Origin of the sequence: Burkholderia sp. Cy-637 (assembly GCF_011753175.1) — a bacterium.
Classification (GTDB): domain Bacteria; phylum Pseudomonadota; class Gammaproteobacteria; order Burkholderiales; family Burkholderiaceae; genus Burkholderia; species Burkholderia gladioli.
Window position 1 is genome coordinate 56,637 of sequence record NZ_VWWC01000001.1, and the last position, 113,061, is coordinate 169,697.

Consider the following 113,061-nt stretch of genomic DNA (forward strand, 5'->3'; position numbering starts at 1 on the left):
CTTCGGCAACGAAGGGGCGGGCGTGTCGGCCGCCTGGCGCGAGGCGGCGGGCTTGCGCGTGACGATCCCGCAGCCCGGCGGCATGGAGTCGCTGAACGTGGCGGCCGCGGCGGCGGTCTGCTTGTTCGAGCAGTGCCGGCAGCAACGCAAGCGTTGATGCGCTGAGCGGGAAGGACGGAAGGGAATCACCAAGGCGGCGGCGCGATGCGAATCGCGTCGCCGCTTTCTTATGCGCGCTCAGTAGGAGAGCCGATCGAGCTTGATTTCCTGCAGGATGGTGGTGGCGATTTCCTCGATCGACTTGTGCGTCGACGACAGCCAACTGATCCCTTCGCGGCGCATCATCGCCTCGGCCTCGTTGATCTCGTAGCGGCAGTTCTCGGGCGAGGCGTACTTGCTGCCCGGGCGCCGCTCGTTGCGGATCTCCGAGAGCCGCTGCGGGTCGATCGACAGCCCGAACAGCTTCTCGCGATGCTTGGAGAGCTCGCCGGGCAGCTTGCCGCGCTCGAAATCCTCGGGGATCAGCGGATAGTTCGCCGCCTTCACGCCGTACTGCATCGCCAGGTAGAGGCTGGTCGGCGTCTTGCCGCTGCGCGACACGCCCACCAGGATCACGTCGGCCTCGGCCAGGTTGCGATCGGACTGGCCGTCGTCGTGCGCGAGCGAGAAGTTGATGGCCTCGATCCGCGTCTTGTATTCCTCGGTATCGGCGTTCTGGTGGCCGCGGCCCATAGCATGGGTCGACTTCAGCTGCAGTTCCTGCTCGAGTGGCTCGACGAAGCGCTGGAACATGTCGAGCACCAGCGCGTTCGAGCGCTTGACGATTTCGTTGGATTCGCTGTCGACCAGGGTGGTGAACACGATCGGCCGGCGGCCCTCGAGCTGCGCTGCGTCGTTGATCTTCTGCACCGTCAGGTAGGCCTTGTCGGGCGAGTCGACGAAGGGCACGCGCACGTGCCGGAATTTCTGGTCGAACTGGGACAGGATCGAATGCGCGAAGGTTTCGGCGGTGATCCCGGTGCCGTCGGAGACGATGAAAACGGTAGGAAGCATGAAGAATCGGGGCAGACGTGCGTGGCGCGGTGGCGGCCTCGAGCGGGCCGGAAGCGGCCATTCTAGCAGGGCGTCCGCGCCGCGCTTGCGCCCCGGCGCGGCCTTGCCGGCGCGCTTGGAGGCGGCGATCGACGCCGGTTCGTCACAGCGGCGGGCCGGCAGGGTAGAATAGCGGCCAACCTGTTGGATAAGCCGTTTCGAAAAGACGTCATGTTCCCGTCTTTTTTACCGACACTGGCTTGAGTTCCCGGCAAATAGGGCGATTTGTCTGCTATTTCGTCCTTCTGCCGGGATTTTTACAAGCTGCGTCGGCTGTTGCGACCGCTTATCCAACAGGTCGTGCGATGCGCGCCACCGCTTCCTACAGGCGGCCGCGCCCGAGCCCAATCGCCCGATCGTGAATTTTTTTCACACTTAGGGGCTTGTATGACTAACGCAGCAAACGTCGCAAAGGACCAGGCGTATGTAATCCCGTTCGAGCAGTTGCGGATGACCGATGTCGAGATCGTCGGGGGCAAGAATGCTTCCCTCGGCGAGATGATCAGCCAGCTTTCCGAAGCTGGCGTTCGCGTACCCACGGGTTTCGCGACCACGGCGCTGGCTTTCCGCGACTTCCTCGCCCACAACGATCTCACCGAACGCATCGCGAAACGCCTCGAGTCGCTCGATATCGACGACGTGAAGGCGCTCGCCGTCGCGGGCGCGGAGATCCGCAAGTGGATCGTCGACGCGCCGCTGCAGCCGCGTCTCGAAGCCGAAATCCGTGAACAGTTCGTGGTGCTCTGCCAGAGCTCGCCCGAGGAACTGTCGTTCGCGGTCCGTTCCTCGGCCACCGCGGAAGACCTTCCCGACGCTTCGTTCGCCGGCCAGCAGGAGTCCTACCTCAACGTGGTGGGCATCGAGGACGTGCTCGACCGCATGAAGCACGTGTTCGCCTCGCTCTACAACGATCGCGCCATTTCCTATCGCGTCCACAAGGGCTTCACGCACGCCGAGGTCGCGCTGTCGGCCGGCGTGCAGCGCATGGTCCGCTCCGACGTGGGCGCGGCCGGCGTGATGTTCACGATCGACACCGAATCGGGCTTCAAGGACGCGGTGTTCGTCACCTCGAGCTACGGCCTGGGCGAGACCGTGGTGCAGGGCGCCGTGAATCCGGACGAGTTCTACGTCTTCAAGACCACGCTCGCGCAGGACAAGTACCCGATCATCCGCCGCTCGATCGGCTCCAAGCTGATCAAGATGGAGTTCACGCAGCCGGGCGAGCCGGGCCGCGTGAAGACGGTCGACGTGCCGGGCGAGCAGCGCAACCGCTACTCGATCACCGACGAGGACGTGATCGAGCTGGCGCGTTATGCCGTGATCATCGAGAAGCACTACCAGCGCCCGATGGACATCGAGTGGGGCAAGGACGGCCGCGACGGCAAGATCTTCATCCTGCAGGCGCGCCCGGAAACCGTGAAGAGCCAGGCCAGCGGCAAGGGCGAACAGCGCTTCAAGCTCAAGGGGCAGTCGCAGGTGCTGGCTACCGGCCGCGCGATCGGCCAGAAGATCGGCGCCGGCCCGGTGCGCGTGATCCAGGATCCGTCCGAGATGGAACGCGTGCAGCCCGGCGACGTGCTGGTAGCCGACATGACCGACCCGAACTGGGAACCGGTGATGAAGCGCGCCGCGGCGATCGTCACGAATCGCGGCGGCCGGACCTGCCACGCGGCGATCATCGCGCGCGAGCTGGGCGTGCCGGCCGTGGTTGGCTGCGGCGACGCCACCGAGATCCTCAAGGACGGCGCGCTGGTCACGGTGTCCTGCGCCGAGGGCGACGAGGGCAAGATCTACGACGGCCTGCTCGAAACCGAGGTGACCGAGGTCCAGCGCGGCGAACTGCCGTCGATCCCGGTCAAGATCATGATGAACGTGGGCAACCCGCAGCTCGCCTTCGACTTCTCGCAGTTGCCGAACGCCGGTGTCGGCCTGGCGCGCCTGGAGTTCATCATCAACAACAACATCGGCGTGCACCCGAAGGCGATCCTCGAGTACCCGAACATCGATTCGGACCTCAAGAAGGCGGTCGAGAGCGTCGCGCGCGGCCATGCCTCGCCGCGTGCGTTCTACGTCGACAAGCTGACCGAGGGCATCGCCACGATCGGCGCGGCCTTCTATCCGAAGCCCGTGATCGTGCGCCTGTCCGACTTCAAGTCGAACGAGTACAAGAAGCTGATCGGCGGTTCGCGCTACGAGCCGGACGAGGAAAACCCGATGCTGGGCTTCCGCGGCGCCTCGCGCTACATCGCCGACGACTTCGCCCAGGCCTTCGAGATGGAATGCCTCGCGCTCAAGCGCGTGCGCGACGAGATGGGCCTGAGCAACGTCGAGATCATGGTGCCCTTCGTGCGTACCGTGAAGCAGGCGGAGCGCGTGGTCGGCCTGCTGGCCAAGTACGGCCTGAAGCGCGGCGAGAACGGCCTGCGCCTGATCATGATGTGCGAGGTGCCCTCGAACGCGATCCTGGCCGAGCAGTTCCTGGAGCACTTCGACGGCTTCTCGATCGGCTCGAACGACCTGACCCAGCTCACGCTGGGCCTGGACCGCGACTCGGGCATGGAGCTGCTGGCGGTGGACTTCGACGAGCGCGACCCGGCCGTCAAGTTCATGCTCAAGCGCGCGATCGACACCTGCCGCAAGCTCGACAAGTACGTCGGCATCTGCGGCCAGGGCCCGTCCGATCACCCGGACTTCGCGCAATGGCTGACCGAGGAAGGCATCCTGTCGATCTCGCTGAACCCCGACACGGTGATCGACACCTGGCAGGCGCTGGCCAAGACGCAGAAGTAAGCCGTCGTTGAGATCGGTGGCGCGACATCGTCGCCGCTCACCGATTCGGGCACGTCTCTGTGCTATAAACACCCCGGTAGCTACCGGGGTGTTTTCGTTTGGGAGATCGCGATGCTGTCAGGCCAACTGATCTGGTGGATCGGCGTGGGAGTGCTGGTGGTCGCCGAGCTGATGACGGGCACGTTCTACCTGCTGATGGTGGCGATCGGTTTCGTCGCCGGCGGCCTGGTGCATCTGGCGGGCGGCGCGCCGCATCTGCAACTGGCAGCGGCGGCCGTGGTCGCGCTGGTGCTGCTGGTGGTCCTGCGCCGCTCGCGCTTCGGCAGCCGGCAGAAGCGCGACGCCTCGGCCAATCCCGACATCAATCTCGACATCGGCGCGACGCTGACGGTCGAGCATTGGCAGGACGGCCGGGCCCGCGTGCCGTATCGCGGGGCCGACTGGGACGTCGAACTCGCCGCAGGCGAGCGCGACGATGCGCAGCTCTACGAGGTGCGCGCGTTACGGGGAAATTGTCTGGTCGTGGTCGCGAAGTCCCGGGGCTGAGAGCCCGTCGCGATACTTCGATCTGCCAACAAAACAAGGAGGCTGGTTCATGGATGCGCTGATTTTCTGGGCGGTATTGCTTGTCATCGTGTTCGTCGTGCTGTCGAGGACGGTCAAGATCGTGCCGCAACAACATGCCTGGGTGCTGGAGCGCTTCGGCCGCTACCACGCCACGCTGTCGCCGGGCCTCAATATCGTGCTGCCCTTCGTCGATCGCATCGCCTACCGGCATCTGCTGAAGGAAATCCCGCTCGACGTGCCGAGCCAGATCTGCATCACGCGGGACAACACGCAGCTGCAGGTGGACGGCGTGCTGTACTTCCAGGTGACCGATCCGATGAAGGCGTCCTACGGGTCCAGCAACTTCATCCTGGCGATCACGCAGCTCTCGCAGACCATGCTGCGTTCGGTGATCGGCAAGCTCGAGCTCGACAAGACCTTCGAGGAGCGCGACTTCATCAACCACAGCATCGTCTCGGCGCTCGACGAGGCGGCCTCGAACTGGGGCGTGAAGGTGCTGCGCTACGAAATCAAGGATCTCACGCCGCCCAAGGAAATCCTCCACGCGATGCAGGCGCAGATCACGGCCGAGCGCGAGAAGCGGGCCCTGATCGCCGCCTCGGAAGGGCGCAAGCAGGAGCAGATCAATATCGCGGCCGGTGCGCGCGAATCGGCGATCCAGAAATCGGAAGGTGAGCGCCAGGCCGCCATCAACCAGGCGCAGGGCGAGGCCGCCGCGATCCTGGCGGTGGCCGAGGCCAATGCGCAGGCGATCCAGAAGATCGCGCAGGCGATCCAGTCGCAGGGCGGCATGGATGCCGTGAACCTGAAGGTGGCCGAGCAATACGTGAGCGCCTTCGGCAATCTCGCCAAGCAGGGCAATACGCTGATCGTGCCGTCGAACCTGTCGGACCTGAGCACGGCGATTGCTTCGGCGCTGAGCATCGTCAAGCGCGGCGGCGCGACGCCGGCTCCCAAGGTTTGAGCCGCGGCGCCTGCCGGCGGCAATTCGGGCGGCCTCGGCCGCCCGATTCGTCTGATCCAAGAAAATGGCCCGCATGCGCGGGCCATTTGTCGTTGCGGTGCTGATGGAGCGGGTGGCGCGGGCGTTCAGCTGCGCGCGCCGTCGCGCATGATGCGCGCCTTCTCGCGTTCCCAGTCGCGCTTTTTCTCGGTTTCGCGCTTGTCGTGCAGCTTCTTGCCCTTGGCCAGGCCGATCTCGCATTTGACGCGGCCGCCCTTGTAGTGGAAGTTCAGCGGCACCAGCGTGTAGCCGCGCTGCTCGACCTTGCCGATCAGCTTCTTGATCTCCTCACGGTGCAGCAGTAGCTTGCGCGTGCGTACCGGATCGGGCTTGATGTGGGTCGAAGCCTCGGGCAGCGGGCTGATGTGGGTGCCGATCAGGAAGATCTCGGCGTTCTTGACGATCACATAGCCTTCCTTGATCTGGCCGCGGCCGGCGCGCAGGGCCTTGACCTCCCATCCCTCCAGCACGAGCCCTGCTTCGTAGCGTTCTTCGATGTGGTAGTCGAAGAATGCCTTTCTGTTGTCTATGATGCTCATGAAAGGAATTGGCCAACTCGTTTAAAATCGCGATTTTAGCAAAGCGGGGCGCAGTTGGCCCGGCTCGGCCCCCACTCTTGATGCCGCGAGATTTATGGCAGATGTCCACAAAACCGTATTGATCCGCCATTCGGCGGAACAGATGTTCGACCTCGTGACCGACGTGGCCGACTACCCGAACTTCCTGCCCTGGTGCGGCGGCATCGAGATCCGGCGCCAGGACGAGACCGGCATGGAGGCGCGGATCGACATCAACTTCAAGGGCATTCGGCAGCACTTCGCGACCCGCAACACCCAGGAGCGGCCGCACCGGATCGACATGGAGTTCGCCGACGGCCCGTTCAAGAAGTTCACGGGCTACTGGCGCTTCACGCCGCTGCGCGCCGATGCCTGCAAGATCGAGTTCGCGCTGCACTACGAATTCACCAGCGTGATCCTCGAAAAGATCATCGGCCCGGTGTTCAGCCATATCGCCAACACCTTCGTCGATTCGTTCGTGAAGCGCGCGGACCAGCGCTACGGCAAGGGCTGACCATGCTGCGTGTCCAGGTGTGTTACGCGCTTTCGTCCTGCCAGACGCTGCTCGACGTGGAATTGCCGGACAGCGCCACGGTGCGCGACGCGATCGAGGCGAGCGGGATCGTCGGGCTGCATCCCGACATCGACATCTCGGTGGCCAAGACGGGTGTGTTCGGCAAGCTCGCGCCGCTCGACGCGCCGCTGCACGAGGGCGATCGCGTCGAGATCTACCGGCCGCTGATCGTCGACCCGAAGGCGGCGCGCCAGCGCCGCGTCGACAAGACCCGCCGCGAAGGCTCGGTCGAGGGCCGCAAGTGGCTGCCCAAGGATTCGCGCTGAGCTGAGCGCCGCACGACGGCCGCGCGCTTGGCGACTGCGCGGCGCGATTCCGTCCGACGAGAGCCGGCTCGCACATGGGCGCGGCAACCTCCTCTCGTCACCGTCATCCTGTCCCGATTTTTCGACCTGGCTGCCGCCGGCGTTTTAATGCGCCGGCCGGCGGGCTTCGCCCGGCTGTTGCTCCAGATCCGGGCTGCCCGGGCCGGCCGGCGGCGCGGTATCGCCATGCTGGCGCACCGCGCCATAAACGCCGGCCAGCAGCAGCGCCAGCGCGGCGATTTCCAGCCCGCGCGGCAGGCGCGCCTCGAACACGAAGCCATACAGCATCGCGAAGACCGTCTCGAACACGATCAACTGGCCCGTCAGCGTGAGCGGCAAGCGCTTGGAGGCCGCATTCCACAGACCATTGCCGAGCCAGGACGCGCCGATCGCCAGGCCGAGATTGAGCAGCCAGAACAGCGGCCAGCCGCCCGCGGCCGGCATCGAGACGCTGCCGACCGGCAGCACGGCCAGCACCAGCCAGGCCAGCGCGCCGACCAGCCCGGTCACGATCCCCCACAGCGCCGACCATTCGTTGCCGTCGAAATGATGATGGCGCCGCAGGTAGCGCGCGTTGGCCACCGCGTACCAGGTCCAGCTCGCCAGCGCGCCGGTGGCGCAGGCGATGCCGGCCAGCTTGTCGGCGGTGGAGGTGGCCTGGGCCGCGCTCGAGGTGAACAGGTCGATATTGATCGCGGCGATGCCGGCGGCGACCAGGGCGAGCGGCAGCGCGAGCCGGCGCAGCGGCACCGCGTCGGCGTCGCGCAGGCCGGCGAAGGTGACCGTGACGGGCAGCACGCCGACGATCAGCGAGGTGGGGGCGATGCCGATCAGGTGCACCGCGCTGGACAGCAGCATGTAGTAGCCGAGGTTGCCGACGATCGCGAGCTGCACCAGGGCGACCAGATCGGCGCGCGTGAGCCGGGCCAGCAGCGAGCGCGCCGTCGGCAGCGCCACCAGCGCCGAAACCAGCCCGTACATGGTGTAGCGCCCGGCGCTGAGCACCAGCGGCGAGATATCGGCCAGCAGCCTGGGCACCAGGAACACCATGCCCCACAGGGCGCCGGCCAGAACGCCGTACAGGACTCCGCGCTGCATCATCACTTCCTTCCTTGTCTTGCCGAACCGGCTGAAAAATCAGAACGAGGCGCATCGTAGCTGCCGGGCAGGGCCTCTGTCTTGTCGAATCCTGCATACCAGGGCGGGCCGGGCGGCCAAAATCGTATGCAGATACATCAATACCCTTAGGCGACGACGGGTTTTCCGGGCCTCGTTTCGGCCCTTTGCGGCCGACTGTTTCGGTGCCGAACCTGCGAAATGTCCTGGATTTTCGTATCCGAACATCGTGGCCTGGCGGCGAAATCCGGACGAACGCGCGGCGAAGCCGAAAGCGAACGCCCGGCCGGAAAGGCGCTAAGCCGTTGTTCGTGTTGTGAAAATTCGCCGCGTATCGCGTATAATTCGGCTTTGCGCCCATAGGATCTGCCATGCGTCTTATCCAAAAAGCACTCACGTTCGATGACGTGCTCCTCGTCCCGGCGTTCTCCGACGTCCTGCCGCGCGACACCAGCCTCAAGACCCAACTCACCCGCAACATCGCCCTGAACATGCCGCTCGTGTCCGCCGCCATGGACACGGTGACGGAAGGCCGTCTCGCCATCGCGATGGCGCAGCAGGGCGGCGTGGGCATCGTCCACAAGAACCTCACGCCCGCCGAACAGGCGCGCGAAGTCGCCAAGGTCAAGCGTTTCGAGTCCGGCGTGGTACGCGACCCGATCACCGTGCCGCCGTCGATGAAGGTTCGCGACGTGATCGCGCTGTCGCGCCAGCATGGCATTTCCGGTTTCCCGGTGGTGGAAGGCGCGCAGCTGGTGGGCATCGTCACCAACCGCGACCTGCGTTTCGAAAGCCGTCTCGACGAGCCGGTCAAGTCGATCATGACGCCGCGCGAGCGCCTGGTCACCGTCAAGGAAGGCACGCCGCTGGCCGAGGCCAAGGCGCTGATGCACAGCCACCGCCTGGAGCGCGTGCTGGTCGTCAACGATACCTTCGAGCTGCGCGGCCTGATGACGGTGAAGGACATCACCAAGCAGACCGAGCACCCGGATGCCTGCAAGGACGAGCACGGCAAGCTGCGCGTGGGCGCGGCCGTCGGCGTCGGCGCCGACAACGAAGAGCGCGTCGAGCTGCTGGTGCAGGCCGGCGTCGACGTGATCGTGGTCGACACGGCGCACGGCCACAGCAAGGGCGTGCTCGAGCGCGTGCGCTGGGTCAAGCAGAACTTCCCGCAGGTCGAGGTGATCGGCGGCAACATCGCTACCGCCGCCGCCGCCAAGGCGCTGGTCGAGTACGGCGCGGACGCGGTCAAGGTCGGCATCGGCCCGGGTTCGATCTGCACCACGCGGATCGTGGCCGGCGTGGGCGTGCCGCAGATCAGCGCGATCGCCAATGTCTCGGAAGCGCTGCGCGGCTCGGGCGTGCCCTGCATCGCCGACGGCGGCGTGCGCTTCTCGGGCGACGTGTCGAAGGCCCTGGCCGCCGGCGCGAATGCCGTGATGATGGGCAGCATGCTGGCCGGCACCGAGGAAGCGCCGGGCGACGTGTTCCTGTACCAGGGCCGCCAGTACAAGTCGTATCGCGGCATGGGCTCGGTCGGCGCGATGAAGGACGGCGCCGCCGATCGCTACTTCCAGGACAACTCCGCGAACATCGACAAGCTGGTGCCGGAAGGCATCGAAGGCCGTGTCGCCTACAAGGGTTCGGTCAACGCGATCTTGTTCCAGCTGGTGGGCGGCGTGCGCGCCAGCATGGGCTATTGCGGTTGCCGCACCATCGCCGAGCTGCACGACAAGGCCGAGTTCGTCCAGATCACGGCGGCCGGCATGCGCGAATCGCACGTCCATGACGTGCAGATCACCAAGGAAGCCCCCAACTACCACGTGGACTGATCGCCGATGAAGCCATTGCTGCGCGTCGTACTCGTCATCGATGCCCTGCTGCTGCTCGCAGGTGGCCTGCTGTTCGTGCTGACGCCCTGGAAGGGGCTGTACGACGCGCTGCAACTGGTGCCGGTCGATCCGGCGATGGTCGGCCAGGCCTTCGGCATCGCGCTGCTCGGGCTGGCCTGGCTGTCCTTCCACGCGTCCGTCAACGGCGGCATGACCTCCGGCGTCGCGCGCGCCGTCGGCCATGTGAACTGGCTGATCGGCGTGCTGATGGTGGTCTGGCTGATCGGCCTGCACCGGCCCGAGCTGACCGCCTTCGGGCAGCTCGTGGCGGTGGTCACCGCGGTGGTGCTGTTCGTGATCGGGCTGGGCGGCGTGAGGCTGTCCTCGGCGGTGCGTCGGCGCGAGCGGGTGCAAGTGGTCGAAGCCAAGGCTTCGGCGGCGCAGCCCGCGCCGGTGGTGGTGCCGCCGCAGCCGCATCCGGCGCCGCTCGAACCCGCCGCCACGCGCGTGGAGCCGGGCATCGGCGCCAAGCCGGTGGTCCAGTCCGGCAGCATCGACGCGGCGCCTTCGTATGCGCCGCCGGCCGCGCCTGGCGCCGCCACGGATTCACGCCTGCAAGGCTCGTCCGGCAGCTCGACGAGCCGCGGCGATCCGCCGGTTCACGGTTGATCTCGCGGCGCGGCGGCGTTCGCCGGGCCATTCGGGCCATCCGGGCACATTGCCCGGCCCGTCCCTGATTCAGATGCAGCGCCTCGCGCGCTGTTTTTCTTACCTGTTTGTTTTTCATCCCGTCCGCAGCCATGCACGACAAAATCCTGATTCTCGACTTCGGTTCGCAAGTCACCCAACTGATCGCGCGGCGCGTTCGCGAAGCCCACGTCTACTGCGAAATCCATCCGAACGACGTCACTGACGAATTCGTACGCTCGTTCGCGCCGAAGGCCGTGATCCTGTCCGGCAGCCATGCCAGTACCTACGAGGATCAGCAACTGCGCGCGCCGCAGGCGGTCTGGGATCTCGGCGTGCCGGTGCTCGGCATCTGCTACGGGATGCAGACCATGGCGGTCCAGCTCGGCGGCAAGGTCGAGTGGAGCGACCACCGCGAATTCGGTTACGCGGAAGTGCGCGCGCACGGCCATACGCGCCTGCTGAACGGCATCGAGGACTTCGCCACGGCCGAAGGCCACGGCATGCTGAAGGTCTGGATGAGCCATGGCGACAAGGTCGGCGAACTGCCGCCGGGCTTCAAGCTGATGGCCTCGACGCCGAGCTGCCCGATCGCGGCGATGGCCGACGAGGAGCGCGGTTATTACGCCGTGCAGTTCCACCCGGAAGTCACGCATACCGTGAAGGGCCGCCAGATCCTCGAACGCTTCGTGCTCGAGATCGCCGGCGCGCAGCCTGACTGGGTGATGCGCGATCACATCGAGGAAGCCGTCGCGCTGATCCGCGAGCAGGTGGGCGACGAGGAAGTGATCCTCGGCCTGTCGGGCGGCGTCGATTCGAGCGTGGCCGCGGCGCTGATCCATCGCGCGATCGGCGACCAGCTGACCTGCGTGTTCGTCGACCATGGCCTGCTGCGCCTGAACGAAGGGCAGATGGTGCTCGACATGTTCCAGGGGCGCCTGCATGCGAAGGTGGTGCACGTCGATGCCTCGGAGCAGTTCCTTGGCCACCTGGCCGGCGTGACCGATCCGGAAGCGAAGCGCAAGATCATCGGCCGCGAGTTCGTCGAGGTGTTCCAGGCCGAGGCGAAGAAGCTGTCGAACGCGAAGTGGCTGGCGCAGGGCACGATCTACCCGGACGTGATCGAATCGGGCGGCGCGAAGACCAAGAAGGCGACCACCATCAAGAGCCACCACAACGTGGGCGGCCTGCCGGAGACGCTGGGGCTGAAGCTGCTGGAGCCGCTGCGCGACCTGTTCAAGGACGAGGTGCGAGAGCTGGGCGTGGCGCTGGGGCTGCCGCCGGAGATGGTCTATCGCCATCCGTTCCCGGGCCCGGGCCTGGGCGTGCGGATCCTGGGCGAGGTGAAGCGCGAGTACGCGGAGCTGCTGCGTCGCGCCGATGCGATCTTCATCGAGGAACTGCGTTCGACGATCGCCAACGAGCAGGACGTGGCGGCGGGGATCTGCGAGGCTTCGCAGGTGGGCAAGTCCTGGTATGACCTCACGAGCCAGGCGTTCGCGGTGTTCCTGCCGGTGAAGTCGGTGGGGGTGATGGGTGATGGGCGTACCTACGATTACGTTGCCGCGCTGCGCGCGGTGCAGACCACCGACTTCATGACGGCGCATTGGGCGCATCTGCCTTATGCGCTGCTGGGGCGGGCTTCGAATCGCATCATCAATGAAGTGCGTGGGATCAATCGCGTGGTGTATGACGTGTCGGGGAAGCCGCCGGCGACGATTGAGTGGGAGTGAGCCGTGAGTTGAGACGTTAATCGTCTCATGCCTAAAAAGCAGCAGAAGGTATATAAGCCCGCGTAAATGCGGGCTTTTTCTTTTTTATATGGCGAGTCGGAGCATCTGTTGCCACTGCAAATTTGGACGATGCAAGGATTTCGAATCCTGAATGTATAAAATGATGGCAAGATAACTCCCCATTGGAAAATAGCGGCATTTGATAGTCGTCGAGAGAACGAATTCGGATGTTGTTGGCAAACGAATAAGGGGCGTATGGTTTCTATCCATGTGGGCGGCGAGGACAAGACCGCGGAGATCAAAAGTTGGTCGATCCGGAATGATAAGAAAGACGGCTTGCAACTGAGGTGTCTCTACTTGAACAAGAGGCAGGAAACATATTCATTCAGTGACTGCCACATCTCCCCTGTTCGTGAGTTGGGAGAGACGTTGTTGATCAAGCCCGGTAGTGCGATCGTCACGCATGTTGTCAAGGCAACAATTTATGGCGAGCGGTATGCAGTCGTGCTCTATCCAGGTTCCGATCGGCCCTATCTCCATAAGATGGAGAGCATCAGCTTCATCGCGCCGACGGCGATGAAGGACGGGCCGATTTTTCATTATTTTATAGACGTAGCGAATGCCCGAGTGGATCGTGCGAATTCGGATAGTGATCGTAAAATCGCCGCTAACGTGGTCCGCCAATTAAAAAAACTGCCCGCCAGTGCGGATGCCGCCTTACATGCATATTGCACGGGACAGAACGGAGCGCTGGCAGCGGGCAAAGGCCTGATTTATCCATTCGGAGTGAACGAGAGCCAACTCGCGGCGGTCGAGCGGGCCTTCAACGCTCAGGTGAGCGTGATCGAAGGTCCGCCTGGAACCGGCAAGACCCAAACCATTCTCAACATCATCGCTAATGTTCTGCTGCGTGGGCAGACTGTGGCTGTGCTGTCCAACAACAATGCGGCCGTCGAAAATGTCTACGAGAAGCTGGAGAAGTGCAGCCTCGTCCATCTGGTCGCCAAACTAGGCAACCAGAATAACCGCGACGAGTTTTTCGCCAACCTGCCGCCTTGGCCATCGGGCGAGCCTGAGCCCGCGCCGACGCTGGACGAAATTCAAACCCTTCTGGCTGGTCTGAAGCAACATTTGCGCGATCACAATCGGGCGGCGCAACTGCAGGTCGAACTTGATGAACTGCAGGTCGAACGGCGTTACTTGCAGCAGTGGCAGGCAGACAGCGGGGTGCAGACTGCCACTGCTGCCTCGCTTGAAAAGTACGGACTATCGACGAGCAAGGGGGTGGACCTGATGGCCTACCTCGCTCATCTCGGCGAGCAGCGCATCCGCCTCAAGGACCGCATCGAGCTGTTGTTGAACTTCAGGATTTTTCGCGCCAAGCCTCTCATCCAGGGGGACGCGCGTTTATCTGTTTTCCATGCCTTGCAAATGCGCTACTACGACAAGGCGCTGCATGACAAGGAAGCGGAGCTGCAGGCGTGTCGGGCATCGCTGGCACGCGGGAATTTCACAGTCTTGTTGGAGGAGTTGAAGACGGCGTCGATGCGTTATCTGAAGCAGCATCTGCATGGTTTGCCGCGGATTTCAGACGACTTCAGTACCTCGACCTATCGCAATCAGTTCGATGCTTTCTTGAAGCGTTTCCCGATCCTGGGCAGTGGCACACACTCCATAGTCAATTCGATCCCGCCAGGAACGATCCTCGATTACGTGATCATTGACGAAGCTTCGTTACAGGACATAGTTCCGGGCATTCTGGCGCTGGGCTGTGCGAAGAACCTCATCGTGGTTGGCGACAACCGCCAGTTGGCGCATATACCCGTGAAGCTGGGTTTGCCGGCACCCGCCGACGCTTACGATTGCGAGCGCTACAGCCTGCTCGATTCGTGCATCGGCGTGTTCAAGGAAGCATTGCCCAGAACCCTTTTGAAGGAGCATTACCGCTGCCATCCCAGGATCATCCAATTCTGCAATCAGCAGTTTTACGACAACTTGCTGGTGCCCATGACCGAGGACAAGGGCGAAGCGCCGCTGCGTCTGGTGGTGACCGGCAAGGGCAACCACACTCGTCAGAACACCAACCTGCGGGAACTGGACTCCCTGCTCAAGCTGCTTGCTGAAGAGGGTGAGTCGGTCGGGCTGGACGACGACGGCCGCGGTTTCATCGCGCCGTTTCGCGCACAGGTCAACCTATCGGGCAAGCACTTGCCGGCAGATTTCGTCAAGGACACGGTGCACAAGTTCCAGGGGCGGGAGTGCGACGAGATCGTCTTTTCCACGGTGTTGGACAAGAAACGCTATAACCAGATGCGCGAGCGCCTGGATTTCGTCGATAACCCGAACATGATCAACGTGGCGGTGTCGCGGGCCAAGCACCGTTTCACCCTGGTGACGGGCGATGACGTGTTCAATGGCAACAACGGCCACGTTGCAGCGCTGATGCGCTATATGACGTATTACGCGCAAGACGAGCACATCGTACGTGCGCCCGTGGTATCTGCCTTCGATCTACTGTACCGCGAGTATGACCAATCCCTGGCGCGCTTGAACGCCCGCCTGCGGTCCGACGATTCACGCTACAAATCCGAGCAGATCGCGGCTCAACTGCTGCGCGAGGTGCTGTCGGATCCGTCGTGCCGAGCGTTGATGTACCACGGCCAGGTCAAACTGGATCAAGTCGCATCGTCGAGCAATCCGGATTTGACGCAACGCGAGCGGGTTTTCATGGCGCGTGCCAGTTGCGATTTCGTAATTTATTTCAGGGTGGGCAAGACCCCACTGGGGGTGATCGAAGTCGATGGTGGCTCCCATGATCGACCCGATCAGGTGGCGCGGGACGAGTTGAAGAACAGCATCCTGGCGAAAAGCGGCATTCCCATCCTGCGTCTGCGCACCGTCGAGAGTCGCATCGAAGAGAGAATCACCGAGTTTATTGCCCAGTGGGCGACTCCCTCGCATGCTAGTCTGACCACCTCACGCGTCAATCCAGCCGATGCGCTCCCAACCCCATGACCTCCAGCCCGCGCTCCGCGACTCATTCGAACGCATATCCGATCCATATCGGATGTGCCGGATGGGCGCTGTCATCGCGGCTAGCCGAGCTATTTCCCACGCAAGGCAGCCATCTGGAGCGTTACGCCCGAGTCTTCTCCTCGGTGGAGATCAACTCCTCGTTCTATCGTCCTCATCAGCCGAAGACCTATGCGCGGTGGGCCGCGAGCGTACCCGACGAATTCCGGTTTTCGGTCAAGCTGCCGCGCAGCATCTCGCACGAACTGAGATTGCGCGACACCGACGCCGCCGTGCGCGAATTCCTGGCTCAGGTCGAGCCCCTGAAGGAAAAATTGGGCTGCCTGTTGCTCCAACTGCCGCCCAGTCTGGCCTTGGACGAGGCTGCGGCCCAAGGCTTTTTCTCGCTGCTGCGAAGCCGCACGGCAACCCCCATCGTTTGCGAACCACGCCATGCGAGCTGGTTTAGCGAGGCGGGCGCGGCGATCATGAAACGTGCCGGGATCGGCTGCGTGCGGGCGGACCCACCGCCCGTCGCCGATATCGAGCCAAGGGGCGATTCACGCACCCTGTACATCCGTTTGCACGGTTCGCCGGAAATTTATTATTCGGCATACGACGAGCCCTTCCTCGACGCGGTGGCGGCTCGGGCGGTCGAGGCCAGCCGCTCCGGCTCCGAGGTCTGGTGCATTTTCGACAATACCGCGCGCGGCGAGGCCATTCCCAATGCGTTGACGCTGACGGAGAAATTAGCGAAGGCAAACCGCTAAGCGGAATCGTTCCGGGCGCGACCATGGAGCGGCGCATCGGCATCCGCCATTTCGCGCGCAAGAACGAGTGCCCGGGTCATGTCGTCGAGCACCTTGTCGCGCGAGTTGTCATCCTGCTGGCGTAATGCGAACGACGGGTGATAGGTGGCGATGGCCCATCCACCATCGATCTCGAAAGGCGCATTCACGTAATCGCGAAGCTTGGTTTTCCTGCGCAACAGCGCGGTGAGCGCCGTGGCACCGAGCGCCACGATCACGGCAGGTCGAACCGTGTCCAGTTCATGCTCGAGCCAGTGATGGCAGGCTTCGATTTCACGTTGCATCGGCGTTTTGTGCAAACGGCGCTTGCCGCGCGGCTCCCACTTGAAATGCTTCACTGCATTGGTCAGATAAACCTGATCACGCAACAGGCCCGCGCGCTCGATGGCAAGGTCGAGCAGTTGCCCCGCCGGCCCGACGAACGGTTGTCCGCTCAGGTCTTCCTGATCTCCCGGTTGCTCGCCGATCAACATGATTCGAGCGCTGCTCGGCCCCGCGCTGCCTACCGCCTGCGTGGCGTTACGCCACAAGTCGCAACGTCGGCAAGCATCCAGCGAAGAGGCTTGCTCTCGAACCGGTTGCGCCACCTCGGCTTCGACAGCAATCGCCTTGCCGTTCAGCGTGCCGATACCGCTGGCTTGAGCGAGCCGCCGCGCGCCGCTCCTGGCCTCGCTGATCATGCCGGGAATCAAACGGGCCTCGGGTAAGCCCTTCCAGAAACGTACCGGCATATGCTGCTCCAGCGCGTTTTCGTTCAGTCGCGCCGGGTTGAACGTGCTCCGGTAATACGCGATCCACAATGCCTCGGCTTCATCCTCGGTGTCATGACGATGATCGCCCGGCAACGCGCGACGCGCGTCCAGATGCAACTGGCTGCCGTCCCAGAAGGCCGCGCCGCGAGGGGTGGTGATGAGCCATGAGGATCGGCCCATGCGCTGCGCGAAATGTTCCGCCGCCCACTCGAGCACGTCGTGCTCGGGTTCGTACCATGCGAGGTATTCGGGAACGGCCTGGGCATCCGGCTGCTTGCGAAATCGCACATAGGCGATCATGTCGTGCTGCGCGCGGCGCACGCTCTTGGCCATGCGGTAAAGCCGTGAGCCGTCGGTATCGGCGGGCGATGCCGCCGAGCGATCGCCGTGATACCAGCGCCACAGCACCTTGTACAAGAACGCCCAGCGCTGGGGATCGCGAAACGATGCGGCGTCTCTCAGCAGCGCCGCGAACGCCTTCGACACCTGAACCTCGGCCAGGCGGGGCGAAGCCGCGGCCGTGCCTGGCGATGCCGGCGCGTAGTCGATCGAGGCTTGCTGCTGCGGCATCTCGATAGCCTCCGCGAGACGCCAGTGGATCGACGCCGGCGGAAGGTCTTCCGCGAGCGCCGCGAGCGAGGCCGCGCGCCACGCGGCAAAGCGATCCTCGATCACGATGGTGCGCATCGGCCGTCCTCACAACAGCGCGAGTTGCACCGGCGGTGGCGCGAGTACGCGGCGCAGCGCCTCGGACGACGCATCATGCAGGGCGGCGCGATAGTCCTGCGTCACCACGAACGGCCGGATCTTCTCCATCGGACAGCGCAGCCGCACCAGATCCTCGTAACGGACGCGACGCGTGCGCCGCAGCTCGACGATGCGTTTTGCGTTACGCATGCCGATGCCGGGCACGCGCGCGATCGCGCGAAGCGGCGCGCGGTTGAGGTCGACAGGAAAATGTTCGCGATGAGCGAGCGCCCAGGCGAGCTTCGGATCGATGTCAAGCGCCAGGTCCGCGCTGCTCCCGAACAGCTCGTCCGCATGGAAGCCGTAGCCGCGCAGCAGAAAGTCGGCTTGATAAAGCCGATGTTCGCGCAGCAGAGGCGGCGCCTGCGCGGGCAAGGCGGACGGGCTGTCTGGAATGGGACTGAAGGCCGAGTAGTAAACGCGCTTGAGCTTGAACGAGCCGTAGAGCGATTCGGCCGTCTGCAGGATGGTGCGATCGTTCGTCTGGTCGGCCCCGACGATCATTTGCGTGCTTTGCCCGGCCGGCGTGAACGGCGGAGCTTTGGTCTCGGCCTGCGCCTCTTCCTGCGCAAGCCGGATCGATCCCATCGCCAGCTTGATGGTTCGCACGTTCTTTTCCGGCGCGAGGCGCGCGAGACTGCCGTCCGTCGGCAATTCGATATTCACGCTCAGACGATCGGCATAGCGACCGGCTTTCGCGATGAGTTCCGGGTCCGCGTCGGGAATGGTCTTGAGATGCAGATAACCGCGGAACTGGTGGTCCTCCCGCAGCGACTGCGCCACGCGCACCAATTGTTCCATCGTGTAGTTGGACGAGCGGATGATGCCCGAACTCAGGAACAGGCCGTCGATATAGTTGCGCCGGTAAAAATCGAGCGTGAGATCGACGACTTCCTCGGGCGTGAAGCGCGCGCGCGGCACGTTGCTGGAGCGGCGGTTCACACAGTACTGGCAGTCGTACAGGCAAAAGTTGGTGAGCAGGATCTTGAGAAGCGACACACAGCGCCCGTCCGGCGTGAAGCTGTGACAGATGCCCGCGCCGGTGCTGGCACCGAGCCCGGAAATACCGCGCGAGCCGCGCTTGGGCGCGCCGCTGCTGGCGCAGGAGGCGTCGTACTTCGCCGCGTCGGCCAACACCTCGAGCTTCTTTTGCAGTTCCACGTCGCCACCAATACTGTATATGCGTACAGTATTCTACGTGGGTGGATGATGAGCGCAAGCGGAAAATGAAAGAGCTTTTGGGGCGGAACCATTGCCGTCGCGCAGCGCAAACAGGACGGGGAAATGTGGCTGCATGACCGCAAACCTCGTATGACTTTCCGGCCTGTACAGCCGGAAAACGCGCCCTCTTGATTTCACGATTCCCCACACGATGCGTCCCTGCGACGGTCCCGCCGATTCCCGGCGCGGCCCTCGCACGTCCATTTCCGGGAGAACACCATGCGACACCTACTGCAGCAAGCCGACCAGGACACGCCAGCCCAGCAAACGCACATCGGGGAGGTCTGACCCATGAGCACCGAAGCCCTCGACCCCTTGCTGCGCCAGTTCGCGGAGAAGCGCCTGGGCCGCCCTCTCCAGCCGGGCGAAGAACACGCGCTGCTGGAGCTGCTGCCGAGCCGCCAGGGCAAGCCGGCAGCACCCGCGGCCACACCCGCCACACAAGCCCCCACCGCCCACCCCCCCTTGCAGCAACTGAAAACCCGCAAGGAAGCCCGCGAGCAGATCAAGCACTTCCTTCAACTGAACCAGCAGAAAGCCTACGAGAAGATGCAGGGCATCCTGCAGACGATCGACACGCAGAACGAGACGACGCTCGGCATGCTGGCCTCGGAGCAGCAAAAGGTCTCCGGCGTGCTCGACGAGCACGAGCCGCCGGGCGACGCCCAGGCATCCGCCACGGGCGAGATCCAGGACAGCACCCGCCAGGCACTGGCGATGATCGGCGAACAACTGACGGGCCTGATCCGCCAGGAAATCGAATCGTGCTTCCGGCAATACGTCGATCCGCTCGCCAGACGGCTCGACGCGATAGGCGAGTTGCTGCAGGACATCGCCGCCATCCCATCCGAACCCGCCACGCCGGCAGCCGCCGCAACCATTCCGATTCACGACACCCCCGGCCCGGCGTCCATGGAGTAGCACACGGGCCACGCGGCTGACCTCAACCGCTCCCGCGGTGCGATTCCTCAACTACGCGACTCAAGGAGCAAAAAATGGCTGATACGTGTCAAGTGTGCCAGGTCAATCCTGCGATCACCGATGCCGTCACGCAGGTCAACGTCAAGGTGGTCGGCGAAGCGCCGGCCATGGCGATGGGCTCGCTGTACCAGGCCCAGAGCCATTCGCTGAGCATCCTGTTCGAGAACGCGGTGCAGCAGCAATCGCAGGCCGCGATCCAGTCGCAAACCTCGACCAACGTGGGGACGATGCAGCTCTACACGATCGGGCCGGAAAGCGCGGGCGCGGCCGCCACGGAAATCGGCGCGAACGGGATCATCTCCGTGCTGGCCGACGTGATCGCGATCGGCAAGGCGGTGGGCGGCCCGTAAGGCGTCGTCGCGGGGCCGTGGCCGGGCGGCGGCGAAAGCGGCGCGAGCCGCCGCCGCTTCCGCCGCGCCGCGGATTGGCAGCATGGCCGCCGGCGCCTGAACGGCGGGGCCGCGCGGTGTTCCGGAGCAAGCGACAGGACGGGCAGGGCCGATTCGATGCGGCGCCTGTTCGCGAACCAGGAGAAATACGATGGCAGCAAACGATGCAGGGACGGGCACCAACGACCCGAAGGACGCATGCAACTGCAAGGCGTGCTCGGTCAATTCCGCGATCACCGACGCGGTCACGCAGACCAACGTCAAGGTGGTGGGCGAAGCGCCCGCGATGGCCACGGGCTCGCTGTACCAGGCCCAGAGCCATTCGCTCAGCGTGTTGTTCGAGAACGCCGTGCAGCAGCAGTCGCAATCCGCGGTGCAACTGCCGACCTCGACGAACGTGGGCATCATGCAGCTCTACACGCTGGGGCCGGCGAGCGCCGGCGCCGCGGCGACCGAAATCGGCTCGAACGGCGTGCTTTCCGTCCTGGCTGATGTGCTGGCGCTCGGCAAGGCGCTGGCCTGACGCGTGATGCGGCGTCGGCGCCGGGCGGCGGCTCGAGCTTCGCTGCTTGCCGCCCGGCGCGCGACGCCGCCTCGACGTCCACGCCGCATCGACGAGGCCGCGCACCGCGTGTCGTGGCCCGATCCACTCATGCCTTCGCCGTGACCGCGCCACCGCGGCGAGCAATCCAGGAGCAACACTATGACGGAGCAGGTTTCCCCCGCGATCACCGATGCAGTCACGCAAGCCAACGTCAAGGTAGTGGGCGAGGCGCCCGCCGTGGCCTTGGGCACGCTGATGCAGTCCAACAGCCATGCCTCGGCGATCCTGCTTCACAACGCGGTCCAGATGCAGGCCAACCAGGCTGCCTCCAACATGGCCGCCACGACGGTCGGCATCATGCAGCTGTACGCCAACTCCCCGGTCGCGGCGGCCAACGCGGCGCGCGCGGCCGACAACAATTTCGTCTCGCAACTGTCCGCGATCGCCCAGCTGATGAACGCCATCGGCCACTGGCGCGGCTGAGCCTCCTCACGCGTCGCGCCAGGCGGCGCGCGCCATCCTTGCCTGCCGCGGCACGGCACGCCCTGCGTGCTTGCCGAGGCCTCAATTGGCGTCGGCGATATTGCGCAGCCGTTCCGGCTTCTCGATCGTCACGCCGTGCTCGTGAAGCCGGATCAGGCCGTCGCGCTGCATCTTCTGCAGGCTGCTGTTCAGCCGCGGCCGGCTCACGTTGAGCATCGCGGCCAGGATGCTCTGGCTTTCCGGCAGCGCCACCTCGAGATCCTTTCCCTGCACGCGATTCAGCAGATGGCGCGCGAGCCTCGCCTCGAGCCGGTACAGGCACGCCGATTCGGTGAAATCGCTCAGTTGCTGGATGTGCCGGCACAGCTGCTCGTAGATGCGCTCCATGAAATCCGCGTTGGCGCGCAAGGGCGCGAAGTGCTGGCGATGCAGCAGCGAAATGCGGCAGTCGTGGCTCAGCTGGGCGGTGAAGCTGCGCCGATGGGCGCGCAGCAGCGTGCTCTCGCCGAGCAATTCGCCCGGCAGGGTGTGGCCGAGGATGACCTCGCGTCCGCCGGGTTCGTGCAAGGTCTTGTAGACGCGGCCGCGGTGCACGAAGGCAATGAAATTCTCCGGATCTCCCTTGAAGAACAACAGGCGATGGCCGCGCTCGGGCCAGGGCGCGAGATGCCGCTCGATATGCGCGAGCAGGCTTTCCGGGAGATCCGCGAGTATCGGAATATTACGCAGTATTTCAGCGTCGGCAAGGACAGGCATGTTTTCCGTGCGAGGTAGTTTGACGATGCGCCCACCTAGCGGAAAACGCTGCCTTTGGCATTGCGTGAATAACGAAATAATGAAAGGCGCGGAATGATCGGCAAGCAATCCGGATAGGGCGGCCTTCGGCGGCAAGGATGCTTGCTGGATCGACTCGGGAGCAGCGTGCCGGCGCACGAACAGATCGCGGCGGTAGTCGTTCTTGTTCATCGCAAATGCCGTTGTTCACGCCCGGCGGCGCGCATGAAACAAGGGTTCGGGCCATGCCGGGGAATTAGAAATTTGCGTTCATAATAATCAGGAAAATTTACTAAGCTGATTATCCAAATTCGGTGTTACGCAGGTAACAGCGCCATTCGCGGCATCGAATCGATTCTGTGTTTTCCATAAAAAAGGAACGCACGGGATGACACACTCAAATCAACACGCGGCCCCCACGCCAGCGTCACCGGCGCAACAACTCGATCAGACCTGGCGCGAAATGCAGGGGAAATTGCGGCGCCGCGCGCGAATGCTGTGCAAGGGCGATATTCATCGCGCCGACGAACTGCTGTCCGATACCGCGCTCAAGGTCCACATCTACCTGCAGCGCTCCCCCGATCGCGTCCGCAACCTGGCCGGCTTCCTGTTCCTGGCGATGAACCACGCCTTCCTCTCCGGCGCCCGTCATCGCCAGCGCGAAAACGGCCTGCTCGAATTCGACCCGGGCTGGGACGACGACCACATCGTCGAGCTGGCCGGCCACGCACCGTCGGTCGAGCAGCAGTTGTTGTTGCGGCAGCAACTGTCGCGCCTCGAACAGGTGCTGGCCGCGCTTCCCCGGCAACAGCAGGTGCTGTTCACACTGAAGTTCGAGGAGGAGCAGCCCTATCCGCACATCGCGGCGATGCTCGGGATCAACGAGCCGCTGGCCAGGAAACGCGTCGAGCTGCTGCGCAAGAAATTGCGCGCGGACCTCGCCTGAATGCGTTCACGAACGCGCTCACGCAGCGTTCCTAAGCGCATGCGCGGCGTCGATGGCCTGCCGGCCCGCCGTTCCTTCAATCGCATGCCGGAGCCGAGATCCGAGGAGGCCTCGTGGCAGACAAAGTCAATGAGCAGGTCACCGACGCGCTGACGCAGAACAATGTGAGCGTCGTGGCGGTTTCTCCAGCCCAGGCGCTGGGCACGCTTTACCAGATGTTCAGCCAGGCCGTCGGCATCTCGGCGCAGAACATGACGCAGCAGCAGGCGGCACTCAACCAGATCTCGAATGCCGTGGTGTCGAAGGCGGTGGCGATGATCCTGTCGGTCGAAGCCTCGCCGAAGGGCGGATCGGGCGGGCTGACGGGCGGCGCATCGAGTGGCGGGGCGGGCGGCGGATCGGCCGGCGCGTCCCATGTCACGACGAGCGGGCCGCAGATGGAGTCCACGCATTGAAACGTGCCGATTCTCGGGATACCTGAACCATGAACATGAAAGGCTTTTTGGGCGGACGCGGCGACGGCGCATTGCAGACGCCGCGCGATGTTGCGGATGCAGCGGCAGCGGGCGCAACGCCGCCGCCCGCCGCCGAGCCGCAGGTCGCGCCTTCGACGGGCGTCGCGCGTACCTGGCCGGTGAACCGGCTGCGCCGGCTCACCGATGCGCTGAAGGCACCGAACCGGATCGCGGATGCGCCCGGGGCGGGCGGCTCGGCGCTGCAGACCGTGCAGGCGATCAACGCGGAGGCGGCATCCTACGCGACCACGCAGATCGCCGTCGGCCCGAACATGATGATCACGCAGGCGGGCGGCATGGTCGCGCAGGCCGCGGCCAATTACTTCGAGGCATCGACCTCGCTGGCGATCGCGGGCAAGAGCGTGCTGATGAAGGATCTGGCGCAGAAGACCGTCGACGAGAACGTGCCCGGGATGGCGATGGATGCGATGGGCCTGCTGTTGACGGACCTGTTCGTCGCCACTGCGGCGCTCGTCGCGGGCGCCGCCGAGGCGATCGAAGGGGAGGCCGCCAGTATCGCGCTCGACAAGATCGACGAGAGCCTGCAGAAGTACCAGGCGCTGCTGGACAAGAAGGGCACGTAGGGCGCGCCGTCCTCGGCATCCTCGGTTCGCCGAATCCCGACCACGAAGCGGGAATGGCTTTTTTTGAGGGTTATAAGTCCTTTGAGCCATCTTCCTCGGATTCCATAATCTGCTCACGAAATCAGGCCGGAGCCGGCGCAACGATGCGCCGGACTTCAGCCCGATCCATGGCGAAGCAGATAGAGGAACACGAAGATGAGACTCAGCAACAAGACGGCGCTGATCACCGGCGGCACCAGCGGCATTGGCCTCGCGACGGCCAGGCTCTTCATTGCGCAAGGCGCGCGCGTGGCGGTCACGGGCCGCGACGAAGCCGCATTCGAGCGGGTGAGGGCCGAGCTCGGCGAACATGCACTGGTCCTGAAGGGCGACGTCCGCTCGATCGAGGACATGCGCGCGATCGCGGCCGAGGTGCAGGAGCGGTTCGGCGGCCTCGATATCGTGTTCGCCAACGCGGGCTGGGCCTTTCCCTCCGCGATCGGAGACATCGACGAAAGGCTCTATGACGAGATCATGGACATCAACGTCAAGGGCGTGGTGTTCACGCTGCAAGCCGTGCTGCCTTTATTGCGCGAAGGCTCGTCAGTCATCCTCAATACCTCCTTCGTCGCCCAGACCGGCAAGCACGGCATCTCGCTGACCGCTGCGGCGAAAGCCGCCGTGCGATCGCTGGCCCGCAGCTGGTCCTACGAGTTCCTCGATCGCAGGATCCGTTTCAACGCGATCGCGCCCGGCGCGATCGACACGCCGCTGATCGGCAGGTGGGGCAGGCCGCACGAGTGGGTTCGCGACCGCAAGGCCGAGTTGGCGCAAGCCATTCCGGTCGGCCACATGGGCCGGGCCGAGGACATCGCCCACGCGGCGCTCTACCTCGCCAGCGACGAATCCGCTTACGTCGTCGGCACCGAGCTGGTGGTCGACGGCGGCGCCTCGCAGCTTTGACTCCCGGCTGCGCGATTTCCCTCTTCATCAAACGCCCGCCCGGCTGTCCGCCGTGGCGGTGCTTCAATCCGGCCCGAGCCGGCTGCGCTCGCAAACGGGCCGCGGTACAAGGAGAAATGATCGTGACCGATCGCAACGACAAGCATATCGCCGACGAGACACTCGACCGGGCAGGCCATGCCCGGCGCGAGCTCCTCAGGTTCGGCGGCGCCGCCACGCTCGGCGCCGTCCTGGGTGGGGGCGTCCTGCTCGGCCACGCCAGCCCGGCGCTCGCCGAGGCAGCGAGCCAGGGCGAACTCGCGCCGAGCGAGCCGCTCGATATCCTGATCGTGAACTACGACGGCGGGACCCTGCTCGATTTCGCCGGCCCCAGCGAGATCTTCCACCGGCTGCCGAACACGAAGGTCCGTTATGCCAGCCTGAACGGGGGCAAGGTGACGCTCGAATTCGGCGTCGTGTATGGCAACACCGAGCGACTGGCCGATATCGAAAGCACGGACCTGATCCTGGTGCCCGGCGGATCGGATCTGTCGGTGCCGATGGGCCCGGAATATCAAGCCCAGATCCGTCGCCTGGCCGAGGGCGCCAAGTACGTGACCTCGGTCTGCAACGGATCGCTGGTGCTGGCCGCCACCGGCGTTCTCAAGGGCAAGCGCAGCGCCTGCCACTGGGCCTTCGTCAACAAGCTGGCCGAATACGGCGCGATCCCCGTTCCCGATCGCTTCGTCGAGGACGAGCATGGCCGCTTCATGAGCGGCGGCGGCGTGACCGCGGGCATCGATTTCGCGCTGCGCGTTGCCGAGAAGCTGCGTGGACGACAGGCCGCCGAATTCACGCAGCTCGTCATCGAATACGATCCCGCGCCGCCGTTCCATTCCGGCCATCCCAGGGACGCGCGGCCGGAAGTGGTCGCGATGGTCGACAAGCGGCTGCCCGGTGCCTCCAAGGGCCTCGCGCGCATCCCGGGCGTTCGCTGAGCTGCCGCCTGCGCGCCGTTCGGCGCGCCGTCTTTCCCGATCCACACCTTGTTCGGAAATCATTCGATGCAACCGATTCGTTTTTATGCCGCCGTCCTGGCGGCCTGTCTTCCCGTTCTCGCGTTTGCCTCGCCGGCAACCGACGGCAGCCCGCAACCCGAAATCCAGGCGGCCATCAAGGCCGAGAACGCTCGTTGGGCGCAAGCCTTCGCGCGGGGCGATTACGAGGCGATCGGCCGGCTCTACACGAGCGACGGCACGCTCCTGCCGCCCGGCGGCGACAAGGTCACGGGTGCCAGCGCGATCACCGACTACTTCAACAAGGGCTATGCCGGAACGAAGCCGGGCACCGTGTCGTTCAGCCACTACGAGTTCTACGGCGACGAGCGGATCGTGACCGAAGTGTCGGACGCGGAGGTTCGCGATCAGGAGGGAAGGCTCAAGATCCGCGGCAAGCAGATCCTGGTGTTTCTGAAGCAGGGCGGCGCCTGGAAACTGCATCGCGACATGTGGAACGACTACCCGCGCTGATCGTCCCCCGATCAGCGCTTGCCGAGCAATCGGCTCTCGCGCCGGATCGATTGCGGAGGATGCCCGTGCAGCTTGACGAAGGCCCGGCGCATTCGCTCCGGATCGACGAAGCCCACCGCCAGCGCGATCTGCTCGATCGGCTCGCTGCCGTCCTGCAGGCGCAATCGCGCCGCTTCCACGCGCAGGCGTTCCACCGCCTTGGCGGGCGTCTCGCCCGTCTCGCGACGGAATGCACGCGCGAATTGGCGAGGACTCAATCTTGCTGCATCCGCGAGCCGCTCGACCGGCAGCGCCTCCGCCAGATGCTCCCTGGCGAAGTTCAGGGCGATGCGGATGCGATCCGATTCCGGCTCCATCCGCGACATGGCCGAGAACTGGGATTGCCCGCCCGGCCGGCGATAGGGAACCACCAGCAGCCTCGACACCGTGCGCGCGACGTCCGCGCCCATGTCCTGCTCGATCATCGCCAGGGCCAGGTCGATGCCGGAGGCGATGCCTGCCGAGGTCCAGATGCGCCCGTCCGCGATATAGATGCTGTCGCTCTCGACCCTGACGCGAGGAAAGCGGGATTGCAGCTGGGCGGCATACCGCCAGTGCGTGGTCGCTCTCAGCTCGTTGAGCAGATCGGTTTCCGCCAGCAGGAAGGCGCCCGTGCACACGCTCGCCACCCGCGAGGCCCTCGCGCTCAATTTCCTGGCGGCGGCGATGTTGTCCGCCTCCTCCATCGGGGCGATATCGCCGCCGACGAAGATCACGGTGTCGAACGCGCGCCTGCCGATCGGCCGGGTCTCGATCGGCAGGCCGGTGTTGCCGTGAACCGGCCCGCCCGCCTGCGAAAGCACGTGAAGCTCGTAGGGGCTGTGGCCGGCGGCCGTGGCGACCTGGTTGAAGCTCGACAGCGGCCCGGCGAGATCGAGCGCATCATAACCGCGACAAACGTAGAACCCGATTCGATGCATGATGAGGTGGCCGGCTGAAAACCCTGGTGAAGTCGCATTCTAAGGAGAAAAGAAGCGATCTCCGCATCTGTCCTGAAATGAGGGAAATACGTCTCTTGCGCCGTTTTGAGGTGGCCCGATGCGAAGCGCCGAAACCGATACGCCCCAACTGGCCCTGCCGGGATTCGATACCGGACCATGGATTCCGAAACATCGCCTGTTCTTTGCCGTGATGCCCGATCCCGGCACGGCCGAGCGCATCGCGTGCCGCGGCAGCCGGCTGGCGGCCGAGGCGGGCATCGGCGGCAAGCTGCATGAGGCGGCGCGCCTGCACGTCACGCTGCAGCTCGTGGGCGATTACTTGCATGTCCCGGAGGTCGAGCTTGCCCGCGCGTGCATCGCGGCGGCCAGCGTCGAGATGCCGGCCTTCGAACTGGGCTTCGATCAGGTCCTCAGCTTCAAGGGGCGGCCCGGGCACTGGCCGCTGGTGTTGATGCCGGGTGCCGGCCTGGCAGCCTTGGCCGAGCTTCAGCGTCGGCTCGCGGGCTCGCTCAGGGGAGCGGGCCTGCGGATGTCGATGCGGCGCTTCACCCCCCATCTCACCTTGATGTATGGCACCGGCAGGCTCGATCGACGCGCCATCGAGCCGATCGGCTGGACCGTGGGTGAATTCCTGCTGATCCACAGCTGGCTCGGCCAGCATCGCTACGATGTCCTTCGGCGCTGGCAACTGGCGGGCGAGCCGCCGTGGCGTGCCGGAACTCAAACATAATAGGCATCCCCATTCGCCAACGAATCCGACATGGACTGGAACGACCTGCGATATTTCCTCTCGGTGGCCCGCAGCGGCAGCCTCACCCAGGCCGCGGGCGAGCTGAAGGCCAGCCAGTCCACCGTCAGCCGCCGGATCGGCGAGCTGGAGGCCAGCCTGGGCATGAGCCTGTTCGCGAGAAGCCAGACCGGTTATGTCCTGACCGACGAAGGCCGCGAAGTGCTCAGGCATGCCGAACAGGTCGAGGACAGCATCCTGGCCCTGGAGCGCGGCGCGGCCGGCATCGAGAAATCGCCGGTCGGCACGGTTCGGCTGGCGACCTCGGAGAACCTCGCCACCGATCTCGTGATCCCGGCCATGCCGGCCTTTCGCGAGCGATTCCCCGGTATCTGCCTGGAGATCATCACCAGCACCGTCGCGGCGGAACTGGGCCGCCGCGAGGCCGATATCGCGCTGCGCGTGGTGCGGCCGACGCGGGGCAACCTGAAGGTCCGGCGGATCGGCCACATGCGGTACTCGGTCTATGGCAGCAGGGACTATCTCGCGCGACATCCGGCGGTGGACGGCGAACCCCTGGGCGGCCGGCACTTCATCGCCTGGGACGACAGCCACGCGCATCTGCCGGCCGCCGCCTGGCTCGCACGAGAGCATCCGGAGGCGAAGGTCGCGCTGGTGACGAGCAGTCTGCCCACCCAGATCGCTGCCGTGCGGGCCGGCCTCGGCCTGGCGGTGATCCCCGATTTCCTCGCCGTCGACGAGGCTTTCGTGCAGGTCGTGCCCGCCGAGCGGATGTTCAGCAACGAGCTGTGGCTGGTGACGCACGCGGACCTGGTTGCCTCGGCGCGCGTGCGCGCGGTCGCCGATTTCCTCGCCGACCAGGTCGTGAGGACGAGCCCCGAACTTGCCGGCGACGCTTGATCGACGCGTCGATCCTGTTGCTTGCCAGGCGACGTTTCTTCGCGCGGCATCGATCGGCCTCGGCGCCGGGGCCGGCCCGTCATCGCAGCGCGAGGCGCGCGATGCTCGCGATGCCGCCCGCCGCGGCAAAACCGGCGCCGAGCAGCAGCGCCACGAGCGTGCCATGGGCTCCCGCCAGGCCGAAACTCAGCGCAACCAGCGAAGCGCCGCTGGCCTGGCCGATCAGCCTCGCCATCGCGACGATGCCGCTGGCGCCGCTCGACCGATCCGCCGGCGCGGCGGACATGATCGCCTTCTGGTTCGGTGACTGGAACAGGCCGAAGCCGAGGCCGGCGACGATCATGCCGCCGAGCAGGGCCGCCAGCGGCGCCGCGTGGGGCAGGGCGGCGAGCAGCAGCATGCCGAGCGCCAGGCACAGCAGGCCCAGTCCACCGAGGATGCCGGGCGCGAAGCGGTCCGAGAGCCGCCCGGCCAGCGGCGCCATCAAGGCCACCACCACCGACCACGGCGTCATCACATAGCCGGTCTGCTGGGCGCTCATGCCCATCGCGTGCTCGAGATGGAACGGCAGGGCGACGAAGGCCAGGCCCTGGGCCGCGAACGCGCAGAAGCTGGTCAGCACCGAGAGCGTGAACAAGGGCCGTTTCAGCAGGTCCAGCGGCAGCATGGGCGCGAGCTTGTCGCGCTCGTGGGCGGTCAAGGCCGCCAGCGCCACCACGAACAGCAGCAGCGCGCCGAGCGTGTGGGTCCAGGGCTCGCCCTGTGCCGTCGCGGCGAGCCCGTAGATCAGGGCCGCGAAGGCGATCGTGGTCAGCATCGCGGCCTTCGCGTCGAAGCCGGCGGCGCTCGCCGGCGAGCGCGGCAGGCTGGACAGCGAGAAGACGATGGCGACCAGGCCGATCGGCAGGTTGACGGCGAACAGCCATGGCCAGTTGCCGAGCGAGAGAATCGCCGAGGCGGCGGTCGGGCCGAGCGCGAACGAGGCGCCGACCACCAGGGCATTGAGCCCCAGCCCGCGCCCGAGCATCGCGCGCGGATAGAGCATGGCGATCAGCGCGGTGTTCACGCTCATGATCGCGCTGGCGCCGATGCCCTGGCACACGCGGGCGGCGATCAGGGCCGCCAGGCTGCCCGACAGCGCGCAGGCCGCCGAGGCGAGGGTGAACACCACCAGGCCGCCGATGTAGACGCGCCGATGGCCGACCGCCGCGCCCAGGGCGGCGAAGGGCAGCAGCGTCGCGACGGCCGCCAGTTGGTAGGCGTTGATGATCCATACCGAGCTGCCGGCCGCGGTATGGAGGCTGGCGGCGATGCTGGGCAGCGCCGTGTTGGCGATCGCGGTGTCGAGGATCGCGAGCGCGATCGACACCATCAGCGCGGCCATCGCGAGGCGGGACTGGCGCGACAGTCGCGGGCTGTCCTGGCGGGATGCCGATTCGGAAAAACTCGAGGGTGTCATGGCCTGAAGTGAATGCGGGTGGAGCATGCCCGCGCGAAGCGGGCCGGACGCGCTCGACGTCCGGCCCTTGCGCGATCGGCTGGTGGTTCAGCGGGTGGCGACGGTCTTGTCGGCCCACAGATCGACCGGGCCGAGGCGATCCGCGCCCTGGGTCGCCAGCATCCAGCCCGGATATTCCGGCGGCAGTTCGCTGACGGCGTCGAGCCGGCGGATCTCCTCCTCGTCCAGCACGATGTCGATGGCCGCGAGGTTGTCCTGCAACTGGTCCAGGCGCCGGGCGCCCACCAGCACCGAGGTCACCACCGGCTTCGACAGCAGCCAGGCCAGCGCGATGCGCGCGGGGCTGCAGGCATGCGCCTCGGCGATCGGCCGCATCGCGTCGATCACGTTCCAGGCGCGCGCCTTGTCGACGATGGGGAAGTCGAAGCCGGAGCGGCGCGAGCCCTCGCTGGCTTGCTGCTCCCGGCTGAACTTGCCCGACAGCAGGCCGCCCGCCAGCGGGCTCCAGACCAGCAGCCCCATCTTCTCCGCCTCCAGCAGCGGCACCAGTTCGCGCTCCAGGTCGCGGCCGGCGATCGAGTAATAGGCCTGCAGGGTATTGAAGCGCGCCAGATCGAGCCGCGCCGAGATGCCGAGCGCGGTCGCGATGCGCCAGGCCTGCCAGTTCGATACGCCGATATAGCGCACCTTGCCCTGGTGGACCAGGTCGTCCAGCGCGCGCAGCGTCTCCTCGGTCGGCGTCAGCGCGTCGGTCGCGTGGATCTGGTACAGGTCGATATGGTCGGTCTTCAGCCGCGCGAGACTCGCCTCGACCGCATCCATGATGTGGCCGCGCGAGGCGCCGACGTCGTTGCGGCCCTGGCCCATGCGGCTGGCCACCTTGGTCGCCAGCACGTAGTCGTGGCGCGCGATGCCGAGGTTGCGGAACGACTGGCCGAGCGTGCGCTCGCTCTCGCCGTCGGAATACACGTCGGCCGTGTCGAAGAAGTTGATGCCGGCCTCGAGGCTTTCCCTGACCAGCGCGTCGGCGCCGGCCTGGTCCAGTTCGCCGATGTGCTGGTAGACGCCGGTGCCGCTGCTGAAGGTCATGGTGCCGAGACAGAGCTGCGAAACCAGCAGGCCGGTGTTGCCGAGGGTCTTGTATTTCATGGCGGGCTCCTTTGCCTTGGGGATGACGGCTATTCTGGGTTTCTCCTTGGCGAAAAAGAACGGCTGAAAGTCGAAGGTGGTTTTCTGTTTTTGGAAAATCAGGGCGATCGATCGGCAATATGAAAAAAATATGTCGGCGACCCTAAAGTCGCCTTTCAGGCTGCCGATAAGTTCCTTCAACCGCGTCGGGCCGAGCAGAGCCCGCGATACCAACAAGCAGCAGCGAGAGTCCGCTCGACAAGAAGCGGCGAGACCAACAAGGAATGACAAACCGAGAGTCGACCGGATACGCGGGCGGGGGCCTGCGCGTATCGCGGAATTCATTATTCGCGGCCTTGGCGATGACACCGCTCGTCGCCGCGGCCGCCGGCATCGTGCCCGACGGCGGCACCGCCACGTCCGTGTCGATCGGCGCGGGCGGGCGGCAGGTCGTCGGCCTGGCGCCCGCCGTGGCGGGCGTCTCGCACAACACCTACAGCAGCTTCAACGTCTCGGCGGCGGGCGCCTCGCTCGACAACGTCGGGATCAACGCGCGCACCATCGTCAACCAGGTGACGGGCACCGATCGCAGCCTGATCGAAGGCAATATCGCGGTGCTCGGCAGCACGCGCGCGAACGTGATCCTGGCCAATCCCAACGGTATCACCGTCAACGGCGGCTCGTTCACGAACACGGGCCACGTGGTCCTGTCGACCGGCCGCGTCTCGTTCGACGACATCACGCTCGCGCCCGGCGTGATCCGGCGCGACGTGGTGCTCGACACCGACAGCGGCACGATCGTGGTCGGCCCCAACGGCCTGACCAGCGCCCTGATCTCGCTGGACCTGATCGCCAGGAACCTGCGCGTCGAAGGGCCGGTGAACAACACCTTCAGCTCGAGCACGGCCGGCCTGCGCGTGCTGGCCGGCAATAGCCGCGTGCAGCTCAATACCGGCATTTCACCGACCGACAATGCCAATGAATGGCTGACGCGCTTCGGCTCGGACGCGCCGGCCACCGCGCAGTCGTTCGCGGTCGACATCACGGCCGCCGGCAGCCTGACCAGCGGGCGCGTGCAGTTGATCGTCACCGATCGCGGCCCGGGCGTGCGCAGCGCGGGCGCGCTCAATGCCTCGCTCGGCGATTTCACGCTGTCCTCGAACGGCAGCGTGCAGTTCTCGAATACCCGTCTCGCGGTGGCCGGCAATGCCGACCTCGACGTGCGCGATGCGTTCTCGATGAGCGACACGCAGCTGAAGGCGGCCGGCGGGCACGTTGCGATCAGCGCGAGCGGCCCGATCACGCTGCTCGGCGGCGGCATTCTCGCCAACGACAGCGTCAAGCTGAGCGGTGCGGGCCTGAGTTTCGGCCCCGGCGTCACCACGCCGGGCTCGACCATCGCCTCGGCGAACAGCGGCGTGGTGCTGAGCAGCAGCGGTGATATCGCCAGCATCGGCACCCTGGTGCAAGGCCAGAAGGCGATCGACGGCGACGCCGATTCGCGCGGCGCCGTCACGCTGACGGCCGCGGGCTCGATCCTCAACCAGTCCCTGCCGGACACGCCGCTCGGCATCCTGTTCGGCGTGGCCGGCGACGTCTCGCTGAGCGCGGGCGGCGATGTGCTCAACCGCAACGCGCGCCTGCTGTCGAACCGGAACGTGACGATCAGCGCCGGCGGTGACCTGCTCAACCTGGTCGACCATACCGACGGCGTCAACGGCGGGGCGCCGGTCGGCTTTTCCGATCGCGGCGGGCGCTTCCTGTTCTTCACGCATCGCAGCGACGGTTTCTCGGTCGACTACGGCGCGATCGTCGATCCCGCGAAGCTGGCCTACATCACCGCCGATGCCGGTGACGTGACGATCCGCGCCAACCGGGTGGTCAATACCGGCGGTTCGATCCTGTCGAACGACGGCGCGATCGACATCGCGGCGCGCGACACGATCTCGACCGAGGCGATCTTCACGGGCCAGGCTCGCCTCGAGCGTTCCTGCTTCATCTTCTGCCGTTCCAGCGCCTCGAGCACCGTGCAGGCATTCGGCGGCGTGATCGAGGCCGGCACCGACATCAGCCTGAAGGCCGGCACCCAGATCACCAATACCGGCGGCACCGTGCTCGCTCTCGGCAAGCTGCGGCTCGACGCGCCGCGCACGCTGGCGCAGGCGGTGCTCGGCTACAGCACCATCAATCGCAGCCACGACCTGAAGACCTGGTTCGGCAATCGCTGGGCCGCCATCTACGCCACCGACACCGGCGGGATCTTTTCCGGCGGTTCGGGGCAGGTCGAACTGAGCGGCGAGGCGATCGTCGATGGCGGGGCGTTCAATGCGCCCGGCGGCATCCATGCCGTCGCCGGCGTGGTGACGCTGCGTACCCCGCGGCGCGATCCCGTCACGATCGGCGCGGGCAACCATCTCGGCCTCGTGTCCTGGTTCGGCCTATGAAGCGTGGTCTTGCCGTATCGCTGGCCGCCTGGATCGGCATGATCCCCGCGTGCGCGCTCGCCCAGCTGGCCGGCTTCGCGCCGGGCGCCTTGCCGGCGCCGCGCGCCGAGCAGGACCCCGCGCAGCGCCTGTTGCAGGAGCAACGCGATCGCCAGCGGCACGACGAAATCCGGCAGGCACCGGCGCAGATCGAGGCGCCCGCGCCGACGGTTCCCGACCTGCCGGCCGATGCCGATGTCGGCAGCCTGCCGGAGCTCGCGCCGACCTTCCCGATTCGCCATATCGAGTTCCTCGGCGACAAGGTGCTCGGCGACGACGAGTTGGCGCGCATCGCGCAGCCCTTCCTCGGCCACGAGCTCGGCCGCAACCGCATCAACCTGCTGTTGCGGCGCGTGACCGAGGCCTTCATCGCCCATGGCTACATCACCACGCGCGCCTATCTGGGCGCCCAGAACCTGGCCTCGGGCAAGCTGGCCGTCACCGTCGTGGCGGGCCGGGTGGCCGCATTCACGCTCAACGGCAAGCCGCTGCGCCCGCGCGACCCGGCGCGATCCTGGTGGCGGCACGACGGCGGCGGCCTGCTGACCGATGTCGGCACCGCCGATGCCTTCGCGGCCCGGCCCGGCGATCTGCTGCGCCTGCCGGACCTGGAGCAGGGCGTCGAGCAGATCAACCGGCTGCGCCGCAACCAGGCCGAGATCCAGATCATGCCGGGCGAGACGCCCGGCGATTCGATCGTCGCGCTGAGCAACCGCGTGGGCGATCGCTTCTACACCAACCTGGGCGTCGACAACTACGGCAGTTCGCAGACCGGCAGGACGCGCTATCGCGGCGGCGTGGAGGCCGACAACCTGCTGGGCCTGCAGGAGTCGCTGTCGTTCAACTATGTCGGCACGCACGACAGCAACGCGATCGTGTTCTCGGCCGCGGTGCCGCACGGCTACCAGACCTTCAGCTATACGACCTCGCTGTCCGAGTACCAGCAGACGATCGGCGATGTCGCGCTGCTGACCGGCCGTTCGTTCAGCCAGATCTTCGGCTGGAACGACGTGCTGAGCCGTTCGCGCAGCGGGCGCACCAGCATCGACGTGAGCTTCACGCGCACGCGCACCGAGCGTGCCGTCAACGGCATCGACCTCGACCCGCAGGAGCTGAGCGTGCTGCGGGTCGCCCTGAACGGCCTCGTGCGATTCGTGGCGCGCGACGAGGGCGCGGCCGCGACCTGGGATGTCGGGCTGTCCCAGGGACTGCCCTGGCTGGGCGCCTCGCACGATGCCAGCGACAGCGGCGTCGCGGATGCGCACAGCCAGTTCACCAAGCTTGACGCGAGCGCCACGCTGCAGCTCGCGCTCGGCTCGCTGGGGGGCATGCGCTGGGGCTATCGCGGCACGCTGCGCGGCCAGTACAGCCGCGTCGCGCTGTTCGGCAACCAGCAGATCTTCCTGGGCGGAATGGATTCGGTGCGCGGCTTCACCGAAGGCGGCATCAGCGGCGACAGCGGCATCTACCTGCGCAACGAGGCCGCCTGGCAGAACGTGCCGGCCTGGCACGACGCGCGTATCGAGCCCTACCTGTTCCTCGACGCGGGCAAGGCGCACCTGGTGGCGCAGGGCGGCTGGCCGACGCTGGCTGGCGCCGGCCTCGGCGCCCGCGCGGCCTGGAACTTCAGGAAACAGACCGTGACCGGCGAACTGCTGCTCGGTCAATCACTGCTGCAACCGGCCCTGCTGGGGCGCAAGGCGACGGTCCTGCTCGCCACCCTCAACTGGACCGAATGACGAGGACAAGCATGAACTTCGAGACGACCATGCCGGCCGCGAGCGCCGGGCGAGGCAATACGAAACGACGCCGCGTGCTGGCGACGTGGGCGCTGGCGATGGTTTGCCAATGCGGCGTCGCGCCCGCCGCGCTGGCGATCGGCAACAGCGCGCGAGCCGGGTCTGTCGACGCGGTCGATAACGCGGCCATCGTGCCCGCGGCGGCCTCCGGCGCCGTCGCGCCGTTGCCGGCCAACGCGATCGCGCGCGTCAACGACGTGCTGATCACGCGCGATCAATTCGAGCAGGCGCGGCGTGTCGCGAACACGCCCGACACCCCCGAGGCACGCGCCGCCTTGAAGAGCCAGCTGATCGCGCGCGAGGTGCTGCGGCAGGCCGCCGTGAAGGCGCACTACGACACGCAGGCGCAGGTGCTCGCGGCCGTCGAGCAGGCGAAGACCACCGCCATGACCGAGTTCTGGCTGCACGACCAGGTGCGGCCGGCCAGCGTCACGGATGCGCAGGTCAGGGCGAAGTACGACGAGGTGGTGGGCCTGCTCGGCGACACCGAACTCAAGCCCAGCGCGATCGTGCTGAAGGACCGCGCGGCCGCCGATGCCGCGCTGGCGCAGCTCGAGCGCGGCGCCGATTTCGCGCAACTGGCGCGACAGCTCAGCCAGGGCCCCGGCGCGCAGCAGGGCGGCGCCCTGAACTGGGTGTCGTTTCGCCTGCCGATTCCCGAGGGCGGCGAGCAGAACTGGCCGCAGCCGCTGGCGCAGGCGCTGGTCGCGCTGCCGCGCGGCGGCATGAGCCGCGCGCCGATCGAGGCCGCCGGGGGCTACTGGATCCTGCGCGTGGACGACAAGCGCGCGACCCGGATCCCCGCCTTCGACGACGTGAAGGCCGCGTTGCGCCAGCAGCTCGAAACGGCCGCCCTGCAGCGGGCGACCATCGAGGTGGTGGTCGACCTGCTGAAGCAGGCACGCATCCAGCAGTAGGCAGCAGGTAGCACGCACTGGCAACAAGCAGCAGGCCCATCGTCGCGGCGGCGCGCGCAACACGCCGTCGAACGCGCGATCCGGGCAAACCGGCCGGCCGCCGGTATCGAATCGAACCTCACGCACGACAGAACAACAGCATGAACCACGCGTCGACCCGACATGCCCTGCGCCAGCTCGCGCAACGCGCCGCCTTGCGTCGCGAGCCGGGCCTGCGCCCGGAAACGATGCCGTCCTGGCTCGACGCGAGCCATGCGTCGGCGCGGCCCTATCGCTTCTGGCAACGCGCGGTGGCGGCGGTGCTCGCGTGGGTGAGCTTCGTTGGTCCCCTGTCGGTGACGATCGAGCAGGGCCGCGAGGCGGCCGGCGTGATCGCGGCGGGCAAGCCGTCGGCCGGCGGCGTGGCCGGGCAAGTGCTGGCCGACCTGCTCGCGTTGCGCCTGCGGCTCGCGATGACGGCGGCCCAGGCCGCGCCGATCACCGATCCGACCGCGCCGATCCGCTTCCAGCCCGGCGTGACGCAAAGCACGGGCCTGGGCGGCGGCGTGCCGGTGGTCAACATCACGGCGCCCAACGCGGCCGGCATCTCGCTGAACCAGTACCAGTCCTTCAATATCGATCCGGTCGGGCTGATCCTCAACAACAGCCTGATGTCGGGCACCTCGCTGACGGGCGGCGACGTGCGCGCCAACCCGAATCTCGCCGGCCGCGCGGCCAGCGTGATCGTCAACCAGGTCAGCTCGACCGGCAGCGCCTACGCGAGCCTGCTGAACGGGCCGCTCGAGGTGTTCGGCGCGCCAGCCGCGGTGGTGATCGCCAACCCGAACGGCATCACCACGCGCGGCACCGGCTTCACCAATACCATCGGCGTCACGCTGTCGACCGGCACGCCGCAGTTCCTCGGCGAGCTGGGGGGCGCGCGCAGCGGCTTCGACGAGGCGCGAGCGATCGGCTACGACGTGCGCGGCGGCCACCTGCAGATCGAGGGCAATGCCGGCGTGAACGGCCCCGGTGCCGGCATCGAGGGCACGGTCGGCACCATTGACCTGATCGGCGAGACGATCGGCGTGAACGCGCCGCTTTATGCCGGCACGCGCATCAACGTGATCGCCGGGCGCCAGTTCGTGCTGCCGAGCACGGCGAGCGCGCAGGGTACCGCCTACGCAACCTCGGCGAACGGCGCCGACAACACTCGCGAGGCGATCGGCGCGGCCAACGGACGGGCCATCGACGCGACCGCCTTCGGCGCCATGACGGCCGGCCAGATCCAGGTGATCAGCACCGCCGCGGGAATGGGCGTGCGTGCCGATGCGCAACTCGCGGCCAATGCGGGCGACCTGAGCCTGTCCTCGAACGGCGATCTCTCGCTGGCGGGCACCGCGGCACAGCAGCAGGTGACGATCCAGGCCAACGGCGACGTGGCGATGACGGGTGCGCATCTCGGCGTGGGCGACTACACGCTGCAGGCCGGCGGCAACGTCAGCTCGCTCGGCGCCATCCAGGCGGGTGGCCGCCTCGCGGTCGCGGCCGGCGGCAAGGTCGCGCTGGCCGATGCGCAATCGAACGGCGACATGACGATCGCGGGCGACGGCGGGGTCCGGCTCGGCGACGCGCAAAGCGGCACGAGCCTGAAAGCCGTGGCCAGCCATGACGACGGCGATGTCGAGATCGACGGCACGGTGGCGACCGCCCAGGGCGTGAGCCTGCAGGCGGGCCGCGATGTCGCGATCAATGGGCAGGTCGGCACCGGCACCCTGCAGGCGACCGCGCAACGCTCGATCGGCGTGGGCGGCACCGTGCAGACCTCGGGCACGATGGACTTGTCCGCCGCCACGGGCGACGCCACCATCGGCGGCACCCTGGCCGGCGGCGACACGCTGACGATAAGGGCGGGCCACGACATCGTGTCGTCCGGCAAGCTGCAGGGCAGTCGCGATATCGCGCTGCAGGCGGGGAACAGCGCGCGGATCGGCGACGTCCAGGCGAGCGGCGTGCTCGGCGCGAGCGCGCTGGGGCAGGCCGGCGGCGGCGACCTGAGCCTGGACGGCAACGCCCAGGTGGTCGGCGCCGCGAACCTGGCGGCAGCGCGCGACGTATCGGTCACGGGCAGCTTGAATGGCGGCTCGACGCTGGCGCTGGACGCGCAACGCGACGTGAACGTGGGCGCGAGCGGCACGGTGCAGGCCGTGAGCGATCTGTCGATCACGGCGCACACGGGCAACGTGGATTCGCAAGGCACGCTGACCGGCGCGACCACGCTGACGGTCAAGGGCGGCCAGGACGTGATGCTGACCGGCACGACGGGCGCGATCGGCGACACGCGATTGAGCGCGGGGCGTGACCTGACGATCGGCGGCACGCTGGCCGGTCACGGCCTTGGCCTGCTGGATGCCGGCCGCGACGCGACGCTGGGCGGCAGCACCGGCTACCTGAAGGACCTGACGGTCACCACGGGCGGCGATTTGTCGGTGACGGGCTCGGCGCTGGGCAACGCGGTGACCTTGAGCAGCGGCGGGAGCATGACGCTGAACGACGTGCAGTCGAACGGCATGCTGAGCGCGACGGCGAACGGGGGCGCGCTGACGGTCAATGGCACGGTGACCTCGCTGGCTGATGCGCAAGCCAAGTCGAGCGGCGACCTGGTCGTGAACGGCACGCTGCAGAGCAGCGGCAAGCTCGACGCGACCAGCGGCGGCAGCCTGTCGATCGGCGGCAGCGTCAATACCTTGTCCTCGGCCGCCTTGACGGCCGCACGCGATATCGCGATCGGCGGCACCCTGCAGGCATCCGACGCGCTGACCTTGACCGGCGGCGGCGATCTGTCGGTGGCCGGCACGCTCAACGCGCTGTCCTCCGCGCAACTGGTCGCCGGCGGCAAGGCCGGCGTGAGCGGCCTGGTGCAGAGCGCCGGTCCGCTGAGCCTGTCGAGCGGCGCCGATTCCTCGATCGGCGGACGCCTGAGCGCGACCGGCGATCTCGCGCTGAGCAACCTCGCGGGTTCGCTCGCGAGCACGGGCACGATCGAAGCGGGCGGCGACCTGCGCATCGACGCGGCGAAGAACGTCGATCTCGGCACGCTGTCGACCACCGCGCAGCACGACATGAGGATCCAGGCCGGCGGCGATCTGGTCGCCAACGGCACGGTGATCGCGCAGGGCAAGGGCACGCTGGATGCCGGCGGCACCTTGGGCGGCGCCGCCACGCTCGGCTTCGGCGGGGCCGCCGTGCTGAATTCGGTCGGCGACATGGCGCTGACCGGCTCGCTGCGCGGCGACACGGTGCAGGTCGGCTCGCAGGCGTCGGCCTCGCTGCACGACGTGCAGGCGGTCTCGACGCTGTCGATCACGGCGGCGCGGCAACTGGACACCACCGGCAGCGTGGTCGGCAATGCCGCCACGCGCCTGCAGGCCGGCGGCGATCTTGCCGTGCGCGGCACGATCGAGTCGTCGAAGGACCTGACGCTGGCGGCCGGCCGGCGCATCGCGTCGACGGGCTCGCTGGCGACCAACCAGGACCTGCATGTGCAGGCCGGCGACAGCGCGCGGATCGGCGATGCGCGGGTCGGCGGCGCGCTCGACGCGAGCGCGGCGGGGCAGGCGGGTGGCGGCGACCTGAGTTTCGACGGCAATACGCAAGTGGCCGGCGCCGCGAACCTGGCGGCGGCTCGCGATATTGCCGTGACGGGCAGCTTGAGCGGCGGCTCGACGCTGACGCTGGACGCGCAACGCGACGTGAACGTGGGCGCGAGCGGCACGGTGCAGGCCGCGAGCGATCTATCGATCACGGCGCACACGGGCAACGTGGATTCGCAAGGCACGCTGACCGGCGCGACCACGCTGACGCTCAAGGGCGGCCAGGACGTGGCGCTGACCGGCACGACGGGCGCGATCGGCGACACGCGACTGAGCGCGGGGCGTGACCTGACGATCGGCGGCACGCTGGCCGGTCACGGCCTTGGCCTGCTGGATGCCGGTCGCGACGCGACGCTGGGCGGCAGCACCGGCTACCTGAAGGACCTGACGATCACCACGGGCGGCGATTTGTCGGTGACGGGCTCGGCGCTGGGCAACGCGGTGACCTTGAGCAGCGGCGGGAGCATGACGCTGAACGACGTGCAGTCGAACGGCATGCTGAGCGCGACGGCGAACGGGGGCGCGCTGACGGTCAATGGCACGGTGACCTCGCTGGCTGATGCGCAAGCCAAGTCGAGCGGCGACCTGGTCGTGAACGGCACGCTGCAGAGCAGCGGCAAGCTCGATGCGACCAGCGGCGGGGCATTGTCGGTGCCGGGCACGATCACGGCGCTGTCGTCGGCGGCACTCGTATCGACTCAGGACACGAAAGTAGCCGGCCTGGTGCAGAGCACGGGCCCGCTGGCGGTGACGAGCGGTGCCGATACCGCCATCGAGGGCAAGCTCGCCTCGGCGGGCGACATCGTCCTGCATGAAACCACGGGTTCGCTCACCAGCACGGGCACGATCGAAGCGGGCGGCGACCTGCGCATCGACGCGGCGAAGAATGTCGATCTCGGCACCTCGTCGACTACCGCGCAGCACGACATGACGATCCAGGCCGGCGGCGACCTGGCCGCCAACGGCACGGTGATCGCGCAGGGCAAGGGCAGCCTGGATGCAGGTGGAACGCTCGGCAGCGCGGGCTCGCTCGCATTCGGCGCGGCGGCCGATTTGAACTCGGGAGGCGACACGGCGCTGACCGGCTCGCTGCGCGGCGATACGGTGCGCGTGCAATCGAACGGCTCGGCATCGGTGAACGACGTGCTGGCCGCCTCGACGCTGTCGATCACGGCGGCGAACCGCCTCGCGACGAACGGCGCGCTGCGCGTCGGCGCGTCCGCCACGCTGCAGGCGGGCGGCGATCTCGAGCTGCGCGGCGATCTGCAGACGGCCGGCGACGCCTCGCTGCAGTCCGCGACGGGACAGGTGGCCGCGAGCGGCGCGATCGCCAGCAACGGCGCGCTGACGATCGGCGCCGGCACCGACATCGTGCTGGCCGGCCCGACCGGCGCGGCGCTCGGCATGACGCTCGACGCCGCGCGCGACGTCGCGGCCAGCGGCGCGCTGACCGTGCTCGCCAACGATCTGCGCATCACCGCCGGCAACAGCGCGAGCCTGGCCGACGTGCAGGCGGCGGGCGCCTTCCACCTCGTCGCCGGCGGGCAGGCCGGCGGCGGCGACGCCAGCTTGTCCGGCACCGCTGCCATCGTCGGTGCGACCGATATCCAGGCGGCTCGCGACGTGATCGTCGCCGGCACCCTGGCGGGCGGCGGCGACGGCACGAGCGGGGACCACGCGCCGACGCGGGTACAGGCCGGCCGCGACGTGCGCGTGGATGGCATGCTCGGCAGCGGCGACGTGTTGACGGTGGCGGCCGGGCGCGATATCGCGGTCGGTGGCAAGGGGCAACTGCAATCGACCACCGACATGGGCCTGTCGGCCATCGGCGGCTCCGTCCTGTCGAGCGGCACCATCGCGAGCGAACGCGATCTCACGGTCGGCGCGGCGCAGGATATCGCCCTGGCCGGCACGTCCAGCGCCAAGGGCAATACGAGCCTTTCCAGCGGGCGCGACCTGGCGATCGACGGCAGCCTGGTCGGCAACGGCTCGGCCAGGCTGAGCGCGGGGCAGGATCTGAGGCTTGGCGGCGCCAGCGGTTTCGCCGGCGACGTCGACGCGCAAGGCGGCCGCGACCTCGCCGTGACGGGCGCATTGCAAGGCCAGGCCGTCACGCTGACGGCCGCTCGCAACGTGGATCTGCATGACGTGCAGGCCGGCGCCGCGCTGGTCGCGAATGCGAAGGGCGGCGCGCTCACGCTGGGCGGCACGGTGGCCGCCCTCGGCACGAGCACCTTGCAAGCCGGTACCGCCTTGTCGATTGCCGGTCAATTGCAGGGCGCCGGCGAGGTGGCGCTCAGCAGCCTCGGCGGCGCGTCGATCGACGGCACCGTCAAGGCGGGCGCGGGCGCCACCGTGCAGGCTGCCGGCGATCTCTCCCTGGCGGGCACGCTACAGACGGCCGGCGACGCGAATCTTTCGGCCGGCGGCAAGCTGGGCCTGAGCGGCATCGTCGATGCCGGCGCGAAGGCCGGGCTGCATGCGGCGCAGGATCTCTCGATCGCCGGCACGCTCGGTGCGGGCGGCGCGCTCGATCTGCGCAGCGACGGCAAGGCGAGCATCGACGGGATCGTCACCACCACGGCCGACGGCACGCTCGGCGCGGCCGGGGACATCGACGTGCGCGGCACCGTGCAGGCCGGCGGCGCGCTCACGGTGACGGGCGGCGCGAACACCACGCTCGGCGGCACGCTGGTGTCGGCCGGCGATCTTGCGCTCGGCAACGCGAACGGCGCATTCGGCAGCACCGGCACCCTGCAATCGGGCGGCAAGCTGTCGATCGACGCGGCGAAGACGATCGATCTCGGCAACGGCCGCACCACCGCGCTGGGCGACCTCCTGGTGACGGCGGGGCAGGACCTGCACGCGAACGGCACCGTGATCGCGCAGCATGCCGGCACGCTCGATGCGGGCGGCGCGCTGGTGGCCGGCGGCACGATCGCGATCGGCGATGCCGCCACGCTGCGTTCGGGCGGCGACATGCAACTCGCCGGCGCGGTGCAAGGCGCCAGCGTGAACGCCATGGCAGGCGGCAATGCCGTGCTGCACGACATGACGGCGGCCAGTGCCATCGACGTCGCTGTGGCCGGCCAGTTGAACACCACCGGCACGCTGGCCAGCAACGGCACGCTGGCGCTGCATGCGGGCCAGGACCTGCATCAGGACGGCACGCTGCAGTCGCAGGGCGACATGCTGCTCGAGTCACGCGGCGGCAGCCTGGCCTCGAGCGGCACGATCGGCGGCAATGGCGCGCTGGCGCTGCGTGCCGCCGGCGATATCGGGCTCGGCGGTACCGCGGCGGCGGCGCTGGCGACCACCCTGGCGGCGGGGCACGACCTGGCTGTCACCGGCGCCTTGACCACGCACGGCACGCTCGATGCGTCCGCCGGCAACGACCTGTCGATCGCTGGCAGCGCTGCGGCGGCCGGCGATACGCGGCTCGATGCGAAGCACGATCTGAACGTGGCCGGCACGCTCGGCGGCGATGGAAGCGGCACGCTCAATGCCGGCAACGATCTCGGCGGGGCGGGCACCGTGTCGTTCGCGAAGGCGACCACGCTGTCGGCCGGGCGCGACATCGCGCAGGGCGGCCTGATCCAGGGCGATACGGTGGCGGTGACGGCGGCCGGCAACGCGGCGGTGGCGAATGTGCAGGCGAACGGCGCGCTGAGCCTGAAGGCCGCCGGCACCAACGGCGCCGGCGATCTCGCGATCGACGGTACCGCGGCGGCGGGTGGCGCGATTCTGGCCAACGCCGCGCACGACGTGGCGGTCGCCGGCAAGCTGCAAGGCGGCTCGACGGTCGATATCGCGGCGAACCACGGCGTGACGATCGGCGGTGCCGTGCAGTCGGCATCGGCGATGTCGATCGTCGCGCAGCAGGGCGACCTGGCGGCGACGGGCGGCATCAACAGCGGGGGCGCGCTGGCGCTGAACGTCGGGCAGGACCTGTCGCTCGGGGCGACCACCAGCGCCGTCGGCGATCTGACGCTGACGGCCGGCCGCGACGCGCGGCTCGGCAGCGGCCTGCTGATCGGCGATGCGAACGGCAAGCTGCAGGCGGGCCGCGATCTGGTCGGCGGCGGCACGCAGTCGTTCGTGCAGGGCGCGCTCGACGCGAACGCGCAACGGCAGCTCGCGTTCGGGGGGACCACCCAGGCGCAATCGGTTCGCGTGCAGGCCGGCAACGATGCATCGCTCAACGACGTGGTGTCGGCGACGACGCTCGACGTCCAGGCGCAAGGCGCGCTGGGCGGCGGCGATGTCACGCTGCTCGGTAAGGTCGGCGCGGCCGGCGCCGTCACCGTCGACGCCGCGCGCGATGTGTTGCTGAGCGGCACGCTGAACAACGGCGGCACGCAAAGCCTGAGCGCGCAGCGCGATGTCACGGTCAGCGGCGGAACGCAGTCCGCCGGCGACATGAGCCTGGCCGCGGCGGGCGGCAGTGTCGCCGTGAGCGGCAGCGCGGCCTCGGGCGGCGCGCTCGGCCTGAAGTCGGCCCTCGATACCAGCCTGGCGGGTACCGTCACGGCGGCGGGCGCGATCGAGGTGGATGCCGGGCGGGACCTCGTGCTCGGCGGCACGCTGGCAGGCCAGAAGGAGGGCCGGCTCGATGCCGGCCACGATATCGGCGGCGCGGGTTCGACCGCGTTCGCCGGCGCGGCGACGCTCGGCGCCGGGCACGACGTGGCGCTTGGCGGCCCGTTGCAGGGCGCGAGCCTCGCCGTGACCGGTGCCAACAGCGTGACGCTGGCTGGCGCACAGGCGCTCACGGGCGCGCTGGCGGTGACGGCGAACGGCACGGCCGGCGGCGGCGACGTGAATCTGACGGGCCCGGTGACGGCGCTCGGCGCCTTGTCGGTGCAGGCGGCTCGCGACGCGGTGTTGCAGGGCGCGGTCAATACCGGCGACGCGGCGACGATCACCGCCGCGCGCGATCTCTCGGTCGGTGATGTGAATGCGGCCGGCGCCTTGTCCTTGACCGCCACCAGCGGCAGCTTGCAGGCAGGCGACCTGACGACCCAGCATGAGCTCGCCGCGAGCGCGGGCCGCGCGCTGAGCGTGACGGGCAAGGTGCTGGCCGGTGGCGACGCGACGCTCGACGCGGGCGGCGATCTCACGCTGGCGGGCGACATCGCTGCACAGAACGCCGGGACGCTGAACGCCGGCGGCACGCTGTCGGCGGCGGCGGTGGCCTTCGGCAAGCAGGCATCGTTGAACGCAGCGGGCGACCTCAAACTGAGCGGGCCGCTGAGCTCGAACGGCGATATCGCGGCAACTGCCGGCGGCGACCTGACGCTCGGCGCCGTGCAGTCCGGCGGCGCCATCGCGTTGCGGGCGCAGGGCACGGCCGGCAACGGCGATGTGAATGTCGGCGGGGCCCTGAGCTCGGGCGGTGCGATCCGGATCGATGCCGCGCGCGATGTCGGTCTGGCGGGCGCCGTCGCCAGCGGTGCCGCACTGAATGTCGATGCCGCGCGCAATGTCGCGCTGCACGACTCGGTCGCCTCCAACGGCGACATGACGCTGAACGCGGCCAGCGGCGCGCTGATCGCCGATCGCGCGCTGACCTCGGTCGGCAACCTGACGGCGACGGCCGGCTCGACGTTGACGCTCGCGCAGGGCGCGCTCGTCAACGGCAATACCGCGCTGTCCGCCGCCGGCGATCTCTCGCTCGGCGGTGCCTTGCTCGGGCTCGGCTCGGCCACGCTTCACGCCGGCGGTTCGCTGAGCGGCGCGGCGCTGAGCATTGCCAAGGACCTGGGCGTCGACGCCGGCAACGGCCTGACGCTCGGCGAGATCCAGAGCGGCGGACGCTTCACCGCAAGCTCGGGCGGCGATCTCTCGCTGGGCGCGACGACGTCGGTCGGCGATGCCTCGCTGAGCTCGCGCGCGGGCAGCATCGCCGTGACGGGGGCGCTGAGCTCGGGCGGCACGGCACAGCTCGATGCGGCGCGCGACGTCGCCGTGACGGGCGGTGTGGCGGCAAGTGGTGCGATCGACATCAACGCCCGCGGCGGCGACGCCACGATCGGCGGCCTGACCTCGAATGCGGGGGCCACGGTACAAGCGGCCAATCGCGTCGCCCTGAGCGGCACCAGCGTGACGGTGGGCGACCTGAGCCTGTCGGGCGGCGATCTCGCCGTGACCGGCAACCTCAGTTCGTCGGGCAACCTGAAGCTCGATGCGCAGCGCTCGATCGATACCTCGGGTGCGCAGTTGGTGGCCTCGCACGACGTGCACCTGGCCGGCCAGCAGGTGAGCATGGGCGGCGTGCTGGCCGGCGGCGCGCTCGACGCGCGGGCGGCCGACCAGTTGAAGCTGAGCGGCGGGACCGTCGGCGTGGTGGGCACGGCGACGCTTTCCGCCGGCAATGCGCTCGCCAATGCCGCCAGCGTGCTGGCGGGTGGCGGCTTGTCGGTTTCGGCCGCCCAGGTGACGAACGCGGCCAACGCCTCGCTGGCCTCGACGGGCGCCACCACCATCACCGCGACCAACTTCACGAATGCGGGGCTGGTGAACGGCACCACCACCCAGGTCAGCGTCGCCCAATGGCTGGTCAATGCCGGTGGTGCGCTGATGGGCGTCAACGGGCTGACGGTCGATACCGGCACGCTCGACAACCGCAACGGCGTGCTGTTCGCCGGTAACGCGAACGATGCGACGGGGCAGTCGGGCGACCTGTCGCTGACGGTTCACGGCAGCAACGGCGCGCTGAACAATACCGGCGGGCAACTGCTCGCGCAGCGCAACCTCGGGATCGATGTCTCGAACATGAGCTTCGACCCCACCCAGGGGACCATCAACCAGCGTGGCGGGCTGTGGATCACGGCTGGCTGGATCAATGTCGGCGGGACCTGGAACTACGGCGGCCAGAGCGTGACGCTCAACGGGCTGAACGGCATCACCAATACCGGCACCATGACCGGCACGGCGGCGCTGACGCTGTCGGCGGGCGGCTCGTTCCAGAACTACGGGCAGGTGTCGGGCTCGGACGTCACCCTCAACGGCACGCTGGCCAATTACGCGGGCGCGGTATTCCACGCCGACAACGTGCTGACGCTGAACGGCGATACCTACAATCGCGGCACGGTCGAGGCGGGCAATGCGCTGAACGTCACGGGCTGGACCTACGACAACCAGGGGGCGACCACGCAGTCGCGCGGCAACGCGAGCTTCAATCTCGGCGGCGGCACGCTGCAGAACACCGGTGGCTCGATCTTCGTCGGCAACAACCTGACGATCAACGCGGGCACGGTGGTCAACGACCAGACCGCGCCGGGCGCGGCCGTCACGACCACCACCACGACGGTGGATCCGAACCTGCTGTGGTCGGGGGCGATCGGGACGTCGACGGTCAACTGGTGGTATTGGTCCGGCGGCGATCACAACTTCAATTACATCCATTCATCGCAGCACACCGCCTTGCTCGGCGACATTCTTTCGCCGACGGGCGTGGCAGCCGGATTCACCGCCCCGCCTTACCTGTTCTGCGGAAGCGGGTGCGGGATCGCGCCTTCGCAGCCGATCGCCGGCTCCGGCACCGTGACCTTCTACAAGTACGGGACCGCCCAGCTCGACGGTTCCGAGCAGTTCTGGATGGTCGACAACGGGAGCAACGGGTTGGGACGTCAATCCGTGACCCTGAGCTTGCCGACAGCGACGGTCACGACCACTACGCAGCAACTCGGCACCTCGGGCGTGATTTCGGCGGGCAATGGGATCTCCCTGACGGCCGGCAACCTGTCGAATCGCGGCGGGAAGATCGCGGCGCAGGGCGACGTCCAACTGAATGTGCAGAGCCTCAGTAACGGCGCCGTCGCGCCGACCCTGACCAACCAGACCGTCACGGCGATCGATCCGGGACAGTACGCGGCGTTTCTTGGGCAACTCAAGGCGCTCGGCATGATCGTGGCCACCACCAAGCCGGTTGGCGGCCGTACGCAGTTCTGTTTCAGCCCGACCGATTGCCCGACCGATTCCGAGCTCACGCAAACCTTCACCATCAACACCGGGAGCGCCGCGCCGATCGCCTACGGCACCACCTCGATGGCCTCGGCCACCGGCATGGTGGCGGCCGGCGGCAACCTGAGCCTGATCGGCGGCAATCTCGTCAACGCCGGCCTGCTCTACGCGGGCCGCGACGTGCAGATCGGCGCGCAGAGCTTCTCGAACCAGGGCGGCAACCAGCAGAACTTCTCGGGGCAGGTCGGTTGCGCCTCGGGCGTGCCGAACTCGGCTTGCGGCAACGCCGGCCAGCCGCGCGGCAACAATCCGGTCACCGGCAGCTTCAGCTACAACCAGAGCGACGCGACCATCTACGCCGGCCACGACCTGGTGGTGGCGGCTGGCAACATCGACAACACCTACGGCAACCTGCTGGCCGGGCACGACATCGCGCTCGGCGGAGTCGGCACGACCGCCGGCTCGACGACGCCGGCGCAAAGCCTCAACAACACCTCGGGCAACATCGTCGCCGGCAACGACATCAAGCTGAACGTGTCGGGCGCGATCACCAACAACCTGCCGCCGCCGGTTCCGGTCCACGAGAACTACGGCAAGCAGGAGCAGTACGCCGGCTGCATGACGGCGGGCGGCTACAAGGAGAGCTATTGCGAGGCCTATGTCGACCAGCAGTCGGGCAGCTCGTCGGTCATCAGCGCGGGCAACAAGCTCGACATCAATGCCGGCTCGCTGACCAATATCGGTAGCCTGATCGCGGCCGGCAACGCGGCCTCGATCGTCGTGTCGGGGCCGGTCGTCAACCAGGCGCAAACGCTCAATGCCTACTGGCACTCGCACTGGGTCCAGGAAACGGGCATGTTCAGCAAGGACAAGCGCCACGATATCTGGGCTTGCGGCACGCCCGAGCAGTGCCAGGCGCTGTATGGCAGCGCTTATACGAGCACCGGCGGGCAGATCGATCCGCCGACGCCGGTCGGCAACATCGCCGCGACCATCCAGGCGCCCAACCTGTCGATCGTCTCGAACGGGCAGATCCAGAACGTCGGCAACGTGATCGGCACCTCGGTGTCGCTGAGCGGGCAGAAGCTGATCAACGGCATTACGCAACCGAACGTGTACACGCCGTCGGTGAGCGCGCCGCAACGCGTGATCACGCTGAGCCCGTCCACGCTGCCGGGGCTGAACCTGTCGATTCCGCGCACGGTCGGCACCGGCACCTTGCCGACGCCGGTGCCCGGCAAGGCCGTTTATGTCGACGATTCGCTCGGCAACTCGGCGATCGGTTCGCTCGGCGCGCAGGACCTGCTCGACAACCTGCCGGCGAGCCTGAAATCCGGGCCGGCGGTGTTCTACTACAACCCGCAGGAGGAGAACCTGCTGCTGCAGCAGGCGGCCCTGCAGCAGACCGGCAAGGCCAGCTTCGTCGACGGGCTCAGCTACGACAGCACCAGCGGCGTGTCGGTGGTCGAGCAGGAGAAGGCCTACCTGTACCAGAACGCGATCGACTACGCGAAGCAGAACGACCTGCAGCTCGGGCAGGCGCTGACGCAGTCGCAGGTCGATCAACTGGATCGGCCGATGCTGTGGTACGTCGAGCAAACCTTCCCCGACCCGGCCTGCACGGCGACGGGAACGGGCCAATGCCCGACGATCACGGCGCTGATGCCTCAGGTTTACCTGCCGAAGGATGTCGGCGCGATGTCGGCGGGCGGCAATATCGTCGGCAAGGACGTGACGCTGAGCTTCAACCAGGACGGCCACGGCAGTGTGCTGAACACCGGCAGCATCACCGCCTCGGGCACGCTCTCTGTCGATACGCAGACGCTGACGAACCAGGCCAACCAGGTCAACGTCGGCGAGATCTGGCAAAAGGTGGACGGCGGTTATGTGAAGACCACCGGCACGACGGTTCAGCCGGGCGGCTTCATGAGCGCCGCCAACATGGATCTGAACGTCGAGGCGCTGAACCAGATCGGCGGCGCGCTGAAGCAGCTCAATCCGGACGGCACGGTGGATGCGGTGGGCACGCAGGCGCTGCTGGCTTCGTTGCAGCAGCAACTGGGCGGCAACTTCACGCAGCAGACGCTGACCGATCAGTTGCATACCGACTTCGTGAAGGAAGGCGGAGCGTTCGGGATGGACCAGCTCGGCATGCTGGTGGTGGCCGTGGTGGCGTCGATCATGACGTATGGCGCGGCTTCGGCGGCGATTGGATCCCTGGCCACGACGGGCAGCACGTTCGTGGCGGCGGCTGGCTCCGCGAGCGCCGGCTTGGGCAATGTGGTGTTGTCGTCGGCTATCGCCGGGATTGCGTCGAGTGCTGCCGGGCAGCTGGTCGGCACCGGCAAGCTGAATTTGGGTAGTGCGTTCGAGGCCGGCGCCATTGCGGCGATCACGGCCGGGTTGATGAACGGCATCACGTATAGCGCCCAGAGTGGTCTCGGTTTCACGACGCAACCTGTTACCGCCGGTGCGGGAACTCAGACGCTCGCCAATCTGGCTGGCGTGAAGCCGGTGGTCGGCACGGTCACCAACCAGGCGACCACGGCGGTGACGGTCGACCTGGGCACGCGCGGGCTGGCAATGCTGGCTGGCGGGGTGATCGATGCGGGAGTGGGGACGGCGATTCAGGGCGGCAGTTTCCTCGATGCGCTGAAGGGCTCGCTGGTGAGCGAGGTGTCGGCCGCGGGCGCGAATGCGATCGGGGATGCGGGGAGTGTTTCGGGATCGCTGGTCGAGGCGGGGACGCCTGGGTATTGGCTCGCGCATGCGGCCTTGGGGTGTGCGAGTTCGGCGGCGATGGGGACGGGGTGCGCGGGTGGGGCGATTGGTGGGGCCGTGAGCTCGGCGTTCTCGCCTGACATCGTGAATGCGATGGACCCGAATGGCGCGCCGTTAACAACGGGCCAGCAAGCCGCACTAGGTGGGATTTCAACTTTGCTGGGCGCGTTGGCTGCCGGACTGGCTGGTCAGAATGCCTCGGCGGGGGCAACGGCCGCACAGAACGAGGCGCTGAATAATGCCGGCCTGCATCCAGGGCAGGGTGGCGTGCTGAGTACCGTTGCCAATGCGGTGTATTCGCTGATGCCGTGGTTGCCGGGTAACCCGGCGGCGCAGGCCGTGGGGCAGCTTGCCGGTTCTACCTTCGACGGGCTGATGGCGCAGATCAAAGCCAACTACGGTGGGCAGACGCCGCAGGCGAATGCCGATCCGCTGGTTCAGGCGAACGACGGCAATCCTCCTGCGGCTGGTGGGGCGATGATTCCGCCGGTGGAAGCTTGTGCTCCAGGTGGCCCTTGTGTGGTGATCGCAGGTCCTCCGGTGGTGTCCGCAGGAGTCTCAACTGGTGCGCCGAGCAATGCTACGCTGTCGAGCGGCAACAGCGATGGCGGTTCAGACAAGGGCGCGAGTGTCGGTGATGCTACAAATACGGCGGTTAGTCGGGGAGACCTCGACACCCTTGTTGCGAATGGTGTGAAATTCACCCCACAGAATGTTGTCGCAACTGGAAAAACGTCGAGTGGCAAAGTTGTGTTTCTGGAAACGGGTAGTTCCAGTGCAGGCTTGCAACACATTATCGAAGAACACGGTGGGGAATTTGCGAACATGGGCGTGTCGCCAGCACAAATCCCTGAGGTTGTAATGAAAGCTGTAACGGAAGGAAATATCGTTGGTTACCAAGGTTCAGGAACTGGACGGCCCATTTATGAAGTGGCAGTGAATGGTCAGCGACAACGGATTGCAGTTACAGTCGGCAGCAATGGGTTTATCGTTGGTGCGAATCCGCGAGGGAGTGTGAAATGAGAAAGTTAAAGGTAATGGCCGACTACCAATGTCATCCATTGTGGGACATGTCACCTGGGATGTATGGAGACGTCGATCCCAATACGTTACCCATCTCGCCAGAACTCAGGCAACAGTTCGCGGACTGGGCACGAGCGTTTGACGAGACATTGGACACGTCAAACCCAGCAAACTCTGGCTTTAGAAGCACAGAAGCAGAGGTCGCTTTCAAAGCGACGGGTGTTGCGCTCGCGGAGCGATTGCAGAAAGAGCTTGGCAAGGATTTTTTGGTGTCCGTCAAGGTGTAGTGTCGCTACAAACACAATCTCACCGAGCGCTCTTCACGGAGGATGGCAAATTGGACTGCCCAGGGAATACTAGACGCCGCTGGCCTATGATTGGACTGCCCAGGGAACGCTAGACGCCGCTGACCTATGATTGGACGGCAGCCATGAATCAATTTGCCATCCTCTACGAAGGGCGTTTTGTCTGGCCATCCGTGTGATGCTCACCCGCCTCGAACACGGAAATTCTGACAGGCCCCCGCCAAACCAAGCAACGCTACGCCGCGCGTCCCTCAAGCCCGCCATCCCGCCGCCGATAACCCAGACGTAGCGCCCGCTGAACACACAGCCTCTCCAGCCGGCCAGCCCCCCGCTCGCCAACGCAACCCAACCCGCGACCCCACCATGTCCATCGCCCCCGTTTCCAGCTCGACATCGTCCTATTCCAGCGCCTACGACACGAGCGCGACCGACCCGAACCCGCTCGACCCCAACAACCTCGACCCGAACGATCCCGCCAACCAGGATCCGATCGACACGAGCAACCAGGCCAAGGCCGCGCCGAACACGGCGCCCGAGATCGCCGACCTGCGCAAGGTCCAGCAGCAGTTGGCGAAGCAATTGAAGGAAGCGGAGAAGGGCGCCGGTTCGAATCCCGCCGGCCAGGCGCTGATCGTCAACCTGACCACGCAGATCACGGCGATCGAATCCACCATCGACAACATCCAGGGCCTGGGCGGCATGGTGGCGCAAAAGAAGCTGGCGGCCAGCTCGAAGGCGGAGGCGAACTCGACGCGCGCCCTGCAACAGCAGATCACGCAGCAGAGCCTGCGCGGCAACGACGCGTCGAAAAGCACGCAGATCACGACCTCGGCCGTCACCGACGCGAGCAAGAGCAATGCCGTCCGGCTGGACATGAAGGGAACCGTCCTCAACACGGTGGCGTGAAGCGCCAGCCTCGCCAACCCATCGACAGATCCCCGTCAGCGATCAGGCGGCCTTCACATCCAGGCCGCCCGATCCATTCCTGCGACGCAGCTCCGAAGGCGCATGCCCGCCGATGCGGCGCATCGCATGCGCCAGCGCCGCGCCGCTACCGAAGCCCACGCGAAACGCCACCTCGCCGATCGGCAAGTCCGTTTCCGCCAGCAACTGGCAGGCATTCCGGTAGCGCACGCGCTGCTGGAACTCGCCGATCGACAGCCCCGTGCCCTCCCGGAACAGCCGCGTGATATGACGCCGCGAAATGCCGAAACGCGCCTCCAGCGCATCGAGCGGAATCTCCTGGTCGGCATTCGAGGTGATGAACGCCTCCAGGTCGGCGACCAGCGCCATGCCGTGCTCGCCGGGCGAGGTGGCGGGCTCGGTATTGCCCGCGATCACCTCGCTGATGCATTGCATCAGCAGGGCCGAGGCCAGGGCCTGGCGCGTCGCCGCGCTGCCGTAGGCGCCCGTCTCGCCGCGCAGCGAAAGATCCTGCAGGCTGCGGATCGCCGCCGAGCGGCGCACCAGCAGCGGGGCACTCGTGCGTCGACGGAATTCGCCGAGCGAACCCACGCCGCTGTCGAGCTTGCGCAGCGCGTCCGCGGTGACATAGACGGCCACATGCGTATGCGGCGCGCAGCCGGCGCGCGTCTGGTGGAATTGTCCCGATGGCACCACGGCGAAGCGGTCCTGCGACAGCCAGATTCCCGCGCGATGATCCTCGTGACGGATCTCGACGGCGCCGTGGCTGGGCAGGATGAACATCAGGCAGTCGTGCCAGTGCCAGGGCATGGCGTAGCTGCCGCTGCTGGTCAGCGTGGCGGAGCCGTCGTCGGCGGCGACCAGCTGGTTCTTGTTGGCCGGCTGGCACAGTTGATGAAACGAGCGCAGCATGGCGCGGCTCCCATCCGATCGGTAAACAGTGACGCCCCGGCTTCGGGCGGCGCGATCCGGCATGCGCCTGCCCGTCCATGAACGGCTCCCGGGCAGCATAGCAATTCAAAATATCCCCCGGACATCGCGTCCAACCCGGATTCGCCCGGCCAGCCCCGGGGAAATATCCGGGTTCACCCGCATGTCCGGGCTCGCGCGGCACCGCCGCCGGCATGGCCCGTTCGATCAAAAACCAGGGCCCGCTCGCGCGCGCGGCGCGGCAGCGATCCTCGTAAGCTGAGTGGAACGAAACGCGTCCTTCAGCCTGCGAGGTTCCCAGCGCAATGCCCTCAGCTCATCGAGTCGAAATCCTCAGCGTGTTCGCCGCCGGCCCCGGCGGCGGCAATCCCGCTCCCATCGTGATCGACGCGGCCGGCATGTCCGACGCGCAGATGCAGGAGGTCGCGCAGCGTCATGGGCACGAGAGCGGCTTCGTGCTGCCGGCGCCGCCCGGATCCGATTGCGACTACGAATTCCGTTTCTGGGTGCCCCGGCACGAGATGTCGATGTGCGGCCACGCCACGGTCGGCGCGGTCTGGCTGCTGCACCAGGCCGGGCGGCTGCGGGGCGATCGCCTGAACATCCTGACCCGCAGCGGCCGCGTGCAGGCCAGGATCACCGGGCAGTCGGCCGAAGGCGCCGCCGTCGAGATCTCGCAGCCGCTGGGGCGCGTCGAGCCGCTGCCGCAGGCGCGGGAGAGCCGCGCGGCGATCCTCGAGGTGCTCGGCATCGACGAGACGCAAATGGCGCCGCTGCCGATCCAGAACGCCAGCACCAGCCGCGTCAAGACGCTGATTCCGCTGGCCAGCCCCGATGTGCTCGATGCCCTCGCGCCGCGCTTCGATCGAGTCGAGGCGCTCTGCGATCGCATCGGCTCCACGGGCCTCTATCCCTACGCGAGCCTCGATGCCGATCGGCAGATCTTCGATGCGCGGCAGTTCCCGCGCAGCTCGGGTTATCCGGAGGATGCCGCCACCGGCATCGCGGCCGCGGCGCTGTCGTTCGGCCTGCTGGCCAACGGCCTGGTCGAGCCCTCGGCGCGAACCATCACGATCCGCCAGGGGCGCGCCATGCGGCGGCCCTCGCAGATCTCGGTCAGCTTCAGCCTGGCGCCGGGCATCGAGCCGGGCTGTCCCGACGGCTGCTGGCTGGGCGGCCCGGTCCGCTTCGAGTCGCAATGACGCCCCGAGCGGCCCCGTGACGCCCGGCGCCAAGCCTTTACACCAAGCCAGCCGCCTCGCGAAGAGACAGGCCCGGCATGCACAACCACTCGTGGAGAGCACCATGAACCGCCGTCAATTGCTGCAACTCGGCCTCGCGGCCGGTCCCGCCATCCTGCTGTCCCGTTCGGTGCTGGCCGACGAGCCCGAGCTCGTGATCGGCTCCAACGTGGGCAGCCCGCCGTTCGCGTTCAAGCAGGGCAACGGCTATTCCGGCTTCGACGTCGAGGTCTGGGCCGAGGTGGCCAAGGGCATGAACCGCAAGTGGCGCCTGCAGCCGATGGAGTTCGGCGCGCTGATCCCGGCGCTGCAGACGCACAACCTCGATGCGATCGTCTCCCAGCTCTTCATCAAGCCGGAGCGCCAGCAGGTGATCGACTTCTCCACGCCCTATTACAAGAGCGGCCTGATCGCGGTCACGCGGGCCGACAACACCAGCATCCACGACACGGCCGATCTCGACGGCAAGCGCATCGGCACCGAAACCGGCACCGTCGCGGTGGCGTACATCAAGGAACACCTCAAGGGCGTCACGCTCGACCAGCTGCCCAGCATCAACAACGCGCTGCTGGCGCTCGAGGCCGGCCGCACCGACGCGGTCGTCTACGACAAGCCGCAATTGCTCTACTACGCGAACACCGCCGGCAAGGGTAGGATCCGCGTGGTGCAGCCGCCGCTGGAAGGGCTCGATGTCGGCATCGGCTTCCAGAAGGGCAGCCCGCTGGTGGCGGCCGCGAATGCCCAACTGGCCGCCATGCGCGCCGACGGGCGGCTGCAGGCGCTCAATCGCAAATGGTTCGGCGAGGCGGCGTCATGAGTTTCGACTGGGCGGCCGTCTGGGCCGCATTGCCCGACCTCCTGCAAGGCCTGCGCCTGACCTTGCTGATCGCGCTGGCGGGGCTGGGCGGCGGCGTCGTGCTCGGCGTGCTGGCCGGCGTCGCGCTGACCTACGGCGGGCGCGTCGTCTCGATCCCGGCGCAGGTCTATGTCGCGCTGATTCGCGGCACGCCGATCGTGGTGCAGGTGATGTTCGTCTACTTCGCCCTGCCGATCATGATGGACATCCGCATCAGCGCCACCCATGCCGCCATCATCACGCTGATCGTCAATTCGGGTGCCTACAACGCGGAGATCATCCGCGGCGCGCTCGACGCGGTGCCCATCGGCCTGCGCGAGGCGGGGCTGGCGATGGGGCTGCCGTTCCCCAGCGTGCTGGCCCACGTGATCGCGCCGATCGCCTACCGGCGCGCGCTGCCGGCGATGGGCAACCAGTTCGTCAACCTGGTCAAGGACACCTCGATCTTCCTCGTCATCGGCGTGGGCGAGATGACCCGGCGCGGCCAGGAAATCATGGCCGAGAATTTCCGCGCGGTGGAGATCTGGAGCGCGGTGGCCGTCATCTATCTGCTCGTGATCAGCGTGCTGGCGCTGGGCCTGCGAGTGCTCGAACGGAAGGTACGCCTGAAATGAGCATGATCGAATTCCGCCAGGCGTCGAAGCGCTTCGGCGACCATGTGGTGCTGCAGCCGCTCGACCTGTCGATCGAGCGCGGTGAGGTGGCGGTGATCGTCGGCCCCTCGGGCTCCGGCAAGTCGACCATGCTGCGCTGTATCAACGGCCTGGAGACGCTGAGCGCCGGCGACCTGCGCGTGGACGGCATCAGCGTGCTGGGCAGCGCGCGCGACGTCAGGCGCATCCGGCTCGAGGCCGGCATGGTGTTCCAGCAGTTCAACCTGTTCCCGAACCTGACGGCGATGCAGAACGTGATGTTCGGGCCGATCCGCGCGCGCGGCAAATCGAAGGCGCAGGCGCGCGAGATCGCCGCCGCGCTGCTCCTGAAGGTGGGCCTGGCCGAGCGCATGAACCACTATCCCTCGCAGTTGTCCGGCGGCCAGCAGCAGCGCGTGGCGATCGCGCGCGCGCTGGCGATCCAGCCCAAGCTGATGCTGTTCGACGAGCCGACCTCCGCGCTCGATCCCGAGCTGCGCCAGGAGGTGCTCAAGGTGATGCAGACGCTCGCCGGCGAGGGCATGACCATGATCGTGGTCACGCACGAGATGGGCTTCGCCCAGCGGGTGGGCACGCGTTTGCTGTTCATGGAAGGCGGGCGCCTGGTGCACGACGGCGATCCGGCCGCGATGCTCGCGTCGCCGCCGGGCGAGCGGTTCCGCGAGTTCCTCCAGCATGTTCATTGATCGGGAGCCCTGAGCAAGATGATCCCTGCACGCTTCGAAAGCGACTATGGATTCCGGCGCGACAGCGTCCGGCACGAAAACTGGCGCGACGCGCCCTGGAACGTCTGGGCGTTTCGCCACGTCCACGAGCTGATCCCGAGCGCGCGCATCGCGGCCACGCCGGGCCTGGCGGAACCGCCCCTGGTCGATGCCGAGGCCCTGACGCGGCACGAGCTGGAGATCGGCGGCGAGCGGCGCACGGTGGCCTCGATCCTGCGCGAGACCTGGACCGACGCGATCACGGTGATGCGGGGCGGGCGCATCGTTGCCGATTTCCACGCACCGAACTTCACGCTGCAGAGCCGCCATATCCTGTTCTCGGCGAGCAAGTCGGTGGCGGGGCTGCTGGCCGGCATGCTCTACGGCGACGGCCTGCTCGATCCCGAGGCGCCGGTCGCTCACTACGTGCCGGAACTGGCGCGTTCGGCGTTCGGCGACGCGCGTGTCAGGCATGTGCTCGACATGCGCACCAGCCTCGCCTTCAACGAGGACTATCTCGATCCGAACGGCATCTACGCGCGCTACCGGCGCGCCGGGCTGCTCGATCCGCGTCGCGACGGCGAGCCGAGGGAAACCGTGCTCGAGCTGCTGGCCGCCTTGCCCAAGGGCGAGGGCGAGCACGGCGGCCCGTTCCATTACTGCTCGCCCAATTCCGACGTGCTGGGCCTGGTGATCGAGCGCGCCTCGGGCGAGCGCTACGCGGATTTCGCCTCGCGACGTCTCTGGCAGGCGCTGGACTTGCGGCAGGACGGCTGCGTGACCGTGGACATCGCCGGCACGGCGCGCTCGGGCGGCGGCCTCTGCATGGGCGTGCGCGACCTGGCGCGGGTCGGCGAGCTGGTGCGCCTGGGCGGCAACCACCAAGGGCGCCGCCTGATCCCCGCCGACTGGATGGAGGACACGCTGACGGGCGGCAGCGCCGAGGCCTGGCGGCAAGGCGATTTCTCGGACTGGCTGCCGAACGGCAGGTACCGCAACAAGTGGTATCAGCTCGGCAATGCCAGCGGCGCCTGTTTCGCGATCGGCATCCATGGCCAGTGGCTGTATGTCGACCGGGCCAACGAGACGGTGATCGCCAAGTTCTCCTCGCAGCCCTGGCCGACCAACAACGACGTCAAGCACCTCAACCTCGCCTTGTTCGAGGCGCTCGCGTCGATGCGTTGAAGCCGGGCAGGCTGATCCCGGGCGCCAGGTTCAGCCATCGCGGCACAATCCATTAGCTTTCCTGATACTCCCGTCCCTCATGCTGATTTCCTGAATCTGCCCGCCTACACTGATCTCCATGGCGCGAACATCCACGCGCGGACAATCGAAAAGATCAGAGGAGACAGACGGTGAGCACGAAGGTATTGCTGGAAGACCTGCCGCTACGGCCCTTCCACCTGGGCGTGGCCCTGAGCGGCACGGGAGGGCAGTTCAGCGACGGTTTCGTGCTGGGCATCATCGGCATCGCCGTGAGCATGGCCGCCGGCGCGCTGCACCTGGACGCGGTCTGGATGGGCCTGCTCGGCGCGGCCTCACTGGCGGGGCTGTTCCTCGGCAGCCTGCTGGCGGGCCCGCTGGCCGATCGCTCAGGACGCCGCATCATCTTCGCCTTCGACATGCTGCTGTTCGCGGCGCTGTCCGCCGCCCAGTATTTCGTCACCTCGCCCTCGCAACTGCTGGTGCTGCGCCTGCTGCTGGGCCTGATCCTCGGCGCCGACTACGTCGTCAGCAAGTCGCTCGTCACCGAATACGCGCCGCGTCGTTATCGCGGCCGGCTGCTCAGCATCCTCGCGGCGGCCTGGGCGGCCGGTTATGTGGGCGCCTATCTGGCCGGCTTCGCGCTGCGCGATATCGGCCCGGATGCCTGGCGCATCATGCTCGCCGCCAGCGGCGTGCCGGCGCTGCTGATCCTGCCGTTCCGCCTGACGGTGCCGGAATCGCCGATGTGGCTGATGAAGCGCGGGCGCGGCGAGGAGGCGCTGGCCATCGTGCGCCGCAAGTTCGGCCCCGACGTCACGCTGGCCCCGCCTTCCCCGTCCCTGGTCGCGCGCCGCGCCGGTGCCTGGGCCGAGCTGTTCTCCCCGCGCTGGCGCCGCAACACCTGGGTGGGTTGCGTGTTCTACACGGCCCAGGTGATCCCGTATTTCGCGCTGGGCACCTTCGCGCCCAAGGTGCTCCAGGCGCTGCAGGTCAAGGACAGCTTCGTGGGCGGCCTGGTCTACAACGTGCTGCTGCTGGCCGGCGCGGTTGTCGGGCTGCTGCTGGTCGACCGCGTCTCGCGCCGGGCCTTCCTGATCGGCACCTTCTACCTGGCGGCGCTGGGTCTTGCCGTGCTCGCCTATGCCGGATTCGGGCCGGTCGGCACCATGCTGGCCTTCGGGCTGTTCGCCTGCGTGCTGTCGGCGGCGGCCAACCTGGAATTCGTCTATCCGCCCGAGCTGTTCCCGACCCACCTGCGTGCCTCGGGCGTCGGCCTGGCGGTCGCCTCGAGCCGCTTCGGCTCGGCCATCAGCACCTTCCTGCTGCCGCTGGCGGTGCAGCGGGTGGGCGTCCACGCGACGCTGGGCGTGTGCGTGGCGGTGCTGCTGGCGGGCGGCGTGTTCTGCCATGCGTTCGCGCCGGAAACCGGCGGCGAGAAGCTCGCCGACATGGAAGCGCCCGATGGCGACGAGCCGGCTGCCTACGCCGGCCCGGTCGGCGACCGGCGCGCCTGAGCCGGCAGGCACGCATGGACGCATCGCGGCGGCTGGCGGAAGATGGGCGCGATCAAGTTTTCCCGAGGTCCTGATGCCATCGAACAAACCCATCGACATGCACGCCGTCCAGGTCTTCGTCGCGGTCGCGGAAGCGGGAAGCATGTCGGCCGCGGCCGCCCGGCTCGGCATTTCCCAGTCGGGCGTGTCGCAGATCGTCCGGCAGCTCGAGGAGGAGCTGGGCGTGGTGCTGGTCAACCGCAGCACGCGGCCGCTGGCGCTGACGCCGTTCGGCATCGCGCTGCGCAACCGCGGCGCGGTGCTCGGCGAGGAAATCGCCAACCTGAAGGCGCAGGTGGTGGAAGCCGGCCGCGGCATCAAGCCGGACCTGCGGATCGGCCTGGTCGATTCGTTCGCGGCCACCTGCGGCTCGGTGTTCACCAAGCGCCTGCTGGGCAAGGTCTCGCAGTTGTCGATCCGCACCGGCCTGAGCCCGCAGCAGGGCGAGGCGCTGCTGCGGCGCGACCTGGACCTGATCGTCACCAGCGATGCGCTGATGGACGCGAACGACGTGGTGCGCTATCGGCTGCTCTCGGAGCGCTACTTCGTGATCACGCCGCGCGAGCATCGCCAGGCGGTGCGCCACCTCGACGAGCTGCGCGCGCTGGCGAACGCGCTGCCGATCGTGCGCTTCAACCGCGGCTCGCAGGTGGGCATGCAGATCGAGCGCTATCTGCGGCGCATCGAGCTGCGCATGCCGAACCGGCTGGAGCTGGACAACGCCGACGCGCTGGCCTCGATGGTGGCCGAGGGCATCGGCTGGGCGATCACCTCGCCGATGTGCCTGCTGCAGGGCGCGGCCCACGCCGGCCGGCTGAAGGTGCACGCGGTCGAGGGCATGGAGCTGGAACGCTCGCTCTACCTGGTCGCGCGGCGCGACGAGTACCAGGCCTTCTTCGAGGATGCCTGCGAGACCGCGCGCGAGGTGATCGAAACGTCTTTCCTGCCGAGGCTGAAGGCGCTCGGCAAAAACATGGACCAATGGATTGTGATGGGTGACAGGAACTCCTATGAATGAGCATCAACAGGACGGCGCGCGCGTCGAACGCGACTACGTCGGCGAGGTATCGATCCCGGGCGACCGCCTCTATGGCGTCAACACGGTACGCGGCGTGGAGAACCTGACGGTTTCTCCGCTCGACATCGCCCATTACCCGGCCTTTCGCAGCGCCTTCGCGCAGTGCAAGTGGGCGGCGGCGCTGGCCAATCGCGACAACGGCGTGCTCGACGCGGCGCGTTGCGAGGCGATCGTCGAGGCTTGCCGGGAGGTGATCGCGGGACGTCTCGATGCCTCGCTGGTGGTCGACCTGATGGAGGGCTCGGGCGGCACCTCGACCAACATGAACTTCAACGAGGTGATCGCCAATCGCGCACAGCAGCACCTGGGGCATGCGCCGGGCGCCTACGAGGTGGTGCATCCGAACGATCACGTCAACCGCTCGCAATCGACCAACGACGTCTACCCGGGCGCGCTGAAGATGGCCACCTACGCGATGATGGGGCCGCTGATCGAGGCGGCGCGGGCGCTGGCCGCGCTGTTCGAGGCCAAGGCCGCGGCCTTCGCGGACATCCTCCATCTCGGCCGCACCTGCCTGCAGGATGCGCAGCCGATGCGGCTCGGCCAGTTGTTCGGCGGTTATGCCTCGCTCACGCATCGGCTGGCCGACGAACTGGCCGCCGTGCGCGACAAGCTGCGGACCCTGCCGCTCGGCGGCACGGCGATCGGTACCGGCTTCGGCGCGCCGGCCGGCTATCGCGAGGCGCTCTACCGGCACCTGGGCGAGATCACGGGCGTGGCCTACCTGCCGCCCGCGAATTCGTTCGACGCGATCCAGAACATGGACGTGTTCTCGCGCGTCTCCGCCGAGCTGCGCACCTGCGCCGTGTCGCTCGGCAAGATCGCCTCGGACCTGACGCTGCTGTCCTCGGGGCCGGTGGGCGGCATCGGCGAACTGCGCTTGCCGGAAGCGCAGGCCGGTTCCTCGATCATGCCGGGCAAGGTCAACCCGGTGCTGCCGATGGCGATGATCCAGCTCGGTTTCGCGATCACCGGCAACGACGTCGCCATCGCCCAGGCGGTGCAATACGGCGAGCTGGAAATCAACCATTTCGAGCCGCTGGTGGCCTCGCGCGTGTTCGACAGCATCGCCATGCTCGACCAGGGCATCCGGCGCTTCGCCAGCCGCTGCGTGGCCGGCATCGAGGCCGATGCCGAGCGCAACGAGCGGCACCTGATGGATTCGATGGCGGTGGCCACGGCGCTGGTGCCGACGCTCGGTTATGCTCGCGTCAGCAAGCTGGCGCGGCAGTCGGTGGCGCAGGGGCGGCCGCTGCTGGCGATCCTCGACGAATCGGGGCTGCTCGCGCCCGAGGCGGCCAAGGCCGCGATCCTCGCGGCGTCGCGCCCGGTGTTCGAGGCCTGAGCGCGCGCCGTCAACGAATCGAGCGAGGTAAGCGAGGCGATGAAAGGAAAAGACGAGGTATTGGCGCTGCTGGCGCAGGCGGGCATTGCGTTCGACTGCGAGCATCACGAGCCGGTGTTCAACATGATGGAATCCGACACGCTGGTGCTGTCGCTGCAGGGCGCGCGCTGCAAGAACCTGGTGCTGAAGGACAAGGGCGGCCGGTTCTTCCTGGTAATGACCACCGGCGGCAAGTCGCTCGATCTCGCCGAGGCGGCCGTCGCGCTCGGCAGCAAGCGCCTGTCCTTCGCCTCGGCCGAGAACCTGCAGGCGCTGCTCGGCGTGGTGCCGGGCTCGGTCAGCCCGCTGGCGCTGGTCAACGATCCCGCCGGGCAGGTGAGTCTCGTGATCGACGCGGAACTGGCCGGCGAGGCCGTGTTCCTGCTGCATCCGCTCGACAACTCGGCGACGGTGGCGCTGTCGCGGGCGAATCTGGACGCCTTCCTGCGCTCGATCGATCACGCGCCGGCCTGGCTCGCGCTGAAGGCGAGGGCGGCTGCCTGAGCGCCGCCGGCGCGGCTGGCGGTTTCCTGCGCGGCGAGGCGCGTCGCGCCGGCGGGCCTCCCGGCCCGCCCGATGCGGCGCGCGCCGCTTCCTTCCTCTATTTCGGCAACAGCCCGGCGGCGCGATATCCCTCCACCAGGGTGTCGTAGACCGCGACATCGCCACGGCTGCGCGCGATCAACTGCGCCCCGGCGATCGCCGCGAAGATCGCGCGCGCGCGTGCCGCGTTGTCGGCCGGCTTGGTCAGTTTGGCCGCTTTCAGCGTGCGCTCCAGCCAGGCCACGTTCACGTCGGCGAAAGTCCGCACCTCGACCAGCACCGGCTCCGGCAGGTCCTCGCTTTCCGCCGCCATGAAGCTGCACAGGCAGATCCGGTTGCCGGTCACCAGCGCCTTGCGGAACATCTCCGGATAACGTCGCAGCGCCTCGGCCGGGCTGCCGGCCTCGTCGAGCAGCGCGTCCAGCCCGACGGCCGTGTCTTCCCAATACCGGCGCGCCACCGCCGCGCCCAGCTCGGCCTTGTTCGCGAAGTGGTGATAGAGGCTGGCCGCCTTGATGCCGACCTGGTCGGCCAGATCGCGCAGGTTCAGGCCGCCGTAACCGTGCGCCTGCGCGATCAGCCTGGCGGCTTCCAGGATCCGCTCCTTCGAATTCGTACCCGCTTCCTTTGCCACTGCGTCTGCTCCCACAAAAATTCGTTGACGGGCTCGATTGTACGCCTTACCGTAAACCTAACAATCGTTAGATAGCTTATTGGCCTGCCGCGCCAGACGAGCGTCGATCCTGGCGGCGGCCCCCAACCTGGAGAGGCAAGGCATGCATTCCGACATCGTCGATTTCGATCCCGAAACGATTCCCCTCATGACGATCCACGATTTCCCGACCGGGCCCTACCCGACGCGCGTGCGCATCGCCCTGGCCGAGAAGGGGCTGCAGTCGCGCGCGCGCTTCGAGACGGTCGATCTGTACAAGGGCGAGCACAAGCGGCCCGGCTTCATCGCGGACAAGAACTACTCGGGCACGCTGCCGGTGCTCGAACTCGAGGACGGCACCTGCATCGCCGAATGCACGGCCATCACCGAGTATCTCGATGCGCTGGACGGCGCGCCGATCCTGACCGGCAGGACGCCTCGCGAGAAGGGGCTGATCCACATGATGAACAGGCGCGCCGAGATCGAGCTGCTGGATACGATCAGCGTCTATTTCCACCATGGCACGCCGGGCCTGGGGCCCGAGGTCGAGTTGTACCAGAACGCCGAATGGGGTTTTCGCCAGCGCGACAAGGGCCTGCGGGCCATGCGCTACTTCGACGAGCTGCTGCGGCGGCAGCCCTTCGTCGCCGGCGATGCCTTCTCGATGGCCGACATCACCGTGATCGGCGGCCTGGTGTTCGCGGCGATCGTGAAGCTGCCGGTGCCGCGCGAGTACGAGGCCCTGCATGCCTGGTACGCGAGGATGCGCGAACGGCCGAGCGTGAAGCGGCAGCCGGGGATCGTCGCGCATGCGGGCTGAGGCCGGGCTGTCTCAGGCCGGCATGTCCCAGGCCGGCATGCCTCAGGCCGGCGCGGCGTCGCCCTCGAAGAAGCCGAGATAGGCGAGCTCGGGCCGGCTCGCCGAGGCTGCCGCGTCGAGCTGCGCGAGCGCGTCGATCGACTGCAGCGTGGCCAGCGTCGCGGCGCGATTGGTGAGCAGGGTCCAGGGCGTCGGCGAGGTCGGTTCGGCATGCTGGCCCTGCCCGGCCGCCTGCTTCGCGGCTTCGAGCGCCGCGGCCAGGCGCGCGGGTTCCGGCGTGTAGATCGCGAAGCCTTCGTTGGCGAGCGCGGCGATGTCGTAGCCGAGCAGGGCGCAGGCGCCGGCCTTGGCGAGCCGGTCGCGCTGGTCGGCCTCGCGCGATTGCGTGATCAGCTCGGCGGTCTGCGCGTCGACCAACTGGCCCCCGGCGATCAACGCGGGTTTGTCCTCCGTCCAGGCCTCGGGCGGGCAGGCCTTCGCGGCCGGATCGAGCACCAGCGCCGGATTGACCTCGGCCGGGTAGATCCGGCACACGCGCGGGCGCTGCTCGTAGGCGCCGCAGGCCATGTCGGCGCGCAGGTGCGGGCAGGGCCCGGCGAACGACGCCACCAGCGTGACCGACACGCGCACCGGCAGCGCGCCGCAGGCGGCGGCGAACGAACGGCGCCGCCGATGCTGCGCGAGCAGGTTGTCGAGCGGCGGCTCCTCGGGCCAGGGGATCGCGTCGCAGAACAACTGGACCTCGCCGCCGCGCGCCAGCCAGGCGAGGGCTTCGTCGACGGACAGCGGCAGGCGCAGGTCGTGGCAGCAGCGGCCGCACATCGTGCAGGAGAAGTGGACGGTCATGGTGGGCGAGTTCGTGAGTGGAGGGGACCGCCCAAGTTCGTCGCCGGTCTCGCCTCGGTTACAGTTGCGTGTGCCGAATTCCGGAGTCGGCCGCGCCAACGTGGCTCGCCGGCCATCTCCGGGTTCCAGTATGCTGATTCGCACGATACGCCGCCGGCCCTCATCGACCTCCGAATCCATGCAGACCCCCATCCGCCACGAGACCGAATCCGACATCGCCGCCATCGAGGCCCTGATCCTGGCCGCCTTCGACAACCATCCGCATCACGCGCCGGGGCAGGGCGTGACCGAGCACCGGATCGTCGCCGCCTTGCGCGCGGCCGGGGCGCTGAGCCTGTCGCTGGTGGCCGAGCGGGACGGCGCGATGGTCGGCCATCTGGCCTTTTCGCCGATCCGCATCGAGAGCGCCGAGGCGGCGGCCGGCTGGTTCGTGCTCGCGCCGGTTTCGGTGAGCCCGGCGTGCCAGCGCCAGGGCATCGGCGCGAGCCTGATCGAGGCGGCGCTGCCCATGATGCGCGAGCTCGGCGCAGCCGGCGCGGTGGTGCTGGGCGACCCTGCCTACTACACGCGTTTCGGCTTCCACCACGCGCATCGCCTGTCGGTGCCGGACGTGCCGGCCGAGTATTTCATGGCGCAATCCTTCCAGGGCGAGACCGCGGCGATCCCGGCCGGCGTGGTGCATTTTCATCCGGCCTTCGATTGACGGAACCCGGCGGTGCGTCGTCCAGGTTGACTATTCAAATTTGGCCGGTTGAGATGACGAACCGGATCGCGGCCTCGCGCGAACCGGGAGCGCTGCCGGCGGCTTGGCGGGCGGGCTCCCGTTCCCCACGCGGGCGCGCCGGGTAATTCCCTATTTTTGCCGACCTGTCTATACAAGAAGATTCGAGCGCGGGTGCCTTGCGCCAGGCCGAGGCCCTTGCCCGAATCCCCATCGACGACATCACCCGGAGCGCAGCACGTGGCGAACCAGAGAGAGGGCCGTGCGAGCGGCGAGCTGATCGAATCGCGATCGATCGACTACATCCCCGATGCGGAGCGCCACGGCAGCCTCGCCAGCCAGTTCACGCTGTGGTTGTCGGCCAACCTGCAGATCACCGCGATCGTCACCGGGGCGCTGGCCGTGGTGCTGGGCGGCGACGTGTTCTGGTCGCTGGTCGCGCTGCTGCTGGGGCAGTTGATCGGCGGCGCGGTGATGGCGCTGCACGGCGCGCAGGGGCCGCAGCTCGGCCTGCCGCAGATGATCTCCAGCCGCGTGCAGTTCGGCGTCTACGGCGCGACGATCCCGCTGGTGCTGGTCTGCCTGATGTACATCGGCTTCTCGGCGAGCGGCTCGGTGCTGGCCGGCGCAGCCGTCGCGCAATTGCTCGGCGTCGACGAGGTGGCCGGCATCGCGCTGTTCGCGATCTGCATCGTGGTCCTGACCATCCTCGGCTATCGCACCATCCACCTGATCGGCCGCGTGGGCAGCGTGATCGGCGTGATCGCCTTCCTGTTCATGTTCGCGCGGCTGTTCTCGAACCACGATCTCGGCGCGCTGCTGGCCAACCGTCATTTCTCGATCGCCAGCTTCCTGCTGTCGATGTCGCTGTCGGCGTCCTGGCAGATCGCCTTCGGCCCTTACGTGGCCGATTATTCGCGCTACCTGCCGCGCGGCACCTCGTCGGCGCGCACCTTCCTCGCGGTCGGCCTGGGCTCGGTGATCGGCGCGCAGGCCGCGATGGTGTTCGGCGTGTTCGCCGCCGCGCTGGCCGGCTCGCGGTTCGCGCACCACGAGGTGGCCTTCATCGTCGGGCTCGGTTCGAGCGGGGCGGTGGCCGCGCTGCTCTATTTCAGCATCGCCTTCGGCAAGCTCACCGTCACCACGCTCAATGCCTACGGCAGCTTCATGTCGATGGCCACCATCGTCAGCGGCTTTCGCGGCCAGCGCGCGATCTCGCACCGGCGCCGGCTGGTCTACATCCTGGCGATGGTGACGGTGTCCACGGCGCTGGCGATCGCGGGCCGCCACTCGTTCCTGAAGGAGTTCACGGCCTTCATCCTGTTCCTGCTGGCCTTCTTCACGCCCTGGAGCGCGATCAACCTGGTCGACTACTACTGCTTCACGCGCTCGCGCTACGACGTGCCGGCGCTGTCGGATCCCGCGGGCCGCTACGGGCGCTGGAACCGCATGGCGATCGCCGTCTACGTGATCGGCATCCTGGTGCAGATGCCCTTCATCTCGACCAGCTTCTATACCGGCGCACTGGTCGACCGGCTCGGCGGCACCGACATCTCCTGGATCCTCGGCCTGCTGGTGCCGGCGCTGCTGTACTACGCCTGCGCGCGCGCCTCGTCGCGCCGCATCCCCGAGCGCCTGATCCTGCCGGGCGAGGCCGCGCGCTCGGGCGAGTGAGCCCGCGCATGTCGCGGCCGAGGCTACAAAGACGTACAAAATTCCCCGGCCGAGATTCTTGACTGCTTAATCCAGAATCCGTATTCTCCGTCCATGGTCAGACCCAGGGAATTCGATCGAGACGAGGTGCTGGACCGCGCGCTGCGCGTGTTCTGGGAGCAGGGTTACGCGGCGACGTCGACCGACGACCTGCTGGACGCGATGCAGATCGGCCGGCAGAGCCTGTACAACGCCTTCGGCGACAAGCGCAAGCTCTACCTCGAGGCGCTGCTGCGTTATTCGCAGCGCAATGTCTCCACGCATCTGACGCGCCTGAAGAGCGCGGCGTCGCCGCTCGCCGGTATCGAGGCGGTGCTCGCCGGGCTGATCGACGACGGCTGCGATCAGCAGGTGCCCGGCTGCATGGGCGTGAACGCGATCTGCGAATTCGGCGGGCGCGATCCCGAGCTGAATGCCATGCGCGAGCGGCTCGGGCCGGTGCTCGACGCGGCCCTGGTCGAGCGTATCCGCGAAGGGCAGCGGGACGGCGAGATCGAGGCCGAACTCGATGCGAGCCAGGCCGCGAGCTACGTCCAGGTCACCATGCAGGGGATCCAGGTGGCGGCGCGCGCGGGCATCGCGGCGGACAGCCTGCGCGGGATCGCGCGTTTCGCGGTGGAGCGCCTGCGAGCCTGAAGGTCTGACCAAGCGGCTTGAAACCAGCCGGCCGACGTGGCCGGCATTTTTATGGTCAGTTTTTGACTGAATAATCCAGAAAGGAGCGCAGCATGAATACCAGTCCCTTGCAGCAACGCCGTGCCATCGTGTTCGGCGGTTCGCGCGGTATCGGCGCGGCGATCGCGCGCCGGCTCGCGCGCCACGGCGCCGACGTCGCGCTGACCTATGTGTCGGCGCCCGACAAGGCGGCCGAGGTGGTTGCCGAGATCGAGTCGATGGGGCGTCGCGCGCTGGCGATCCGCGCCGACAGCGCCCGTGCCGAGGAGATCCGCGCCGCGGCCGACCAGGCGGCGGCTGCCTTCGGCGGGCTCGACATCGTGGTGGTCAACGCGGGCATCCTGCGGATCGCCGACGTGGCGGCATTTTCCGTCGAGGACCTGGACCAGATGCTGGCCGTCAACGTGCGCGGCGTGTTCCTCTCGATCCAGGCCGCGCTCGGGCATCTGCAGCAGGGCGGCCGGATCGTCACGATCGGCAGCAACACGGCGGAGCGCACCAACTATCCCGGCTCGAGCGTCTATTCGATGACCAAGGCCGCGGTGGCGGTGATGGTTAAGGGCATCGCGATCGATCTCGCGCCGCGCGGCATCACCATCAACAACGTGCAGCCGGGGCCGACCGTCACCGACATGACGGCCGAGCACATCGAGGCGATCCGCTCGCGGATCCCGCTGCAGCGCGCCGCCGACGCCGACGAGATCGCCGCGCTGGTGGCCTGGCTGGCCAGCGCCGAATCGAGCTACATGACGGGTTCGAGCCTGACGATCGACGGCGGGATGGCGATCTAGGCGGCGCGCGTGCGCGACCTGGCGCGGCTTGCCGCACACGATTGGCGATCCTAAACGAACGACGACGTAAAAAAGCCGGCCGCGACGGGCCGGCTGGTCGATCGACGCAGCGGATCGGGCGGCGGCCTTCGGCGGCCGCCGATGCTCAGGCCTCCTCGGCCCAGGACATGTTGTCCCGCGCGAGCAAGGCCGACGAGGCGGCCGGCCCGTAGGTGCCCGCCGTGTAGAGGCGCGGCCGGTCGCCCGGCTGCTGCCAGCCGTCGAGGATCGGCTCGATCCAGGCCCAGGCGGCTTCCAGCTCGTCGCGGCGCATGAAGTGCGTGAGGCGGCCGCGGATCACGTCGATCAGCAGGCGCTCGTAGGCTTCGGCGCGGCGTTCCGGGATCGCCTGCTGCAGGTCGAGGTTCAGGCTCACGGGCACCATGTTCATGCCGCTGCCCGGCTCCTTGGCCAGCATCTGCAACTGGATCGACTCTTCCGGCTGGAGCTGGATCACCAGGCGGTTGCTGTAGTGGCGCGGGCCGTCGGGGATGATCGAGAAGGGCAGGTCGGCGAACTCGATGACGATCTCCGACTGGCGCTTCTGCAGCCGCTTGCCGGTACGCAGGAAGAACGGCACGTTGGCCCAGCGCCAGTTGTTGATGTAGGCGCGCAGCGCGACGAAGGTCTCGTTGCGGCTGTCGGGCGGCACGTTGTCCTCCTCGAGGTAGCCCTTCACCGGCTGGCCGTCCACCGCGCCCGCCGCGTACTGGCCGCGCACCGTGTCGCGCGCGATGTCGGCCGGCGTCATCGGCCGCAGCGAGCGCAGCACCTTCAGCTTCTCGTCGCGCACCGCGTCCGGGTCCAGCGAGACCGGGGGCTCCATCGCGACGATGCACAGCAGCTGCAGCAGGTGGTTCTGCACCATGTCGCGCAGCGCGCCGGTGTGGTCGTAGAAGCCGGCGCGGCTGCCCACGCCCACCGTCTCGGCCACCGTGATCTGCACGCTGCGGATGTACGGCGCCTGCCACAGCGGCCCGAAGATCGGGTTGCCGAAGCGCAGCACCATCAGGTTCTGCACCGTTTCCTTGCCGAGGTAGTGGTCGATCCGGTAGATCTGCGATTCCGCGAAATGGCGGCCGACGTCGTTGTTGATCGCCTGGGCCGAGGCCAGGTCGTGACCGAGCGGCTTCTCCAGCACCACGCGCGAGCGCTCGTTGAGCACGCCCGCGCTCGAGAGGTTGTCGCAGATGGTGGTGAACAGCTCCGGCGAGGTCGACAGGTAGAACACGCGGATCGCTTCCTTGCGGGAGGCTTCGGCCAGGCGCTGGTAGTCGCCGGCCTCGTTGACGTCGATCAGCACGTACTGGAACAGGTCCAGGAAGCGGTCCCAGGCCTGCTGGTCGAAGGCCTTGCCGTCGATGAAGGGCCGCGATTGCTCCTCCATGAACTTGCGGTAGCCGTCGATGCCCCAGTCGCGGCGGCCGACCGCGATGATGCGCGTCTCGGCCGGCAGGTTGCGGTGCAGGTGCGCCATGTAGAGCGCGGGCAGCAGCTTGCGTGCTGCGAGGTCGCCGCCGCCGCCGAAGATGATCATGTCGACGGGTTGGTCTTGTGCGGGCTGGTTGTGCTGATTCGTCATGGGTGGTTCGCGGTCAAAGTCGATGAGCGTTGAACGAACGGCTGATGCACCGGTGCCGCGGTGCAGCGGAAAGTGCTAAGTGTGCACGGTTTTGGCGGGTTCCGTGCATTCGCGTTGCGCAATGGGGCAGCGCAAATGCCGAAACACGCCGTTCGGCGGCTTGTTGCGCGGCTGGCGGCTAAACATGCCCGGCTTCGGTGCAGGGCTGCGGGTCGGGCCGGTTTTCTGGCCGGCTTTCGGGCGGCTGTCGGCGCGAGGGTGCCGCGCGCGTCACCGTGCGTCCCTCGATGGTGACGGCCTCCACGCGCAGTTCCGGATCGAGGCGCACCGTGTCGGCCCAGGCGCCGGGCGCGAGCCGGCCGCGCTCGGGCAGGCCGAGGAAGTCGGCCGGAAAGCGCGAGACGCGGTCCGAGGCGTCGGCGATCGACAGCCCGAGCTTCACCAGGTTGCGCAGCGCCGCGTCCAGGGTCAGCGTGCTGGCGGCCAGCCGGCCGTCGGCGAGCCGCGCGCCGGCCTGGCCCGGGCGCCGGAACACGCGCTGCGCGCCCAGCCGGTAGGCGCCATCGGGCATGCCGGTGGCCGCGCAGGCGTCGCTCACGCAATAGAGCCGGGGGATCGCGCGCAGCGCGGCGCGCATCGCGCCGGCGTGAAGATGGGCGAGGTCGGGGATCATCTCGGCGTATTCGGCATGGGCAAGCGCCGCGCCCACCAGGCCCGGGGCGCGATGATGCATCCCGCTCATGGCGTTGAACAGGTGGGCGAAGCCACTCGCGCCGCATTGCAGCGCGGCCACGCCCTGCTCGTAGCTGCCGCTCGAATGGCCGAGCTGGACGCGGATGCCGCGCCGGACCAGCCGGCGGATCGTGTCGAGCTGCCCCTCCAGTTCGGGCGCGAGCGTCACCAGGCGCACGCTGGCGAGCGCGAGCAGCGTGTCGATCTCGCCGTCCCGTGCCCGGCGCGCATGCGGCGGCTGCGCGCCGAGCTGCCCCGGGTTGAGGAACGGGCCTTCGAGATGGACGCCGAGCAGGCGCGCGCAATGCGCCGGCCGCTCGCGGCGCTCGACGCGGCCGATCGCGGCGGTGGCCTCGCGCAGCTCGGCTTCCGGCGCTGTCATGGTGGTCGCCAGGAAGGCCGTGGTGCCGCTGGCCGCGAGCGAGGCGGCCACCTGTTGCGCGGCCTCGCCGCCGTCCATCAGGTCGACCCCGCCCGCGCCGTGCACGTGCAGGTCGACGAAACCCGGCAGCAGGTAGCCGTAGCCGGGCAGGGGCGCGCCGACCGGCCTGGCGCGGATCGCGGCGATCCGGCCGTCGGCGCCGGTTTCGAGCAGGCCGAAGGCCCAGCCGGAGGCGGTGAGGATATTGTTCATCGGGCGAGCGGCAAGCGGGGCGCGGAAGTGGAGGAGCGCTCATTACACGGCTTGCCGATCGATGCGTCCAATGACATTTATGGCGCACCGTGATACGTTTCGCGCATGGAAATCAACCTGCTTCGCGCCTTCCTGGCCCTGGTCGAGACGCCGAATTTCGGCCGCACCTCGTCGCTGCTGAACCTGTCCCAGCCGGCGCTGAGCCGCCAGCTCGGCAAGCTCGAGGCGCAGCTCGGCGGCAGCCTGTTCTCGCGCGGCCGGCACGGCGCGCAACTGACCGAGCTGGGCCGCCTGTTCGCCCAGGAAGCGCGCCGGCTGGTGGAGCACGCCGATGCGGTGCTGGAGCGCGGGCGCCGCATCGCGGCCGGCGAGCTGGGCGAGCTGCGGATCGGCTTCGGTTCCTGGGCGATCGACCTGGTCGCCACCACCGTGCCGGCGTTTCGCGAGCGTTATCCCGAGGTGCGCGTGCAGGTGAGCGACATGCCGTCGATCGAGCAGGCCAAAGCGCTCGCCGACGGCTCGCTCGACGTCGCCTTCATGCGCCTGACGCGAGACCGCCGGCTGCGCCAGCATCGGCTCGCCAGCGACTATCCCGCCTTCGTGCTGCCGCGGGATTTCCCGCTGGCCGATCGGGCGGTGTCGATGAAGAGCGTGGGCGAGCGGCCGCTGGTGCTGATCGCGCGCGATCGCGCGCCCGGTTTCCATGCGGCCGTGATGGCCTTGTACGAACATCACGGGATCCGGCCGAGGATCGTGCAGGAAGCCGGCGAGTTCCATGCGGTGCAGGCGCTGGTGGCCGCGGGGCAGGGCATCTCGCTGGTGCCGGCCTCGGTGGCGCGTTTCTCGATCGAGGGCGTGACCTTGCGCTACGTGCCGGCCAGCCGCCGCAAGTGGGAGCTCGGCATCGCGCACCGGCTCGGCGAGGTGCCGCTGCCGGCGCAGCGCTTCGTCGAGATGGTGCTGGGCTGAACGCGCCGCTCAGGCGGCCACGCGCGCCAGGTGCTCGCGCAGGCGCGCGATGTCCTCGTCCACGCGCGGCGCCTTGATCACGTCGAAGCAGGAGAAGGCCGGCAGGATCTCGGCACCGCAGAAGCGGTAATTGGTGGTGTTGGCGATGAACACGTCGTCGACCGAGCGGCCGGTGAACAGGTACTGGTCGGGATCGTCGAAGGCGGCGCGCGGCGCGTTCCAGGTCAGCGACAGCATGTAGCGCTTGCCCTGCATGCGCCCGCCGGTGCCGTATTGTTTCGACGGGTCGCTGCGGGTGCGGCCGTCGTCGGCCAGCAGGCGCTGGTCGGCGAGGCCGGCGTTGAACACCTCGTCGGCGTATTTCTTGTAGATCCACGGCGCGCCGAACCAGTAGACCGGCGTCTGCAGCACGATCAGGTCCGCGCGCAGGTGCTTTTCCACTTCCTCCCCGGCGTCGTAGCCGTTTTCGATCACGGTCTGTTCGACCTCGTGACCGTGTCGCGTCATTTCCTCGCGGATGGTGTCGGCCATGGTGCGGTTCAGCGTGCCGTTGGCCCAGCCCGGGTAGTGCTGGGATGCGTTGATGATCAGGGTGTGTTTCATGATGTCGATGGCGGTTTCTGCGGATCGGCTGGCGGGATGCCGGCTGCCCGTTGCCGGGGCGCCCGGGCGTGCCGGGCCGGCGGGCGGCGTGTCGATGCAGGGCCATTATTCGGCGGGGCTCACGGGCGCGGCTGCAGGATTCGCCGAGCCTGCTGCACAAAAATGCGGGCGAGGCGAGCCGGCGATCCGGCTCGTGAAAGCGGGGGAGGCGGCGCGCCGGCGGGCGCGGCGCGCGCGTGCGATGGTTCCGGCCGCCGGGGCCGGCAGCGGCTCAGTCGGCCGCGTGCTGCTCCGCGGCCGACAGTTCGTCGCCGCTGATCACCAGCAGCACCTGCGCTGTCCTCGCGCCCAGCGAGCGGATCCGATGCGGCACCTGCGCATTGAAATACACCGCGTCGCCGGTGCCGAGCGTGACCTTCTGCGAGGCGAAATCGATCTCGATCCTGCCGCTGTGCACGAACAGGAATTCCTCGCCCGCGTGCTCGCGAAACTCCGAGGACGAGAAATCATGCCGGGGATGCAGCATGAAGGGCAGCAGGCGCTTGCGTCCCGCCTCGGCGGCGATCACCTCGTAGCCGGCCGAGGCGCCGTCCTCGCTGCCGCCGCCCATGCGGATCCGCTCGCCGGCGCGCACCACCGTGATCGCCTTCTCGTCCTCGTCGGACGCGAACAACTGGCCCACCTCCACATGCAGGGCGGTGGCCAGCTGCATCGCGACCGCCACCGAGGGCGTGCTCAGGCCGCGCTCGACCTTCGACAGGTAACTCTTGGTCAGGCCGGCGCGCTCGGCCAGGTCCTGCAGGCTCAAACCAAGCTGCTTGCGCAACAACTTCAGGCGAATGGCGCCCACGCGTATCTCTCCAAAAAATCCGGCATCAAATGACACGATGTGTCATATACTACCCGTCGTGTACTCGACGACTTGTCCTTGTCCTTGTCCTTGCTCTCGATCACCCGATGTCCGCCGCTGCCACGGCCGCTCAACCAGGAGAACCGGAATGCCTGAAACCCTGCACTTGTCGAAGTCCGAGCTGGTCGCCCGCTCGCACCAGCAACTCGATACCGCGCTGTCGTCGCGCGACTGGTCGCCTCGACAGAAACTGGCACTGACCTGCCGCATTCTATTTGATGGCGGCCACGATTCGGGGCTCGCGGGCCAGATCACCGCGCGCGCCGAGGATCGCGACACCTATTACACCCAGCCCTTCGGGCAGGGCTTCGACGAGATCACCGAGCAGAACCTGCTGCTGGTCGACCAGGACCTGAAGACGATCGGCGGCGAGGGCATCCCGAACCCGGCCAACCGCTTCCATACCTGGATCTATCGCGCGCGGCCCGACGTCAACTGCATCATCCACACCCATCCCGTGCACGTGTCGGCGCTGTCGATGCTGGAGCTGCCGCTGGCGGTCTCGCACATGGACATGTGCCCGCTGCACGACGATTGCGCCTTCCTCGAGACCTGGCCCGGCGTGCCGGTCGGCAACGAGGAAGGCGAGATCATCTCGGCCGCGCTCGGCGACAAGCGCGCCGTGCTGCTGGCCCATCACGGCATGCTGGTGACCGGCAAGACCATCGAGGAGGCCTGCGTGCTGGCGCTGCTGATGGAGCGCGCGGCGCGCCTGCAATTGCTGGCGCAGGCCGCCGGAACGATCCGGCCGATTCCCGAGGCGCTGGCCAGGGAGGCGCACGACTGGATCACCACGCCCAAGCGCCATGCCGTCACCTTCGACTATTACGCGCGCCGCGCCCTGCGCGCGCATCGCGACTGCCTGGCCTGAGCCGGGACGCCGGATCGCATTTTTTCTCACTTCATTAGATAGCACTCCCAACGAGGAACCCGCAGATGGCATCGCAATCGTTCAAGGGCATCATCGCGTACCCGGTCACGCCGTTCGACCGGCAGACCGGCGGCATCGACAGCGCCGCCTTGCGCGCCGGCATCGAACGGCTGATCGCGGCCGGCGTGCACGCGATCGCGCCGCTCGGCAGCACCGGCGAAAGCGCCTATCTCGACGACGAGGAATGGGACCAGGCCGCCGAGGCCTCGATCGCCCAGGTGGCGCGGCGCGTGCCGGTGGTGGTCGGCATCTCCGACCTGACCACGCGCAACGCGGTGCGGCGCGCGCGCTTCGCCGAGCAGGCCGGCGCCGACGCGGTGATGGTGCTGCCGATCTCGTACTGGAAGCTCGGCGAGGCCGAGATCTTCCGCCACTACGCGAGCATCGCCGAGGCGATCGGCATCCCGGTGATGGTCTACAACAACCCGGCCACGAGCGGCATCGACATGCAGCCGGCCTTCATCGCGCGGCTGGTGCGCGAGATCGGCAACGTGACGATGGTCAAGGAGAGCAGCGGCGACATCCAGCGCATGCATGCGCTGCGCCAGATCTCGGACGACACCATCCCGTTCTACAACGGCAGCAATCCGCTCGCGCTGGAGGCGTTCTGCGCCGGCGCGACGGGCTGGTGCACGGCCGCGCCGAACCTGATCCCGCAACTGACGCTGGCGCTCTACCAGGCCGTGGTGGCGGGGGAGCTCGCGCGGGCCCGCGAGCTGTTCTACCGCCAACTGCCGCTGCTCGACTTCATCCTGAAGGGCGGCCTGCCGACCACCATCAAGGCAGGGCTGCGCGTGCAGGGCTTCGAGGCGGGTGAGCCGCGCCTGCCGCTGCAACCGTTGGCGGAGATCGGCACCAGGCAACTCGGCGAACTGCTCGCGCGGCTCGCCGCCTGAGCGAACCGGCGCCGCGCGAGCCGTCATGGCGAGCACGGCGCCGGCGTATCCGGCCTGATTGTTCCGATGAATGAAGGGGAGAATTTTCGCTTGCGCGCGAAAGCGCCGATCTCTATGATTGAGCAATCACTCATTTAAAGGCGGCAAGGTTTTGGCACGTCCCCGCAGTCTCGACAAACACGAAGCGATCCTCGACGCCGCGGCGCGCGCGCTGGCCGAACATGGCGCGAGCGCCACCACGGCGCGTATCGCGCGACTCGCGGGCGTCGCCGAGGGCACCGTGTTTACCTATTTCGAGAGCAAGGACGCGCTGCTCAATGCCTTGTACCTGCATCTGAAGGACGGGCTGCGCACCGCGATGATGGGCGAGTTCCCGTTCGAGGGCAGTGCCGAGCAACGTGCCCGGCATGCCTGGAACGCCTATGTGTCGTGGGGCGTCGCCGATCCCGATGGAAGGCGCGCGATGCGCCAGCTCGATATCAGCGGGCGCATCGAGGAGGCCAATCGCGTGGCCGGCGCGCAGGGCTTCTGCGCCGTGCGCGACATCTTCCGCGAGCAACTGGCGAACACTGATGGGCTGCCGCAGGAGCAGCGGCTCGCGTTCTGCGGCGCGCTGTTCTCGTCGATGGCGGAAACCACCATGGATTTCATCGCCCAGGAGCCGGGGCGGCACGAAGCCTATCGCGAGGCCGGCTTCCAGGCGGTCTGGGCGGCCTTGCAGGCGCATTGAGGGCAGCGGGGCGGCGCGATGGATGCTTGCGCCGATGGTCACGGAATCTGGCGGGATACGAAGGTCGATCGGGCCTCGTATCCCGCTTATTAATGAGTGAGTAATCATTCATTTCATTGAAAGGAGTCAGGCATGTCGAAAGTCTGGTTGGTGACGGGGGCCGCGCGAGGGCTTGGGCGCGCGATTTCGGAAGCGGTGCTGGCGGCGGGGGACCGGCTGGTGGCCGGGGCGCGCGATCCCTCGCGGCTCGCGGATCTGCAGCGCCGGCATGGCGATCATCTGCTGCCGGTCGAGCTCGACGTGACCGACGAGGCCGCCGCCGCGCGGGCGGTCGAGCTTGCGCGCAGCGCCTTCGGCCGCCTCGACGTGCTGGTCAACAACGCCGGCTATGGCCACACCGCGCCGTTCGAGCAGATGGCGCCGGCCGATTTTCGCGACCAGGTCGAGACCAACCTGTTCGGCGTCGTCAATCTGACGCGCGCGGCCCTGCCGGTGATGCGTGCGCAGCGCGCGGGCCATGTGTTCCAGGTGTCGTCGGTCGGCGGGCGCAGCTCGACGGCCGGCCTGTCCGCCTACCAGGCCGCCAAGTGGGCGGTGGGCGGCTTCAGCGACGTGCTGGGCAAGGAAGTCGCGCCGTTCGGCGTGCGCGTGTGCACGCTCGAACCCGGCGGCATGCGCACCGACTGGGCCGCGCAGGCCAGGCAGGGTATCGACGGCCTGCTGCCCGACTACGCGCCCTCGGTGGGCCAGGTGCTGTCCCTGCTCGACGCCTACGCGGGGCACGAGGTCGGCGATCCGGCGCGGATCGCGGCGCTGATCGTCGAGCTGTCGCGGCGCGAGGACGTACCGGCGCGCCTGCTGCTCGGCGGCGATGCGCTGTATGTCGCCGAGCAGGCCGAGGCGGAGCGCGCCGAGGAGGCCGCGCGCTGGCGCGCGACCACGCTGTCCACGCAATTCGACGACGCGAAGCTGCCCGAAGGGCTCGACGCGCTGCGGAGGCGGCAATGAGCTGGCGCGTTTCCGACATCCCCGACCAGCGCGGCCGTTTTGCGCTGGTGACGGGCGCGACCGGCGGGATCGGCCTGGAAACCGCGCTGGCCCTGGCCGGTGCCGGTGCTCGCGTGTTGCTGGCCGGGCGCGACGACGCGAAGGGTGCCGAGGCCTTGCGCCGGATTCGCGCCGCGCATCCGCGCGCCGAGGTCGAATACCGGCGCGTGGATCTCGCCAGTCTCGATCAGGTCCGCCGCTTTGCCGAACCGTTCGAATCCGGCGACGCGGCGATCGACCTGCTGATCGACAACGCCGGCGTGATGACACCGCCGACGCGGCACACCACGGCGGACGGTTTCGAGCTGCAGTTCGGCACCAATTACCTTTCCCATTTCGCGCTGAGCGCGCGGCTGCTGCCGGCCTTGCGTCGCGCCGCGGCGCCACGCGTGGTGGTGGTCGGCAGCCTCGCACATCGCCTGCGCGCGGCGATCCACTTCGACGACCTGCAATGGACGCGCCGCTACGATCCTTGGCAGGCCTATGCGCAATCGAAGCTGGCGATGCAGTTGTTCGCCTTCGAGTTGCAGCGGCGCAGCGAGGCGCGAGGCTGGGGGCTGACGGTGACCTCGGCGCATCCCGGCTTCGCGCGCACCGGCCTGCAGAGTGCCGGGCCGAACCTGGGCGGGGTGCGCCGCGCGGTGATCGCGCGGGCGCTGATGGCCGGCGTGCGCCCCTTGATCTCGCATTCGGCAGCCGGCGGCGCCTTGCCCACCTTGTTCGCGGCGACCTCGCCCGATGCGCGGCCCGGCGCGTATTACGGACCACGGCATGTGTTCGAGCTGCGCGGGCCGGTCGGGCCGGCCAGGATCGGCGCGGCCGCGCTCGATCGCGAGGTGGCGGCGAGGCTGTGGGCCGAGTCGGAGCGCCTGACCGGCGTGAGCTGGCCGCCGGCGTGATCGTCGAGCCCCGGATTTTTGAGTTGACGTGACAACCTAGTGTTTCTATATTTCAGGTTGTCGTATCAACTTGAAGGGGGAGCATCATGTCGATTGATATCGAAGCGGCCTGTGTCCTGATCACCGGTGGCGGCGCCGGCATCGGTCTCGGTCTTGCGCGGCGCTTTCTCGAAGGCGGCGCGCGCGTCACGATCACCGGCCGCGATCGCGCCCGCCTCGAACGCGTGGCGGCCGACCATCCGGGGCTGGATATCGTGGCCAGCGACATCGCCGATCCTTGCGCGCGAGAGGCGCTTGCCGCGCAAGTGCGCGAGTCGATGTCCGCGCTGAACGTGCTGATCAACAACGCCGGCATCCAGCGCCGGGTAGGCCTGGCCGAGGACGACGCGCCCTGGGCGCAGCGCCAGGCCGAGATCGACACGCTGCTGTCGGGGCCGATCCACCTGAACCATCTGCTGCTGCCCTTGCTGTTGAGCGAGCGCCGTGCCGCGACGATCGTGAATGTCAGCTCGGGCGGTGCCTACGTGCCGCAACCGTTCGCGCCTGTCTACAGCGCCAGCAAGGCCGCCTTGCACAGCTACACGATGAACCTGCGCTTCGCCTTGCGGCACACCGCCTGCTCGGTGGTCGAGCTGATTCCGCCTGCAGTGCGCACCTCGCTGGCGGGTGACGGTGCCGCGCATGGCGTGGACCTCGAGGTCTACTGCGATGCCGTGTTCGCTGCCCTGGTGGCGGGAGAGGCCGACGAGATCGGTTACGGCCCGACCGCGAGCGCCGCGTTCGAGGCGGCGAAAGCCGGCTATCGTGCGATGTTCGACACCATGGCGGGGCGTTTTCCCGTGAAGCACTATGAGTAAGAAAACGACGGCACGCCTGCAGGCGGACGAACTGGCGGTCTGGAGCGCGGTGAAGCATCTGAGCGAGCAGGCGCTGGCGCGCGTGGGCGCCGAGATCGAGCGCGAGACGGGCTTGTCGGGCGCCGACTTCGGCATCCTGTCGCGGCTAGAGGACCTCGGCGGCGGCGAACTCGCGCAACGCGATCTCGCCCTCTCGCTGGGCTGGCACAAGAGCCGGCTCTCGCATCAACTCACGCGCATGGAGGCGCGGGAACTGGTGGTCCGCCGGCAGGCCGACGAGGCGCGCGGCGTGCTGGTGCTCATCACCGTGGAAGGGCGCGAGCGGATCGCGGCGGCGCGGCCCGTGCATGCGGGCGCGGTGCGCCGCCATCTGCTCGATCATCTCGATGCGCATGAACGGGCCGTGATCGTCGCCGTGGCGGCGCGGCTGGCGGGCGAGGGCGAGCCGTCGGCCTGATCCGGACGAGGCGGTGCAGCAGGCCTGCCCGATCACCCGCTGCCGGGCAACTTGCGCTAGCCGTCCACGCAAGCCTGGATCGCCGCCCCCAGTTTGGCGGCGATCAGCTCGGCTTGCGCCGCCTCCAGCGCCGGCGAACCCAGCCCCGCGCGCAGCACCGCGAAGCCGAGCACGTAGGCCGTGATCAGCGCGGCGCGCGCCTCGGCATCGGCACCGCCGAGCCTCGCCGACAATGCCGCGACGAAGTCCCGATGAAGCGCGGCCGACAGGATCGGCGCGGCGGCCGGGCTGCCGACCGAGCGCAGCAGGAAGGCGAATTCGTCGAAACCTTCCGGCTCGGCTGTATCGAGCGGCCCGAGCAGGTGCCGGGCGACCCGCTCGCCGAGCCCGTCGGGCGGCCCTTCGAATGCGGGCTCGAGCCCGAACGCCTGGTCGGCGATCAGCGCGAACAAATTCTCCTTCGAACCGAACAGCCTCGGCACCATGGCCGGGTCGACCCCGGCTTCGGCCGCGATCTCGCGCACGCCGACCGTGTCGTAGCCGGCGCGCGTGAAGGCCAGGCGCGCGGCGTCGAGAATGCGTTCGCGACTTTGCGCGGCCGATAAACGAGGCGCACGGGGCGCGCTGGATTTTTTATCAACAGTCGTTGACATTTATCTCGGGATGGTTAGGATATCAACGCCTGTTGATAACATGAGTCCGACCATGACGCCAGCCTTTTCCTTAGCAGCATCCGAATCTTCCGATCTTTCCCGAAGGGTCATCCTGGTGACCGGCGCCTCCAGCGGCATCGGCCGCGCCGTGGCGCTGCGCCTTGCCGATGCCGGCGCCCAGGTGCTCGCGACCGGTCGCGACGCCGCCAGGTTGTCGGCCGTCGAGGCCGAACTGGCCGGGCGCGGTGAATGCCTGCCGGTCGACGTGTCGCGTCCCGACGCGATTGCCGGCCTGATGCGCGAGCTGGGCGCACGCCACGGCCGCCTGGATGGCCTGGTGATCAATGCCGGCGTGTCCCCCGGCATCGAGATCGGCGAACTGGATCCGGCCGGCTACGACGCGCTGATGGATGTCAACGTGAAGGGCGCGGTCTTCAGCTTCGTGCATGCGCTGCCCTGGCTCGCCGACGGAGCGTCGGTGGTGTTCGTCGGCTCGGTGGCGGGGCGTGCCGGTCAACCGGGCGATCCGCTGTATGCCGGCAGCAAGGGCTTCATCCGCGCCTTCGCGCGCAACGCCGGCACCTCGCCTGAACTGATGGCGCGGCGCATCCGCGTCAACGTGGTGTCGCCGGGGCCGATCGAGACGCCCTTGACCGAAACGGCGAGCGCCAATCCCGAGATCCGTGCCTATGTCGAGCGGCTGATTCCGATGGGCCGGTGGGGCCGGGCCGAGGAAGTCGCCTCGGCGGTGCTGTTCCTGCTCTCGCCCGCGGCGAGCTTCACCACCGGCGCCGACCTGACCGTCGACGGAGGGATGGCGCATGTCTGAGGCGAATCGACGGGTTGCGCCTTCCGGCGTGCCGCCCTTGCTGCACGGCCGACGCATCGCGATCGTCGGTGCCGGCCCGGCCGGCCTGACCCTGGCCCGGCTGCTGCAGATGCGCGGCGCGGATGTGCGCGTCTATGAGCGCGACGCTTCGCGGCGGTTGCGAGGGCAGGGCGGGTCGCTCGACCTGCACGAGGATTCGGGGCAGCTCGCCTTGCGGCAGGCAGGCCTGGGCGATGCCTTCCGGGCGCGGGCGAGGCCCGATGGACAGTGCTCGCGGATTCTCGACCGGCATGCTGTCGTGCAGTTCGAAACCCTTGCCGAGCACGAGGCCCAGTCGCAGCCCGAGATAGACCGGGGCGCGCTGCGCGACTTGCTGCTTGATTCGCTCGCGCCCGGGACGGTGATCTGGGATGCGCGGCTCGACGGCGTCGAACGCGCCGAAGGGGGCGGCTGGCGCTTGGCGTTCGCGCCAGGCGAGGCGGTGCAGGGCGGGACGGCGCATGCCGATCTGCTGTTCGGCTGCGATGGCGGCTGGTCGCGCGTGCGCCCGCTGCGCAGCGCCGCGGTGCCGGTCTACAGCGGCGTGACCTTCGTGCAGGCCCGGCTCGTTGACGCCGATCTGCGGCATCCCGAGATCGCTGGCCTGGTGGGCAGCGGCAGCCTGATGGCGCTTGGCGACGATCGCGCGCTGATGGCGCAGCGCAATGGCGACGGCACGATCCGCGTTTATGCGGTGTTGCGTGTGGAGGAAAGCTGGCGCGCGCGCGACACCTATGACTGGCAGGACGATGCGCGCGTGCGTCGGGACCTGCTCGCGCAATTTTCCGGCTGGTCGCCGACGCTTACCGGCTTGCTGGCGAATGCCGAACCGGGTTTCGAGCGCTGGCCGCTCTACTGCATGCCGGCCGCGCAGCAGTGGCTGCCGGCGACCGGCGCGACCCTGCTCGGCGATGCCGCGCACATCATGCCGCCCTTCACCGGACGCGGCGCGAATCACGCCATGCTCGACGCGTTCGAACTCGCGCAACGGCTGGGCTCGGATCGTTTCGCCTCGATCGAGGCCGCGCTGGCCGATTACGAAAGCGCGATGCTGGCGCGGATGGCGCCGGAAATCGAGGCGACGCTGGCATCTCAGGACCTGATGATCGCGCCCGATGCGCCGGCCGGCATCGTGGCCTATCTGCGTGGGCAGACCGGCGAGTGAAGACGAGCTGCCCGCCAGGGCGCCCCGTCTAATCCCGCCGCGCTTTTTTCTCCCGTGTCGCCGCGTTCTTGCGCGGCGCTTTCGGTTCGGCGCCGCGCGCCAGCAGCGCATCGCCGTGGATCTCGGCCCAATCGCGCAGCGAGCGGAACACGGGCAGCAGGGCCAGCGAGGCCGCGGTCAACGCATATTCCACGCGCGGCGGCACCTCGGCGTGGACGGTGCGCGTCAGCAGCCCGTTGGCTTCGAGGTCGCGCAACTGCACCGTCAGCATGTGCTGGGTGATGCCGGGCAGGGCGCGGCGCAGATCGCTGAAGCGCAGCTTGCCGTCGAGCAGCGCGCAGAGAATGCCGATCTTCCACTTGCCGGCCACCGCTTCGATGCTGGCCTGGAAACGCGCGATGGTCCGGGCCTGCGGTACGCAGGTATCCGGGCAATCCGTGCCTTCCAGCCGCTCAATGGTCTGGTTTTCCATACTCGGTATCTTGAAACATCGTACTTGCGGGAATTCGCCCGACATCGAGAATGGATGCTAGCAGTTCGCGTACTTCATGTATCGCGGCATCGAAACGGGACCACAGGGAGCGTGATGAATCGGGTGCTGGTGACAGGCGGATCGGGATTTCTGGGCGCGCACGCGATCGTGCAGTTGTTGCGCGAGGGATATCGGGTAAGGGCGACGATTCGGGATCCTGATCGAGCCTCGATGGTGAGGGCGATGATCGCGGCGGGCGGCGCGCAAAGCGACGAAGGGCTGGAATTCGCCGTCACGGATCTGATGCGCGACGAGGGTTGGGCCGAGGCGATGCGCGAGTGCGAATACGTGCTGCACATCGCCTCGCCGTTCCCGGGCGGCCCACCGCGCGACGAGGACGAGCTGGTCCGGCCCGCTCGCGACGGCAGCCTGCGTGTGCTGCGCGCCGCGCGCGAGGCGGGCGTTAAGCGCGTGGTGCTGACCTCCTCGTTCGCGGCGATCGGCTACGGGCACGGCGCGCGCGAGGCGATTTGCACCGAACGCGACTGGACCGACCTGGCCGGCCCCGACGTCACGCCCTACATCCGCTCGAAGACGCTGGCCGAGCGCGCGGCCTGGGATTTCATCGAGACCGAGGGCGGGGCGCTGGAGCTGGCGGTGGTGAATCCCGTGGGGATCTTCGGCCCGGTACTGGGCGCGGATTATTCGAGTTCGATCGGCTTGCTGAAGGCGCTGCTCGATGGTGCGATGCCGGCGGTGCCGAGGCTGGCGTTCGGCGTGGTCGACGTGCGCGATGCCGCCGACCTGCATCTGCGGGCGATGCGCGATCCGCGGGCGAACGGGCAGCGCTTCATCGCGGTATCGGGGCCGGTGCTGAGCCTGCATGAGGTGGCCGGGATCCTGCGGCGCCGGCTCGGCGCGGCCGCGGGCAGGGTGCCGCGACATCGCCTGCCGGATCTCGCGGTGCGCGCGCTCGGCGTGGTGTCGCCCGCGATGCGGGCCATGGCGCCGCAACTCGGTATCGTGCGTCGCGCCAGCGGCGACAAGGCGCGTGAATGGCTGGGCTGGGCACCTCGCCCGGCGCAGGAGGCGCTGGTGGCGAGCGCGCAAAGCCTGATCCGCTTCGATCTGTTGAAGCGGCGGCCTTGAACCACGAGTCGCGATGGGGCGCGCGATCGACGCCGACCACGCAACCGATTCAGCGCACGCGAATTCCCGCCATGATGATGTCCACCAATTGGCGCGCCGATTTCTCCCAGCCCGGCTCGCTCGACACGGTGCCCACGCCGGCGATGGCGCGCAGCACGTCGATCGGCGCCAGCCCGAGGCGGATCTCGCCGCTCGCCGTGGCGCGGTCGACGAGATCCTGCAGCGCCCCGAGGATGCAGGTGGCCGAATCCGCGTAAAGCGCGCCGACGCCGCCCGTCACCGAGTTCAGCACCTCGGCCATGCCGTGCTTGGTCGCCATGTAGTCGACGAACAGCAGCAGCCACTGGCGCAGCGCCTCGGCCGGCGCGTGCGTGTCGGCCAGCCGCGTGGCGGCCTCGGCCATCTGCGTCGTCTCGTTGCGATAGAGGCCCGAGATCAAGGCGTCGCGCGTCGGGAAGTGGCGGTACAGCGTGCCGATCCCGACCCCGGCTGTGCGGGCGATCTCGTCGAGGCTCGCGCTCGAGCCCTTGGCCGCGAACACGGTCTTGGCCGCCTCGATCAGCCGCTGGCGATTGCGTTCGCCGTCGGCGCGCGGCTTGCGGGCCGGCACGCCGTTTTCCTTGTCCTGGGTCACCCTCGAAAATTCCCGTTGATAAGCGGAGATATCCTCCGTATATTTATGCGGAGGATCGATCCGCTTATTTTACGCGACGCGGGTGCCGGCGCCGGCACCTGGGCGTCGACACGATCAGGAGCTCTGCAGATGTCCCAAGTATTCGGAGAATTCAGCACCACCGACGACGTGCTGGCCGGCGTCGACCTGCGCGGCAAGCGCGCCCTCGTAACCGGCGTGTCGGCCGGGCTGGGCGTGGAAACCGCGCGTGCGCTGGTCGCGCACGGCGCGCAGGTGGTGGGCGCCGCGCGCGACCTGGCCAAGGCGCGCTCGGCCACCGAGGTGGTGCGCGCGGCCGCGGCCGGCAACGGTGGCGGGTTCGAGCTGCTCGAACTCGACCTGGCCTCGCTGGCCAGCGTGCGTGCCGCGGCCGACGCGCTGCTCGCCGACGGCCGGCCGTTCGACCTGGTGATCGCCAACGCTGGCGTGATGGCCTCGCCCTTCGGGCATACCGCCGATGGTTTCGAGACCCAGTTCGGCACCAACCACCTCGGCCATTTCGTCTTCATCAACCGCATCGCGTCCTTGCTGGCGCCAGGCGCGCGCGTGGTCAACGTGGCCTCGTCGGGGCACCGCATGGCGCCGTTCTCGCTCGACGACCTCGGCTTCGAGCGCACGCCCTACGATCCCTGGGTGGCCTATGCGCGCTCGAAGACGGCCAATATCCTGTTCGCCGTCGAGTTCGATCGCCGCCACAAGGCGCGCGGCGTGCGCGCGGTGGCGATCCATCCGGGCGGCATCATGACCGAACTGGCGCGCCATCTGCCGGACGACGCGCTCGAGGGCATGCTCACCCAGATCAATGCCGACCTGGCCGCGCAAGGCCAGCCCCCGTTCCGCTTCAAGACCGTGCCGCAAGGCGCGGCCACCTCGGTCTGGGCCGGCGTGGTGGCCCCGGCCGACGAGGTGGGCGGGCGCTACGCCGAGAACTGCGGCTTGTCGAGCGTGACCGATGCCGAGCTGAATCCGGCGGCGCCCGGCGTGCGCGCTTACGCGCTCGACCCGGAGCTCGCCAAGGCGCTTTGGGAGAAGAGCGAGCAGATGGTGGGCGAGCGCTTCTGAGCGGAATGGGCGGTGCGATTCGGTAAATATACGGGCGTAGACAAAATCAGCGTCTTGCTCTTATAGTCTGCGCCTGCAGATAGTGGTCGCACCGCCCTTGATGCCAGCGATCAGGACTCCGATGCGCCGGCCGAGCCAGTGTCGCGGATGACGATCGAGATGCTGGCCGGCAAGCGGCATGCGATCCCGTTCGGCGATCGCGGGCCGGGGCTCGCCGGCCGTGATGGCGTTTTTCCTGGCATCGGAGGTGCCGCAATGAAACTCTTGCTGACGGGGGCGACCGGCTTTGCCGGCGGCCAGGTGCTGCGCCAGGCCCTCGACGATCCGACCATCGAGTCGGTCACCGTCTTGACGCGGCGCGCGCTCGACCTCGAGCACCCGAAGCTCAGGCAGGTGCTGCGCGACGATTTCCTCGATTATTCCGATCTCGACCTGGCCGGTTTCGGCGCCTGCGTCTGGTGCCTGGGCGTGTCGCAATCACAGGTGCGCGAGGATGCCTATGTGCGCATCACGCACGACTACGCGCTGGCCGCGGCGCGCGCGCTGTTCGCCGCGAATCCGGCACTGCGCTTCTGTTTCCTGAGCGGGCGCGGCGCCGATCCGGAAGAACGGCAGCGCGCGCTGTACCGGCGCATCAAGGGACGCACCGAACGTTCGCTGGGCGCCCTGGCCGGGAAGGTCTACGTGTTTCGTCCTGCCTATATCCGGCCGACCGCGATCAGCGGGCCGCGCCAGGACATCGGGCGCTGGCTCGCGCCGATCGGCACCGTCATCTCGTGGTTCGGGCCCGGGCTCAGCGTCGATTGCGAGCAGCTCGCCGCTTGCCTGCTCGACGTCGCCAAGTATGGCGCGCGCGAGACGCTGTTCGAGAATCTGGCGATCCGCGACTGGAGTACGTCGCAAGCAAACGAAGCCCGGCCCGGTGCAGCCGGCGGCGGGCGCACCTGAACCGCCTGACCGGATCATCGCGATCGACATCCGGCGCCGCCGTCCTGGCCGGCGCCGCCATCATTGCGCCGGACGTGCCCGGCGCTCGTCCCGCCTCTTGATTACCTTGCTTTCCCGCACCAATCGCGACGCTCCAGCAGCGATTCCGGAACCGCATTATGCTGGCGGGCGAACGCCGCGGAGCCGGCGGATCCATCCCATCTCCAGGAGCCCTCATGTCCGTTTCCCTGTATGACATCTCGATCCCCGTGCTGGTGCGCGGCCTGCGCACGCTGTCGAAGCTGCTCGACAAGGGCGAGGCCCATGCGCGCGAGCAGGGCCTCGATCCCGCGGCGCTGATCGGCACGCGCCTGTTCGAGGACATGCTGCCGCTGAGCAGCCAGGTGCAGCTCGCCAGCGACGCCGCCAAGGGCTGCGTGGCGCGCCTGGCCGGCATCGAGATTCCCTCGTTTCCGGACAACGAGCAGAGCTTCGCCGAACTGCAGGAACGGATCGCCAAGACCATCGCCTTCGCCGAATCGGTCGACGTGGCGAAGTTCGAGGGCAGCGAGACGCGCACCGTGAGCCTGCCGCTGCGCAGCGGCCCGATCGAGTTCACGGGCCTGGGCTACGTGACCAACTTCGTGCTGCCGAACTTCTATTTCCACGTGACCACGGCCTACGACATCATGCGTCACAAGGGCGTGCCGCTCAGCAAGCTGCACTACCTGAACCTGCGCTGAGCTCGCCGGCGCGAGGGCGGCGCGGGCGCGGCAGGTCCCGCCCGCGTCGCCCGAGGCGCAGCGTGAACGGCCGGACGCACCCCCTACATCTCGATCAGGAAGATCCATGCTGAATACCCGCAAGCTGGGCCGCCAGGGCCTCGAAGTCTCGATGATCGGCCTGGGCTGCATGGGCATGAGCCAGTCCTACGGCAAGCCCGACGACGCCGAATCGATCGCCACCCTGCATCGCGCGATCGAGCTGGGCTGCACCTTCCTCGACACCGCCGAGGTCTATGGGCCCTACAGCAACGAGGAACTGCTCGGCCGGGCGCTGCAGGGGCGGCGCGAGGCGGTGACGATCGCCACCAAGTTCGGCTTCCGGATCGGCGCCGACGGCCGCCCGGCCGGCACCGACAGCCGGCCCGAACATATCCGCGAGGTGGTCGAGGCCTCGCTCAAGCGGCTGCGCACCGACCGCATCGACCTGCTCTACCAGCATCGCGTCGATCCGGCCGTGCCGGTCGAGGAGATGGCTGGCGCGGTGGGCGAGCTGATCGCCGCCGGCAAGGTGCGCTATTTCGGCATGTCCGAGGCGGGCGAGGAGGCGATCCGGCGCGCCCACGCGGTGCAGCCCGTCTCGGCGCTGCAAAGCGAATACTCGATCTGGGAGCGCAACCTGGAAGGCACGGTGCTGCCGGTGCTGCGCGAACTCGGCATCGGCCTGGTGCCGTTCAGCCCGCTCGGCCGCGGTTTCCTGACGGGGCAGGTGAAGTCGCGCGCCGAGATCGGCGAGGGCGACTATCGCGCCACCAACGATCCGCGTTTCCAGGGCGACAACTTCGACGCCAACCTGCGCATCGCCGAGGCCGTCCAGGCGATCGCGGCCGCGCGCGGCGTGAGCGCGGCTCAGGTGGCGCTGGCCTGGGTGCTGCGCGCCGGCGACGACGTCGTGCCGATTCCGGGCACCAAGCGCCGCCGCTATCTGGAAGACAATCTCGGCGCGGCGACGCTGGTGCTCGGCGACGAGGAGGTGGCGCGACTCGACGCGGTGCTGGCCGAGATCGGCGTGGCCGGCGAGCGTTACCTGCCGGCCGGGCTGGCGCTGGTCAATCGCTGAAGCCGAGCAGGTCGCGTGCCGCCTGCCGGCACGCGATCACGCCGAAAACGCGCCGGCCGGGCAGGTCACGGGGCCGGAACGAGCCGAAAGCGGGCAGAAAGCGGGCCGAAAGCGGGCTCGAAGCAGAGCGGGAGCGCGACGCGCGCGAGACGCGAAAATCCGGCTCAAAAACGGACCGTGGTCCCGCAGGCGCCGCCGGCCCAGCCATTGGTGCCGGCGCCGCTGCAGAACACGCCGCAGCCGCCCAGGCCGAGCAGCAGCGCGGCGGCGGCCAGCCATCGCAGTCCTATCCTGACGGTGTGCATCCTGGTGATCCTTCCCTCGAAATCGAATGGAGAAACCGGCGCCCGGCAAGGGCCACCGGACGATCCGATCGAGCATAACGGTTTTCCTCGATACGCGATTTCGATAGTCGAGCATTTGCTCCAGAGGGCTGGCACTTGCCCAATCCCCTGTTAGAATCGCGAGGCCGCTTTGCCTTGAATTGCTCGAATGAGACTGCTTGATGCCCTGGTCGAACAACGTATCGCTGCCGCTGCCGCGCGCGGGGAGTTCGACGAAATCCCGGTCAACGATGCCCCGCCGGAGCTGGACGACGATTTGCGCGTCCCGGCCGAAGTGCGGATCGCCAACCGGATCCTGAAGACTGCGGGTTTCGTGCCGCCCGCGGTCGAGCAGTTGCGGGCCCTGTGCAACCTGCAGGACGAAATGCGCGCGGTCAGCGACAGTGCGACACGTTGCCGCTTGCAAGCCAAGATGCTCGCGCTCGACATGGCCCTCGAATCGCTGCGCGGCGGCCCGCTGGTCGTGCCGCGCGAATACTGCCGCCGCATTGCCGAACGCCTGTCCGAGCGCGTGCTCGACGATGGCGCCGGCGAAGCGGGAACCGCGTGAACCTGCCTGCCTCCGCCGATCTCCCCGATCCGTCCGATTTGCCCGACTCGTCCGACTCGTCTGTTTCCGACGCCGCGCCGCATCCCGATCCGGCCGCCGAGCGCGACCGGCGCTATATGCGCATGGCGCTGGCCGCGGCCGAAGAGGCGCGCGCGGCCGGCGAGGTGCCGGTCGGCGCCGTGATCGTGCGCGGCGACGAGGTGATCGCGCGCGGCTTCAATCATCCGATCGGCGGACACGATCCGTCCGCGCATGCCGAGATGGCGGCCCTGCGCGCGGCCGCCCAGGCGCTCGGCAACTATCGCCTGCCCGGCTGCGAACTGTATGTGACGCTCGAGCCCTGCCTGATGTGCTCCGGCGCGATCATGCATGCGCGGATCGCGCGCGTGGTCTATGGCGCACCGGACCCGAAGACGGGCGCCTGCGGCGGCGTGGTCGATGCCTTCGCCAACCCGCAGCTGAACCACCACACCAGCGTGACGGGCGGCGTGCTCGCCGAGGAGTGCGGCGATGCGCTGCGCAGCTTCTTCGCCGAGCGCCGTCGCGCGGCCCGCGAAGCGCGGCGCGCGGCCAATGCCGCCGCGGCGCTTCCCAAACCTGGCGAGGCGGCTGGGCAGGGCGTCGCGCCGGATTCCGACGACCTGCCGCCCGCGAACTGAACCAGTCGCCGTGACGCGGTTCTAATCGGGCTGACCCCCATTACCGATACGCGACCGATGGCCCACTCCACACTCAAGCCGCGCAGCATCCGCCTGCTCGGCCCTTCCGGCTACCCGCACGATCCCGACGCGATCCGCCGCGCGCTCGAGCGCTTCGGCGCGCAGGGGCACCAGGTGCAGAACGTCGAGGCGACCGAGCGCCGCCACCTGCGCTTCGCCGGCAGCGACGCCGAGCGCGCGGCCGACCTGAACCGCCTGGCCGATCCCTCGCAGCCGCTGCCCGACATCGGCCTGGCGGTGCGCGGCGGTTACGGCGCGGCGCGAATCCTGCCGCATCTCGACTACCGCGGGCTCGAACGCCTGCGCGACCAGCCGATCGCGCTGTGCGGCCACAGCGACTTCACCGCGATCCAGCTCGCGCTGCTCGCCAGGTCGGGCGTCAAGAGCTTCGGCGGGCCGATGCTGTCGGCCGACTTCGGCGCCGAGACGCCGAGCGAATTCACCATGACGCAGTTCTGGTCGACGCTCTCCCAGCGCACGACCACGATCGTCTCCGAGGTGCCGCAGCAGCAGGGCGCGAACGTCTCGGGCACGCTCTGGGGCGGCAACCTGGCGATCCTGGCCTCGCTGGCCGGCACGCCCTACATGCCGCGCATCGAGGGCGGCATCCTGTTCATCGAGGACGTCAACGAACAGCCGTTCCGCATCGAGCGGATGATCTACACCCTGCATTTCGCCGGGCTGCTGGCCGGCCAGCAGGCGCTGGTGCTCGGCCAGTTCACCGGCGCGCGCGCCTTCGACTACGACAACGGCTACGACATGCAGGCCGTGATCGAGCAGGTGCGCGAGGTGGTGGGCATTCCGGTGATCACGGGGCTGCAGTTCGGCCACGTGCCCGACATGGTGAGCCTGCCGGTGGGCGGCCAGGTGCAACTGGTCGCCAACGAACACGGCTTCCGGCTGACCGTCTCCGACTATCCGACCCTGGCCGGATAGGGCGGCGTCGCCGGATTCGATCGGCACGAGGCGGGCAACCGCCTTTTTTTGCGTCCTGATATGCAACTAACGGTCGAATAATTTGGTCGCTGCCAAATTTGTCGTGCCCAATTCAGGCGCATTATTGTTGACAAAAAATTAGGGCAGTCGAGACTGAAAGTCTTGATCGATCTGGTGCTATCCCTCGCCAGTACGCGATTTGGTGCCATGCGCACCGAAAGCAAGCACGTCGATGAACGAGAATTGTGCAAAATCGGCGGGATGGATTGTTGACAATATTTATGTCCGCCCTAGGATGCTGAACATAACGAGATGGCAAACATGACGAAGAAGGAAAGCGTGGCGTCGACGACGACGCCGGAAGCGATCGCGGAACGGATCCGCACGGCGATCCTCGAGCACCGGCTCGCGCCGGGCGCGAAGCTCACCGAGGCGCAGCTCTGCGAGGTGTTCGGCGTCAAGCGCGGGCCGATCCGGCAGGCGCTGGCGCTGCTCGCCACCGACCGGCTGGTCGACCTGGAGCCGAACCGCGGCGCCTTCGTGGCCAGCCCGACGCTGCAGGACGTGCACGAGGTGTTCGAGCTGCGGCGGATCATCGAGCTGGCGGTGATGGAGCGGTTGGCGACGGGACCGGGCGCGAAGCGCCTGAAGGGCGTCGCCGCGATGATCGAGCGCGAGCGCGACGCCTTCGAGCGGCGCGATTTCGCCGCCTGGATCCGGCTCTCGGGCGAGTTCCACGTGGCGCTCGCCGGGCTGACCGGCAACACCACGCTGTGCGACTGCCTGAACGGGCTGGTGGCGCGCTCGACGCTGATGTCGGCGCTGTATGAATCGCACGGTCGCAATGCCTGCTCGTTCGACGACCACGTCGAGATCGTCGCCGCGCTCGAGGCCGGCGACGCGGCGAAGGCGGCGCGGCTGATGGCGCATCACCTGCAGCACGTGGAATTGAGAATGCTCGACCGGCCCGCGCAGGGCACGGTGGATTTGCGCGACGTGTTCGGCGGCGCGGGCTGAGCCCGGCGCGCCGCGCCCGCGCCGATGGACTGACGGAATGCTGACGGCAGCCTCCCCCTGGCTGCCGCACGCGGGCGTGGCCTGACCTCGATGTCCGGCCGCGATTTCAATGACGATCGCGCGGCTCGACCGCGGCAGGCAAGGAGATGTCATGGCTCAGTTCACCATCGCGCCAGGAAGCAGCCCGTATCACGAGGACGGAACCAACGGCGGCGAGCCCGCCGTGCCGGCCGGCTACAGCGAACGTCTCTACAACGAGGATCTCGCGCCGCTCGCGCAGCAGGGCTGGGGCGCCTACAACATCTTCGCGTTCTGGATGTCGGACGTGCACTCGGTGGGCGGCTACGTGTTCGCCGGCAGCCTGTTCGCGCTGGGCCTGACGAGCTGGCAGGTGCTGGTGTCGCTGATCGTGGGCATCGGCATCGTCAACGCGCTCTGCAACCTGATCGCGAAACCCAGCCAGCAGCTCGGCGTGCCGTATCCGGTGGCCTGTCGCGCCACCTTCGGCGTGCTCGGCGCGAACGTGCCGGCGGTGATCCGCGGCCTGATCGCGGTGGCCTGGTACGGCATCCAGACCTACCTGGCCTCCAGCGCGCTGGTGATCGTGGTGCTCAAGTTCGTGCCGCAGTGGATGCCCTACGCGGACGTCCATCATTACGGCTTCCTCGGCCTCTCGGCGCTGGGCTGGGCCGGCTTCATGCTGCTCTGGGTGCTGCAGGCGCTGGTGTTCTGGAACGGCATGGAGACCATCAAGAAGTTCATCGACTTCGCGGGGCCGGCCGTCTACGTGGTGATGTTCGTGCTGGCCGGCTACATGGTCTGGCGCGCGGGCTGGCGCAACATCGGCCTGAACCTCGGCGGCGTGCGCTACCACGGCGCCGAGGCGCTGCCGGTGATGATCACGGCGATCGCGCTGGTGGTGTCCTACTTCTCCGGGCCGATGCTGAACTTCGGCGACTTCTCCCGCTACTGCGGCAGCTACCGCGCCGTCAAGCGCGGCAACTTCTGGGGGCTGCCGGTCAATTTCCTGGCCTTCTCGCTGGTGACCGTGATCACCACCGCCGCCACGCTGCCGGTGTTCGGCGAACTGATCACCGACCCGGTGGCCACGGTGGGCCGCATCGATCATCCGACCGCGGTGATCCTCGGCGCGCTGACCTTCACGATCGCCACCATCGGCATCAACATCGTCGCGAACTTCGTGTCGCCGGCCTTCGACTTCTCGAACGTGGCGCCGCGCCTGATCAGCTGGCGCGCCGGCGGCATGCTGGCTGCCGTCGCCTCGATCTTCATCACGCCCTGGAACCTGTTCAACAACCCGGCGGTGATCCACTACACGCTCGACATCCTCGGCAGTTTCATCGGGCCGCTCTATGGCGTGCTGATCGTCGACTTCTACCTGGTCAAGCGCGGCGCGCTCAAGCGCGACGATCTCTACACGCTGGCGGAGACCGGGGCCTACTGGTATCGCGGCGGCGTGAACCGGCGCGCGGTGTACTCGCTGCTGCCGGCCGCGGCGATCGCGATCGCCTGCGTGATGGTGCCGGCGCTCTCGGGGCTGGCGAATTTCTCGTGGTTCGTCGGCGCGCTGCTGGCCGGCCTGACCTACCGCATCGTGGCGAAATGAGCACCGGCCCGCGCCGGCCGCGGGCGCGGGCAAGCAGGACCCGCAGGACAAGCACGACGAGCACGACAAGCAATCAGGAGACGACATGAAGATCAAGCTCATCAACCCGAACACCACACAGCGCATGACCGAGGCGATGGGGCGCTGCGCGCGCGAGGTGGCCAACGCGGGCACGGCCGTGGTGGCGGTCAGCCCGACCATGGGGCCGCCCTCGATCGAGAGCCATTACGACGACGCGCTCGCGGTGCCGGGGCTGCTGGCCGAGATCGCGGCCGGCGAACGCGATGGCTTCGACGGCTACGTGATCGCCTGCTTCGGCGATCCGGGCCTGTACGCGGCGCGCGAGATCGCGCGCGGGCCGGTGATCGGCATCGCCGAGGCCGCGATGCACGCGGCCAGCGTGCTGGCGCCGGGCTTCTCGGTGGTGACCACGCTCTCGCGCACGCGCGGCCTGGCCTGGCACCTGGCCGAGCGCTACGGCATGCAGCGTTTCTGTCGCAACGTGCGCGCCACCGACGTGGCCGTGCTCGAACTCGACCGGCCCGGCTCCTCGGCGCGCCGCCTGATCGTCGAGGAATGCCGCCGCGCGCTCGACGAGGACGGCGCCGAGGCGATCGTGCTCGGCTGCGCCGGCATGGCGGAGTTCGCGCACGAGGTGGAGCAGGCGATCGGCGCCCCGGTGGTGGAGGGCGTGACGGCCGCGCTCAAGTGGGTCGAGGCGCTGGTCGCGCTGCGGCTGGCCACGGCCAAGCGCGGCGAGTACGCGCGCCCGATCGAGAAGCGCTACGACGGCGAATTCGCGCGTTTCGGCCCCGATGCCGAGGGCCTGCCGGCCGGGGTTCCAGGCGCGGCCGGCAGTGCCGCGAGCGGCCAGGCGCCCGCCCCGCGCGGCGCGGCCGCCACCACGGTCTAGCGCATGCGGCGGGCGCACATACACCGGACGTGACCCGCACTATCCGTTTGGCTGTATGGGCGCTCCCAGGCCTTTTCGCTACACTGGTCCAACCCTCGCATCGGCGCGCCGCGCCGCCTGATCCGCCGCCGATTTGCTGCCGGTTCGCCGATGCGAGCACCCTCAAACCCGGGTCTTCATTCGCATCCAACCATGTCACATGATTCCCACTATCCGCGCGACCTGATCGGCTATGGCCGGCACCCGGTGCAGGCCAACTGGCCGGGCCGCGCGCGCGTCGCCGTGCAATTCGTGCTCAATTACGAGGAAGGCGGCGAGAACTGCGTGCTGCACGGCGATGCCGGCTCCGAGCAGTTCCTCTCCGAGATCGTCGGCGCGGCTTCCTACCCGGCGCGCCACATGAGCATGGAGTCGATCTACGAATACGGCTCGCGCGCCGGCGTCTGGCGCATCCTGCGCGAGTTCGAGAGGCGCGGCCTGCCGCTCACGGTGTTCGGCGTGGGCATGGCGATCGAGCGGCACCCGGAGCTGGGGCGCGCCTTCGTCGAACTCGGCCACGAGATCGCCTGCCACGGCTGGCGCTGGATCCACTACCAGGACATGTCGCCCGAGCGCGAGGCCGAGCACATGCGGCTCGGCATGGAGGCGATCGAGCGCGTCACGGGCGTGCGCCCGCTGGGCTGGTACACCGGGCGCGACAGCCCGAACACGCATCGCCTGGTGGCCGAATACGGCGGTTTCCTGTACGACTCCGATCACTACGGCGACGACCTGCCGTTCTGGATGGAGGTGCCCGTCACGGGCGGGGCGAGCCGGCCGCAACTGATCGTGCCGTATACGCTCGACACCAACGACATGCGCTTCGCGACGCCGCAGGGCTTCAACACCGCCGATCACTTCTTCCATTACCTGCGCGACGCCTTCGACGTGCTCTACGAAGAGGGCGACGAGGCACCGAAGATGATGTCGATCGGCATGCATTGCCGGCTGCTCGGGCGGCCGGGGCGGTTCCGAGCGCTGCAGCGCTTCCTCGATCACATCGAGCAGCACGACCGCGTCTGGGTCACGCGCCGCGTCGATATCGCGCGCCACTGGCGCGAACATCATCCGTATTCCACCACCAACCGAGGCGACGAGGCGGCATGAAGGCGATGCAATACACCTTGGCAGAACTGAACGAAATGGCGGAGGACGCGTTCGTCGCCGCCTTGTCGGGAATCTTCGAACATTCGCCCTGGGTGGCCGAGGCGGCGGCGGCGGGGCGCCCCTATGCCAGCATCGCGGCGCTGCACGCGGCGATGTCGGGCGTGGTCGACGCGGCCGGCGGCGAGCGCCAGCTCGCGCTGGTCAATGCCCACCCGGAGCTGGCCGGCAAGGCGGCGGTACGCGGCGAGCTGACGGCCGAGTCGACGCGCGAGCAGAGCGGCGCGGGGCTCGACCAGTGCAGCCAGGCCGAGTTCGACAAGCTGCAGTCGCTCAATCGCGCCTATCGCGAGAAATTCGGTTTCCCCTTCATCCTGGCCGTGCGCGGCTACGACCGTCACGGCATCATCGCGAACTTCGAATCGCGCGTGGCGAACACGCGCGAGCAGGAGCTGCGCGCGAGCCTCGACCAGATCGCCCGGATCGCGCGGTTCCGGCTCGACGACCTGATCGACGCCTGAGTTTCGACCTGCGGCGCACGGCTCGGGCCGCGCGCCGCGGCGCTCCAGTCGCGCCCGTTTCGGCGGGCGCCGCTCTTTTCACGAACTTCCCATAAGGACCTCATCATGGCCATTCCGCTGCTCGATCCCAATGCTCCCGAATTCACGCGTCGCTACGTGAACCTGGCCGATCCGCGTCTGGGGGCGCAGGCACTCGAGGCGAGCGACGACTTCTTCGCGCCGAAGGAGCGGATGCTGAACCCGGAGCCGGCCGTGTTCATCCCGGGCAAGTACGACGATCACGGCAAGTGGATGGACGGCTGGGAGACGCGCCGCAAGCGCACCACCGGCTACGACTGGTGCCTGGTGAAGCTGGCGCGCCCCGGCGTGATCAAGGGGCTCGACCTCGACACCAGCCATTTCACCGGCAATTTCCCGCCGGCCGCCTCGGTGCAAGCCTGCTACCTGCCCGACGGCACGCCGAACCAGAGCACGCACTGGGTCGAGATCGTGCCGTCCACCACGCTGCAGGGCAATAGCCACCATTACGTGGCGGTCGACGACAGCACGCCCTACACGCACCTGCGCGTGAACATCTATCCGGACGGCGGGATCGCGCGGCTGCGCGTCTATGGACAGCCGAAGCTCGACTGGGAGGGCGCGAGCCGCAGCGAGCTGTTCGACCTGGCCGCGATGGAGAACGGCGGCCATGTGATTGCCGCCAACAACCAGCACTTCGGGCTGGCCTCGTCCATCCTGCTGCCGGGCCGCGGCGTGAACATGGGCGACGGCTGGGAGACGCGGCGCCGGCGCGAGCCGGGCAACGACTGGGCGATCATCGCGCTGGCACGCCCGGGCGTGATCCGCAAGGTCGAGGTCGACACCGCGCACTTCAAGGGCAACTATCCCGATCGCTGCTCGATCCAGGCGGCCCACGTAACGGGCGGCACCGACAGCTCGCTGGTCACGCAGGCGATGTTCTGGCCGGTCCTGCTCGGCGAGCAGAAGCTGCAGATGGACAAGCAGCATTATTTCGAATCGGAACTGGCCGCGCTCGGCCCCGTCACGCACGTGCGCCTGAACATCATCCCGGACGGCGGCGTCTCGCGTCTGCGCATCTGGGGCACGCTCGGCCAATGAAGACGCTGACCATCGAAGCGCTGACGCGCGCGGCGTTCGCGCCCTTCGGCGACGTGATCGAGACCGAGGGCGCCAGGCAGATCCCGATCAATCTCGGCACCACGATCCGCTTCCACGATCTGGCCCGGGTGGATGTCGCCGAGCAGGGCGGCCACACGCTCGTCAACCTGTTCCGCGGCCAGCCGCGCGCGTTGCCCTTCGAGGTGAAGATGCTCGAACGGCATCCGCTGGGCAGCCAGGCCTTCCTGCCCTTGTCGGAGCGGCCTTACCTAGTGGTGGTCGCGCCGGCCGGCGAACTCGATCCGGCGCGGATTCGTGCCTTCGTCTCGAACGGCTGGCAGGGCGTGAACTACGCGAAGGGCGTCTGGCACCATCCGCTGATCGCGCTGGGCGAGGTCAGCGATTTCGTGGTGGTCGATCGCGGCGGGGAAGGCTCGAACCTGAACGAGCAGATGCTCGAGGAATCGCTGTGGCTGACCGAGGAGGCGCTGCATCACGTCGCTGCCTGAGCATGGCGAGGGCGGGCGAGCGAGCCTGGGAGAAACGCGGTGGCAACAAGCAGCGCAAAGGCCTTGCGGACCGAAGGGTTCGCAAGGCCTTTTTGTTGGCGTCGACCTTCGACAGGCGAGCCGCCGCCGGGATGCGATACAGTTCCCTGCCGGATATCGATGCGGTCAGGCAATGGCGAGCAAAAAGGACAGGGAATGAGCGACGACGGACGAACCAGGACGATTTCAAGGGGAACGCCGGAATCCGCGGCGATGGTGGCGAGCGTCAAGCGCGCGATGGCGATCACGGCGGCGCTCAACCGATTGACGTTCGACGATGCGGATGCGGTCCGCGCCCTGTTCCGCGAACTGATCGGCAAGCCGGTCGACGCCAGTTTTTCATTGATTCCGCCGTTCTATTCGACCGGTGGCACCGATATCCGTGTCGGCCGCCAGGTCTTCATCAACCAGAACTGCACCTTCTATGACCTCGGCGGCATCGACATCGGCGACCAGGTGATGATCGGCCCCAATGTCAGCATCCTCACCTCAGGCCATCCCGTCGAGCCCTCGCGGCGGCGCAGCGGCGTGGTGGCCAAGCCGGTGGTGATCGAGAACAACGTCTGGATCGGCGCCGGCGCGATCATTCTCGGCGGCGTGACGATTGGAGAGAACTCGGTGGTCGCCGCGGGCGCGGTCGTCACGCGCGATGTGCCTCGCGATACGCTGGCGGGCGGAAACCCGGCGCGCGTGATTCGCTCGATCGCCGAATAAGCGCATCGCGCGAGCCGCGTCGGCCATCGTCGTCCGCCGGCATCCAGGAAGCACGGAACCAAAAAGGGCTCGCGAATCCGCGAGCCCTTCCTTTTCAAGCCGTCCAAGCGACCGGCTGCCTACTTCGCCGCCCCCGCCTCGAACCACGCCGCGATCTTGGTGCGCTCGTCGTCGGTCATGTGCGTGACATTGCCGATCGGCATTGCCTTCAGCTGCACGGCCTGCTGGTAGATGCGCTGCGCGTTCTGCGCGATCTGCTCGGGCGTGTCGAACATCACGCCGGCCGGCGCGCTGCCCATCATGGTCGGCTTGGCCGAGTGGCAGGCCACGCAGCGCTGCTGCAGTACCGGCTCGATATCCTTGATCGAGAGCTTGGGCAGGTTGGCCGCCTCGGCCTGCGGCGCCACCGGGCGCGGCATGGTCCAGACCAGGGCCAGCAGCATCAGCGCGACGCCGCCCAGCGGCAGGTACCAGAGCTGCTGGCCGCGGTGGCGCATCACGAAGAACTGTCGGATCAGCGCACCGGCCAGCATGATGATCACCAGCACGATCCAGTTGTACTGGTTGGCGTAAGTCATCGCGTAGTGGTTCGACAGCATCGCGAACACCACCGGCAGCGTGAAGTAGGTGTTGTGCACCGAACGCTGCTTGCCGCGCTTGCCGTAGATCGGGTTCGGCGTCTCGCCCTTGAGCATCTTGTCGACCATCTTGCGCTGGCCGGGGATGATCACGAAGAACACGTTGGCCGACATGATGGTGGCGAGCATCGCGCCGACGATCAGGTAGGCCGCGCGGCCCGAGAAGACATGGCAGGCCAGCCAGGCCGCCAGCACCACGTAGAGGCCGACGAAGGCGCCGAGCAGGCGGTCGCGGTTGCCGAGCAGGCGGCAGGCGCAGTCATAGACGATCCAGCCCGCCATCAGGAAGCCGAGCGCGGCCGACACGGCCACCACCGGCCCCATGTCGAGCACGTTGCGGTCGATCAGGTAGGTGTTCGGCGCGAGCAGGTAGAGCACGAAGAACAGGCCGAAGCCGGACATCCAGGTGGTGTAGGAAGGCCACTTCGACCAGTGCAGGTCCTCCGGCATCTCGGGCGGCGCGACCGTGTACTTCTGCATGTTGTAGAAGCCGCCGCCGTGCACGTGCCAGAGCTCGCCGAACACGCCGCGCTGGCGCTGGTTCGGATCCTTGGGCGGCTTGAGGCTGTTGTCGAGGGCGACGAAGTAGAACGATTCGCCGATCCAGGCGATCGCGCAGATGACGTGCAACCAGCGAATCGCGAGATTCAGCCAGTCGGTGATGAAACCTTCCATGAAACTCCTCCAGACAGACTCGAGTCCTTGTTATCGAATGTGGGGCGGGCAGGGCCGATGCGTTGTCAGCTGCCGCGATAGGTGCTGTAGGACCAGGGCGAGACCAGCAGCGGCACGTGGTAGTGCGCGTCGGGGTCGGCCACGCCGAAGCGCAGCACCACGCGGTCGACGAAGCGCGGCGCCGGCAGCTCGACGCCCAGCGCGGCGAAATAATCGCCGGCATGGAACACCAGTTCGTATTCGCCGGCGAGCAGGGCCTCGCCTTCGAGCAGCGGGCGGTCGCAGCGGCCGTCGCTATTGGTGGTGGCGGTGAGCAGCGCGCGGCGCGTGTCGCCGTCGATCGCATGCAGTTCGATGCGGATATCGGCACCGGGGCGGCCGTGCGCGGTGTCGAGTACGTGGGTAGTCAGCTTTCCCATTCGCTTGGTCCTTGTGTGAATGCGAAGAGTAAACGCGGCCTCGATCCAGGGATGGCGGCGGATCGAGGCTCCACGTCGGTGGCTACATACCCGTCGGCGGATCGAAGCGAGCGCCGAGTCGTCATTTTAAGAATGCCGGGGACGCGAATCGGCGCGCGATAGCGAAGATAAGCCGTCGCGCATGAGCGGCGGGGCCATGCCGGCCGGTCGATTCGCTGGCCGGCGCATCGGATCCAACTTATCCCATCATATTGCCGGCGTGAAGCGCGGTATTCGACGACAAGCCTTGCGTTCGGGACGCGCCTGCGCGATGCTCGACCGGTTCGCACGCGGCCCGGCCGCGCGGCGAGCCCCGAAGACGGCGAGCAAGCCGGGTAACCGGGCCACGGGCGTTCGACAGGACGCGGCGGCACGGTTTCCGGCGCCGCCGTTCCCGGTCGGATGCCGCCAGGCCGCCCAGGCGGCGCCACCGAACGGAGAACCACCATGCAGGACCCGATCGCGCGCCATGCCGCGCAAGCTTCCTCCTCCTTCCATTCCAACACCGGCCGCCCCGGCCGCACGCTGCTGGTACGCCATGCCGAGGTGCTGGTGACGATGGACGGCGAACGGCGCGAAATCCGCGACGGCGGCCTCTACGTCGAGGACAACCGGATCGTCGCGGTCGGCCCGACCGACACGCTGCCCGAGACGGCCGACGAGGTGCTCGACCTGCGCGGCCACCTGGTGATCCCGGGCCTGGTCAATACCCATCACCACATGTACCAGAGCCTGACGCGCGCCGTGCCGGCCGCGCAGGACGCCGAGCTGTTCGGCTGGCTGACGAACCTGTACCGGATCTGGGAGAACCTGACCCCGGAGATGATCGAGGTCTCGACGCTGACGGCGATGGCGGAATTGCTGCTGTCGGGCTGCACCACCTCGAGCGACCACCTCTATCTCTATCCGAACGGTGCCCGGCTCGACGACAGCATCGGCGCCGCGCAGCGGATCGGCCTGCGCTTCCATGCCAGCCGCGGCAGCATGAGCGTCGGCCAGCGCGACGGCGGCCTGCCGCCCGATTCGGTGGTCGAGCGCGAGGACGCGATCCTCGCCGACACGCAGCGCCTGATCGAGACCTGGCACGACGAGGCACGCTACGCGATGCTGCGCATCGTGGTGGCGCCGTGCTCGCCGTTCTCGGTGAGCCGCGACCTGATGCGCGAATCGGCGAAGCTCGCACGCGCGCATCGCGTCTCGCTGCACACGCACCTGGCCGAGAACGTCAACGACGTCGCCTACAGCCGCGAGAAATTCGGCATGACGCCGGCCGAATATGCGGAGGATCTCGGCTGGGTCGGCCCCGATGTCTGGCACGCGCACTGCGTGCAGCTCGACGAGGCCGGCATCGCCTTGTTCGCGCGCACCGGCACGGGCGTCGCGCATTGCCCGTGCTCGAACATGCGGCTCGCCTCGGGCATCGCGCCGGTGCGCCGGATGCGGCTGGCCGGCGTGCCGGTCGGGCTCGGCGTGGATGGTTCGGCCTCGAACGACGGCGCGCAGATGGTGGCCGAGGTGCGCCAGGCATTGCTGTTGCAGCGGGTTGGATTCGGGCCGGATGCGATGACGGCGCGCGAGGCGCTGGAGATCGCCACGCTCGGCGGCGCGCGCGTGCTCGGCCGCGACGACATCGGCGCGCTGGCGCCGGGCATGGCCGCCGATTTCGTCGCCTTCGACCTGAGCCAGCCCTTGTTCGCCGGCGCGCTGCACGACCCGGTCGCCGCGCTGGTGTTCTGCGCGCCGTCGCAGGTGGCCTGGAGCGTCGTGAACGGGCGGGTGCTGGTGCGCGAGGGACAGCTCGCGACGGTCGATCTCGGGCCGCTGGTGGAGCACCACAATCGGCTCGCGCGGCAGTTGCTGGAAGCGGCGCGCTGAAGCGGGTTCGGACAAGGGCGCACCGCGCCTTGCGTGGCCGGCGACGCAAGGCGCCGCTGGCCACGAAGGCGCTTCAAGCGTCGATCAACGTGCGGGTGGCCTCGGCCACCAAGCTGCGCAGCCAGCGCACCTCGTCCGAGTAATGGCAGCGTTCGTGCCAGAGCTGGTAGTACTGCATCGGCGGGAAATCGAGCGGGGCGGGCACCACCGACAGCGGCAGGAATTTCGCGTAATGGTCGGCGAACAGCCGCGTGGTGGTGAAGATCAGGTCCGACTTCACCAGCACATAGGGCGCCAGGTTGAAGTAGGGCAGCGTGACGACCACGTGCCGCTTGAGCCGCTCGCGCGCCAGGTGCACGTCGATCGCGCCGCGCTGGCCGACCGAGTAGGGCGTGGGCGCCAGGTGCGGCGCGTTCAGGTACTGGTCGAGCGTGAGCCCGCCGCGCTTGGCGAACGGATGCGTGTTGCTCATCAGGCAGACGATCTTGTCGACGAACAGGTTCGACAGGTGGAGCTGCTCGGGCGGCTCGGGCCAGTTGCCGATCACGATGTCGAGCTTGCCGTCCTCCAGCGCCAGCTCGTAGTCGAAGGCGGGGCCGAGCGAATGGAATTCGAGCGTCGCGTTCGGCGCCGCGTGGCGGAAGCGCTCCACCACGGTCGGCACGAACAGCACGTTCAGGTAGTCGGGGCAGCCGATCCGGTAGCAGCGGATCGAGGTGGCGGGATCGAAGTTGTGCTGTTGGAACTTGATGCGCTCGATCTCGCGCAGCGCGTTCTGCACCGGCTCGAGCAGGCGCAGCCCGTATTCGGTCGGGACCATGCCCGACTTGCCGCGCACCAGCAGCGGATCGCCGGTGATGTCGCGCAGCCGTCGCAACGCGGCGCTGATCGCCGGCTGCGACTGGTTCAGCTTGACCGCCGCGCGTGTCACGCTGCGCTCCATCAGCAGCGTGTGCAGGACGCGCAGCAGGTAGGTGTCGATCGCCTCGCGTTGTTGGCTCATGTTTTCTCCGGGTTATATATCTTCAGGCTGATCGATGGATCATGGGGATATATGATTTTTAATATGGACAGAAATGAGCGTCAAGCGGGCGTAAACCGCAGTAGAGCGGGGTTTCGAGATATTTGAAGGGGAATAGCGCCGTGGCGGGATCGTCGACGGCGGTGCGATCCGCAAGCGCGGCACCTCGCTGTCGAGGTGTCGCGCAAGACCGCAGTGGCGAAGCAGCGGGGTTCAGTCGTCGAGGCGGACGCCAACCTTCAACGTGACCTGCCAATGCATGACCTGGTCTCCCTCGATATGGCCACGCGTTTCGATCACCTCGAACCAGTTCAGGCCGTGCAGTGTCCTGGCGGCCTTGGCGATGGCGTTGCGGATGGCATCGTCGCTCGATTTCTGCGACGAACCGGTGAGTTCGATCAGCTTGTAGACATGGTCGCTCATGATTCCTCCGGAGTCAGTGGACGCATGCGCGAGAGTCGGCAGCGCTGCCGAACGCCCGCGCATCTAGGAGTGATCGGTATGATGGGCGCCGAGTTCAATTCGATTGCGGGGAACGACGTGGAAGCAGGATTTTGCGGGCCGGGACTGATGGGCGCGCCGATGATTCGGCACTGGCTGCGCGCGGGGCACCAGGTGCAGGTCTGGAATCGCACGCGCGCCAGGGCGGAGGTGCTGGCGGCCGAGGGCGCCAGCGTGGCGGATACGCCGCGCGAGATGGCCGGGCGGGTCGAGACGGTGATGCTGTGCGTGCTCGACGCGGCCGCGGTCGGCGAGGTGGTGTTCGGCGCGCATGGGCTGCTGTCCGGCGAACCGGAGCGGCGGCGCCTGCGCCGGATCGTCGATCATTCCTCGATTCCGCCGGCCGCCACGCGCGACTACGCGGCGCGCGCCGCGCAAGCGGGGGTGGCCTGGATCGACGCGCCGGTCTCGGGTGGCGTGCCGGGCGCGCAGGCCGGTACGCTCGCGGTGATGGCGGGTGGCCCGGCCGACGAGGTCGAGGCGGTTCGTCCGCTGATCGCCGCCTATGCCTCGCGACTCACGCACCTGGGCGAGGCCGGCGCGGGACAGACGGCCAAGCTCTGCAACCAGGCGATCGTCACCGCCACGGTGGCCGCGATCGCCGAGGCGGTCGGGCTCGCCCAGGCCAGCGGCATCGATGCCGCGCGGCTGTCCGAGGCGCTGGCGGGCGGCTGGGCCGATTCGGTGCTGCTGCAGACCTTCGTGCCGCGCATGACTTCGGCCGGGCACGCGCCGCTCGGCGCGCTCTCCACCTTCAGGAAGGATGCCGAAACAATCGCCGATGCCGCGCGCGAGGCGGGCGCCGCGATGCCGGTGGCGGGCGTCGTCCAGCAATTGCTGCGCCTGGGTTCGGCGATGGGCCTGGCCGATGCCGACTTCTCGGCCTTCATCGATATCGTGCGCCCGGGCGGGCGCGCCTGAGGGACATCGCGCAAGGGGATGGCGGCGCGTCGCCGTCGTGGTGCTCGTCGCGCGGCGGGAGCGCCGGCAGGCTACCCGGATCGTCAGCCGATACGAAGCGGGCCGCGGTCCTGATCGACTCGCGGCCCGTTCGGGTCCGGCGGCTCAGAGCGAGCGGGGCGTGGTGTCGCCGGCGTTCTGCCGGCTCGCGCTGCGCTCGCCCGCCGGGCCGCCGGCGAATTCCGGCAGGATGCGGGCCCGCGCTCGGCTGGCGAACACCAGGAAGCCGAAGCCGTTCGCCTCGTACCAGTAGCCGCCGTTCTCCAGCCCGTCGAGCGGCTGCTCGAGCGCATGACTGATCGACTCGACGCAGCGCTTGCGCAGGTCGGCGATGGCGGGATAGGGCGGATGCGCACCGCGCACGGTGCAGAGCAGGACGTCCAGGCCCGGCAGCACGTGCGCGTACAGCACCGGCTCGTCCTGAGCCCTGGCGCGCGCGATCTTGGTATCGAGCTGGGCGAACGGTTTCGCATGGCGCAGGACGGCGAGAAACGACTCGTGACCGTCGTCCTGCCCGCGTCGGCGTTTTTTCGGAAAGGACATAAACACTCGCGTCAAAAACGATTGCAAGATTTGTGGCTTTGTCATGCGACCCACCCCCAAACCGGCTCGAGCGCCGCATGCCGATCTTTTATAGCATACGAAAATGCCGGCTTCACGAAGTTCGACGCGACGGCTTCGATCGAGCCGCGATACGCCGGACAGCTGAATGCCCACGATCGTCATGTCGGCGCTGTTTGCGCCTGTGTAATGTCATTGCTAGCTTCATGATAGTCCCGCGAACGCGGCGCGTGCAGGCCTGATTCATAAAAAAGCCTTGTTTCGGTGGCCGAATCGATGAGTGTTTTCCCGCGTATCGCCGCGCGATTTTCGCGTGCGCCGCACAAAAGAGGACGCAAAAAAGCCCGCGCTCGGCGGGCTCGATCGGGCTGGAAGCGCGGTGGGTGATCAGCGGCGTTTCAGTTCGTCGCGAATCTCGCGCAGCAGCATCACGTCCTCGGGCGTCGGAGCCGGCGCGGCCGGCTCGGCCACTTCCGGGCGGCGCAGCTTGTTGATGAAACGCACCATCAAAAAGATGATGAAGGCCAGGATGATGAAGTTGATCAGCACGGTGATGAACGAGCCGTAGCCGAACAGGGCGACGCCCGCCGCCTGCAGATCCTTGTAGGAATCGGGATTGCCCTTGAAGCTGGCGGGGATGGGTCCGAGCTGAATGAACTTGTTCGAGAAGTCGAGGCCGCCCGTGACCACGCCGATCACCGGCATGATCAGGTCCTTGACGATCGAATCGACGATCTTCGAAAACGCGGCGCCGATGATCACACCGACGGCCAGATCCATCACGTTGCCCTTGACGGCGAACTCCTTGAATTCCTTGATCATGCTCATAAGCGGGTTGCTCCAGGGAAGGGGATAGAAACGGGAATGTGCGGCGGCAAGGCCCGCACGGCGATGGCGGACATCATAACGAACCCGATCGGACACCGATAGTTCGTCTGAAAAATGTTAACAAAGTCCCGGCCTGCCGGCAGCCCATGAAAAACGGGCCGTCGCCGGCCCGTTCGATGTTGCTGCTGCGCGCTCGCAGCCCGCGTTGCCCGGCATGATCCCGGGCAGGCGCCCTCAGCTGTTGTTCCAGTCGTCGTCGTTGCTGCCCAGGTCGACGCTGCCGCTGTCGCCGCTGTCGGTGCTCCAGCTGTCGCCCTGGCCGACATCGAAGCCAGCATCGTTCCCGCCGCCGTTGTTGCCGAGGTCGAAACCGCCGCCGCCCGATCGCTGGCGCTGGTCGTCGACGATCACGTCGCGCTCGACCACGCGCTCGCGGCCGCCCGAGAGCGCCTCGCCGAGCAGCACGCCGGTCAGCAGGCCGCCCATGCCGCCGCCGAAGCCGCCGCCCTGCTGCACGATCACGGGCGGCTGCTGCGGTTGCGGCGGATAGGGCGATTGCGGCGGATAGGGCTGGTACGACGGCGGATACGGCTGCTGCGGCTGGCTCAGGCGATCGGCCTCCTGAGCAAACACCGAACCCGAAGCGGCCGCCGGCGCGGCCGGTGCCGCGTTCGGATCGGGGCGGCCCTCGACGCGTGCCTTCAGGCTCGCGAAACGTCGCTCGAGCTCCTCGACCTGGTACGGCGCCACCGGGTTCTTGCCTTTCGAGAGCGTCTCGACCAGGCCGAGCGCATCGCTCTCGACCGCCTCGATCTCGCCGGTCAGCGCCGACGCGCCCGGTGCCGTGGAGATGCGCGCATCGAGCTTGAGCGGGCGCACCTCGTTGAGCAGGTCGGTGGCGCGCTTCAACTGCGCGCGCCGTTCGTTGTCGGCTTCCTGGTTGCCGGCCGCGCGCGAACGGTTCAGCGTGCGACGCAGCACCAGCACGACCACCACGATCACGGCGATCAGGCCGAGCCAGGCGATCATGCCGGGGCCGTGATGCGCGGGCTTGGCGGCCGGCGCGAGCGAGGAAGTCTGCATCGCGCTCGGCGGCGTGGCGCTCGGCATCAGCGCGCCGCCGGCGGTGGCCGAGCGACGTTCGCCCGAGGCGCGGTTCGCGTCGGCGCGCAGCCTGGACTCGGTCTGCGCGAAGGCGCTCGGGGTGGTGAAGTGCAGCGTCGGATCGAGCGAGCGGGCGCGCTCGATCGCGGCCAGCGCGTCGGCCGGGCGGCCTTCGCGGTCGAGCACCTGGCCATACAGATAGTGGGCGCGCGCATTGTCGGGATGAGCGGCGATGACCTGGCTGAGCTGGCTGTCGGCACGTTGCCAGTTCTGCTGGTTGATCGACTGGATGACTTGCTGGAGCGAGGGCACGGCCGCGAACACGCTCGCCGAGGCGACGAGCAGGGCGATGCCGGCGGCAGCGACGAATTTCTTCATGATGGACCAGGCGGCGAGCCTGCCTCCTTGAGGGGAGAGGCCGCGCGGGCGGGAAGGTCCCGGTGCCGCGCGGCGGCCGGTGCGCGTGTTACTGCGCCGGCGTGTTCAGTTGCTTCTTCAGCGCTTCGAGACGATCGTCGACCGAGGGGCCGCGGTTCAGCGCGGCGAGCTTGTCGTCGAGCGCCTTGCCGCTGTTGTTGTCGGCCGAGTTCAGGCGCGCGTCCGAGCGTGCGTTCGACAGCGCGACCTTGTCCTCCAGCTTCTGGAAGTCGGCCGACAGGTCCTTGCCGCCGATCCCGCCCAGCGCAGTGGCCGCGACGTCCTTGGCCTGCGCGATTTCCTGCTTGGCCTGCAGGATGTTCGAGCGCGTGTTGAGGTCGTTGCGGCGCTGGCGCATGTCGGCGATCTGCGCCTTGAGCTTGTCGACCGACGGCTCGAGCGCCTCGAGTTCGTGCGCGAGCGCATCGCGCTCGACCTCGGCATTGGTCTGCGCCGTCAGCGCCTCGCGGGCCAGCGATTCGTCGCCCGATTGCAGCGCGCGCTTGGCGCCGTCCTCGTACTTCCTGACCTTGTCGGCGGCCGCGTCGCGCTTGCTGCGCTGGGTGGCCACCTGGGCTTCGATCTCGATCAGCGAGTTCTCGGCCCGGGCGATGCTGTCGTCGAGCTCCCGCACGATCTGGCGTGCGTCGCGCGACGGATCCTGCACCGAGTCGGCCGCGTCATTCAGCAGGCCCTTGAGCGTGCGCGAAACAGAGTCGAAAAGCGACATGAAACCCTCCATGGATGAAAAACGAAGTGGTCGGCGACCACCTCAGCCGCGCGGCGCGTTCGCGCCCGACATGCCGGCGGATATTACACCACCGGATCGCTTAAACGCCGCTTAAACACGGCGTTTTGCGGGGGAGCGCAGCTCGCTTCGCGCGACGGGAAAATACGGACGAAGGCGGCATTTCCAAGGGGGCGAACACAGATGGATACAATGCTTTCGCGATTGAAAGGCTCGTTGTGCAGACAAGCGTGCTCGATGCGCCGAAGCGGGCCGTCGAGATGGGCACTGAATCGCGCCGCGCGCCCCAGGACGGGGCAAATAGAGGAAATTCTTACAAAAAAACGCCGGGACGCCGGGGCGATTTCATTAAAATGCGCTGTCACGTCGCGGGAACGGATCCCTGCGTGCCGGGGTCTGTCGACGTGCTACGCTCCATCCTCATCGCGTAAAGCCTGACGTATCGATCCACACGCGCGTCACTGCAGTCCAACCGCGCACGCCCACGGTGCCGCAGCCGCGCCCGCCATTCCGACATGCCGATCATCAAACGCCCGTCCGACTCCGAACCCAATTACAAGTTACGCCGCTCGCCTTCCGGTGCGTTCTACGCGGATGAGTCCGATCGCCATGGCGGCGACCACCGGCGCGACCGCGATCGCGACGATCGCGAGCCCCGCCGCCGCTCGATCGGCACGCGCATCGCGCTGTGGTTCGCCGGGCTGTTCGCGGTGGCCGGCGTGATCGGCGCGCTGATCGTCGGTTATGCGCTGGTGGTGATGGCCCCGCAGCTGCCCTCGCTCGACGCGCTGACCAACTACCAGCCGAAGGTGCCGCTGCGCGTCTACACGGCCGACCACGTGCTGATCGGCGAGTTCGGCGAGGAGCGCCGCAGCCTGGTGCGTTTCCAGGACATTCCCGACGTGATGAAGAAGGCGGTGCTCGCGATCGAGGACTACCGCTTCTACGAGCATGGCGGCGTCGACTTCGTCGGCATCCTGCGCGCCGGCGTGGCCGACCTGATGCACGGCGGCGCGCGCCAGGGCGCCAGCACCATCACCATGCAGGTGGCGCGCAACTTCTTCCTGTCGAGCGAGAAGACCTACACGCGCAAGATCTACGAGATGCTGCTCGCGTACAAGATCGAGAAGACCCTGAGCAAGGACCAGATCCTCGAGCTGTACATGAACCAGATCTACCTGGGCCAGCGCGCCTATGGTTTCGCCGCGGCCGCGCGCGTGTATTTCGGCAAGGACCTCAAGGACATCACGCTGGCCGAGGCGGCCATGCTGGCCGGGCTGCCCAAGGCGCCCTCGGCCTACAACCCGGTGGTCAATCCCAAGCGCGCCAAGGTGCGCCAGGAGTACATCCTGCAGCGCATGCGCGATCTCGGCTACATCACGCCGCAGCAGTATGACCAGGCCGTGAAGGAGGAGATCCACACGCGCACGCCGGGCAACCAGTACGCGGTGCATGCCGAGTTCATCTCGGAGATGGTGCGCCAGATGATGTACGCGCAGTACAAGGACGAAACCTATACGCGCGGGCTGACGGTCACCACCACCATCAACTCGGCCGACCAGGAAGCGGCCTACCAGGCGGTGCGCCGCGGCATCCTCGACTACGAGCGCCGTCACGGCTATCGCGGCCCGGAAGGCTTCATCGCGCTGCCGGCGCCCGGCGATTCGCGCGACGAGGCGATCGACGACGCGCTGGCCGACCATCCCGACAACGGCGACCTGCAATCGGCGGTGGTCACCGCGGCCTCGCCCTCGGCGGTGCAGGTGCAGTTCGTCGGCGGCGAGAGCGCCACCGTGAACGGCGCGAACCTGCGCTTCGTGGCGGCAGCGTTGAGCCCGCGCGCGAGCGACGCGCTGCGCATCAAGCCCGGCTCGATCGTGCGCGTCACCAAGGACAGCAAGGATGCCTGGCAGGTCTCGCAACTGCCGCAGGTGGAAGGCGCGCTGATCGCGCTGACGCCGCAGGACGGCGCGATCCGCTCGCTGGTGGGCGGCTTCGATTTCAACAAGAGCAAGTTCAACCACGTCACGCAAGCCTGGCGCCAGCCCGGTTCGAGCTTCAAGCCCTTCATCTACTCGGCCTCGCTCGAGAAGGGCCTGGGGCCGGCGACCATCATCAACGACGCGCCGCTGTACTTCCCGCCGAGCACGCCGGGCGGCACCGCCTGGGAGCCGAAGGACGACGACCAGCCCGACGGCCCGATGTCGATGCGCGATGCGCTGCGCCGCTCGAAGAACCTGGTCTCGATCCGGATCCTGGCCTCGATCGGCACCAAGTACGCGCAGGATTACGTGACGCAGCGCTTCGGCTTCGATCCGTCCAAGACGCCGCCCTACCTGCCGATGGCGCTCGGCGCCGGGCTCGTCACGCCGCTGCAGTTGGCGGGGGCCTACTCGGTGTTCGCCAACGGCGGTTTCCGCGTCGATCCCTACCTGATCGCGGAAGTGGACGACGCGCACGGCCAGCCGCTGCAGAAGGCGCAGCCGGCGATCGCCGGCAGCAACGCGCAGCGCACCGTCGACGCGCGCAACGCCTACGTGATGAACAGCCTGCTGCACACGGTGGCCACCGCCGGCACCGGCGCCGGTTCGAACGTGCTGGGCCGCGGCGACCTGCAGGGCAAGACGGGTACCACCAACGACGCCAAGGACGGCTGGTTCGCCGGTTACCAGCAGTCGCTGGTGGCGGTCGCGTGGATGGGCTACGACCAGCCCAAGAGCCTGGGCAGCCGCGAATTCGGCGCCCAGCTGGCCCTGCCGATCTGGGTCAACTACATGCGCACCGCCCTGCGCGGCGTGCCCGAGCAGCAGATGGCGATGCCCGACGGCCTGACCACCATCGACGGCGAGCTGTACTTCGCCGATCACACGCCAGGCAACGGCTTCGTCTCGAACGTCGACATCAACGAGGCCGGCAACCCGATCAATGCCAATGACGCGCTCGGCGCGGCGGGCGCGGCGGGTCTCACGCCGCCGCCGGTCACGCAGCAGGAACGGCAGCAGATCATGGACATGTTCGAGGGCAACAAGCCCTGACGAAAGAAGGTGCCCGCCGCGGCAGGCGGGCACCGCGAGAAATGGCGAAAGCCCGGCAGATCCTGCCGGGCTTTTTTTCGTCCCGGCGCTTTGCGCGGATGCGCCTGGAGGCAGCCGCG

General features: G+C 67.9%; 100 protein-coding genes (1 of these 100 cut by a window edge). 72 read left to right on the top strand and 28 right to left on the bottom strand.

Features of this window, described 5'->3' with window-relative positions; all coding sequences use genetic code 11:
• Positions 1 to 157 carry the final stretch of an RNA methyltransferase gene (locus tag F3J10_RS00255; RefSeq protein ID WP_166911200.1) on the top strand. 626 nt of this gene lie to the left of the window's left edge, so only the last 157 of its 783 coding nucleotides appear in the window; its start codon lies beyond the left edge, outside the window; its stop codon occupies positions 155 to 157.
• An 80-nt stretch (positions 158 to 237) separates the two neighbouring features.
• Here the strand turns inward: F3J10_RS00255 and F3J10_RS00260 are convergent, their stop codons facing one another.
• Positions 238 to 1,053, bottom strand: a complete 816-nt coding sequence (locus tag F3J10_RS00260) for a pyruvate, water dikinase regulatory protein (RefSeq protein WP_013698499.1) — start codon at positions 1,051 to 1,053, stop codon at positions 238 to 240.
• A 426-nt stretch (positions 1,054 to 1,479) separates the two neighbouring features.
• Here F3J10_RS00260 and ppsA point away from each other — a divergent pair, with 426 nt between their 5' ends.
• The 3 genes from ppsA (at position 1,480) to F3J10_RS00275 (ending at position 5,413) form a co-directional block, all read left to right on the top strand.
• A complete protein-coding gene (ppsA, locus tag F3J10_RS00265; RefSeq protein WP_167240482.1) occupies positions 1,480 to 3,882 on the top strand; it encodes a phosphoenolpyruvate synthase in 2,403 nt (800 codons plus the stop codon).
• 111 nt (positions 3,883 to 3,993) lie between these two features.
• Complete coding sequence (locus F3J10_RS00270; RefSeq protein WP_025096642.1) at positions 3,994 to 4,428, top strand: NfeD family protein; 435 nt, start codon at positions 3,994 to 3,996, stop codon at positions 4,426 to 4,428.
• A gap of 49 nt (positions 4,429 to 4,477) precedes the next feature.
• On the top strand, positions 4,478 to 5,413 hold the full coding sequence (locus F3J10_RS00275) for a stomatin-like protein (RefSeq protein WP_013698496.1): 936 nt from the start codon (positions 4,478 to 4,480) through the stop codon (positions 5,411 to 5,413).
• Between the two features lie 125 nt (positions 5,414 to 5,538).
• On the opposite strand, the gene smpB is transcribed toward F3J10_RS00275, so the two are convergent.
• On the bottom strand, positions 5,539 to 5,991 hold the full coding sequence (smpB, locus tag F3J10_RS00280) for an SsrA-binding protein SmpB (protein WP_013698495.1): 453 nt from the start codon (positions 5,989 to 5,991) through the stop codon (positions 5,539 to 5,541).
• Positions 5,992 to 6,085: 94 nt separating this feature from the next.
• On the opposite strand from smpB, the gene F3J10_RS00285 reads away from it, so the two are divergent.
• Together F3J10_RS00285 and F3J10_RS00290 are read left to right on the top strand one after the other, a co-directional pair.
• Positions 6,086 to 6,523 carry a type II toxin-antitoxin system RatA family toxin gene (locus F3J10_RS00285; RefSeq protein ID WP_013698494.1) on the top strand — a complete coding sequence of 146 codons (438 nt, stop codon included), beginning with the start codon at positions 6,086 to 6,088 and terminating at the stop codon, positions 6,521 to 6,523.
• Between the two features lie 2 nt (positions 6,524 to 6,525).
• Entirely contained in the window at positions 6,526 to 6,849 is a 324-nt protein-coding gene (locus tag F3J10_RS00290; RefSeq protein ID WP_025096643.1) for an RnfH family protein, read from the top strand.
• A gap of 144 nt (positions 6,850 to 6,993) precedes the next feature.
• Here F3J10_RS00290 and F3J10_RS00295 read toward each other — a convergent pair whose 3' ends face one another.
• Positions 6,994 to 7,986 (bottom strand): DMT family transporter, encoded by a 993-nt coding sequence (locus tag F3J10_RS00295; protein ID WP_167240576.1) that lies wholly within the window; start codon positions 7,984 to 7,986, stop codon positions 6,994 to 6,996.
• A 389-nt stretch (positions 7,987 to 8,375) separates the two neighbouring features.
• Between F3J10_RS00295 and guaB the strand changes: the two genes are divergently transcribed.
• The 5 genes from guaB (at position 8,376) to F3J10_RS00320 (ending at position 16,038) form a co-directional block, all read left to right on the top strand.
• Complete coding sequence (gene guaB / locus F3J10_RS00300; RefSeq protein ID WP_025096645.1) at positions 8,376 to 9,836, top strand: IMP dehydrogenase; 1,461 nt, start codon at positions 8,376 to 8,378, stop codon at positions 9,834 to 9,836.
• 6 nt (positions 9,837 to 9,842) lie between these two features.
• Positions 9,843 to 10,505, top strand: coding sequence for a hypothetical protein (locus F3J10_RS00305; RefSeq protein ID WP_167240484.1), 663 nt, complete (start codon positions 9,843 to 9,845; stop codon positions 10,503 to 10,505).
• A gap of 131 nt (positions 10,506 to 10,636) precedes the next feature.
• Positions 10,637 to 12,256 carry a glutamine-hydrolyzing GMP synthase gene (gene guaA, locus F3J10_RS00310; RefSeq protein ID WP_017919223.1) on the top strand — a complete coding sequence of 540 codons (1,620 nt, stop codon included), beginning with the start codon at positions 10,637 to 10,639 and terminating at the stop codon, positions 12,254 to 12,256.
• 255 nt (positions 12,257 to 12,511) lie between these two features.
• Positions 12,512 to 15,271 carry an AAA domain-containing protein gene (locus tag F3J10_RS00315; protein WP_167240487.1) on the top strand — a complete coding sequence of 920 codons (2,760 nt, stop codon included), beginning with the start codon at positions 12,512 to 12,514 and terminating at the stop codon, positions 15,269 to 15,271.
• On the top strand, positions 15,268 to 16,038 hold the full coding sequence (locus F3J10_RS00320) for a DUF72 domain-containing protein (RefSeq protein WP_166911194.1): 771 nt from the start codon (positions 15,268 to 15,270) through the stop codon (positions 16,036 to 16,038). The genes F3J10_RS00315 and F3J10_RS00320 overlap by 4 nt, the downstream gene beginning before the upstream one ends.
• Here F3J10_RS00320 and F3J10_RS00325 read toward each other — a convergent pair.
• Together F3J10_RS00325 and F3J10_RS00330 are read right to left on the bottom strand one after the other, a co-directional pair.
• Positions 16,035 to 17,516: a UdgX family uracil-DNA binding protein gene (locus F3J10_RS00325; RefSeq protein ID WP_167240490.1), complete on the bottom strand. Its 1,482-nt coding sequence runs from the start codon at positions 17,514 to 17,516 to the stop codon at positions 16,035 to 16,037. The genes F3J10_RS00320 and F3J10_RS00325 overlap by 4 nt on opposite strands.
• A gap of 9 nt (positions 17,517 to 17,525) precedes the next feature.
• Positions 17,526 to 18,737, bottom strand: coding sequence for a putative DNA modification/repair radical SAM protein (locus F3J10_RS00330; RefSeq protein ID WP_036051046.1), 1,212 nt, complete (start codon positions 18,735 to 18,737; stop codon positions 17,526 to 17,528).
• Positions 18,738 to 19,088: 351 nt separating this feature from the next.
• On the opposite strand from F3J10_RS00330, the gene F3J10_RS00335 reads away from it, so the two are divergent.
• From F3J10_RS00335 to F3J10_RS00350, 4 genes are all read left to right on the top strand, one after another.
• Positions 19,089 to 19,718 (top strand): hypothetical protein, encoded by a 630-nt coding sequence (locus tag F3J10_RS00335; RefSeq protein ID WP_167240492.1) that lies wholly within the window; start codon positions 19,089 to 19,091, stop codon positions 19,716 to 19,718.
• A 74-nt stretch (positions 19,719 to 19,792) separates the two neighbouring features.
• Complete coding sequence (locus F3J10_RS00340; RefSeq protein WP_025096650.1) at positions 19,793 to 20,128, top strand: RebB family R body protein; 336 nt, start codon at positions 19,793 to 19,795, stop codon at positions 20,126 to 20,128.
• Positions 20,129 to 20,318: 190 nt separating this feature from the next.
• The gene (locus tag F3J10_RS00345; protein ID WP_025096651.1) at positions 20,319 to 20,690 is read left to right on the top strand and encodes a RebB family R body protein; all 372 of its coding nucleotides are present in this window, start codon (positions 20,319 to 20,321) and stop codon (positions 20,688 to 20,690) included.
• A 180-nt stretch (positions 20,691 to 20,870) separates the two neighbouring features.
• On the top strand, positions 20,871 to 21,194 hold the full coding sequence (locus F3J10_RS00350; protein WP_025096652.1) for a RebB family R body protein: 324 nt from the start codon (positions 20,871 to 20,873) through the stop codon (positions 21,192 to 21,194).
• A gap of 81 nt (positions 21,195 to 21,275) precedes the next feature.
• Here F3J10_RS00350 and F3J10_RS00355 read toward each other — a convergent pair whose 3' ends face one another.
• Positions 21,276 to 22,160, bottom strand: coding sequence for a Crp/Fnr family transcriptional regulator (locus F3J10_RS00355; protein WP_240155285.1), 885 nt, complete (start codon positions 22,158 to 22,160; stop codon positions 21,276 to 21,278).
• 196 nt (positions 22,161 to 22,356) lie between these two features.
• Here F3J10_RS00355 and F3J10_RS00360 point away from each other — a divergent pair, with 196 nt between their 5' ends.
• From F3J10_RS00360 to F3J10_RS00385, 6 genes are all read left to right on the top strand, one after another.
• Positions 22,357 to 22,914 (top strand): sigma-70 family RNA polymerase sigma factor, encoded by a 558-nt coding sequence (locus tag F3J10_RS00360; protein ID WP_025096654.1) that lies wholly within the window; start codon positions 22,357 to 22,359, stop codon positions 22,912 to 22,914.
• Positions 22,915 to 23,027: 113 nt separating this feature from the next.
• The gene (locus F3J10_RS00365; RefSeq protein WP_046579838.1) at positions 23,028 to 23,369 is read left to right on the top strand and encodes a RebB family R body protein; all 342 of its coding nucleotides are present in this window, start codon (positions 23,028 to 23,030) and stop codon (positions 23,367 to 23,369) included.
• A gap of 35 nt (positions 23,370 to 23,404) precedes the next feature.
• Positions 23,405 to 24,013 (top strand): hypothetical protein, encoded by a 609-nt coding sequence (locus F3J10_RS00370; protein WP_240154479.1) that lies wholly within the window; start codon positions 23,405 to 23,407, stop codon positions 24,011 to 24,013.
• 243 nt (positions 24,014 to 24,256) lie between these two features.
• The gene (locus F3J10_RS00375; RefSeq protein WP_345791178.1) at positions 24,257 to 24,955 is read left to right on the top strand and encodes an SDR family oxidoreductase; all 699 of its coding nucleotides are present in this window, start codon (positions 24,257 to 24,259) and stop codon (positions 24,953 to 24,955) included.
• A gap of 116 nt (positions 24,956 to 25,071) precedes the next feature.
• Positions 25,072 to 25,932, top strand: coding sequence for a DJ-1/PfpI family protein (locus F3J10_RS00380; RefSeq protein WP_167229955.1), 861 nt, complete (start codon positions 25,072 to 25,074; stop codon positions 25,930 to 25,932).
• A gap of 66 nt (positions 25,933 to 25,998) precedes the next feature.
• The gene (locus tag F3J10_RS00385) at positions 25,999 to 26,463 is read left to right on the top strand and encodes a nuclear transport factor 2 family protein (RefSeq protein WP_167229952.1); all 465 of its coding nucleotides are present in this window, start codon (positions 25,999 to 26,001) and stop codon (positions 26,461 to 26,463) included.
• 11 nt (positions 26,464 to 26,474) lie between these two features.
• On the opposite strand, the gene F3J10_RS00390 is transcribed toward F3J10_RS00385, so the two are convergent.
• Complete coding sequence (locus tag F3J10_RS00390; protein WP_166911178.1) at positions 26,475 to 27,422, bottom strand: helix-turn-helix domain-containing protein; 948 nt, start codon at positions 27,420 to 27,422, stop codon at positions 26,475 to 26,477.
• A 118-nt stretch (positions 27,423 to 27,540) separates the two neighbouring features.
• On the opposite strand from F3J10_RS00390, the gene F3J10_RS00395 reads away from it, so the two are divergent.
• Together F3J10_RS00395 and F3J10_RS00400 are read left to right on the top strand one after the other, a co-directional pair.
• Positions 27,541 to 28,173, top strand: a complete 633-nt coding sequence (locus F3J10_RS00395) for a 2'-5' RNA ligase family protein (protein WP_167240496.1) — start codon at positions 27,541 to 27,543, stop codon at positions 28,171 to 28,173.
• A 30-nt stretch (positions 28,174 to 28,203) separates the two neighbouring features.
• The gene (locus tag F3J10_RS00400) at positions 28,204 to 29,091 is read left to right on the top strand and encodes a LysR family transcriptional regulator (protein WP_025096662.1); all 888 of its coding nucleotides are present in this window, start codon (positions 28,204 to 28,206) and stop codon (positions 29,089 to 29,091) included.
• A gap of 79 nt (positions 29,092 to 29,170) precedes the next feature.
• On the opposite strand, the gene F3J10_RS00405 is transcribed toward F3J10_RS00400, so the two are convergent.
• Positions 29,171 to 30,550 carry an MFS transporter gene (locus F3J10_RS00405; protein ID WP_167240504.1) on the bottom strand — a complete coding sequence of 460 codons (1,380 nt, stop codon included), beginning with the start codon at positions 30,548 to 30,550 and terminating at the stop codon, positions 29,171 to 29,173.
• Between the two features lie 87 nt (positions 30,551 to 30,637).
• Positions 30,638 to 31,699 carry an aldo/keto reductase gene (locus F3J10_RS00410; RefSeq protein WP_167240506.1) on the bottom strand — a complete coding sequence of 354 codons (1,062 nt, stop codon included), beginning with the start codon at positions 31,697 to 31,699 and terminating at the stop codon, positions 30,638 to 30,640.
• Positions 31,700 to 32,040: 341 nt separating this feature from the next.
• Between F3J10_RS00410 and F3J10_RS00415 the strand changes: the two genes are divergently transcribed.
• The 6 genes from F3J10_RS00415 (at position 32,041) to F3J10_RS00440 (ending at position 53,489) form a co-directional block, all read left to right on the top strand.
• The gene (locus tag F3J10_RS00415; protein WP_240155287.1) at positions 32,041 to 34,122 is read left to right on the top strand and encodes a filamentous hemagglutinin N-terminal domain-containing protein; all 2,082 of its coding nucleotides are present in this window, start codon (positions 32,041 to 32,043) and stop codon (positions 34,120 to 34,122) included.
• The gene (locus F3J10_RS00420) at positions 34,119 to 35,900 is read left to right on the top strand and encodes a ShlB/FhaC/HecB family hemolysin secretion/activation protein (RefSeq protein WP_167240510.1); all 1,782 of its coding nucleotides are present in this window, start codon (positions 34,119 to 34,121) and stop codon (positions 35,898 to 35,900) included. Before F3J10_RS00415 ends, F3J10_RS00420 begins: the two co-directional genes overlap by 4 nt.
• 11 nt (positions 35,901 to 35,911) lie before the next feature.
• Positions 35,912 to 36,877 carry a peptidyl-prolyl cis-trans isomerase gene (locus tag F3J10_RS00425; protein WP_167240512.1) on the top strand — a complete coding sequence of 322 codons (966 nt, stop codon included), beginning with the start codon at positions 35,912 to 35,914 and terminating at the stop codon, positions 36,875 to 36,877.
• A gap of 140 nt (positions 36,878 to 37,017) precedes the next feature.
• The gene (locus F3J10_RS00430; protein WP_240155289.1) at positions 37,018 to 52,278 is read left to right on the top strand and encodes a filamentous hemagglutinin N-terminal domain-containing protein; all 15,261 of its coding nucleotides are present in this window, start codon (positions 37,018 to 37,020) and stop codon (positions 52,276 to 52,278) included.
• A 14-nt stretch (positions 52,279 to 52,292) separates the two neighbouring features.
• Positions 52,293 to 52,565: a hypothetical protein gene (locus tag F3J10_RS00435; protein ID WP_201758227.1), complete on the top strand. Its 273-nt coding sequence runs from the start codon at positions 52,293 to 52,295 to the stop codon at positions 52,563 to 52,565.
• A gap of 381 nt (positions 52,566 to 52,946) precedes the next feature.
• Positions 52,947 to 53,489, top strand: a complete 543-nt coding sequence (locus F3J10_RS00440; RefSeq protein WP_167240514.1) for a hypothetical protein — start codon at positions 52,947 to 52,949, stop codon at positions 53,487 to 53,489.
• Positions 53,490 to 53,531: 42 nt separating this feature from the next.
• Here the strand turns inward: F3J10_RS00440 and F3J10_RS00445 are convergent, their stop codons facing one another.
• Positions 53,532 to 54,419, bottom strand: coding sequence for an AraC family transcriptional regulator (locus F3J10_RS00445; RefSeq protein ID WP_167240516.1), 888 nt, complete (start codon positions 54,417 to 54,419; stop codon positions 53,532 to 53,534).
• 323 nt (positions 54,420 to 54,742) lie between these two features.
• On the opposite strand from F3J10_RS00445, the gene F3J10_RS00450 reads away from it, so the two are divergent.
• The 9 genes from F3J10_RS00450 (at position 54,743) to F3J10_RS00490 (ending at position 63,616) form a co-directional block, all read left to right on the top strand.
• Positions 54,743 to 55,639 (top strand): PhzF family phenazine biosynthesis isomerase, encoded by an 897-nt coding sequence (locus F3J10_RS00450; RefSeq protein WP_167240518.1) that lies wholly within the window; start codon positions 54,743 to 54,745, stop codon positions 55,637 to 55,639.
• 103 nt (positions 55,640 to 55,742) lie between these two features.
• Positions 55,743 to 56,495 (top strand): transporter substrate-binding domain-containing protein, encoded by a 753-nt coding sequence (locus tag F3J10_RS00455; RefSeq protein ID WP_025096672.1) that lies wholly within the window; start codon positions 55,743 to 55,745, stop codon positions 56,493 to 56,495.
• Positions 56,492 to 57,148, top strand: a complete 657-nt coding sequence (gene glnP, locus F3J10_RS00460; protein WP_167240520.1) for a glutamine ABC transporter permease GlnP — start codon at positions 56,492 to 56,494, stop codon at positions 57,146 to 57,148. The genes F3J10_RS00455 and glnP overlap by 4 nt, the downstream gene beginning before the upstream one ends.
• Positions 57,145 to 57,873 carry a glutamine ABC transporter ATP-binding protein GlnQ gene (gene glnQ, locus F3J10_RS00465; protein WP_167240522.1) on the top strand — a complete coding sequence of 243 codons (729 nt, stop codon included), beginning with the start codon at positions 57,145 to 57,147 and terminating at the stop codon, positions 57,871 to 57,873. The genes glnP and glnQ overlap by 4 nt, the downstream gene beginning before the upstream one ends.
• A gap of 18 nt (positions 57,874 to 57,891) precedes the next feature.
• Positions 57,892 to 59,076, top strand: a complete 1,185-nt coding sequence (locus F3J10_RS00470) for a serine hydrolase (RefSeq protein ID WP_167240524.1) — start codon at positions 57,892 to 57,894, stop codon at positions 59,074 to 59,076.
• A 170-nt stretch (positions 59,077 to 59,246) separates the two neighbouring features.
• Entirely contained in the window at positions 59,247 to 60,611 is a 1,365-nt protein-coding gene (locus F3J10_RS00475) for an MFS transporter (protein ID WP_167240526.1), read from the top strand.
• 73 nt (positions 60,612 to 60,684) lie between these two features.
• Complete coding sequence (locus tag F3J10_RS00480) at positions 60,685 to 61,668, top strand: LysR family transcriptional regulator (protein ID WP_167240528.1); 984 nt, start codon at positions 60,685 to 60,687, stop codon at positions 61,666 to 61,668.
• Positions 61,661 to 63,073: an aspartate ammonia-lyase gene (locus F3J10_RS00485; protein ID WP_167240530.1), complete on the top strand. Its 1,413-nt coding sequence runs from the start codon at positions 61,661 to 61,663 to the stop codon at positions 63,071 to 63,073. The genes F3J10_RS00480 and F3J10_RS00485 overlap by 8 nt, the downstream gene beginning before the upstream one ends.
• Before the next feature lie 39 nt (positions 63,074 to 63,112).
• A complete protein-coding gene (locus F3J10_RS00490; RefSeq protein WP_025096679.1) occupies positions 63,113 to 63,616 on the top strand; it encodes a prolyl-tRNA synthetase associated domain-containing protein in 504 nt (167 codons plus the stop codon).
• Between the two features lie 97 nt (positions 63,617 to 63,713).
• On the opposite strand, the gene F3J10_RS00495 is transcribed toward F3J10_RS00490, so the two are convergent.
• Positions 63,714 to 64,289 (bottom strand): TetR/AcrR family transcriptional regulator, encoded by a 576-nt coding sequence (locus F3J10_RS00495; protein WP_025096680.1) that lies wholly within the window; start codon positions 64,287 to 64,289, stop codon positions 63,714 to 63,716.
• Between the two features lie 142 nt (positions 64,290 to 64,431).
• Between F3J10_RS00495 and F3J10_RS00500 the strand changes: the two genes are divergently transcribed.
• Positions 64,432 to 65,127 (top strand): glutathione S-transferase, encoded by a 696-nt coding sequence (locus F3J10_RS00500; protein ID WP_105829049.1) that lies wholly within the window; start codon positions 64,432 to 64,434, stop codon positions 65,125 to 65,127.
• A 42-nt stretch (positions 65,128 to 65,169) separates the two neighbouring features.
• Here F3J10_RS00500 and F3J10_RS00505 read toward each other — a convergent pair whose 3' ends face one another.
• A complete protein-coding gene (locus F3J10_RS00505) occupies positions 65,170 to 65,973 on the bottom strand; it encodes a YkgJ family cysteine cluster protein (protein ID WP_167240532.1) in 804 nt (267 codons plus the stop codon).
• Positions 65,974 to 66,151: 178 nt separating this feature from the next.
• Between F3J10_RS00505 and F3J10_RS00510 the strand changes: the two genes are divergently transcribed.
• The 4 genes from F3J10_RS00510 to F3J10_RS00525 all read left to right on the top strand — a co-directional run bounded on the left by F3J10_RS00510 (position 66,152) and on the right by F3J10_RS00525 (position 69,873).
• A complete protein-coding gene (locus F3J10_RS00510) occupies positions 66,152 to 66,676 on the top strand; it encodes an N-acetyltransferase (RefSeq protein WP_167240534.1) in 525 nt (174 codons plus the stop codon).
• A 258-nt stretch (positions 66,677 to 66,934) separates the two neighbouring features.
• Positions 66,935 to 68,368, top strand: a complete 1,434-nt coding sequence (locus F3J10_RS00515) for a cytosine permease (protein ID WP_345791176.1) — start codon at positions 66,935 to 66,937, stop codon at positions 68,366 to 68,368.
• 93 nt (positions 68,369 to 68,461) lie between these two features.
• Positions 68,462 to 69,043, top strand: a complete 582-nt coding sequence (locus tag F3J10_RS00520) for a TetR/AcrR family transcriptional regulator (RefSeq protein WP_167240536.1) — start codon at positions 68,462 to 68,464, stop codon at positions 69,041 to 69,043.
• A 92-nt stretch (positions 69,044 to 69,135) separates the two neighbouring features.
• Positions 69,136 to 69,873, top strand: a complete 738-nt coding sequence (locus F3J10_RS00525; protein WP_080741926.1) for an SDR family oxidoreductase — start codon at positions 69,136 to 69,138, stop codon at positions 69,871 to 69,873.
• Positions 69,874 to 70,018: 145 nt separating this feature from the next.
• Here F3J10_RS00525 and zwf read toward each other — a convergent pair whose 3' ends face one another.
• Both zwf and F3J10_RS00535 read right to left on the bottom strand, forming a co-directional pair.
• A complete protein-coding gene (gene zwf / locus F3J10_RS00530) occupies positions 70,019 to 71,494 on the bottom strand; it encodes a glucose-6-phosphate dehydrogenase (RefSeq protein WP_025096687.1) in 1,476 nt (491 codons plus the stop codon).
• Positions 71,495 to 71,672: 178 nt separating this feature from the next.
• Entirely contained in the window at positions 71,673 to 72,860 is a 1,188-nt protein-coding gene (locus tag F3J10_RS00535; protein ID WP_167240539.1) for an N-acetylglucosamine-6-phosphate deacetylase, read from the bottom strand.
• A 105-nt stretch (positions 72,861 to 72,965) separates the two neighbouring features.
• Here F3J10_RS00535 and F3J10_RS00540 point away from each other — a divergent pair, with 105 nt between their 5' ends.
• Positions 72,966 to 73,829, top strand: coding sequence for a LysR family transcriptional regulator (locus F3J10_RS00540; protein ID WP_167240541.1), 864 nt, complete (start codon positions 72,966 to 72,968; stop codon positions 73,827 to 73,829).
• 9 nt (positions 73,830 to 73,838) lie between these two features.
• Here F3J10_RS00540 and F3J10_RS00545 read toward each other — a convergent pair whose 3' ends face one another.
• Together F3J10_RS00545 and F3J10_RS00550 are read right to left on the bottom strand one after the other, a co-directional pair.
• Entirely contained in the window at positions 73,839 to 74,432 is a 594-nt protein-coding gene (locus F3J10_RS00545; protein ID WP_025096690.1) for an NAD(P)H-dependent oxidoreductase, read from the bottom strand.
• A gap of 271 nt (positions 74,433 to 74,703) precedes the next feature.
• Positions 74,704 to 75,282 (bottom strand): XRE family transcriptional regulator, encoded by a 579-nt coding sequence (locus F3J10_RS00550; RefSeq protein ID WP_167240543.1) that lies wholly within the window; start codon positions 75,280 to 75,282, stop codon positions 74,704 to 74,706.
• A 148-nt stretch (positions 75,283 to 75,430) separates the two neighbouring features.
• On the opposite strand from F3J10_RS00550, the gene F3J10_RS00555 reads away from it, so the two are divergent.
• From F3J10_RS00555 to F3J10_RS00585, 7 genes are all read left to right on the top strand, one after another.
• Positions 75,431 to 76,213, top strand: coding sequence for an aldolase (locus F3J10_RS00555; RefSeq protein ID WP_013698406.1), 783 nt, complete (start codon positions 75,431 to 75,433; stop codon positions 76,211 to 76,213).
• A gap of 65 nt (positions 76,214 to 76,278) precedes the next feature.
• Positions 76,279 to 77,169 (top strand): dihydrodipicolinate synthase family protein, encoded by an 891-nt coding sequence (locus tag F3J10_RS00560; protein ID WP_167240545.1) that lies wholly within the window; start codon positions 76,279 to 76,281, stop codon positions 77,167 to 77,169.
• A gap of 151 nt (positions 77,170 to 77,320) precedes the next feature.
• On the top strand, positions 77,321 to 77,899 hold the full coding sequence (locus F3J10_RS00565; protein WP_167240547.1) for a TetR/AcrR family transcriptional regulator: 579 nt from the start codon (positions 77,321 to 77,323) through the stop codon (positions 77,897 to 77,899).
• A 132-nt stretch (positions 77,900 to 78,031) separates the two neighbouring features.
• The gene (locus F3J10_RS00570; RefSeq protein ID WP_166911143.1) at positions 78,032 to 78,907 is read left to right on the top strand and encodes an SDR family NAD(P)-dependent oxidoreductase; all 876 of its coding nucleotides are present in this window, start codon (positions 78,032 to 78,034) and stop codon (positions 78,905 to 78,907) included.
• Positions 78,904 to 79,845 (top strand): SDR family oxidoreductase, encoded by a 942-nt coding sequence (locus F3J10_RS00575; RefSeq protein WP_036040109.1) that lies wholly within the window; start codon positions 78,904 to 78,906, stop codon positions 79,843 to 79,845. The genes F3J10_RS00570 and F3J10_RS00575 overlap by 4 nt, the downstream gene beginning before the upstream one ends.
• An 86-nt stretch (positions 79,846 to 79,931) precedes the next feature.
• Positions 79,932 to 80,702 carry an SDR family NAD(P)-dependent oxidoreductase gene (locus F3J10_RS00580; protein ID WP_167240550.1) on the top strand — a complete coding sequence of 257 codons (771 nt, stop codon included), beginning with the start codon at positions 79,932 to 79,934 and terminating at the stop codon, positions 80,700 to 80,702.
• Positions 80,695 to 81,159 (top strand): MarR family transcriptional regulator, encoded by a 465-nt coding sequence (locus F3J10_RS00585; protein WP_025096696.1) that lies wholly within the window; start codon positions 80,695 to 80,697, stop codon positions 81,157 to 81,159. Before F3J10_RS00580 ends, F3J10_RS00585 begins: the two co-directional genes overlap by 8 nt.
• A 56-nt stretch (positions 81,160 to 81,215) precedes the next feature.
• On the opposite strand, the gene F3J10_RS00590 is transcribed toward F3J10_RS00585, so the two are convergent.
• Complete coding sequence (locus F3J10_RS00590; RefSeq protein ID WP_166911137.1) at positions 81,216 to 81,812, bottom strand: TetR family transcriptional regulator; 597 nt, start codon at positions 81,810 to 81,812, stop codon at positions 81,216 to 81,218.
• A 52-nt stretch (positions 81,813 to 81,864) separates the two neighbouring features.
• Between F3J10_RS00590 and F3J10_RS00595 the strand changes: the two genes are divergently transcribed.
• Positions 81,865 to 82,641 (top strand): SDR family oxidoreductase, encoded by a 777-nt coding sequence (locus F3J10_RS00595; protein ID WP_167232847.1) that lies wholly within the window; start codon positions 81,865 to 81,867, stop codon positions 82,639 to 82,641.
• The gene (locus F3J10_RS00600) at positions 82,634 to 83,845 is read left to right on the top strand and encodes an NAD(P)/FAD-dependent oxidoreductase (protein ID WP_167240552.1); all 1,212 of its coding nucleotides are present in this window, start codon (positions 82,634 to 82,636) and stop codon (positions 83,843 to 83,845) included. Before F3J10_RS00595 ends, F3J10_RS00600 begins: the two co-directional genes overlap by 8 nt.
• 28 nt (positions 83,846 to 83,873) lie before the next feature.
• Here the strand turns inward: F3J10_RS00600 and F3J10_RS00605 are convergent, their stop codons facing one another.
• The gene (locus tag F3J10_RS00605; protein ID WP_240155291.1) at positions 83,874 to 84,362 is read right to left on the bottom strand and encodes a helix-turn-helix domain-containing protein; all 489 of its coding nucleotides are present in this window, start codon (positions 84,360 to 84,362) and stop codon (positions 83,874 to 83,876) included.
• A gap of 69 nt (positions 84,363 to 84,431) precedes the next feature.
• Between F3J10_RS00605 and F3J10_RS00610 the strand changes: the two genes are divergently transcribed.
• Positions 84,432 to 85,466 carry an aldehyde reductase gene (locus tag F3J10_RS00610; protein WP_166911131.1) on the top strand — a complete coding sequence of 345 codons (1,035 nt, stop codon included), beginning with the start codon at positions 84,432 to 84,434 and terminating at the stop codon, positions 85,464 to 85,466.
• Between the two features lie 49 nt (positions 85,467 to 85,515).
• Here F3J10_RS00610 and F3J10_RS00615 read toward each other — a convergent pair whose 3' ends face one another.
• Positions 85,516 to 86,100 carry a TetR/AcrR family transcriptional regulator gene (locus F3J10_RS00615; protein ID WP_166911129.1) on the bottom strand — a complete coding sequence of 195 codons (585 nt, stop codon included), beginning with the start codon at positions 86,098 to 86,100 and terminating at the stop codon, positions 85,516 to 85,518.
• A gap of 129 nt (positions 86,101 to 86,229) precedes the next feature.
• Here F3J10_RS00615 and F3J10_RS00620 point away from each other — a divergent pair, with 129 nt between their 5' ends.
• From F3J10_RS00620 to F3J10_RS00635, 4 genes are all read left to right on the top strand, one after another.
• A complete protein-coding gene (locus F3J10_RS00620) occupies positions 86,230 to 87,201 on the top strand; it encodes an SDR family NAD(P)-dependent oxidoreductase (protein ID WP_166911127.1) in 972 nt (323 codons plus the stop codon).
• Between the two features lie 255 nt (positions 87,202 to 87,456).
• Complete coding sequence (locus F3J10_RS00625) at positions 87,457 to 88,149, top strand: epimerase (protein WP_166911125.1); 693 nt, start codon at positions 87,457 to 87,459, stop codon at positions 88,147 to 88,149.
• Positions 88,150 to 88,364: 215 nt separating this feature from the next.
• Complete coding sequence (locus F3J10_RS00630; protein ID WP_025096705.1) at positions 88,365 to 88,871, top strand: DUF1993 domain-containing protein; 507 nt, start codon at positions 88,365 to 88,367, stop codon at positions 88,869 to 88,871.
• A gap of 106 nt (positions 88,872 to 88,977) precedes the next feature.
• Positions 88,978 to 89,970: an aldo/keto reductase gene (locus tag F3J10_RS00635; protein WP_167240554.1), complete on the top strand. Its 993-nt coding sequence runs from the start codon at positions 88,978 to 88,980 to the stop codon at positions 89,968 to 89,970.
• Between the two features lie 164 nt (positions 89,971 to 90,134).
• On the opposite strand, the gene F3J10_RS00640 is transcribed toward F3J10_RS00635, so the two are convergent.
• The gene (locus F3J10_RS00640) at positions 90,135 to 90,275 is read right to left on the bottom strand and encodes a hypothetical protein (protein ID WP_164465581.1); all 141 of its coding nucleotides are present in this window, start codon (positions 90,273 to 90,275) and stop codon (positions 90,135 to 90,137) included.
• A gap of 187 nt (positions 90,276 to 90,462) precedes the next feature.
• On the opposite strand from F3J10_RS00640, the gene F3J10_RS00645 reads away from it, so the two are divergent.
• The 11 genes from F3J10_RS00645 (at position 90,463) to F3J10_RS00695 (ending at position 100,121) form a co-directional block, all read left to right on the top strand.
• Positions 90,463 to 90,864, top strand: coding sequence for a DnaJ family domain-containing protein (locus F3J10_RS00645; protein WP_167240556.1), 402 nt, complete (start codon positions 90,463 to 90,465; stop codon positions 90,862 to 90,864).
• A 38-nt stretch (positions 90,865 to 90,902) separates the two neighbouring features.
• Positions 90,903 to 91,523, top strand: a complete 621-nt coding sequence (tadA, locus tag F3J10_RS00650) for a tRNA adenosine(34) deaminase TadA (protein ID WP_205200127.1) — start codon at positions 90,903 to 90,905, stop codon at positions 91,521 to 91,523.
• Positions 91,524 to 91,580: 57 nt separating this feature from the next.
• The gene (ldcA, locus tag F3J10_RS00655; RefSeq protein WP_167240560.1) at positions 91,581 to 92,519 is read left to right on the top strand and encodes a muramoyltetrapeptide carboxypeptidase; all 939 of its coding nucleotides are present in this window, start codon (positions 91,581 to 91,583) and stop codon (positions 92,517 to 92,519) included.
• Between the two features lie 321 nt (positions 92,520 to 92,840).
• Positions 92,841 to 93,536 carry a GntR family transcriptional regulator gene (locus F3J10_RS00660; RefSeq protein ID WP_013698391.1) on the top strand — a complete coding sequence of 232 codons (696 nt, stop codon included), beginning with the start codon at positions 92,841 to 92,843 and terminating at the stop codon, positions 93,534 to 93,536.
• Between the two features lie 151 nt (positions 93,537 to 93,687).
• Complete coding sequence (locus F3J10_RS00665) at positions 93,688 to 95,163, top strand: NCS1 family nucleobase:cation symporter-1 (RefSeq protein ID WP_167240562.1); 1,476 nt, start codon at positions 93,688 to 93,690, stop codon at positions 95,161 to 95,163.
• An 85-nt stretch (positions 95,164 to 95,248) separates the two neighbouring features.
• Entirely contained in the window at positions 95,249 to 96,076 is an 828-nt protein-coding gene (locus F3J10_RS00670; RefSeq protein ID WP_167240564.1) for an aspartate/glutamate racemase family protein, read from the top strand.
• Between the two features lie 192 nt (positions 96,077 to 96,268).
• Positions 96,269 to 97,222, top strand: a complete 954-nt coding sequence (gene puuE / locus F3J10_RS00675; RefSeq protein ID WP_025096712.1) for an allantoinase PuuE — start codon at positions 96,269 to 96,271, stop codon at positions 97,220 to 97,222.
• Complete coding sequence (uraD, locus tag F3J10_RS00680; protein WP_036040080.1) at positions 97,219 to 97,740, top strand: 2-oxo-4-hydroxy-4-carboxy-5-ureidoimidazoline decarboxylase; 522 nt, start codon at positions 97,219 to 97,221, stop codon at positions 97,738 to 97,740. The genes puuE and uraD overlap by 4 nt, the downstream gene beginning before the upstream one ends.
• 105 nt (positions 97,741 to 97,845) lie before the next feature.
• On the top strand, positions 97,846 to 98,859 hold the full coding sequence (gene alc, locus F3J10_RS00685) for an allantoicase (protein WP_036051161.1): 1,014 nt from the start codon (positions 97,846 to 97,848) through the stop codon (positions 98,857 to 98,859).
• Positions 98,856 to 99,368 (top strand): ureidoglycolate lyase, encoded by a 513-nt coding sequence (locus F3J10_RS00690; RefSeq protein WP_166911114.1) that lies wholly within the window; start codon positions 98,856 to 98,858, stop codon positions 99,366 to 99,368. Before alc ends, F3J10_RS00690 begins: the two co-directional genes overlap by 4 nt.
• A 195-nt stretch (positions 99,369 to 99,563) precedes the next feature.
• On the top strand, positions 99,564 to 100,121 hold the full coding sequence (locus tag F3J10_RS00695) for a sugar O-acetyltransferase (protein WP_103691888.1): 558 nt from the start codon (positions 99,564 to 99,566) through the stop codon (positions 100,119 to 100,121).
• Positions 100,122 to 100,240: 119 nt separating this feature from the next.
• On the opposite strand, the gene F3J10_RS00700 is transcribed toward F3J10_RS00695, so the two are convergent.
• Both F3J10_RS00700 and uraH read right to left on the bottom strand, forming a co-directional pair.
• On the bottom strand, positions 100,241 to 101,434 hold the full coding sequence (locus tag F3J10_RS00700; protein WP_013698384.1) for a urate hydroxylase PuuD: 1,194 nt from the start codon (positions 101,432 to 101,434) through the stop codon (positions 100,241 to 100,243).
• A 65-nt stretch (positions 101,435 to 101,499) separates the two neighbouring features.
• Positions 101,500 to 101,853 carry a hydroxyisourate hydrolase gene (uraH, locus tag F3J10_RS00705; protein WP_013698383.1) on the bottom strand — a complete coding sequence of 118 codons (354 nt, stop codon included), beginning with the start codon at positions 101,851 to 101,853 and terminating at the stop codon, positions 101,500 to 101,502.
• Between the two features lie 486 nt (positions 101,854 to 102,339).
• On the opposite strand from uraH, the gene F3J10_RS00710 reads away from it, so the two are divergent.
• Positions 102,340 to 103,767, top strand: a complete 1,428-nt coding sequence (locus tag F3J10_RS00710) for an 8-oxoguanine deaminase (protein ID WP_240155293.1) — start codon at positions 102,340 to 102,342, stop codon at positions 103,765 to 103,767.
• Positions 103,768 to 103,840: 73 nt separating this feature from the next.
• Here the strand turns inward: F3J10_RS00710 and F3J10_RS00715 are convergent, their stop codons facing one another.
• Entirely contained in the window at positions 103,841 to 104,770 is a 930-nt protein-coding gene (locus F3J10_RS00715) for a LysR substrate-binding domain-containing protein (RefSeq protein WP_013698381.1), read from the bottom strand.
• 231 nt (positions 104,771 to 105,001) lie between these two features.
• Positions 105,002 to 105,211: a dodecin gene (locus F3J10_RS00720; RefSeq protein ID WP_013698380.1), complete on the bottom strand. Its 210-nt coding sequence runs from the start codon at positions 105,209 to 105,211 to the stop codon at positions 105,002 to 105,004.
• 78 nt (positions 105,212 to 105,289) lie between these two features.
• On the opposite strand from F3J10_RS00720, the gene F3J10_RS00725 reads away from it, so the two are divergent.
• Entirely contained in the window at positions 105,290 to 106,210 is a 921-nt protein-coding gene (locus F3J10_RS00725) for an NAD(P)-dependent oxidoreductase (RefSeq protein ID WP_205200121.1), read from the top strand.
• Positions 106,211 to 106,354: 144 nt separating this feature from the next.
• Here the strand turns inward: F3J10_RS00725 and F3J10_RS00730 are convergent, their stop codons facing one another.
• From F3J10_RS00730 to F3J10_RS00745, 4 genes are all read right to left on the bottom strand, one after another.
• Positions 106,355 to 106,792, bottom strand: coding sequence for a hypothetical protein (locus F3J10_RS00730; protein ID WP_013698378.1), 438 nt, complete (start codon positions 106,790 to 106,792; stop codon positions 106,355 to 106,357).
• A 405-nt stretch (positions 106,793 to 107,197) separates the two neighbouring features.
• Complete coding sequence (mscL, locus tag F3J10_RS00735; protein ID WP_013698377.1) at positions 107,198 to 107,638, bottom strand: large conductance mechanosensitive channel protein MscL; 441 nt, start codon at positions 107,636 to 107,638, stop codon at positions 107,198 to 107,200.
• 234 nt (positions 107,639 to 107,872) lie between these two features.
• Entirely contained in the window at positions 107,873 to 109,120 is a 1,248-nt protein-coding gene (locus tag F3J10_RS00740; protein WP_036040065.1) for a tetratricopeptide repeat protein, read from the bottom strand.
• Between the two features lie 88 nt (positions 109,121 to 109,208).
• The gene (locus F3J10_RS00745) at positions 109,209 to 109,889 is read right to left on the bottom strand and encodes a PspA/IM30 family protein (RefSeq protein WP_013698375.1); all 681 of its coding nucleotides are present in this window, start codon (positions 109,887 to 109,889) and stop codon (positions 109,209 to 109,211) included.
• 533 nt (positions 109,890 to 110,422) lie between these two features.
• Here F3J10_RS00745 and F3J10_RS00750 point away from each other — a divergent pair.
• On the top strand, positions 110,423 to 112,942 hold the full coding sequence (locus F3J10_RS00750; protein ID WP_167230443.1) for a penicillin-binding protein 1A: 2,520 nt from the start codon (positions 110,423 to 110,425) through the stop codon (positions 112,940 to 112,942).
• Positions 112,943 to 113,061: the final 119 nt, after the last annotated feature.

What these genes read in the sequence shown, in the direction of transcription:
- F3J10_RS00260 (WP_013698499.1), bottom strand. Translation starts at nt 1,053, where the DNA reads ATGCTTCCTACCGTTTTCATCGTCTCCGACGGCACCGGGATCACCGCC.
- ppsA (WP_167240482.1), top strand. Translation starts at nt 1,480, where the DNA reads ATGACTAACGCAGCAAACGTCGCAAAGGACCAGGCGTATGTAATCCCG.
- F3J10_RS00270 (WP_025096642.1), top strand. Translation starts at nt 3,994, where the DNA reads ATGCTGTCAGGCCAACTGATCTGGTGGATCGGCGTGGGAGTGCTGGTG.
- F3J10_RS00275 (WP_013698496.1), top strand. Translation starts at nt 4,478, where the DNA reads ATGGATGCGCTGATTTTCTGGGCGGTATTGCTTGTCATCGTGTTCGTC.
- smpB (WP_013698495.1), bottom strand. Translation starts at nt 5,991, where the DNA reads ATGAGCATCATAGACAACAGAAAGGCATTCTTCGACTACCACATCGAA.
- F3J10_RS00285 (WP_013698494.1), top strand. Translation starts at nt 6,086, where the DNA reads ATGGCAGATGTCCACAAAACCGTATTGATCCGCCATTCGGCGGAACAG.
- F3J10_RS00290 (WP_025096643.1), top strand. Translation starts at nt 6,526, where the DNA reads ATGCTGCGTGTCCAGGTGTGTTACGCGCTTTCGTCCTGCCAGACGCTG.
- F3J10_RS00295 (WP_167240576.1), bottom strand. Translation starts at nt 7,986, where the DNA reads ATGCAGCGCGGAGTCCTGTACGGCGTTCTGGCCGGCGCCCTGTGGGGC.
- guaB (WP_025096645.1), top strand. Translation starts at nt 8,376, where the DNA reads ATGCGTCTTATCCAAAAAGCACTCACGTTCGATGACGTGCTCCTCGTC.
- F3J10_RS00305 (WP_167240484.1), top strand. Translation starts at nt 9,843, where the DNA reads ATGAAGCCATTGCTGCGCGTCGTACTCGTCATCGATGCCCTGCTGCTG.
- guaA (WP_017919223.1), top strand. Translation starts at nt 10,637, where the DNA reads ATGCACGACAAAATCCTGATTCTCGACTTCGGTTCGCAAGTCACCCAA.
- F3J10_RS00315 (WP_167240487.1), top strand. Translation starts at nt 12,512, where the DNA reads ATGGTTTCTATCCATGTGGGCGGCGAGGACAAGACCGCGGAGATCAAA.
- F3J10_RS00320 (WP_166911194.1), top strand. Translation starts at nt 15,268, where the DNA reads ATGACCTCCAGCCCGCGCTCCGCGACTCATTCGAACGCATATCCGATC.
- F3J10_RS00325 (WP_167240490.1), bottom strand. Translation starts at nt 17,516, where the DNA reads ATGCGCACCATCGTGATCGAGGATCGCTTTGCCGCGTGGCGCGCGGCC.
- F3J10_RS00335 (WP_167240492.1), top strand. Translation starts at nt 19,089, where the DNA reads ATGAGCACCGAAGCCCTCGACCCCTTGCTGCGCCAGTTCGCGGAGAAG.
- F3J10_RS00340 (WP_025096650.1), top strand. Translation starts at nt 19,793, where the DNA reads ATGGCTGATACGTGTCAAGTGTGCCAGGTCAATCCTGCGATCACCGAT.
- F3J10_RS00345 (WP_025096651.1), top strand. Translation starts at nt 20,319, where the DNA reads ATGGCAGCAAACGATGCAGGGACGGGCACCAACGACCCGAAGGACGCA.
- F3J10_RS00350 (WP_025096652.1), top strand. Translation starts at nt 20,871, where the DNA reads ATGACGGAGCAGGTTTCCCCCGCGATCACCGATGCAGTCACGCAAGCC.
- F3J10_RS00355 (WP_240155285.1), bottom strand. Translation starts at nt 22,160, where the DNA reads ATGAACAAGAACGACTACCGCCGCGATCTGTTCGTGCGCCGGCACGCT.
- F3J10_RS00360 (WP_025096654.1), top strand. Translation starts at nt 22,357, where the DNA reads ATGACACACTCAAATCAACACGCGGCCCCCACGCCAGCGTCACCGGCG.
- F3J10_RS00370 (WP_240154479.1), top strand. Translation starts at nt 23,405, where the DNA reads ATGAAAGGCTTTTTGGGCGGACGCGGCGACGGCGCATTGCAGACGCCG.
- F3J10_RS00380 (WP_167229955.1), top strand. Translation starts at nt 25,072, where the DNA reads ATGATCGTGACCGATCGCAACGACAAGCATATCGCCGACGAGACACTC.
- F3J10_RS00385 (WP_167229952.1), top strand. Translation starts at nt 25,999, where the DNA reads ATGCAACCGATTCGTTTTTATGCCGCCGTCCTGGCGGCCTGTCTTCCC.
- F3J10_RS00390 (WP_166911178.1), bottom strand. Translation starts at nt 27,422, where the DNA reads ATGCATCGAATCGGGTTCTACGTTTGTCGCGGTTATGATGCGCTCGAT.
- F3J10_RS00395 (WP_167240496.1), top strand. Translation starts at nt 27,541, where the DNA reads ATGCGAAGCGCCGAAACCGATACGCCCCAACTGGCCCTGCCGGGATTC.
- F3J10_RS00400 (WP_025096662.1), top strand. Translation starts at nt 28,204, where the DNA reads ATGGACTGGAACGACCTGCGATATTTCCTCTCGGTGGCCCGCAGCGGC.
- F3J10_RS00405 (WP_167240504.1), bottom strand. Translation starts at nt 30,550, where the DNA reads ATGACACCCTCGAGTTTTTCCGAATCGGCATCCCGCCAGGACAGCCCG.
- F3J10_RS00410 (WP_167240506.1), bottom strand. Translation starts at nt 31,699, where the DNA reads ATGAAATACAAGACCCTCGGCAACACCGGCCTGCTGGTTTCGCAGCTC.
- F3J10_RS00415 (WP_240155287.1), top strand. Translation starts at nt 32,041, where the DNA reads ATGACACCGCTCGTCGCCGCGGCCGCCGGCATCGTGCCCGACGGCGGC.
- F3J10_RS00420 (WP_167240510.1), top strand. Translation starts at nt 34,119, where the DNA reads ATGAAGCGTGGTCTTGCCGTATCGCTGGCCGCCTGGATCGGCATGATC.
- F3J10_RS00425 (WP_167240512.1), top strand. Translation starts at nt 35,912, where the DNA reads ATGAACTTCGAGACGACCATGCCGGCCGCGAGCGCCGGGCGAGGCAAT.
- F3J10_RS00430 (WP_240155289.1), top strand. Translation starts at nt 37,018, where the DNA reads ATGAACCACGCGTCGACCCGACATGCCCTGCGCCAGCTCGCGCAACGC.
- F3J10_RS00435 (WP_201758227.1), top strand. Translation starts at nt 52,293, where the DNA reads ATGGCCGACTACCAATGTCATCCATTGTGGGACATGTCACCTGGGATG.
- F3J10_RS00440 (WP_167240514.1), top strand. Translation starts at nt 52,947, where the DNA reads ATGTCCATCGCCCCCGTTTCCAGCTCGACATCGTCCTATTCCAGCGCC.
- F3J10_RS00445 (WP_167240516.1), bottom strand. Translation starts at nt 54,419, where the DNA reads ATGCTGCGCTCGTTTCATCAACTGTGCCAGCCGGCCAACAAGAACCAG.
- F3J10_RS00450 (WP_167240518.1), top strand. Translation starts at nt 54,743, where the DNA reads ATGCCCTCAGCTCATCGAGTCGAAATCCTCAGCGTGTTCGCCGCCGGC.
- F3J10_RS00455 (WP_025096672.1), top strand. Translation starts at nt 55,743, where the DNA reads ATGAACCGCCGTCAATTGCTGCAACTCGGCCTCGCGGCCGGTCCCGCC.
- glnP (WP_167240520.1), top strand. Translation starts at nt 56,492, where the DNA reads ATGAGTTTCGACTGGGCGGCCGTCTGGGCCGCATTGCCCGACCTCCTG.
- glnQ (WP_167240522.1), top strand. Translation starts at nt 57,145, where the DNA reads ATGAGCATGATCGAATTCCGCCAGGCGTCGAAGCGCTTCGGCGACCAT.
- F3J10_RS00470 (WP_167240524.1), top strand. Translation starts at nt 57,892, where the DNA reads ATGATCCCTGCACGCTTCGAAAGCGACTATGGATTCCGGCGCGACAGC.
- F3J10_RS00480 (WP_167240528.1), top strand. Translation starts at nt 60,685, where the DNA reads ATGCCATCGAACAAACCCATCGACATGCACGCCGTCCAGGTCTTCGTC.
- F3J10_RS00485 (WP_167240530.1), top strand. Translation starts at nt 61,661, where the DNA reads ATGAATGAGCATCAACAGGACGGCGCGCGCGTCGAACGCGACTACGTC.
- F3J10_RS00490 (WP_025096679.1), top strand. Translation starts at nt 63,113, where the DNA reads ATGAAAGGAAAAGACGAGGTATTGGCGCTGCTGGCGCAGGCGGGCATT.
- F3J10_RS00500 (WP_105829049.1), top strand. Translation starts at nt 64,432, where the DNA reads ATGCATTCCGACATCGTCGATTTCGATCCCGAAACGATTCCCCTCATG.
- F3J10_RS00505 (WP_167240532.1), bottom strand. Translation starts at nt 65,973, where the DNA reads ATGACCGTCCACTTCTCCTGCACGATGTGCGGCCGCTGCTGCCACGAC.
- F3J10_RS00510 (WP_167240534.1), top strand. Translation starts at nt 66,152, where the DNA reads ATGCAGACCCCCATCCGCCACGAGACCGAATCCGACATCGCCGCCATC.
- F3J10_RS00520 (WP_167240536.1), top strand. Translation starts at nt 68,462, where the DNA reads ATGGTCAGACCCAGGGAATTCGATCGAGACGAGGTGCTGGACCGCGCG.
- F3J10_RS00525 (WP_080741926.1), top strand. Translation starts at nt 69,136, where the DNA reads ATGAATACCAGTCCCTTGCAGCAACGCCGTGCCATCGTGTTCGGCGGT.
- zwf (WP_025096687.1), bottom strand. Translation starts at nt 71,494, where the DNA reads ATGACGAATCAGCACAACCAGCCCGCACAAGACCAACCCGTCGACATG.
- F3J10_RS00535 (WP_167240539.1), bottom strand. Translation starts at nt 72,860, where the DNA reads ATGAACAATATCCTCACCGCCTCCGGCTGGGCCTTCGGCCTGCTCGAA.
- F3J10_RS00540 (WP_167240541.1), top strand. Translation starts at nt 72,966, where the DNA reads ATGGAAATCAACCTGCTTCGCGCCTTCCTGGCCCTGGTCGAGACGCCG.
- F3J10_RS00545 (WP_025096690.1), bottom strand. Translation starts at nt 74,432, where the DNA reads ATGAAACACACCCTGATCATCAACGCATCCCAGCACTACCCGGGCTGG.
- F3J10_RS00555 (WP_013698406.1), top strand. Translation starts at nt 75,431, where the DNA reads ATGCCTGAAACCCTGCACTTGTCGAAGTCCGAGCTGGTCGCCCGCTCG.
- F3J10_RS00560 (WP_167240545.1), top strand. Translation starts at nt 76,279, where the DNA reads ATGGCATCGCAATCGTTCAAGGGCATCATCGCGTACCCGGTCACGCCG.
- F3J10_RS00570 (WP_166911143.1), top strand. Translation starts at nt 78,032, where the DNA reads ATGTCGAAAGTCTGGTTGGTGACGGGGGCCGCGCGAGGGCTTGGGCGC.
- F3J10_RS00575 (WP_036040109.1), top strand. Translation starts at nt 78,904, where the DNA reads ATGAGCTGGCGCGTTTCCGACATCCCCGACCAGCGCGGCCGTTTTGCG.
- F3J10_RS00580 (WP_167240550.1), top strand. Translation starts at nt 79,932, where the DNA reads ATGTCGATTGATATCGAAGCGGCCTGTGTCCTGATCACCGGTGGCGGC.
- F3J10_RS00585 (WP_025096696.1), top strand. Translation starts at nt 80,695, where the DNA reads ATGAGTAAGAAAACGACGGCACGCCTGCAGGCGGACGAACTGGCGGTC.
- F3J10_RS00590 (WP_166911137.1), bottom strand. Translation starts at nt 81,812, where the DNA reads ATGTCAACGACTGTTGATAAAAAATCCAGCGCGCCCCGTGCGCCTCGT.
- F3J10_RS00595 (WP_167232847.1), top strand. Translation starts at nt 81,865, where the DNA reads ATGACGCCAGCCTTTTCCTTAGCAGCATCCGAATCTTCCGATCTTTCC.
- F3J10_RS00600 (WP_167240552.1), top strand. Translation starts at nt 82,634, where the DNA reads ATGTCTGAGGCGAATCGACGGGTTGCGCCTTCCGGCGTGCCGCCCTTG.
- F3J10_RS00605 (WP_240155291.1), bottom strand. Translation starts at nt 84,362, where the DNA reads ATGTCGGGCGAATTCCCGCAAGTACGATGTTTCAAGATACCGAGTATG.
- F3J10_RS00610 (WP_166911131.1), top strand. Translation starts at nt 84,432, where the DNA reads ATGAATCGGGTGCTGGTGACAGGCGGATCGGGATTTCTGGGCGCGCAC.
- F3J10_RS00620 (WP_166911127.1), top strand. Translation starts at nt 86,230, where the DNA reads ATGTCCCAAGTATTCGGAGAATTCAGCACCACCGACGACGTGCTGGCC.
- F3J10_RS00625 (WP_166911125.1), top strand. Translation starts at nt 87,457, where the DNA reads ATGAAACTCTTGCTGACGGGGGCGACCGGCTTTGCCGGCGGCCAGGTG.
- F3J10_RS00630 (WP_025096705.1), top strand. Translation starts at nt 88,365, where the DNA reads ATGTCCGTTTCCCTGTATGACATCTCGATCCCCGTGCTGGTGCGCGGC.
- F3J10_RS00635 (WP_167240554.1), top strand. Translation starts at nt 88,978, where the DNA reads ATGCTGAATACCCGCAAGCTGGGCCGCCAGGGCCTCGAAGTCTCGATG.
- F3J10_RS00640 (WP_164465581.1), bottom strand. Translation starts at nt 90,275, where the DNA reads ATGCACACCGTCAGGATAGGACTGCGATGGCTGGCCGCCGCCGCGCTG.
- F3J10_RS00645 (WP_167240556.1), top strand. Translation starts at nt 90,463, where the DNA reads ATGAGACTGCTTGATGCCCTGGTCGAACAACGTATCGCTGCCGCTGCC.
- ldcA (WP_167240560.1), top strand. Translation starts at nt 91,581, where the DNA reads ATGGCCCACTCCACACTCAAGCCGCGCAGCATCCGCCTGCTCGGCCCT.
- F3J10_RS00660 (WP_013698391.1), top strand. Translation starts at nt 92,841, where the DNA reads ATGACGAAGAAGGAAAGCGTGGCGTCGACGACGACGCCGGAAGCGATC.
- F3J10_RS00665 (WP_167240562.1), top strand. Translation starts at nt 93,688, where the DNA reads ATGGCTCAGTTCACCATCGCGCCAGGAAGCAGCCCGTATCACGAGGAC.
- F3J10_RS00670 (WP_167240564.1), top strand. Translation starts at nt 95,249, where the DNA reads ATGAAGATCAAGCTCATCAACCCGAACACCACACAGCGCATGACCGAG.
- puuE (WP_025096712.1), top strand. Translation starts at nt 96,269, where the DNA reads ATGTCACATGATTCCCACTATCCGCGCGACCTGATCGGCTATGGCCGG.
- uraD (WP_036040080.1), top strand. Translation starts at nt 97,219, where the DNA reads ATGAAGGCGATGCAATACACCTTGGCAGAACTGAACGAAATGGCGGAG.
- alc (WP_036051161.1), top strand. Translation starts at nt 97,846, where the DNA reads ATGGCCATTCCGCTGCTCGATCCCAATGCTCCCGAATTCACGCGTCGC.
- F3J10_RS00690 (WP_166911114.1), top strand. Translation starts at nt 98,856, where the DNA reads ATGAAGACGCTGACCATCGAAGCGCTGACGCGCGCGGCGTTCGCGCCC.
- F3J10_RS00695 (WP_103691888.1), top strand. Translation starts at nt 99,564, where the DNA reads ATGAGCGACGACGGACGAACCAGGACGATTTCAAGGGGAACGCCGGAA.
- F3J10_RS00700 (WP_013698384.1), bottom strand. Translation starts at nt 101,434, where the DNA reads ATGGAAGGTTTCATCACCGACTGGCTGAATCTCGCGATTCGCTGGTTG.
- uraH (WP_013698383.1), bottom strand. Translation starts at nt 101,853, where the DNA reads ATGGGAAAGCTGACTACCCACGTACTCGACACCGCGCACGGCCGCCCC.
- F3J10_RS00710 (WP_240155293.1), top strand. Translation starts at nt 102,340, where the DNA reads ATGCAGGACCCGATCGCGCGCCATGCCGCGCAAGCTTCCTCCTCCTTC.
- F3J10_RS00715 (WP_013698381.1), bottom strand. Translation starts at nt 104,770, where the DNA reads ATGAGCCAACAACGCGAGGCGATCGACACCTACCTGCTGCGCGTCCTG.
- F3J10_RS00720 (WP_013698380.1), bottom strand. Translation starts at nt 105,211, where the DNA reads ATGAGCGACCATGTCTACAAGCTGATCGAACTCACCGGTTCGTCGCAG.
- F3J10_RS00725 (WP_205200121.1), top strand. Translation starts at nt 105,290, where the DNA reads ATGATGGGCGCCGAGTTCAATTCGATTGCGGGGAACGACGTGGAAGCA.
- F3J10_RS00730 (WP_013698378.1), bottom strand. Translation starts at nt 106,792, where the DNA reads ATGTCCTTTCCGAAAAAACGCCGACGCGGGCAGGACGACGGTCACGAG.
- mscL (WP_013698377.1), bottom strand. Translation starts at nt 107,638, where the DNA reads ATGAGCATGATCAAGGAATTCAAGGAGTTCGCCGTCAAGGGCAACGTG.
- F3J10_RS00740 (WP_036040065.1), bottom strand. Translation starts at nt 109,120, where the DNA reads ATGAAGAAATTCGTCGCTGCCGCCGGCATCGCCCTGCTCGTCGCCTCG.
- F3J10_RS00745 (WP_013698375.1), bottom strand. Translation starts at nt 109,889, where the DNA reads ATGTCGCTTTTCGACTCTGTTTCGCGCACGCTCAAGGGCCTGCTGAAT.
- F3J10_RS00750 (WP_167230443.1), top strand. Translation starts at nt 110,423, where the DNA reads ATGCCGATCATCAAACGCCCGTCCGACTCCGAACCCAATTACAAGTTA.